Annotated in this window: 94 protein-coding genes, 1 pseudogene and 1 riboswitch (2 of these 96 cut by a window edge); of the genes and pseudogenes, 75 read left to right on the forward strand and 20 right to left on the reverse strand. The window is 53.4% G+C overall.

The features are described 5' to 3' along the window. The 3 genes from MKY86_RS06250 to MKY86_RS06260 all read left to right on the forward strand — a co-directional run. A protein-coding gene (locus MKY86_RS06250) for a glycoside hydrolase family 3 protein (RefSeq protein WP_076076458.1) crosses the window boundary here: on the forward strand, positions 1-123 show its end. It extends 2700 nt beyond the left edge of the window; the window shows 123 of its 2823 coding nt (coding positions 2701-2823); the start codon falls outside the window, past its left edge; its stop codon occupies positions 121-123. A 152-nt stretch (positions 124-275) separates the two neighbouring features. Next, on the forward strand, positions 276-4490 hold the full coding sequence (locus MKY86_RS06255; RefSeq protein WP_076076456.1) for a hypothetical protein: 4215 nt from the start codon (positions 276-278) through the stop codon (positions 4488-4490). A gap of 1 nt (position 4491) precedes the next feature. Then, complete coding sequence (locus MKY86_RS06260; RefSeq protein ID WP_076076453.1) at positions 4492-4923, forward strand: hypothetical protein; 432 nt, start codon at positions 4492-4494, stop codon at positions 4921-4923. Positions 4924-5650: 727 nt separating this feature from the next. On the opposite strand, the gene MKY86_RS06265 is transcribed toward MKY86_RS06260, so the two are convergent. Continuing rightward, the gene (locus tag MKY86_RS06265) at positions 5651-6562 is read right to left on the reverse strand and encodes a helix-turn-helix transcriptional regulator (RefSeq protein ID WP_076076450.1); all 912 of its coding nucleotides are present in this window, start codon (positions 6560-6562) and stop codon (positions 5651-5653) included. 182 nt (positions 6563-6744) lie between these two features. Here MKY86_RS06265 and MKY86_RS06270 point away from each other — a divergent pair, with 182 nt between their 5' ends. Both MKY86_RS06270 and MKY86_RS06275 read left to right on the forward strand, forming a co-directional pair. Then, the gene (locus MKY86_RS06270; RefSeq protein WP_076076448.1) at positions 6745-9879 is read left to right on the forward strand and encodes an alpha-mannosidase; all 3135 of its coding nucleotides are present in this window, start codon (positions 6745-6747) and stop codon (positions 9877-9879) included. Between the two features lie 16 nt (positions 9880-9895). After that, complete coding sequence (locus MKY86_RS06275; RefSeq protein WP_076076445.1) at positions 9896-11035, forward strand: glycoside hydrolase family 88/105 protein; 1140 nt, start codon at positions 9896-9898, stop codon at positions 11033-11035. A 317-nt stretch (positions 11036-11352) separates the two neighbouring features. Here MKY86_RS06275 and MKY86_RS06280 read toward each other — a convergent pair whose 3' ends face one another. The 9 genes and pseudogenes from MKY86_RS06280 to MKY86_RS06320 all read right to left on the reverse strand — a co-directional run bounded on the left by MKY86_RS06280 (position 11353) and on the right by MKY86_RS06320 (position 17741). After that, positions 11353-11730, reverse strand: coding sequence for a hypothetical protein (locus tag MKY86_RS06280; protein WP_340826648.1), 378 nt, complete (start codon positions 11728-11730; stop codon positions 11353-11355). Continuing rightward, entirely contained in the window at positions 11711-12640 is a 930-nt protein-coding gene (locus MKY86_RS06285) for a phosphotransferase enzyme family protein (RefSeq protein ID WP_076076443.1), read from the reverse strand. Before MKY86_RS06285 ends, MKY86_RS06280 begins: the two co-directional genes overlap by 20 nt. Before the next feature lie 74 nt (positions 12641-12714). Continuing rightward, complete coding sequence (locus MKY86_RS06290; RefSeq protein ID WP_076076440.1) at positions 12715-13167, reverse strand: GNAT family N-acetyltransferase; 453 nt, start codon at positions 13165-13167, stop codon at positions 12715-12717. A 38-nt stretch (positions 13168-13205) separates the two neighbouring features. After that, positions 13206-13661, reverse strand: a complete 456-nt coding sequence (locus MKY86_RS06295; RefSeq protein WP_076076437.1) for a DinB family protein — start codon at positions 13659-13661, stop codon at positions 13206-13208. A gap of 59 nt (positions 13662-13720) precedes the next feature. Further along, positions 13721-14299: a hypothetical protein gene (locus tag MKY86_RS06300; RefSeq protein ID WP_076076435.1), complete on the reverse strand. Its 579-nt coding sequence runs from the start codon at positions 14297-14299 to the stop codon at positions 13721-13723. Between the two features lie 4 nt (positions 14300-14303). Further along, positions 14304-14828 (reverse strand): GrpB family protein, encoded by a 525-nt coding sequence (locus tag MKY86_RS06305; protein WP_076076432.1) that lies wholly within the window; start codon positions 14826-14828, stop codon positions 14304-14306. A 465-nt stretch (positions 14829-15293) separates the two neighbouring features. Beyond that, positions 15294-15508: pseudogene (locus MKY86_RS06310) on the reverse strand (GNAT family N-acetyltransferase); the annotation flags it as partial. A 197-nt stretch (positions 15509-15705) separates the two neighbouring features. Continuing rightward, positions 15706-16635 (reverse strand): alpha/beta hydrolase family protein, encoded by a 930-nt coding sequence (locus MKY86_RS06315; RefSeq protein WP_340826653.1) that lies wholly within the window; start codon positions 16633-16635, stop codon positions 15706-15708. Between the two features lie 119 nt (positions 16636-16754). Further along, positions 16755-17741, reverse strand: coding sequence for an alpha/beta hydrolase (locus tag MKY86_RS06320; protein ID WP_076076425.1), 987 nt, complete (start codon positions 17739-17741; stop codon positions 16755-16757). A 207-nt stretch (positions 17742-17948) separates the two neighbouring features. Between MKY86_RS06320 and iolG the strand changes: the two genes are divergently transcribed. The 21 genes from iolG to MKY86_RS06425 all read left to right on the forward strand — a co-directional run bounded on the left by iolG (position 17949) and on the right by MKY86_RS06425 (position 46762). After that, entirely contained in the window at positions 17949-18998 is a 1050-nt protein-coding gene (iolG, locus tag MKY86_RS06325; RefSeq protein ID WP_076076423.1) for an inositol 2-dehydrogenase, read from the forward strand. A 39-nt stretch (positions 18999-19037) separates the two neighbouring features. Beyond that, entirely contained in the window at positions 19038-19877 is an 840-nt protein-coding gene (gene iolB, locus MKY86_RS06330) for a 5-deoxy-glucuronate isomerase (RefSeq protein ID WP_076076421.1), read from the forward strand. 198 nt (positions 19878-20075) lie between these two features. Beyond that, positions 20076-21086, forward strand: coding sequence for a LacI family DNA-binding transcriptional regulator (locus MKY86_RS06335; protein ID WP_076076418.1), 1011 nt, complete (start codon positions 20076-20078; stop codon positions 21084-21086). 964 nt (positions 21087-22050) lie between these two features. Next, positions 22051-23061, forward strand: coding sequence for a 5-dehydro-2-deoxygluconokinase (gene iolC / locus MKY86_RS06340; protein ID WP_076076415.1), 1011 nt, complete (start codon positions 22051-22053; stop codon positions 23059-23061). Positions 23062-23109: 48 nt separating this feature from the next. Then, positions 23110-24570: a CoA-acylating methylmalonate-semialdehyde dehydrogenase gene (locus MKY86_RS06345; RefSeq protein WP_076076413.1), complete on the forward strand. Its 1461-nt coding sequence runs from the start codon at positions 23110-23112 to the stop codon at positions 24568-24570. A gap of 24 nt (positions 24571-24594) precedes the next feature. Beyond that, positions 24595-26541, forward strand: coding sequence for a 3D-(3,5/4)-trihydroxycyclohexane-1,2-dione acylhydrolase (decyclizing) (gene iolD, locus MKY86_RS06350; RefSeq protein ID WP_076076410.1), 1947 nt, complete (start codon positions 24595-24597; stop codon positions 26539-26541). A 94-nt stretch (positions 26542-26635) separates the two neighbouring features. Next, positions 26636-27532, forward strand: coding sequence for a myo-inosose-2 dehydratase (iolE, locus tag MKY86_RS06355; RefSeq protein WP_076076926.1), 897 nt, complete (start codon positions 26636-26638; stop codon positions 27530-27532). Between the two features lie 754 nt (positions 27533-28286). Beyond that, a complete protein-coding gene (locus tag MKY86_RS06360; RefSeq protein ID WP_076076407.1) occupies positions 28287-30554 on the forward strand; it encodes a helix-turn-helix domain-containing protein in 2268 nt (755 codons plus the stop codon). A gap of 411 nt (positions 30555-30965) precedes the next feature. Then, entirely contained in the window at positions 30966-32579 is a 1614-nt protein-coding gene (locus MKY86_RS06365; RefSeq protein WP_076076405.1) for an extracellular solute-binding protein, read from the forward strand. 137 nt (positions 32580-32716) lie between these two features. Next, the gene (locus MKY86_RS06370; protein ID WP_235191891.1) at positions 32717-33556 is read left to right on the forward strand and encodes an ABC transporter permease; all 840 of its coding nucleotides are present in this window, start codon (positions 32717-32719) and stop codon (positions 33554-33556) included. A gap of 25 nt (positions 33557-33581) precedes the next feature. Continuing rightward, positions 33582-34454, forward strand: coding sequence for a carbohydrate ABC transporter permease (locus MKY86_RS06375; protein ID WP_076076402.1), 873 nt, complete (start codon positions 33582-33584; stop codon positions 34452-34454). Between the two features lie 79 nt (positions 34455-34533). Further along, positions 34534-35436, forward strand: a complete 903-nt coding sequence (locus tag MKY86_RS06380) for a sugar phosphate isomerase/epimerase family protein (protein WP_076076924.1) — start codon at positions 34534-34536, stop codon at positions 35434-35436. A 69-nt stretch (positions 35437-35505) separates the two neighbouring features. Beyond that, complete coding sequence (locus MKY86_RS06385) at positions 35506-37284, forward strand: hypothetical protein (RefSeq protein ID WP_076076399.1); 1779 nt, start codon at positions 35506-35508, stop codon at positions 37282-37284. Between the two features lie 205 nt (positions 37285-37489). Beyond that, entirely contained in the window at positions 37490-38941 is a 1452-nt protein-coding gene (locus tag MKY86_RS06390; RefSeq protein ID WP_036726139.1) for an IS1182 family transposase, read from the forward strand. 405 nt (positions 38942-39346) lie between these two features. Further along, positions 39347-40729 carry a radical SAM/SPASM domain-containing protein gene (locus MKY86_RS06395; protein WP_076079738.1) on the forward strand — a complete coding sequence of 461 codons (1383 nt, stop codon included), beginning with the start codon at positions 39347-39349 and terminating at the stop codon, positions 40727-40729. Between the two features lie 69 nt (positions 40730-40798). Then, the gene (locus tag MKY86_RS06400; RefSeq protein ID WP_339223142.1) at positions 40799-40933 is read left to right on the forward strand and encodes a hypothetical protein; all 135 of its coding nucleotides are present in this window, start codon (positions 40799-40801) and stop codon (positions 40931-40933) included. Positions 40934-41010: 77 nt separating this feature from the next. Beyond that, positions 41011-42381 carry a radical SAM/SPASM domain-containing protein gene (locus MKY86_RS06405; RefSeq protein WP_076079737.1) on the forward strand — a complete coding sequence of 457 codons (1371 nt, stop codon included), beginning with the start codon at positions 41011-41013 and terminating at the stop codon, positions 42379-42381. A gap of 27 nt (positions 42382-42408) precedes the next feature. Next, positions 42409-44352 carry a B12-binding domain-containing radical SAM protein gene (locus tag MKY86_RS06410; RefSeq protein WP_076079736.1) on the forward strand — a complete coding sequence of 648 codons (1944 nt, stop codon included), beginning with the start codon at positions 42409-42411 and terminating at the stop codon, positions 44350-44352. A gap of 41 nt (positions 44353-44393) precedes the next feature. Beyond that, positions 44394-45641, forward strand: coding sequence for an MFS transporter (locus tag MKY86_RS06415; protein ID WP_340827773.1), 1248 nt, complete (start codon positions 44394-44396; stop codon positions 45639-45641). 225 nt (positions 45642-45866) lie between these two features. Then, positions 45867-46307, forward strand: coding sequence for a DUF5680 domain-containing protein (locus MKY86_RS06420; protein ID WP_076079734.1), 441 nt, complete (start codon positions 45867-45869; stop codon positions 46305-46307). Between the two features lie 203 nt (positions 46308-46510). After that, complete coding sequence (locus tag MKY86_RS06425) at positions 46511-46762, forward strand: hypothetical protein (RefSeq protein ID WP_340826656.1); 252 nt, start codon at positions 46511-46513, stop codon at positions 46760-46762. Positions 46763-46841: 79 nt separating this feature from the next. On the opposite strand, the gene MKY86_RS06430 is transcribed toward MKY86_RS06425, so the two are convergent. Further along, positions 46842-48098, reverse strand: a complete 1257-nt coding sequence (locus tag MKY86_RS06430; protein ID WP_076079732.1) for a helix-turn-helix domain-containing protein — start codon at positions 48096-48098, stop codon at positions 46842-46844. 116 nt (positions 48099-48214) lie between these two features. Between MKY86_RS06430 and MKY86_RS06435 the strand changes: the two genes are divergently transcribed. From MKY86_RS06435 to MKY86_RS06470, 8 genes are all read left to right on the forward strand, one after another. After that, complete coding sequence (locus tag MKY86_RS06435) at positions 48215-50494, forward strand: glycoside hydrolase family 3 C-terminal domain-containing protein (RefSeq protein ID WP_076079731.1); 2280 nt, start codon at positions 48215-48217, stop codon at positions 50492-50494. A gap of 61 nt (positions 50495-50555) precedes the next feature. Continuing rightward, a riboswitch (guanidine-I (ykkC/yxkD leader) is annotated at positions 50556-50667 on the forward strand. Between the two features lie 58 nt (positions 50668-50725). Continuing rightward, entirely contained in the window at positions 50726-51085 is a 360-nt protein-coding gene (locus MKY86_RS06440; RefSeq protein WP_076079730.1) for a DMT family transporter, read from the forward strand. A 1-nt stretch (position 51086) separates the two neighbouring features. Continuing rightward, the gene (locus MKY86_RS06445) at positions 51087-51401 is read left to right on the forward strand and encodes a DMT family transporter (RefSeq protein ID WP_076079729.1); all 315 of its coding nucleotides are present in this window, start codon (positions 51087-51089) and stop codon (positions 51399-51401) included. A 110-nt stretch (positions 51402-51511) separates the two neighbouring features. After that, positions 51512-52375 (forward strand): aldo/keto reductase, encoded by an 864-nt coding sequence (locus MKY86_RS06450; protein WP_076079728.1) that lies wholly within the window; start codon positions 51512-51514, stop codon positions 52373-52375. Between the two features lie 761 nt (positions 52376-53136). Continuing rightward, complete coding sequence (locus MKY86_RS06455; RefSeq protein WP_076079727.1) at positions 53137-54576, forward strand: PTS mannitol transporter subunit IICB; 1440 nt, start codon at positions 53137-53139, stop codon at positions 54574-54576. Positions 54577-54684: 108 nt separating this feature from the next. Then, the gene (locus tag MKY86_RS06460; RefSeq protein WP_076079726.1) at positions 54685-56751 is read left to right on the forward strand and encodes a BglG family transcription antiterminator; all 2067 of its coding nucleotides are present in this window, start codon (positions 54685-54687) and stop codon (positions 56749-56751) included. Positions 56752-56767: 16 nt separating this feature from the next. Then, positions 56768-57202, forward strand: coding sequence for a PTS sugar transporter subunit IIA (locus MKY86_RS06465; RefSeq protein WP_076079725.1), 435 nt, complete (start codon positions 56768-56770; stop codon positions 57200-57202). Beyond that, positions 57202-58347 carry a mannitol-1-phosphate 5-dehydrogenase gene (locus MKY86_RS06470; RefSeq protein WP_076079724.1) on the forward strand — a complete coding sequence of 382 codons (1146 nt, stop codon included), beginning with the start codon at positions 57202-57204 and terminating at the stop codon, positions 58345-58347. The genes MKY86_RS06465 and MKY86_RS06470 overlap by 1 nt, the downstream gene beginning before the upstream one ends. Positions 58348-58550: 203 nt before the next feature. Here the strand turns inward: MKY86_RS06470 and MKY86_RS06475 are convergent, their stop codons facing one another. Beyond that, positions 58551-59624, reverse strand: coding sequence for a M42 family metallopeptidase (locus tag MKY86_RS06475; RefSeq protein ID WP_076079723.1), 1074 nt, complete (start codon positions 59622-59624; stop codon positions 58551-58553). Positions 59625-59772: 148 nt separating this feature from the next. On the opposite strand from MKY86_RS06475, the gene MKY86_RS06480 reads away from it, so the two are divergent. The 17 genes from MKY86_RS06480 to MKY86_RS06560 all read left to right on the forward strand — a co-directional run bounded on the left by MKY86_RS06480 (position 59773) and on the right by MKY86_RS06560 (position 74727). Continuing rightward, positions 59773-59949 (forward strand): hypothetical protein, encoded by a 177-nt coding sequence (locus MKY86_RS06480; RefSeq protein ID WP_209878112.1) that lies wholly within the window; start codon positions 59773-59775, stop codon positions 59947-59949. A gap of 134 nt (positions 59950-60083) precedes the next feature. Beyond that, positions 60084-60581 carry a stage V sporulation protein AC gene (gene spoVAC, locus MKY86_RS06485; RefSeq protein ID WP_076079722.1) on the forward strand — a complete coding sequence of 166 codons (498 nt, stop codon included), beginning with the start codon at positions 60084-60086 and terminating at the stop codon, positions 60579-60581. 3 nt (positions 60582-60584) lie between these two features. After that, positions 60585-61619, forward strand: a complete 1035-nt coding sequence (spoVAD, locus tag MKY86_RS06490; RefSeq protein WP_076079721.1) for a stage V sporulation protein AD — start codon at positions 60585-60587, stop codon at positions 61617-61619. Continuing rightward, positions 61616-61966 carry a stage V sporulation protein AE gene (spoVAE, locus tag MKY86_RS06495; RefSeq protein WP_036697920.1) on the forward strand — a complete coding sequence of 117 codons (351 nt, stop codon included), beginning with the start codon at positions 61616-61618 and terminating at the stop codon, positions 61964-61966. Before spoVAD ends, spoVAE begins: the two co-directional genes overlap by 4 nt. 231 nt (positions 61967-62197) lie before the next feature. After that, positions 62198-63898, forward strand: coding sequence for a methyl-accepting chemotaxis protein (locus tag MKY86_RS06500; RefSeq protein ID WP_076079720.1), 1701 nt, complete (start codon positions 62198-62200; stop codon positions 63896-63898). 164 nt (positions 63899-64062) lie between these two features. Next, positions 64063-65019, forward strand: a complete 957-nt coding sequence (locus tag MKY86_RS06505) for an AAA family ATPase (RefSeq protein WP_076079719.1) — start codon at positions 64063-64065, stop codon at positions 65017-65019. Between the two features lies 1 nt (position 65020). Beyond that, on the forward strand, positions 65021-66271 hold the full coding sequence (locus tag MKY86_RS06510; protein ID WP_076079718.1) for a DUF58 domain-containing protein: 1251 nt from the start codon (positions 65021-65023) through the stop codon (positions 66269-66271). After that, on the forward strand, positions 66268-68511 hold the full coding sequence (locus tag MKY86_RS06515; RefSeq protein ID WP_076079717.1) for a DUF4129 domain-containing transglutaminase family protein: 2244 nt from the start codon (positions 66268-66270) through the stop codon (positions 68509-68511). The genes MKY86_RS06510 and MKY86_RS06515 overlap by 4 nt, the downstream gene beginning before the upstream one ends. Before the next feature lie 95 nt (positions 68512-68606). After that, positions 68607-69131, forward strand: a complete 525-nt coding sequence (locus tag MKY86_RS06520; protein ID WP_036697929.1) for a YqeG family HAD IIIA-type phosphatase — start codon at positions 68607-68609, stop codon at positions 69129-69131. Between the two features lie 8 nt (positions 69132-69139). After that, positions 69140-70261 (forward strand): ribosome biogenesis GTPase YqeH, encoded by a 1122-nt coding sequence (yqeH, locus tag MKY86_RS06525; RefSeq protein ID WP_076079750.1) that lies wholly within the window; start codon positions 69140-69142, stop codon positions 70259-70261. Between the two features lie 20 nt (positions 70262-70281). Then, entirely contained in the window at positions 70282-71160 is an 879-nt protein-coding gene (gene aroE, locus MKY86_RS06530) for a shikimate dehydrogenase (protein ID WP_076079716.1), read from the forward strand. A gap of 51 nt (positions 71161-71211) precedes the next feature. Beyond that, positions 71212-71505, forward strand: a complete 294-nt coding sequence (yhbY, locus tag MKY86_RS06535) for a ribosome assembly RNA-binding protein YhbY (protein WP_036697934.1) — start codon at positions 71212-71214, stop codon at positions 71503-71505. Between the two features lie 12 nt (positions 71506-71517). Then, positions 71518-72108: a nicotinate-nucleotide adenylyltransferase gene (locus MKY86_RS06540; protein WP_076079715.1), complete on the forward strand. Its 591-nt coding sequence runs from the start codon at positions 71518-71520 to the stop codon at positions 72106-72108. Next, positions 72092-72670: a bis(5'-nucleosyl)-tetraphosphatase (symmetrical) YqeK gene (gene yqeK / locus MKY86_RS06545; RefSeq protein WP_036725702.1), complete on the forward strand. Its 579-nt coding sequence runs from the start codon at positions 72092-72094 to the stop codon at positions 72668-72670. The genes MKY86_RS06540 and yqeK overlap by 17 nt, the downstream gene beginning before the upstream one ends. After that, the gene (gene rsfS / locus MKY86_RS06550) at positions 72667-73014 is read left to right on the forward strand and encodes a ribosome silencing factor (protein WP_036725699.1); all 348 of its coding nucleotides are present in this window, start codon (positions 72667-72669) and stop codon (positions 73012-73014) included. Before yqeK ends, rsfS begins: the two co-directional genes overlap by 4 nt. Continuing rightward, positions 73011-73934 (forward strand): CvfB family protein, encoded by a 924-nt coding sequence (locus MKY86_RS06555; RefSeq protein ID WP_076079714.1) that lies wholly within the window; start codon positions 73011-73013, stop codon positions 73932-73934. Before rsfS ends, MKY86_RS06555 begins: the two co-directional genes overlap by 4 nt. A gap of 22 nt (positions 73935-73956) precedes the next feature. Next, positions 73957-74727: a class I SAM-dependent DNA methyltransferase gene (locus MKY86_RS06560; RefSeq protein ID WP_076079713.1), complete on the forward strand. Its 771-nt coding sequence runs from the start codon at positions 73957-73959 to the stop codon at positions 74725-74727. Positions 74728-75194: 467 nt separating this feature from the next. Here the strand turns inward: MKY86_RS06560 and MKY86_RS06565 are convergent, their stop codons facing one another. Together MKY86_RS06565 and MKY86_RS06570 are read right to left on the reverse strand one after the other, a co-directional pair. After that, complete coding sequence (locus MKY86_RS06565; protein ID WP_036725695.1) at positions 75195-75353, reverse strand: hypothetical protein; 159 nt, start codon at positions 75351-75353, stop codon at positions 75195-75197. A gap of 118 nt (positions 75354-75471) precedes the next feature. Further along, a complete protein-coding gene (locus tag MKY86_RS06570; RefSeq protein ID WP_076079712.1) occupies positions 75472-76431 on the reverse strand; it encodes an ArsR/SmtB family transcription factor in 960 nt (319 codons plus the stop codon). Positions 76432-76892: 461 nt separating this feature from the next. Here MKY86_RS06570 and MKY86_RS06575 point away from each other — a divergent pair, with 461 nt between their 5' ends. The 6 genes from MKY86_RS06575 to MKY86_RS06600 all read left to right on the forward strand — a co-directional run bounded on the left by MKY86_RS06575 (position 76893) and on the right by MKY86_RS06600 (position 83065). After that, positions 76893-78290 carry an ABC transporter substrate-binding protein gene (locus tag MKY86_RS06575; RefSeq protein ID WP_036725692.1) on the forward strand — a complete coding sequence of 466 codons (1398 nt, stop codon included), beginning with the start codon at positions 76893-76895 and terminating at the stop codon, positions 78288-78290. 193 nt (positions 78291-78483) lie between these two features. After that, positions 78484-79374 carry a carbohydrate ABC transporter permease gene (locus tag MKY86_RS06580; RefSeq protein ID WP_036725691.1) on the forward strand — a complete coding sequence of 297 codons (891 nt, stop codon included), beginning with the start codon at positions 78484-78486 and terminating at the stop codon, positions 79372-79374. Positions 79375-79398: 24 nt separating this feature from the next. Beyond that, the gene (locus tag MKY86_RS06585) at positions 79399-80235 is read left to right on the forward strand and encodes a carbohydrate ABC transporter permease (RefSeq protein WP_076155496.1); all 837 of its coding nucleotides are present in this window, start codon (positions 79399-79401) and stop codon (positions 80233-80235) included. Positions 80236-80308: 73 nt separating this feature from the next. Further along, entirely contained in the window at positions 80309-81277 is a 969-nt protein-coding gene (locus MKY86_RS06590; RefSeq protein ID WP_076079711.1) for a glycoside hydrolase family 43 protein, read from the forward strand. A gap of 203 nt (positions 81278-81480) precedes the next feature. Next, entirely contained in the window at positions 81481-82179 is a 699-nt protein-coding gene (locus MKY86_RS06595) for an RNA polymerase sigma factor (RefSeq protein ID WP_340826659.1), read from the forward strand. Next, positions 82136-83065, forward strand: a complete 930-nt coding sequence (locus tag MKY86_RS06600) for a hypothetical protein (RefSeq protein WP_076079710.1) — start codon at positions 82136-82138, stop codon at positions 83063-83065. Before MKY86_RS06595 ends, MKY86_RS06600 begins: the two co-directional genes overlap by 44 nt. A 135-nt stretch (positions 83066-83200) precedes the next feature. Here the strand turns inward: MKY86_RS06600 and MKY86_RS06605 are convergent, their stop codons facing one another. The 5 genes from MKY86_RS06605 to MKY86_RS06625 form a co-directional block, all read right to left on the reverse strand. Next, positions 83201-84523 (reverse strand): DUF4179 domain-containing protein, encoded by a 1323-nt coding sequence (locus MKY86_RS06605; protein ID WP_076079709.1) that lies wholly within the window; start codon positions 84521-84523, stop codon positions 83201-83203. Then, positions 84462-85058 carry a sigma-70 family RNA polymerase sigma factor gene (locus tag MKY86_RS06610; protein WP_076079708.1) on the reverse strand — a complete coding sequence of 199 codons (597 nt, stop codon included), beginning with the start codon at positions 85056-85058 and terminating at the stop codon, positions 84462-84464. The genes MKY86_RS06605 and MKY86_RS06610 overlap by 62 nt, the downstream gene beginning before the upstream one ends. A gap of 157 nt (positions 85059-85215) precedes the next feature. Further along, positions 85216-86070, reverse strand: coding sequence for an AraC family transcriptional regulator (locus MKY86_RS06615; protein ID WP_076079707.1), 855 nt, complete (start codon positions 86068-86070; stop codon positions 85216-85218). A gap of 133 nt (positions 86071-86203) precedes the next feature. Further along, positions 86204-88801 (reverse strand): beta-L-arabinofuranosidase domain-containing protein, encoded by a 2598-nt coding sequence (locus tag MKY86_RS06620; protein WP_076079706.1) that lies wholly within the window; start codon positions 88799-88801, stop codon positions 86204-86206. Between the two features lie 222 nt (positions 88802-89023). Further along, on the reverse strand, positions 89024-89551 hold the full coding sequence (locus MKY86_RS06625) for a hypothetical protein (protein ID WP_076079705.1): 528 nt from the start codon (positions 89549-89551) through the stop codon (positions 89024-89026). A 278-nt stretch (positions 89552-89829) separates the two neighbouring features. Between MKY86_RS06625 and MKY86_RS06630 the strand changes: the two genes are divergently transcribed. From MKY86_RS06630 to MKY86_RS06650, 5 genes are all read left to right on the forward strand, one after another. Further along, positions 89830-91233 carry a helix-turn-helix domain-containing protein gene (locus MKY86_RS06630; RefSeq protein ID WP_076079704.1) on the forward strand — a complete coding sequence of 468 codons (1404 nt, stop codon included), beginning with the start codon at positions 89830-89832 and terminating at the stop codon, positions 91231-91233. A 149-nt stretch (positions 91234-91382) separates the two neighbouring features. Beyond that, entirely contained in the window at positions 91383-92990 is a 1608-nt protein-coding gene (locus tag MKY86_RS06635) for a GAF domain-containing hybrid sensor histidine kinase/response regulator (RefSeq protein ID WP_076079703.1), read from the forward strand. A gap of 259 nt (positions 92991-93249) precedes the next feature. Beyond that, a complete protein-coding gene (locus MKY86_RS06640) occupies positions 93250-95016 on the forward strand; it encodes a cache domain-containing sensor histidine kinase (RefSeq protein WP_340826660.1) in 1767 nt (588 codons plus the stop codon). Beyond that, positions 95003-96634: a response regulator gene (locus MKY86_RS06645; RefSeq protein ID WP_076079701.1), complete on the forward strand. Its 1632-nt coding sequence runs from the start codon at positions 95003-95005 to the stop codon at positions 96632-96634. The genes MKY86_RS06640 and MKY86_RS06645 overlap by 14 nt, the downstream gene beginning before the upstream one ends. Then, positions 96631-97461 carry an AraC family transcriptional regulator gene (locus MKY86_RS06650; RefSeq protein WP_076079700.1) on the forward strand — a complete coding sequence of 277 codons (831 nt, stop codon included), beginning with the start codon at positions 96631-96633 and terminating at the stop codon, positions 97459-97461. Before MKY86_RS06645 ends, MKY86_RS06650 begins: the two co-directional genes overlap by 4 nt. Here the strand turns inward: MKY86_RS06650 and MKY86_RS06655 are convergent. Next, positions 97448-98956, reverse strand: coding sequence for an FAD-dependent oxidoreductase (locus tag MKY86_RS06655; RefSeq protein ID WP_076079699.1), 1509 nt, complete (start codon positions 98954-98956; stop codon positions 97448-97450). The two genes, MKY86_RS06650 and MKY86_RS06655, sit on opposite strands and share 14 nt — an antisense overlap. Before the next feature lie 230 nt (positions 98957-99186). Here MKY86_RS06655 and MKY86_RS06660 point away from each other — a divergent pair, with 230 nt between their 5' ends. From MKY86_RS06660 to MKY86_RS06720, 13 genes are all read left to right on the forward strand, one after another. Continuing rightward, on the forward strand, positions 99187-100410 hold the full coding sequence (locus MKY86_RS06660) for a glycoside hydrolase family 130 protein (protein WP_076079698.1): 1224 nt from the start codon (positions 99187-99189) through the stop codon (positions 100408-100410). A gap of 145 nt (positions 100411-100555) precedes the next feature. Then, positions 100556-101974, forward strand: coding sequence for an ABC transporter substrate-binding protein (locus MKY86_RS06665; protein ID WP_076079697.1), 1419 nt, complete (start codon positions 100556-100558; stop codon positions 101972-101974). Positions 101975-102042: 68 nt separating this feature from the next. Then, positions 102043-102942 (forward strand): carbohydrate ABC transporter permease, encoded by a 900-nt coding sequence (locus MKY86_RS06670; protein ID WP_076079696.1) that lies wholly within the window; start codon positions 102043-102045, stop codon positions 102940-102942. A 13-nt stretch (positions 102943-102955) separates the two neighbouring features. After that, a complete protein-coding gene (locus MKY86_RS06675; RefSeq protein WP_076079695.1) occupies positions 102956-103855 on the forward strand; it encodes a carbohydrate ABC transporter permease in 900 nt (299 codons plus the stop codon). Between the two features lie 91 nt (positions 103856-103946). Beyond that, positions 103947-105329, forward strand: a complete 1383-nt coding sequence (locus MKY86_RS06680; RefSeq protein ID WP_076079694.1) for an FAD-dependent oxidoreductase — start codon at positions 103947-103949, stop codon at positions 105327-105329. Further along, complete coding sequence (locus tag MKY86_RS06685; protein ID WP_340826661.1) at positions 105269-106480, forward strand: SGNH/GDSL hydrolase family protein; 1212 nt, start codon at positions 105269-105271, stop codon at positions 106478-106480. The genes MKY86_RS06680 and MKY86_RS06685 overlap by 61 nt, the downstream gene beginning before the upstream one ends. Before the next feature lie 876 nt (positions 106481-107356). Then, positions 107357-108364, forward strand: coding sequence for a glycoside hydrolase family 130 protein (locus MKY86_RS06690; protein ID WP_083685211.1), 1008 nt, complete (start codon positions 107357-107359; stop codon positions 108362-108364). Positions 108365-108454: 90 nt separating this feature from the next. After that, entirely contained in the window at positions 108455-108733 is a 279-nt protein-coding gene (locus tag MKY86_RS06695; protein WP_076079693.1) for a hypothetical protein, read from the forward strand. Positions 108734-108891: 158 nt separating this feature from the next. Further along, positions 108892-110700: a cache domain-containing sensor histidine kinase gene (locus tag MKY86_RS06700; protein WP_076079692.1), complete on the forward strand. Its 1809-nt coding sequence runs from the start codon at positions 108892-108894 to the stop codon at positions 110698-110700. 3 nt (positions 110701-110703) lie between these two features. Then, positions 110704-112335 carry a response regulator gene (locus MKY86_RS06705; RefSeq protein WP_076079691.1) on the forward strand — a complete coding sequence of 544 codons (1632 nt, stop codon included), beginning with the start codon at positions 110704-110706 and terminating at the stop codon, positions 112333-112335. A 171-nt stretch (positions 112336-112506) separates the two neighbouring features. Next, positions 112507-113895, forward strand: coding sequence for an ABC transporter substrate-binding protein (locus MKY86_RS06710; protein WP_076079690.1), 1389 nt, complete (start codon positions 112507-112509; stop codon positions 113893-113895). A 107-nt stretch (positions 113896-114002) separates the two neighbouring features. Then, on the forward strand, positions 114003-114905 hold the full coding sequence (locus MKY86_RS06715) for a carbohydrate ABC transporter permease (RefSeq protein ID WP_076079689.1): 903 nt from the start codon (positions 114003-114005) through the stop codon (positions 114903-114905). A gap of 14 nt (positions 114906-114919) precedes the next feature. Next, positions 114920-115343, forward strand: the 5' portion of a protein-coding gene (locus MKY86_RS06720; protein ID WP_076079688.1) for a carbohydrate ABC transporter permease. Its footprint extends 413 nt past the window's final position; only the first 424 of its 837 coding nucleotides appear in the window; the start codon lies at positions 114920-114922; its stop codon lies beyond the right edge, outside the window.

Below are 115343 nucleotides of genomic sequence, written 5' to 3' on the forward strand. Positions count from 1 at the left end.
TCCGGCGGCGTTCAGCAGTGGCACAGCGAGTCCGCTATAGCGGATGTGGACGCCGGAACCACAGATGTATACCTTGTCTTAAGGGGTGAGGTTCTGCTCAGCCGCGTGCAGTTTACGGTGTAGGTATTCTTGCATTGCGGGACCTTTGTATAGATGTGAAAAAAGCTTCTGGATGGCCCTTTGGGCGGTCCAGAAGCTTTTTTGTTGAACTGGCTGTGAATCAGTCCCTAAAAATACCATTACTTGTATACGGAATAATCAGGGAGTGACCTTCTATGCCAAGCAAGATTGCAGTGCATAAACCGGCAGAGCCGCAGAACGTGACCCACAGAAGACCAGTGCAAGTCCCGCTCGCAGACAAGGCGGCATTGAAGCCGCCGCTGCGAACCCCGCTTGAGCTCAACCAGCTGGCCCACCGCCTTCGAACAGCCCCGGAGACTGTAAGCTCCAGAGAGTTCAATCTGCTCAGCGGTGTAATTGGCCTGCGGAGCGCGCTTATGCTGCTGGACCAAGGCAAGCGAACCAAGTCTGAACAGGCTGAACAGACCCGCGCGAAAGCAGACAAACCTAGCTTACCTGAATTAGGCTCCAAAAAAACGGCTGAAATCAAGTCTCCACCAATCATCGAAAAACCGGATACGGCCCGGGCCATCCATGCCTTCAGGAAAACCTCACAGTCGGAAGCCAAGCGGGGAGGGAAGTCAGAGGTCAAGCCTGTCGTAGTCCAAGCACAGGCAGAGAAGACTGGAAAAGCGGAGGCGGCCATCCATGCCCGGTCACAAGGTGGACTCAAGCCTCCGGTGAAAGTGAGCTCCAGTGCGAAGCCGGAACGCAAACCGGAAGCTAAGATGGGCGCTGAGGCAGAGGAGAAGACCTCTGCCAGAATAGCCGCGCCAAGGCAGAGGCCGGCAGACAAGCCAGTTGGGCAGGAGCAAAAGTCTGCAGACAAGCCAGCTACGCCAGGACAGAAGTCTACAGCAGCAAGTCCACAGTCTTCTGCCTCGCTTCTGAAAGCCAGGAGAACAGGTGTCAAAGCTCCGGTTATTCATATTAAAGGCAGCAATCCGGGCGGCATAATCGGGCAGCTAAGCAGCGTTGCTCCGGCTGAAATCACTCAGGCGTACAACCAGGCGGTAGGTGTCTCCGGTGAGGCGCTGGGGCAGCAAAGACAGCAGGCAGAGAAGGCGCTGCCTGTCATTGCGGCACCCACTGGCATCGCACCCGGCCCGGCTGCTGATCCTATGAAGCGCACAGCGGCAGCTCCGCTGCCCGCCGCCAAGCTGCCTGCTTTTCAGAGCGGTAAGCAAGGCGGGGATACGTCAGCTGGAGTGAACAGCTTTCCTCAAGTCACCGAGGAGACAGATCCGGATCAGATGATGGAGGAAGCAAGCAGGTATGCGGCGAATCCGCCGGAGGTTGCTCTCACTGGTGAAGCTGATCCATCCCAGGTGGAGAGCTTTCAGACAGAAGCCAAGCAGCATGTGCAGACTGTACAGGCTTCCGAGCTGGAGCAGACCCGGCAGGATTTCGGAGAAAACCGGATTCAGCCCAAGCCTGATAAGAGCATTCTGCGTTCTGCGCATACGATCCGCGCGGTGGCGCCGCCAGCTTTTCAACTGAAACCCGCGGGTTCAATTCCGCCCGATGTAGCTGGCTACCTTAACCCGCAGCTGGCGGCTCAACTTCAGGTCCATATGGAGAATAGTCAAGCGAAGTACCAGAAAGGAAAGGCACCGTTTGACGCGGGAGTCACAGCTGCAGAGGGCGATACCAAGGCAGAGATAGAACGGTTGAAGACTGAGGCATCCGGAAAGCAGCAGACTGAGCAGGCTGCGGCTAAGGCAGAGGTCTTAGGATACCGGACGCAGTGGCAGGAAGAGATCAAGGCCACCAGCGGGGAATTCGACCGCGAAGCGGGGACAGCCGCAGCAGAGAAGAATCGGGAAATCAAGGGAATCAAGGATGAGAAGGAAGGCGAGGTTAAGCGCAAGCTGTCTGCTGCAGAAGCTGATTCCCGCAAGGAATACAAGAACACGAAGAGCCAGGCAGAGGAGAAGCAAAAGGAAGGGGAGGCTGAAGGAGAACAAAAGAAAAAGGCCAACAATCCCTGGGAGTGGCTCAAGCAAAAAGGCAAGCAGATTGGCGAGGCCATCCAAAAGGGGATGAATTTCCTTTTCACACAGCTGCGCAAGGCCGTCAAAGCCATTTTCGATAAAGCTAAACAAGCGGTTGTTGGGCTGATTGAAGCCGGCCGGAAGCTGATTGTCAGTGCGATCAAAGGCTTCGGGAACGTGCTGAAGGGAATTGCGAATACCCTATTTGCCCGCTTCCCGGGCATTGCCAAGAAGATTAACGGCTGGATCGACCGTGCGGTGAACAAGGCAGTTCAAGTTGTGAATACGGCTGCTGCTCTCCTGAAGAAGGGAGTAAGCGCCGCCCTGGATTTCATGGGGAAAACGGTGGATAAGCTGTTCGCTGGCGTACAGTCGCTGTATAACGGCATATTATCGGGGATTGGGAAGTTCTTGAGTGGTGAATTCAAAATTAATTTTGGCAAGGCGCTGGAGGTTGCGCAGATTGCTGCGGAGGTTGCGGCTGCTTTTGCTACGGGCGGGGGAAGTGTCCTGGTGCAGATCGCCACTTGGCTGACCTCGACCCTCCCTAAGCTGCTGCGTCAGGCGAACACGGTCATGACTGTGGTTAACACCCTGCGGAATTTTAAGGTGCAGAATCTGAAGCAGTTTTTGAATCCGGCGGGCTTGGGCGGCTTTCTGGTCAAGGGGCTGTTCGGTGAGCTGAAGCCACTACAGACGGGCCAGGGAGATGACAAGGAGAGGGACAAGGATGGGGGCAAGGCTCCGAAAGGCGGAAGCCAGGAAAAAGGACTGATGAAGGTGCTGCAGCTTCTTCAGGGCGTGTTCGAAATTCTTCAAAAGACAGTCGGCAAGGTGGCAGGCGCGATTAATAAGGCTCTGCCGGTGATCAACATCTCGGGCAAGTCGTGGTTCAACCCGTTCAGCATGGTGTATGCCGGTATGGTTCAGGGTCTGGAGGTATTGAAGAACCCTGCCGAGGCCCTGAGTGAGGGGGCAGGCAAGCTGAAGGAAGCGGCTGGAGGCTTGTTCAAGGGGATTCGTGAGAAGGTAACCGAAGCCGCCGGCGGCATTAAAGCAAAGGTTCAGCTGCTCGGAAAACCGGCTCAGCTTATGTCCGTCTTGGCTAACAAAGGCGTCGATATGGTACTGAATTTCATCATCACCAATCCGCCGTCAGCACTGATTAAGGCTGTATTCAAAGGAATTGAAGCCGTGGCGGGCCAATCACTGGTTGACCTGATCCGCCAGCATATTCCGTTCGCGGACAAGCTGATTAACAAAATTGCAGCGTCCAGCCCGGTCCAGGGCATGCTTCAGCCGCTTCAGGGGCCTGTAGATAAGATAGGCGGATTGATCGACGAGGCCACAGAAGGAGCAACGGGACTGGTGGATGAAGCCCAGTTGCAGACCAATCAGGTCTTCGGCAACGGCACGAAGCTGCTGGCTAATTTGTCCGGGATCACCGGCGGTGCGGGCAAAGACAGTCCAGGGAAAAACAGCTCAGGCAAAAAAGAAGAACCCAAGGCCAGCGGAAAAGCGGGCGCTGCCAAAAATGAAACCACCGGTGACTTCCTCGGCACTGTCAAGGGAGGCGTGCATACCCGCCTGTTAGCCTTCGGCAAGAAGCTTTTGAAATCAGGGGTTAATCTCGTAGCCGCGGGTGCCGGGAAGCTCAAGAACGCCATTGCCGGCCTGCTGGTCAACTTCAAAATCGGCAAAGAAAGCCACCAGCTCTGGGTCGAGAAACGCGGCAGCGGGCATGTGGTAATGATGGCTAGTGAGAATAAACGAACCGTACCCAAAATTATAGAAGGATTTAAGACACGGATAGGGAATTTAGACAAGGTTAAAGTTGGAAATAAAGAATCTAAAATTCACGAGCGAATCAAGCAATTAAAAGAACTCAATACCAAGATAGAAGTAACACCACGAGACAAGTTAGCAAATTCAGATCTTGAAACTGTCGCGCCTGTGATCGGAGAGGTTGAACAGTATCTGGAAAACAATGAGGATGGGTCTGAGGGGACGGGTAGTACTGTATTTGAGAATGGTCGGGCGTCAATTGAAACATTCAAGTCAAATCCAAAGGTTTTTAGTGGAAAATCAGCTGAAGAAATTGCAAAGATCTTAGAAGATGCAGGATACGAAGTTACAGTTCAGGCTTCTAAAAAATCAAGATCGGGTGCGAAAATCATCAAAATTCAAAATACTGGAGGAGATAAGAACATAACACAAATGCAGGTTTCTCCTGGTGGAGGCAGACACGGTGAAAGTCCATACGTTAAAATAAGCACCAGTGATCAGGGAATTATTAAAATTGTCGATGGTTCTGAAAATGTGTATAAAACAGACGGTGCAGAAACTGCAACTATTATCTTTACAAGGAGGAAATAAAGTGATAGACAATAGCTCACTAATTATACCATGGGTCGGACTTGGAGGACTTAAACTATATAGTCATATAAGTCAATTCTATGAATTAATTGATAAGATGGATGAAAAGTCATCGTTGTTAGTGAAATTCTTTGTTAGATATGAAATTAAGGGTTCTGTAGATTTGTGGTTCAATTTGATAAATGGAAAGCTGTTCAAGATAACTGCTTTGAAAGGTTACAAAGGATTATTATTTGATAAGATTCATATAGGGATGCATATTGATGAGGTACTCCAAATAGAGCCAAGTTTTGAATACGATGATTTCGAAGAAGTATATTTTAGTCCTAAAGGAATTTACATTGAGACTGACCCTGTTGAAAACACTGTTTTATGGATTTCGGTGTACGTTAAAGAGATAGATAATGAGGACTTTAATAGAGGGAAATGGTAGTATGATTGACTTGTTTTTTTATTATCTTCGTTTTCTCAAGATGAAGACAGAGTATCGGGCGGAAACACTAACCGAGCGTTAAGCAAGCTGATTTAAAGGTGGTAATTGATAAAATAGTTGCCACCTTATCCTTCAGAAAAAGGACAATAGTAAAAAGGAGCAATAACCATGAAGCATGTATACCCAGAGTATGTTACAAAGAGTGCTATAGAGGGTCTAGTAAAGAAAATTAATTTACCTTCTCCTGATGAATTCTCACAAGACTAGGAATATGAAGTGTCAGATTCTTCAAGATTAACCGAATTCATATGCGCCTATGAAAATATCGAATTAAACATAGACGAAAAATTTGCTTTAATGATTATTATTATTTCATCATTCAATGATGCTATAGTTGAAAGAAAGGCTGAGGAGAGTTCGGCTAGGCTAATCAGATATCATCTTCTTCAAGATATTAGTATTCATAAAAATACTATTTATTATTGGTCGATGTTGGATGAGGATGACCTGGACAATTGTCATGCTGTAACGTCTTTCATGAGAGAGATTTCATATACCGCCAAATTAGATGGTCAAGACAAGAGTTGATAGAGACCACAGCAATTGGATCAACAGCCCTTCCGCGCAGCGTCCACCCAAGCTAACTCCGATCCTGCATCAAAACAAAGGCTATCCCAACCAGCCGCTTTCACGGCTTTTTGGAATAGCTTTCTTTCTTGCGCTCCACTCAATACGACAGCGTAGACGAAGCCCCGCCAGACGACCCCTGCGCCTTGCGGAACGCGGAAGGGGACATGCCGCTCTGCTTATTGAAGATGCGGTTGAACTGCGAGAAGCTGTTGAAGCCGCATTGCCCGGCGATATCGGAGATCTTGTGCCGGGTATGGAGCAGGAGCTGCTGGGCTTTGCGGACGCGGGTCATCTGGATGTACCCGGTCAAGGTGAAGCCGGTGACGGTTCTGAACTGGTGCGATAAATAATAAGGGCTGATATAGAATTCCTTGGAGATTGAATTCAAGGACAACTCACTGCCGTAATGGCTGTGAATGTGGGCGGTGATTGAATAGATTTTTTGCATCATGGCATTGCCGATCTCTTCCAGCACGTACGCATTCTTGTCATTCTGCTGGGACAGACTGCACAGAAACTGCTGGAACAGACTGTGAATCAGCACAGGGTTCAGCGGTGAAGCGCTGCGGGAACAGTTGAAAATAGCATTGAGCGGCTCGAACACGGCACTGCGCGGGCCTCCGGTGAACCGGTAGATCGGAACCTCCTCGGAGAATGGCTGCAGCATTGCATTGTAAGCGGTCTCAAATCCGGGTATATTCCTGGGCAGGTTGAAGTTGATAATTAGCCGCTTATGCGGCGGGCCTGCGGGATACTGGGTCATATGCAGCCGGTACGGAGCAAGCAGAACAATGTCATATTGCTGCAGGGCATGTACATTGCCTTCAATAATATGAGTAGCGCTGGAATCCAGAAGAATATGAATCTCATAAAAGTCATGATCGTGCTGAAACTCCATATTGATGTCGTGAGATCGCTGATCGTAGTCGAAATAGTAAAAGAGCGGATCAGCCGGGGTATTAATTCGGATGCTATATCCTTGGTCATATAACAGGTCGCTGTCAAGCATAGCCTCTCTCCTCACCGTTGCCGTTTACTATAGAAGTCCAAGCCGTTTCCACCTGTATATTATAGGCTCAAAAAAGCAAAATATGCAATGAATCGGTCGGAATACAGCAAGAGTAGGGTAGTTTTTGGAGTGAAAGGTTTGCTATAGTGACCATATGAAAGCGGATACAGGGAGTGATAGAGATGTTATTCACAGAAGAAAAGCTGATCAAACGCCAGGCCGAAGTGGAAAAGTATAGATATCTTAAGGTTCAGGAGCTTACTGAGTTCGCGTTCGCTGAGGATGAGGAAGGGGCTAACGGTGTGTACCCGGAGTCGGTGTCCTTTGATGGCATCATCAGGCTTCAGGAGCATTGGCGCGGGCGGGACCGTTACATCTGGCTGCGCACAGAGATCGTGCTGCCGCCTAGTCAGGCAGGCTTTAAAATTGCCGGCAGATTTGATTTTGGCAAAACAGGGGACTTCAATAACTCCGGCTTCGAATCGCTGCTGTTCGTGAACGGATCGCCTTATCAGGGCGTAGATAACAACCATAGAGAAGTAATCTTTGGCGATGAATGGGGCGGACAGACGGTAGAACTGTCCTTCCGGCTTTGGTCGGGACTTGAGGGCGGCGGAGTGCCCAGAATTCAGGAGCACCGGCTCAGCGAAGCGTTCATCGGCTATCTGGACGAGGGCATTGATGATCTGTTCTATATGTCGAAGGCGGCGCTCGACACCTTCCGTTACCTTGGCAGAGACCAGCCGGAGAAGCAGTGGCTGTTAAGAGCGCTGAATGAAGCCTTCCGTCTGATCGACTGGTCGGAGCCGGGTTCACCGGAGCATACCGCTTCGCTATATCAGGCAGGCGCAAGTCTGAATCAGGCGATAGAGGCGATGCCGCAGACTTTTGACGTAACGCTTACAGCTGTGGGCCATACCCATATTGATGTTGCCTGGCTGTGGCGGCTTAAAGCTACCCGTGAAAAGACAGCCCGTTCCTTCTCCACCGTACTGCGGCTGATGGAGGAGTTCCCGGAGTACCAGTTCCTGCAGACGCAGCCTCAATTGTACGCATATCTGGAACAGGATTATCCGGAGTTGTTCGGACGAATCACCGAGAAAGTGAAGGAAGGACGCTGGGAAGCAGAGGGAGCCATGTGGCTGGAGTCGGATTGTAATATCCCGTCCGGTGAGTCGCTGGTCCGCCAGATTATGCTGGGCAAACGCTATCTCCGTGAACAATTCGGCGTAGAGAGCAAGTACCTGTGGCTGCCGGATGTCTTTGGATACAGCTGGGCGTTGCCGCAGATTCTGCGCAAATCGGGCATCGACACGTTCATGACGACCAAAATCAGCTGGAATCAGTTCAACCGGATGCCGCATGACACCTTCTGGTGGCGGGGGATGGACGGCTCAGAGGTGCTGACGCATTTCATCACGACCTCCGAGAAGGATGGAGCTGAATACACATATAACGGACGGATGACGGCAGGGCTGCTGCGCGGAATCTGGAATTCCTATCAGGATAAGGAGATCAACGATCACCTGATGTTTGCATACGGCTGGGGTGACGGAGGCGGCGGGCCGACGCGGGAGATGCTGGAGCTTCGCCGGCGCTTCGACAAGCTTCCGGGCATTCCGAAGATTGAGATGGGCAGTGCCGGGGAGTATTTCACCGGACTGCATGAACGGATCGGGAAGGCGGAGGCGTTCGTACACACCTGGAACGGTGAACTGTATTTCGAATGCCACCGGGGCACGTACACCTCGCAAGCCCGCAACAAGAAATATAACCGCCGCCTGGAGCTGCTGCTGCGCGATGCTGAGTGGCTGCATACGCTGACGGGAGTAAGACAGGGGAATCTTGAAACTGCTTATCCTGCGGCTGAACTGACCGGGATCTGGGAGATTCTGCTGCGCAACCAGTTCCATGACATCATCCCCGGTTCGTCAATCGCTGAGGTCTACGAGGACAGTGATGCTGAGTATGCGGAAGGCGAAGCCCGCTCACTTGCTCTGATTAACGGTGTAGTCCATGAAAAGGATGACAGCAGGCTCACGCTGATGAACAGCTCGAACTGGAACCGCCCGCGTTATGCGCTGCTTGCTGTAGGTGCTGCAGATTCTGCACAGGTTCATGACGCTGACGGGAACCGGCTATGGCAGCAGCGGACAGCAGACGGGGAAGTATTGGTCTATGTTCCGTCTGTGCCTGCACTGGGCACGGCGGTGCTGAAGGTAGTACACGGACAAGCAGGCGAAGCCACCCAGGACGCACAGATTCCGCCGCTTGCAGCCGTATCCGGCAACACGCTGAGCACACCGCTTGTGGAAGTGGTGTGGAATGAGCAGGGGCATTTCACTTCAATGATCGACCGGAAGAGCGGCCGTGAGCTGCTGGCGCCAGGGCAGCGGGGGAATGTGCTACAGGTGTTCGAAGATAAGCCGCTGGATTTTGAAGCGTGGGATATCGATATTTTCTACCAGGAAAAGATGACTGAGATCACTCAGCTGACCGGATGTGAGCTGACCGAGAACGGCCCGCTGCGGGCGGTGCTGCGCTTGACCTGGACCTATCACCGCACAGCGGTTACCCAGGATATCATCTTCTACCGCGATACCGTGCGGATTGACTTCCGTACAGAACTCGACTGGCACGGACATAACCAGCTGCTGAAGGTGGCTTTCCCGGTGGATATTCATGCGCTGGAAGCTACCTATGATATTCAGTTCGGTAACGTGAAGCGTCCTACACACTGGAATACGAGCTGGGATTACGCCCGCTTCGAAACAGTAGGCCACCAGTGGGCGGATATCAGCGAGAAGGGGTATGGCATAGCGCTGCTGAATGACTGCAAATACGGATATGACATCAAGGACAGCGTGCTCCGGCTGACGCTGCTGAAATCGGCGGTTCATCCCGATCCGCAGCAGGATCAGGGGCACCATGAATTTACGTATGCCCTGTACCCGCATACCGGTGATTTCGTCGAAGGCAGGGTGGTCCAGGAGGCGTGGGAGCTGAATAATCCGCTTCGCAGTGTGGCAGGTGAGCTGGAAGGGCCCCCGCTGCTCTATATTGATGGTGAGCATGTGACAGTGGATGCTATCAAACGTTCGGAGGACGGCAAGGATGTGGTGCTGCGGCTGCATGAGTACGCCGGTTCCCGGACGCAGATAACTGTAGACAGTGCTTACTCTATAGCCTCCTGGCAGGAATGCAACCTGATGGAGGAGCCGCTGGGAGACTGGCAGGAAGCAGAGGAGCTGAGCTTCCAGGTGAAGCCGTATGAGATCAGAACGTTCAGAATCAAGCTGCGCGGGGCGCAGAGCTGAGAGGAGAGAGGCTAGGATGGGAGCAGGAGAGAAGCAAGCGGTGCCGGTTAGCTGTGTGAGCAAGGAAGAGGTTATGCAGAAGCTGGACCTGGTCACGAATAAGCTGCTGAAGCTGGGCCGGCCGGATAACGAAGCAGAATTGCAGAACCTGGGGGAAGACGCGGGACGCCGGGGGTATTTTGCCAGGGACTTCGGGATGGAAGAGTGGGATTGGCCGCAGGGTGTGGGGCTGTATGGCCTGCAAAAGCTTGACCGGCATTTCGGGGACGGCCGTTATGCGGAATACACCAAGCCGTGGATGGCCCGGCAGCTGGAGAAGGGACTACCCAGCCGGAATATTAATACGACTGCCCCGCTGCTCTCGCTGATGGAGCTGGAAGAGGCCGGAGAGCTGAGTCTCGAATGGATAGAATGGCTGATGCACGGCCTGCCGCGGACGCTGGAGCAAGGCTATCAGCATGTGACTACGGGGACTCAGAAGCATGAGGTCTCGCTCCATGAGAACGAGATCTGGATTGATACGCTGTTCATGGCGATTCTGTTCACTGCCAAAATGGGTGTGAAGTACGACAACCCGCAGTGGCGCGAGACCTCGCTGCATCAGTTGCTGCTGCATATTAAATATCTGTATGACAAAAAAAACGGCTTCTTCTTCCATGGCTGGCATTTTGCAGAGCGCCACAACTTCAGCGAAGCCTTCTGGTGCCGCGGCAACGGCTGGTTCGCGCTCGGTCTGCCGGAATATCTGGAGCTGATGCGGCCCTATCTGACAGACGGAGTCTTCAACTATCTCCAGCAGACATTGCAGGCCCAGGCCGAAGCCCTGCTCGCATGTCAGAGCGAGGACGGATTATGGCATACCCTGCTGGATGATCCCGGCAGCTATACCGAGACTTCGGGTTCGGCTGCGATTGCCGCAGGTATCCTGAACGGTGTGCGCCGGGGACTGCTCCCGGAGGCCTATAGCGAACCGGCTCTGCAGGCAATCCGTGCCATCCTGGACAGAATTGACGGCGAAGGCACAGTGCTCGGCGTGTCCGGCGGTACTCCCATCGGCGCAGCCAAGGAGGACTACAAAGGGATCATCATTGCCCCGATGGCCTACGGCCAGGCGATGGCGCTGGTCGCGCTGGGTGAAGCGCTGCATTACTGCTGAGGCGGGAGTCTAGACAGGGGCGAAGCGGTTGAGTGATAAGAATTGAACAAGCGGCAGCCATGGACGAATGATTCGTCTGAGGCTGCCGCTTGTCGTATTGTTGGGGGAACACATTTGGTGTTGGTGAGAGTGTGCGGCCGAATGTAATCGGAAAACCGATCACAATTGGTGTTGGCGAGAGTGTGTGGCCGAATGTAATCGGAAAACCGATCACAATTGGTGTTGGCGAGAGTGTGTGGCCGAATGTAATCGGAAAACCGATCACAATTGGTGTTGGCGAGAGCGTGTGGCCAAATGTAATCGGAAAACCGATCACATCAAGAATCCAAACCGTGGTCCTCATCGATACACCAATGGAATTCGTCAACAATGGCCATCACCAACCCGGTTATCGCACGCTCCAATGGCTCATCTATCTTAGTTGCCGGCAGGATGACCTCGACCAGATTCACCTCTTCAATCCCTTCCAGGGTGTAGTAAGCATAACTGCCATCCGAATTTGCGGAGATTCCCTTTACCCCGATATGCGCTCCATGGAGCGCCTTGGAGAAAGATAGAGGACCGATTTTTTCAAACCTCATCGTACTAATAAAAAACCGCTCCAGTACCTCCGTCCTTACAGTCTTGGCGTAGCCCGCAGAATGAATACTGATATAGTCATACACCTCACTCACCTCACGTATGCATATACTCAATCTTGCTTCTGTACAGATTTAGAATGCGCACCTGCTCCTCGCTGAGCTCCTCGAAGTTCCAATACATATGCATCAGGTTGTACTCAAACAGCTCTTTCAGTCTCATAAACAGCGGCAGCTGTCTGGACATCTCGGCGGAGAGGGAATGCTCTTCCTTATATCCGTCCGTGATTGCCTTAGTTATCGCACGCTTATAGTCTATGAGGTTCTGTCCGCCCGCAAACGAGAACTCCAGGGCAGAGTAGATAGACACCGCCAGATCATAGACGTAATAATGCCGCTCGCAATCCTGCCAGTCAATCATCGTCAGCGCAGAGTCACTGTCCACAAGCGTATTGTTCAGCCACAGGTCGCCGTGGATGATGCCGTAGTTCGCCTCATCCTTCGGCAGCATGCGGACCTGCTTGAGCACATCCTTCGCAATATCCCGTATGGCCCTCTCTTCTGCAGGAATAGACTTGAGAAAATCATATTCATCGTTATCATACCAATGCGGAATCGGCTGGGCCGCTTCAGAGTGCTGGTATTCTTTGCTCACCTGATGCATTCTGCCTATCTGCTGTCCAAGGGTTCTGAATATGGTTTTGTCCCATTTGGCCCGGGGCAAATGAATTCCGGCTGCTGCCTGGAACAAGACTACGCACTTCTCTTCTTCATTCATCAGCAGGGTGCTGACAACTGAATCCTGTATTGTAGGTATAACCTCAGGCACCCGTACGCCCCGATTGAACAGATAAGTAGTCCAGTTCACTTCAGCTAATTGTTCTTCATAGGTCTTATAATTCGTGATTCGGGCGAAGAATGTCCCCTTCTCCGAGTGGCAACGGTACATTTCATTGGTGACGGCCTCCATACTGGAGAGTTGAACCGGATAGGTATTATTGAGGAATTGCAATATTTGTGCTTGCATAAGATGCGTTACCTCCCGCGGTAATTTCTGCACTGCATTAACATTGGTGAAGCTGTTCCGTATCCGAGAATGACTTACAGATCTTGAGACAGTCGGATCATATCCACCACCTGCATCCCGTTCTCATAGATTTCTTCACTATAATGTCTGATGAAAAAGTCCCTGTCTATCCCGGTGATCCGGAAGCCGCATTTCTGATACAACGCAAGCTGGCCGATACTAGAGTTGCCTGTGCCGATCTCCAGCGTTTTGAATCTGAGCCGCTTAGCCTCCTGAATCGCGTGATTCACCAGTTGCTTCCCGATTCCCTGCCCCTGGAACTCCTCATTCACTGCAATATTGACCAGCTCGGCAGTCTCCGGTCTTGTAGGCAGTAACACATAGACTCCGACCACTTGTTGATCCGCCTCAGCAACGAAGCATTGCCCTCTTGCCACATAGTCTTCAACCAGCTTCGGGGAAGGGTCCGCCAATAAGAGTAATCCGGTTGGTGGTTGTTCACCCGTATGTAATGCTCTGATCTCCATTTCTTGCATTCGCTCCTTGTTCATTAATAGTTGCGAGGTTAAAGCCTTGAGAATGCGATGTAGTCAACAGGGGCAGGCTCTGCCGATTCCATACGAAGGGCCCGGTTGATCTGTCCCCGGTGATATTGCCCATGTAAAAGCACCTGCAGCAGGATGTCCCGGACGGAGGTCTGGAACGAGGTTCCATTTTGGCTGCTGTAGCTAATCATCTGATCCAGCACAGATTCTTCCAGCTTGCCGATATAGCTGCGGTATTGCTCAGCATTCTCTTCGAACAGTTGCCGGATTGTCGTCAGGTCTTCCGCTTCTTCCCATAATGCGTATTGTGTGCTGCCCTTACCCTGCAAGCGCGACAGCCAGACTTGCTCCGCCACCGCCACATGCCGCACCAGCTTCAGCAGCTCCGCGTCCTTCGTGTGACTCGCTTCAAGTGCATCCAAAATCCGTCCGTCCGCCCAGTACAGATGGTCCATCATGCGCAGGATTGTCTTCATTGGAGTTCCTCCTTAGAGTTTTTTAGCTTATTTCCACTCATTCAGCCTATACAGAAAAGCTATTTAGGTAAGCTCCATGAATGAATTAGGGTCCCGTTCTTTTCCAATTGGCTGTAACGTATAGCATTCCTGTTCTTGAGTTCATGAAACAACTGATAATAGTCCCGTTCCAAGGCTTCCCAATCGCTATAATGTCCATTCCCCGCCGATTCTCCGCTTGGACAGCTGACATTGGTCTCATTGTACAGGATGCCATGGGAAGTTTGCCATTCAGGCAGGATGTCCTTCCATTCTCCATATACATGCCCCCGCCACTGCTCCCCTAAAGCCGACCGTAACAGATTCTTATTCACAGGATCAACTCCCCTGAACATCTCCAGTCCGGCAGGACCAAGATCCATGAAGAGGTTCCCGCAATTGGAGCACTGGTAAGCGGATTTGAACAGTCTAGTGATTAAGGATCTAATCCTCATAGCAGCTTCTTCCTTATCCCGCGGTGTCGGACCCGATTTCTCAATAGCATCGTCAATCTCATCCATAAGATCATCCTGATCCTGGTCCGCAAGGAAGTATCCTTTATACTGCAAATAATCCGTATTGTCGTGGATTCGGTGTCCGCATTCACATCTGAAATTCATCGGCTCACCTCGCATCAGAACGCAGGCTTGCGTACCAGGAAAGCGCCTGTTGTTCCATCGAGCTCACAAATGCTTTTTTGGCCGGTCCGTACTGGCTGGTATCCTCGAAGTGATCCGCTAATTCTTGTTTGAACTGACTGTATCTTGCCGCTTCCGCCGGATGGGCTCTTAAATAATCTCTGAACACGAGATGCCGTTCAATCTGAGGGTTGTCTGCCTGATAACAATGAATATGATGCGTCCTTGCCTCTCCGCCCTTGCGGAATAGCCTTCTGCCGGGAATCCCCCAATCTCCGGCTACATCATATCCAAGCCCATTCATCTTATTGTTATAGGAGTCAATGTTGCTAATGTCTTTTACAATACACATCATATCAATGACGGGTTTAGCTTTTAAACCGGGTACTGAGGTGCTGCCAAAATGCTCAAAACGTACGATTTCATCCGCAAATATTGTAGTTAAAAACGAAGCTTCCTCTTGGTAACGGTTAACCCAGTCCGGATTATAATCGCTTAGTCTAACTTTCATGAAAAATCCTCCTACGATACAGTTACTACAGGATCATCCTCTGAGTTGATTGGAACATCGGTTTCGCTAGGCTGTAATGCTACATTTCGAGACACAGCACCCTTATGAAAATACTCCCGCGTTATCCTACTCATCGAGTATAGTGGCTAGAGTGACCGCCAGGATTATTGGAATTAACATTGCAATTGTGCTGATTATTATAGCGATCAAGGATTTCTTTCTATCAGCCTTCATTTGTTGCAAACTCAAAGCTATACTAATGATTCCAAAGACAACACCAATCAGCGACGAGATGAACATGCCTCCAGTTAAGGCGATGAAACTAAGAATAAGTGCTATATTCCTATTAGCTTTCATAAGTGATCTATCCTTCTCTTAGATGCTTCCGGCAACACCTTTAATTTCCAATCTGCTTTTCCCAATTAAATAGACGTAGGCTTGCTAGCCTAAGCGCTGGCTAACGAATTAACTGTTTTGAGAGAGTTCTTTGGTCAAATAATAGTGAGAGTAACTGCCGGCGTTATGTATCGTTCCGAACACTTCAAACCCTAGCTTTAAGTAAAAATCCAATGCCTGAAAGCTTAGGGTGTCTAATTTGATGAAATCACATTTTTTTCTTTAGCCATTTTTTCGGCTTCGAGCAGCAGTTTCTTTCCATATCCGAATTTCCTGTAGTCCTGTAACATAAGATGTATCGTTTGTGCCGGGCACTTTCACTATTTGTAATTGCATTTGGAGCACTCCTTCAAGCAAGAGTTAGGATAGCCTAAGTGTATCATTGAGTACCCGTATTTAGCTGTAAAGAACATTTAAAATTAAGCAATACTGCCCCTGCAACTAATCTAAGAGGGTCCGTCATGTGCAGGGTGTCTTCGTGCTAAGTTCCTACAGGTTCACCCTCTGCGTTGATGGGAACGACGGTTTCTCCAGACTGTAAAGCGAAATTTCGGCCCGCCTCACCCTTACAAAAGACCGCCTCCATAAATGCGGTTGCAGCTTCTGCGGTAACCGTATGAATGGGAACTGCGTGATGATCACCGTAATGAAGCGGAATATCCGAAAACGACATGTGCTGAGCCCCTTTTACCTGATAGAAATGGGCATTATTCAGAGAGTTGAAGGCATAGCGCTGCCCATCGATGTAATCGTATGCAATGATCTCATTCATAGATGCTGCCATCTCCCGGTACGCCGAAGCTTCTTGCCGCAGCAGCAAAACTGGAACAGAAGACTGTACGTCTTCGCGGCGTATGAGGTGAAAACTGGGATCGAGCAGGACAGCCGCCTTGATCCGGTGATCCTGCTTGGCGGCCTCCAGGGAGGCGGCACCTCCGAGCGAATGTCCCATGACAGCAACCTTATCCAGGTCGAACAGCCCGGCGAGCTCAGCATCATCGGAGCAGTTAAGCGTCTCAAGAATGTCCATAACTGCGTTTATGTATTGAACCCGGTTGAGGAGCAGACGGGACCAACTGGTGTAGTCGCTGCTTGCCAGCTCCGCCATTTCTGGTGCCTGCTTGAGATAGCTGCCATCTGGAAATACGGTGAAGACAGACTCATGCGGGGCGCTAATCGTAATTACCACGTAGTTTTTGGAGACTAACTTGGAAATCACTCCGAGATACATATCGCGTTCAACACCAAATCCAGGGGAGAAGAGGACGACGGGATACCCTCCCTGTTTTGGAGCTATGGCCCCGTTGGTTGTTACACTGGTAATATTCAAGTTGTCCAGATCCACGCCCATCTCTGTCAAAAGCTTAGCTGCCTCAGCCTGGCAAGGTGCGTACAGGTCGATACCCTTCACCGGTTCTCCCCCGATGGCTGGATGAAAAATACTAATAACGAGTCTGGAACTTCCTTCCAGAACCCTTATGAATCTCCCGATCATGTTAGCTCACCTTTCTTAATGGATATATATTCCTACTAAATAGACGCCCACTTGTCTGTTTGGTTGCGATGATTATCTCTTAATAAACTCAGTACCGAATCTACGACAGCTTGCGGATTATATAGTTGAATGGAATGCCAGCTGTCCTCTATCACGATCTGCCGGGTTTTTGCGGTTAACTGGAGGAGCTTCTTCTGCGCTTGTTGCCAATCCTCATTCTGCCTTCCGGCAGATAATAAGATGATTGGTAATTCCGGAACTAAAGGCTCTGACTCTATTAATTGGAGGGCACTTTCTATAGTGCAGAGAGATTCCAGATAGGCCGCTTTATACGCATTATTTCGATATCCGAGTGTATTCACTGTATGTTGAACTGGTGGAGGCAGCCGTTTGGCACCAATAGGTTGTTTTAATAGACGGGGCAACCCAATAGGGGATAAAAGATAACCCATTCTTAGTCGTCTCAGGTGCCGCAGCCGTTCTTCATATCTGATTTGATTAAAAGTGGATTCTATGAATCTTTGCTCATGTGTGGAGTCCACAAGAATAATCCCGGAGACCTCTTCAGGATACTTAGAAGCAAACAGCCGCATGATCATTCCGCCATAGGAGTGCCCTACAAGAATGTATGGGGGTTCTAATTCAAGCTGCGTCAATAATTCCCGCAAATCACGAACATAGCCTTCGCAAGTCGGCTCACTGATAGGTGTAGTGCTCCAACCGAAACCGGCCCGGTCATAGGAGAGGACCTTGGTATGCTTGGCTAATGCGGGTTGAACCAATGACCAATCCAGAGCACAACCACCCATTCCTGCTTCTAATAGAATCGTCGGAAGATTACTTGTGTTGCTGCCGGTAACCATCGCATGGAGATGATGTGAGCCAACTGAAATCTTTTCTCCTGGAGCTTTATATTTATACAGAAGGTATCTGGAAAGAGCCGCTTGAATCCCTGTGAATGGAAGTCCGATCAGAGAAATAATGACACGAAGCAGGCTTTCGGTAAAATTAATTTTGCTCATAAGTCACCTCATTTGCTGTTCTAGCTTAGATAATATAGGAATTCATGGGGTGTTAAAGAGAAATCTTACTGTATCTATTTCCTATTTTATTTCGGCTTACGCTTATCTGATCTTTTTGAGAAAAGATTTGCTTGAAGCTTTCCCGGGCATGAAGTATACTATTCTCGGGAAGGTTAAGCGCTTACCCTCTGAGGAGGATAAGCGAACATGGTTAAACCGATTGTAGTTGGCATTATCGGAGCGGGAAGAATTGGCCGCCTCCACGCAGATAATCTGCGTGCGATGCCGTCGTTCAAGCTGAAGTCCATAGCTGAAGCTATGATGAGTGAGGAATTGCTGGCCTGGGCAGAGAGCAGGGGGCTTGGCTCTGTTTTTGCTGCGGGTGAAGATATACTGAATGATCCTGAGATTGAAGCGGTGTTCATCTGCACGCCGACTGATTCGCATGCGTCCTGGATTGAGCGGGCTGCGCGCGCGGGCAAACATATTTTTTGTGAGAAGCCGATCAGCCTCTCCTCGGAAGAGACCCAGCGCGCTTTGCAGGCGGCAGAGGACGCTGGCGTGCTGCTGCAAGTCGGCTTCAACCGCCGGATGGACCCCAGCTTCCGCAAGCTGAAGCGGCTGGTTCAGTCCGGAGAGCTGGGGAATCCTCATATTGTGAAGATTACCTCACGTGACCCGCAGCCTCCCGGTGAAGCTTATGTACGTTCTTCCGGTGGGATGTTCATGGATATGACGATTCATGATTTCGATATGGCCCGTTATCTGGTAGGCAGTGAAGTGGCTGAGGTCTACACCCGGGGGGCGAACCTGATTGATCCGATGTTCGGCCGTTGCGGGGATGTGGACACCGCCGTCATTACACTGACGTTCGTGAACGGGGCGATCTGCGTGATCGACAACAGCCGGCAGGCTGTATATGGCTATGATCAACGGGTCGAGGTCTTCGGAACGCTGGGTTCGGCGACGGCAGACAACTGCCGCCCGACAACAGTGGAAGTATCCACCGCGACTTCGGTCACCCGCGATCAGCCGGAGCATTTCTTCCTGGAGCGCTATAACCAGGCATTCACGGAGGAGATTGCTGCGTTCGCCCGTTCCGTGCGGCTACAGGAGCCGGTGATCTGCAGCGGCCGTGACGGCGAAGCCGCACAGCTCATTGCTGAAGCTGCCAGAGAATCGTATCTGAGCGGACTTCCCGTCAAGCTGTCTGTAACTGCTGCGGAAGCAGGATTTTCTGAACTGCAGTCCTTGTAAGCGGATACAGATTCTGAAGACAGAGGAGGATGAACGAGGATGTCTGATCTACTGATTAAGGCCGGAGCGCCGGATAAGGATGGCTGTATCGCTGCGGTCAGCCCCGAGAGTGCCGGATGGAAGTATGTCGGGTTCGAGGTGTACCAATTGCAAGCCGGGGCTACCCTGGAGCGTGATAGCGAAGAGAATGAAGTCTGTTTGGTACTGCTGGCGGGCAAAGCAGATATAGAGGTGGATGGCGAGCGGTTCGCCGATATCGGCGGACGCATGTCAGTCTTTGAAGATATGGCTCCTTATGCTGTGTATGTTCCGGCGGGAGCGCATTATGAGGTTACTGCACTGACAGAGCTGGAGCTTGGAGTCTGTCTTGCTCCGGGAAGCGGCAAATATCCGGCACGGCTGATTACCCCGTCAGATGCGGCAATCGAGGATCGCGGCTATGGCAGTATGTCACGCAAGGTTGTTAATATCCTGCCTGAGCAGAGTGTGGCCGAGAGCCTGCTGGTGGTCGAGGTGCGCACGGGCGGCGGCAATTGGTCCAGCTATCCGCCGCACAAGCATGACCAGGATAACCTGCCGGCCGAATCCTATCTGGAGGAGACGTACTATCACCGGGTCAATCCCGCCCACGGTTTCGTGGTGCAGCGGGTCTATAATGATGACCGCAGCCTCGACGAGACTATTGCTGTTCCGGATAAGAGCATTGTGCTTGTGCCGGAGGGCTATCATCCTGTCTCAGCACCGCCGGGATATGATTCGTATTATCTTAACGTCATGGCCGGACCGGTGCGCACATGGGTATTCCACAATGATCCCGATCATGAGTGGCTGTTCAAGCCGGGACAGAGCGTGCCTGCGGCTGCGTCAGCAGCAGAGTGAATAGAGTCGATTAGGGTAGAAGGTTATCCAGCTTGGCAGACAAGTGAATGGATGATTATGGGGCTTCCGCGCAGCGGGAGCCTTTTTGAACTAGCTGGTCTGTAAAAGACACACATACCCGATAGATAGACAGCGTGGGAGGACTTCCTTATAATCGAAGGATAAGAAGGCATGAACGCAAAGGCGGGCTTAATAACGATGAAACCTACGATCTATGATGTGGCACGGGAAGCAGGCGTCTCTATCGCTACGGTGTCCAAGGTATTGAATAAAAGCGGCCGGATCAGCGACAAGACGCGGGAAAAGGTAGGGCGGGTCATGGAGGAGCTGAACTACCAGCCCAGTCTGGTAGCTTCTGCGTTGACCAGCCGCCGGACGGGTACCATCGGGCTGATGATCCCCGATATTGCCAATCCTTTTTTTGCGGAGACGGCCCGCGGTATCGAGGATTACGCTCAGGAGCAGGGCAGCGACTTAATCGTGTGCAGTACGGACCGCAGCGATGAGAAGGCGGCCCGGTACATCTCGCTCCTGCTGCGCAAACGGGTGGATGGCCTGATTATTGCCTCTCATACGGGGAATCCTGAGCTGATTCGCGGAATGGTGGCCGATCATGTGCCGCTCGTACTGTTCTCAGCCGATATCCGTATGCTGGAGGGCAACAGTGTCACCGTCGATGATTACAAGGGCGGCTATCAGGCTACAGAATATTTGCTGTCCCTCGGTCACCGCAGGCTGGGAGTGATCTCTGACAATCTGCCGGGGAGCAGGCTGCGGGTGGAGGGGTTCCTGGATGCGCTGAAGGCGGCCGGGATTTCTTTTGACAATCCGGCGAATATGATCCACACCTCGGCAACGCTGGAGAACGGGCGTACGGCAGCAGCAGAAATGTTGAACCAGGCACAGAACATACGCCCGACCGCCATCTTTGGCTGCAATGATCTGCTGGCGATCGGGGTGCTCAAGGAGGCGCGCAGTGCCGGCCTGTCCATTCCCCGCGACCTGTCCGTAGTAGGCTTCGACAATACGATGCTGGCCGAAATCTGCCATCCCTCGCTGACCAGTATCGCCCAGCCTCTGCGCGAGATGACCGAGCAGGCGATGCTTCTGCTGAATGAATCAATCAGTAACCCCACCAGCCCCAAGCGCAAAATCATGCTGATGCCCGAACTTGTCATCCGTCATTCGACGGGTCCGGTTCCGCACTAACCACACACTATCTATTCAAGACCTGTTCCGGCTGCGGCTGGGAGCGGGTCTTTTTTTGCGTGCTGTAGTGGGGGAAGAGCGAGATGTGTGGGGGAGTGTGCCGGAGGGATGCGAAAAACCGAATAGAATGGGGGGGGGGGCGAGTGCGTGCGGAATGTAAGCGAAAAACCGAATACAATGGGTATTGCGGGGGGCGTGCGTGCGGAATGTAAGCGAAAAACCGAATACAATTGGCTAGCCCAGTCTGCCCATTAAGCAACAACGTGTGCTAAGCCGGAGAACAAGTGGATTTACTACAGCTACTGGCGAACGATTGCCCGCCGGAGGAGCAGTAGTTGGAAAAATGGCACTTAAATAATCCCGACATCCACCTTGGCTGCAAAATCAATCACAGTAGTTGCTTTTTTTCCACTTGCTTGCTCCTAAGTATCAAAAAACGAGAAATTAAGCTGCGTTTTTCCACCTGTTTTTCCGGGGGGCGAGGTTCCCCTTCAATTCCTTCACCCTGATTTTTGAGATCGCTTTCAAATTGAGGATTGCCAAAAGCGAGCTTCTAAACTATACTAAAGTAGAAAATTAGGTTAAGCGCTTACCCTCTCCCCAAAAGAAATAGTGAAATAATCTGTTCCGAATGGCATCCGGATCTGCTTCAAACAGCATTCCTATCTGCTCCAAGTTGCATTTACAAGTAACTCAATGATCCAGCCAAGCTAACGATCAATATTCATTCATCACCAGCTCAACCATGGAAAAGATTAATCATTGAAATACTCAATCCACACGCCAAGCGACTCTTACAGCGGCATATCAAACTAACCTTTTGATTGTGCGATTTACATCTTGAGTTTCTAATTAACCTTCATTGCTCGATTCACATCTTCATTGTCCAATTCATGACGTTTTACAGCCATTCGTGTTACCGAACGAACTACCTTTTCCCTAGCTTGATCAAGGAGGCATCACTATGAACGGTTTACAGTTCGACCCTGACCGGCGGCTGGATGTAGTTGCTGTTGGCCGGTTGTGTATTGATTTGAACGCCAATGAGACCGGGCGGCCGATGGAAGAGACGATGACCTTCACCAAATATGTCGGCGGCTCTCCGGCCAATATTATCATTGGTGCAGCGCGGCTCGGCATGCGTACAGGCTTCATCGGCAAGCTGGCCGACGACCAGATGGGCAGGTTCATCCGCAGCTATCTGCGCAAGGATGGCATCGACGACAGCCAGGTCTGCGTGGACCGGACGGGTGCAGTGACGGGGCTGGCTTTTACCGAAATTAAGAGCCCGCAGGAGTGCAGCATTCTGATGTACCGCGACCATGTGGCCGATCTGCTGCTGAATACAGAGGAGATCTCGGAGGAGTACATCGCCAGCTCCAAGGCGCTGCTCATCTCCGGTACGGCGCTGGCCCAGAGCCCCTCCCGTGAAGCGGTGTTCCTGGCATTGGAATTTGCCCGCAAGCATAACGTGACCGTGTTCTTCGATCTCGATTACCGCCCTTATACCTGGACATCAGCCGCTGAAACGGCGGTCTACTATAATCTTGCTGCCGAGAAAAGCCACTGCATCATCGGCACGCGCGAAGAATTCGATATGATGGAGAATCTTTACAATCTGGCAGGCGCGGATGATCGGGCCACAGCAGCCCGCTGGTTCTCGCATCAGGCAGAGCTGGTGGTCATCAAGCACGGCGGCAGCGGCTCGATCGGCTATACAGCGGATGGGCAGAGCCACCGGAGCGGGATTTTCCCGGCAAAAGTGCTCAAGACGTTCGGTGCAGGCGATTCCTATGCGTCAGCCTTCATCCACAGTCTGATGAGCGGGCACAGTGTCAGTGAGGCGATGCGGCGCGGTAGTGCCTCGGCCTCGATTGTCATCTCCCGCCACAGCTGCTCCGATGCTATGCCAACCCTGGAGGAGCTGGAGGAATTCCTGCGAACCAACGAGGAGGTTACAGCAGGAGCGCAATAAGTAAGGTTAGTCAGCAGACTTTATATAGAACAGAAGGAGTGGACATAAATGACAGAGCAAACGGCACAAGTACTCAAAAATTATATCAACGGGCAATGGGTAGCAGCCGATACGGAGCAGACGGAGCCGGTAGTGAATCCGGCCACAGGCGAGCTGCTGGGCAGAACGCCTCTATCCGGCAGAGCCGATGTGGACCGGGCGGTGGCAGCGGCTAAGGCAGCTTTTGCAGGCTGGTCCGCAACACCGGTGCCGCGCAGAGCACGGATTCTGTTCAAATATCAGCAGCTGTTGGTCGAGAATTGGGAGAAGCTTGCGAAGATCATCACCCTGGAGAACGGTAAAAGCTTCAAAGAAGCCTACGGCGAGGTCCAGCGCGGCATTGAATGCGTAGAATTCGCAGCAGGTGCTCCGACACTGATGATGGGCCGGCAGCTGCCGGATATTGCGACTGGCATTGAGTCAGGCATGTACCGCTATCCGATTGGAGTGGTTGGCGGGATTACCCCGTTCAATTTCCCGATGATGGTGCCTTGCTGGATGTTCCCGCTGGCGATTGCCTGCGGCAACACCTTTGTGCTGAAGCCATCGGAGCGTACACCGCTGCTGGCGGCCCGCCTTGCGGAGCTGCTGGAGGAAGCCGGACTGCCTAACGGTGTGCTGAATGTGGTGAACGGCGCGCATGAGGTGGTGAACGGGCTGCTGGAGCACCCGGATGTGAAGGCGATTTCTTTTGTCGGATCGCAGCCGGTGGCGGAATATGTATACAAAAAAGGAACGGACCATCTGAAGCGTGTCCAGGCGCTAGCCGGAGCGAAGAACCACTCCATCGTACTGGCGGACGCGAACCTGGAGGCCTCGGCCTCCCAGATTGTGAATGCGGCCTTCGGCTCTGCCGGGGAACGCTGCATGGCCTGCTCGGTGGTAACGGTACAGGAGGAAGTCGCCGATGAGCTGATCTCGATCCTGCTGCGGGAGTGCAACAGCATGACCATCGGGAACGGTCTGGAGGAGGATACGTTCCTTGGGCCGGTGATCCGTCAAGGCCATAAAGAACGGACGGTTAGCTACATTGAACAGGGCATCGCCGAAGGCGCGAAGCTGCTCAGGGATGGCCGGGAGGATGCTGCGGTGCAGGGCGAGGGTTATTTCATCGGGCCTACGCTGTTCGACGGGGTGACGGAGGAGATGAAGATCTGGCAGGAGGAGATTTTTGCGCCGGTGCTGTCGGTGATCCGGGTGAAGGATGTGGCCGAGGCGGTGGAGATTGCGAATCGCTCGCGGTTTGCGAACGGAGCTTGTATCTTTACGAATGATGGCGGGAAAGTCCGCTATTTCCGCGAGAACATCGAGTCCGGCATGCTGGGTGTCAATGTGGGCGTACCGGCTCCGATGGCGTTCTTCCCGTTCTCGGGCTGGAAGGATTCGTTCTACGGCGATCTTCATGCGAACGGAAGCGACGGGGTAGAATTCTATACGCGCAAAAAAGTCGTCACTGCCCGCTGGCAGTAGACAAGGCGAAGGGAGGAACATGAAGTGGAACGTATCCGATTAACGACAGCGCAGGCGCTGGTTAAATTTCTGAATCAGCAGTATGTGGATTACGGCGGCGGGCCGGAACGCTTCGTGCACGGGGTATTCACCGTGTTCGGGCATGGCAATGTACTTGGATTGGGGCAGGCGCTGCAGGAGGCACCGGGAGAGCTGACGGTGTATCAGGGACGCAATGAGCAAGGGATGGTTCACGCGGCAACCGCGTTCGCCAAGCAGAGCCGCAGACGGAAGATTATGGCCTGTACGGCTTCAGTAGGGCCGGGGGCTGCTAATATGCTGACGGCTGCTGCAACAGCAACGGCGAATCAGATTCCTGTGCTGCTGCTGCCGGGAGATACCTTCGCTACCCGCCAGCCTGACCCGGTGCTCCAGCAGATGGAGCATACGTATAACTTGTCGATCACGGTCAATGACGCCTTCAAGGCGGTCAGCAAATACTGGGACCGTGTCACCCGGCCGGAGCAGCTGATGTCGGCCATGCTGAACGCGATGCGGGTACTGACGGATCCGGGAGATACCGGGGCGGTTACGATTGCGCTGCCGCAGGATGTGCAGGGCGAAGCCTGGGAGTATCCAGCTGATTTCTTCCGCAAGCGGATTCACCGGGTCATCGCCCGGCTGCCTCATCCACAGGAGATCGCGGCTGCGGCTGAGCTGATCGCCAGCAAGCAGCGGCCGCTGCTGGTCTGCGGCGGGGGTGTCCGGTATGGGGATGCCGGAGCGGCGCTGCGCGCTTTTGCCGAGAAATTCGCCATTCCGTTCGGAGAGACCCAGGCCGGCAAAAGCGCCGTAGCCAGCAGCTTCGAGTACAACCTCGGCGGCATCGGCGTCACCGGCAACGGCTGCGCGAATGCGCTGGCCCCGGAGGCCGATCTGGTGATCGGCGTCGGCACCCGGTTTACGGACTTCACCACCGCCTCGAAGAGTCTGTTCAGTCATCCTGAGGTGGAATTCCTGACGCTGAACGCCTCGCCATATCATGCGGCCAAGCTGGATGCGCTTGCGGTGGTCTGCGATGCTGCCGAAGGCTTGAACGCCTTAGCCGCAGCGCTGGAAGAGCGGGGATACCGCTCTGCGTATACGGATGAGATCGCCCAGGCGAAGAAATCGTGGGCTGCGGAGAGAGAACGCTTAGCTGGCGTGGAGTATCCGGCGAACACCGGCAACACAGGTGCGTTCACCCCGGAAGTAGCCGGACAGCTCGATGAGAAGCTCCCGGAATATGCAGAGGTGCTAGGTACTTCGCTGACCCAGACGCAGGTGTTGGGGATCATTAATGAAGCGATTCCGCAGGATGCGATTGTCATTGGAGCGGCGGGCAGTCTGCCGGGAGATATGCAGCGGATGTGGAACTCGGAGGTGCCGGATACCTATCATATGGAATATGGCTTCTCGTGTATGGGCTATGAGATTGCCGGGGCGCTGGGCATCAAGCTGGCTGAGCCGGGGCGTGAAGTCTACGCGTTGGTCGGGGACGGCAGCTACCAGATGCTGCATTCCGAGCTGGTAACCAGCTTGCAGGAGAACCGGAAGATCAACGTCCTTCTGCTGGATAATGCAGGCTTCGGCTGTATTAATAACCTGCAGATGGAGCAGGGAATGGACAGCATGGCCACAGAATTCCGCCACCGGGGTGCGGACGGCCAGCTCAGTGGTGAGCTGATGCAGATCGACTATGCGGCGAGTGCGGCCGGTTATGGGGTGCAGACCTTCCGCGCGTCTACAGCCCAGGAGCTTCGCACGGCCCTGGCGGCGGCCCGCCAATCGGAACGCTCCACGCTGATCGACATCAAAGTGCTGCCGAAGACGATGACCCATGGCTATGGAGCCTGGTGGAATGTCGGGGTTGCAGAAGTGTCCGGCAAGGAAGCGGTACAGGAGGCTTATGACCGGAAGCACAGCGGACTCAAGAAAGCCCGGAGCTACTAAGCGGGCGCTGCATGTGCGCGAACCAAGGCAGACGGCGCACAGTGGATCAAGGATTCTGCCATACTTGGGATTGTGGAAGGGGTAGAACATGAGCATGTTCAGAGACAATGCCGTCCGGCTGGCGATCGCTCCGATTGCCTGGACGAATGATGATATGCCTGAGCTGGGTGGCGGCAATACGTTTGAGCAATGCATCAGCGAGATGGCGCTTGCCGGATATGAGGGCAGCGAGGTGGGCAACAAGTATCCGCGTTCCCCGGAGCTTTTGCACAAGGCACTGGAACTGCGCGGTCTGAGTATCGCCAGTGCCTGGTTCAGCGCCTTCCTGACGGTGCGTCCGTATGAGGAGACAGCGAAAGCCTTCCGTGCGCACCGGGATTTCCTGCATGAGATGGGTGCGAAGGTCATTGTCGTATCCGAGCAGGGCCGGAGCATTCAAGGGCAGATGGATACGCCGCTGTTCGCTGACAAGCCGGTATTTACCGATAGCGAATGGACCACGCTCGCAGAGGGTCTTAGCGGGCTGGGACGGCTGGCGGCTGAGAAGGGCATGACGCTGGTCTATCACCATCACATGGGCACCGGGGTACAGACCGCAGCGGAGATTGCCCGGCTGATGGAGCTTACAGATCCTAATGAAGTCTCGCTGCTATACGATACGGGACATCTGGCCTTCTCCGGCGAGAATCCGCTGAACGTGCTGTGTGAGCATCTGCCGCGGATTAAGCATGTGCATCTGAAGGACATCCGCCCGGAGGTGGTCCAGAGGGTGAAGGCAGAGAAGCTAAGTTTCCTTCAGGCGGTAAAAGCGGGAGTCTTCACCGTACCGGGCGATGGCTGCATCGCATTCGGGGAGATTTTTGCCGAACTGGCCGCCTCGCCCTATACGGGATGGTTCGTTGTTGAAGCGGAGCAGGACCCGGCGCTTGCCGATCCGCTGGAATATGCGATCAAGGCGCGGCGGTATATCCGGGAAAATAGCGGTTTGTAGGACATCCGGGTGGCAGCCTATATGTCTGAAGGGCAGGAATATGCGGGGGTGCACAGCTGCGGCTGTGCGCGCTCCGTTTTTTCATGAAATCCATAGATCAGGTGGAAGCTACGGGCGGAGTTAGTTGGAATTACTCCACTTGCTGCCGGAAGAATGAATCCTGGTACAACAGCAGTTGGAAAAACAGCACTTAATTTAATCACATTTCATTCAAAGTGCCATTATCGATACTATTAAATGCTGTTTTTCCACTTGCTTGGGCATAAATGTAATAAATTGAATAAATAAGATGCATTTATCCACCTGTTGTGGCCGGAGTCGGTTGCAGGGGTGGTGGCCGAGTGGGTTGAAGACAGTGCCGGAGTTGGTTAACGAGGTATGCCAAGGTGGTTGTGAAGCAGTTACTGCAGCGTTGGCCGCTGTGATTGTTAAGGTAGTGCGTGCGCAGTTACAGTGGCACCCGCCGAAGCGGTTGAAGCGCTAATTACTGACTGTTTGTGGAGGCAGTTACAACCTGCACCAGCACAGGAGAATGGCGGGGAAAAGGCCCGAGGGGAGTTGACTTTATCTGGTTAGCTGGAGGGGAAGCGCATGTGCTATAATGGCAGGAATTCGAACGGCAGTCAGTATGGCCGGTTGCCGCAGATGAAATAGATCTGAAGTCCATAGCCGCCCCAGAGCCGCCTTGGACGATATGTATATGAAGCGGCCGGATGCGGCCGGGTATTCTGATGGTTGTGGAGGAGGTTGTCGAATGTCCCGTTCCTGGTATCGCCGGTTGCTGCTGTCTTATTTCCCTATATTTTTGCTGACGGTGACGATTCTGATCTTTGCCTCATTTGTGTTTATTAATGATATCTCCCGGACGGAGACGAAGAAGGCAGACCGCATCTCCGCCAGCTATCTCAGGGATAGTGTGGACCGGACGATCAAGGAAGCCGAGCTGTCGGTGCTGGATGCGGTAGAGCGGAGCGAGGTCTACAAACGTTATTTCAATACGCAGAGCCAGCCGGACCAGGCGACGATCTATGCGGTTGCCCAGAGTCTGCGCAATCTGATACAGGAATCCTCGTATATCCAGTCGGTGTATTTGTATGACCGGGTGCGTGGAAGCGTTCTAACCGATACGGGGCTGAAGGAGCTGGAGGGATTCGCCGATGAGGACTGGATCAGGGCCATGACTTCGACTCCGGCAGTACCGGAAGGCTGGCAACCGGTCAGGGATTATCATTCGGGTCTGTCCCAGCGTACAGAAATTCGTGTGCTGACAACCAATAAAGCAATGCCGCTTCCTTTCGGCTCCGGGGGAATACTGGTCATCAATATCAAAATGAGTGCCCTGGAGCAGCTCATCGACAGCATGGTTAACCAGCAGCTCTCGTTCATGACTATTCTGGACGGCAATGGCAACACCGTATACCAGGCTCATTCCGATACAGAAGGTGCTGCTGACGGCAAGGTGCTGAACACACTTAAGCTGGAGAGAAACGGCTGGACGTTCGCAAGTGGAATCAAGGCGGGGAATCTGTTCAGCTGGGTCTCTGTGATCTCTTATCTCTGGGTAGCGATTGCGGTGGGGACCGTGGTCTGTGCGGTATTGTATCTGATCTATGTAACCCGGCGCAATTATAAGCCGATCCAGGTGATTATGAACCGGATTGAAGGCCATCAGATCCGCACGATGGATCAGTCTACCGACAGGCCGGACGAGATGATGCTGATTGACGGCGTGCTGGAGAATCTGATTAACCACATGACCGATTATGATACCAAAACCAGGGAGAACCTGCTGCTGCAGCGCAGCAAGCTGTTCACCGATCTGCTGCACAGCGAGCGGCTGGAGCAGGTGACCCGGCGGCTGGAGGAGCTGTCTCCGCTTACCGGTGCGAATGCTTCCTCGCGCTTCATCGTTGTGCTTGGGGAGATCAACCGCTATGAGCAGGTATTCGAGGACCGGTATACCCGGGGGGATCAGAATACGCTGAAGTTTGCCCTGATGAATGTATTTCAGGAATTGGCACGGAATGCGGAGCTGCAGGGATGGGCAGAATGGGTGGGAACCGAACGCGCAGCGATTCTGTTCCTGGCGACTGGCAGCGATCAGGAGATGGAGGCCAAGCTCCGGGTCTTCGCGGAGGATTGCCGCTCCTGGGTCGAGCAGAATCTGCGGATCTCGCTCAGCTTCGGTATCGGCTCCGCTGCCGCCGGGCCGGGGATGATCCGGGAGTCTTATGCGGCCGCCGAATATGTGATGCAGCACAAGCTGCTGATTCATGAGGATATCGTCTTGGCAGGCAGCGGCGAAGCGCGCCAGCCGCTGCTTGAGACGTATAAATATCTGCAGATGATTGCTGAATTCGTGAAGTATTTCCGCATGTCGAGCGGCCAGTGGCGGGAGCAGCTGGAACGGATCTTCGAGTCGTTTGAACAGGATTTCCTGAAGGACGAGGATATCCGTTCCCTGATCCAGGCTATGCTGCAGATGCTGAGCCGGGAAGTGGCGGTGATGTCTGAACAGCTGCAGGACGAGCTGTCAGCAGAGAATGCTGAGGTCCGGCTGAAGCAATTGGAGGAAGCCGAGGCGCTCTATGAAGTGAAAACCATTCTATTCGAATATGTCACCGATCTATTCCGCACCTATGTCTCTGCCAGCGAGACGAAGAGCTACCGGGCCATGGTCAATGAGATGAAGGATTACATCGAAGAGAATTTCACGAATCCCGATCTCTCGCTGAAGCATCTGAGTGACCGGTTCCAGGTCTCCGGCAAATATGCCAGCTATCTGTTCAAGACCGAATTCAAAATGAAGTTCGTGGATTTCCTCACCGAGCTGCGGATGAAGGAAGCGGAGCAGCTGCTGATAGATACGGATTGTTCCCTCCAGGATATCGCACTTCAAGTAGGGTATGCGAATGCCATTTCATTCGGAAGAGTCTTCAAGCGGATTGCCGGCATCACGCCGGGCGATTACCGCTCCTCCAGACGCCGCGAAGCAGCCTCCAGATTGGAGCCGCAGGACTAGCGTAAGCTGGGGAAATGAAGGAATTCCGTTTGATGGTGAAGCATGGGATTCATCTGCCGCATTCGTGTAAGGTACAGGCCGCATTTCTCTTACGCCAACCTCTGAACAAGGGGGGCGAATAGCGATGCGGCCTGTGTTTTTGCTGATATGAAAGCGGTTTATTGTACGAAAATCGTTGGTCTGATAAACCGGATGTCCGAATTCAGGCGCTTTATCGCATCCGAAACAGGTTTATTGTCAGACCTCCGAAAGTTATGGAATACTGTGGTCATCCCGCAGCAGCAAGCAGCCTTGAAACACTGAGGCCGGCCTACATGAACGGGATGAACGAATAAGACATACGGGCATCATCAAGCTCGGGGGTATCATGAAGTCACCATTATAGCCTGCTAAGGCGAGGGAGATGGAACAATGACAGTGAACGTAAACCAAAGAGTTCTGAAGAAGGCAATCGGCATCGGCTTGACCGCAGTAATGGGAGCTACTCTGCTTGCAGGCTGTTCCTCAGACGGTAAATCGAATTCGGCAGCCGGAGGTACAGACGCACCCGGGAAGAGCACGGAACGCGTAACCTTGAAGGTGGAGATCTTCGACCGCGGTAAAACGCCGAAGCAATACACCATTACCAACAACTTCGTGTCCCAGATGATTCAGAAAAATTTCGGTGATCCTAATAATATCAATGTAGAATTTGTCCCGGTGCAGCGTTCTGAAGAAGTGACCAAGTTGAACGTATTGATGGCCAGTAATACGGATGTGCCGGATATTGTCTTCACTTATGATTCCAGTGTCTTCTACCGTTACGCCCAGCAGGGCGGGTTGACCGACGTAGGTTCCTTATTAGAGGAGCACGGCCAGACGCTGAAAAAATTCATTGGTGACGAGACGATGGCCTTCGGCCAGCTCGACGGCAAACAGTTCGCTATCCCTGGTAAACGGGCGATTACAGGCCGCTACGCTTCATACATCCGCCAGGACTGGCTGGATAAGCTGGGGCTGCCGGTACCGAAGAACACCGATGAGCTATACACTACTTTGAAAGCGTTTAAAGAGAAGGACCCGGGCGGTCTTGGCAGCAAAACCATTCCGATGGGCATGTCCCTCGGCTCAGCTCAGCTGGAGACCCTGATCTACTCCTTCATCAAGCCGATCAGCGGCGACCTTACTTACAGCCAGCGCTACGAGCTGCCGCTGCATGAGGGCTTCAAGGATGCGGCACAGTTCCTCAACAAGCTCTACAATGAAGGGCTGGTCAGCAAGGACTTCAGTCTGGATGAAGACAAAGCCCAGGTATCCAAGGATATTCAGAACGGCAACGTCGGCTTCTGGTCGGAGGATGTGGATAGTATGTTTTATGCCGATGGCACTCTTGATAATCTCTACAAGAATGTGCCGGGCAGCAAGGTGCTGCCGGCGGATATCCTCACCAATGCCAAGGTGGACAATAAATATATCAAATCCCGCTATGCCTCGAACGGCATGTACATCATGATCCCTAAGAGCAGCAAGCGTGCGGTGGAAGCGGTGAAATATCTCGATTGGATGGCGACTGGCAACAACCTGATTGACATTTACAACGGTGTTGAAGGCGAGAACTATGATATGGTGGACGGCATCCCGGTCGTTAAGGCTGATGTTTCCCAGGAATTCCAAGACCGTCTGTTCACTTCCGGGGACACCGCGATTATCTCCAACGGTAAGAACCTCGGCGATCAGGCTACCAATGAGAAAGCCTGGGTTCTGGGCTTCCCTGCCAACAATCAGGAGGTGCTGAAGCAGTCCATTGACATTGCCAACACAGATACTGTGGGTCCTATCGTCTTCGGCAAGCCGATTGAATCGGAATCGAAATACGGCACTACGCTCAGCGACAAGCTTAACGTGATTATCGTGAAGACTGCGATGGCGAAGCCGGATCAATTCGATACTATTTTCGAACAGGAAATGAAGGACTACATGTCTCTGGGCGGAGACAAGCTGAAAGCGGAGCTGGAGCAGGCGCTTACAGAGATTTCAGCCAAATAAACTAAAAAAAGTGAAAACCGGGGGGAGCTGGCATGCTGCTCTGCCCGGTTTTTTCTCCATAGGAGGAGAGGAACTTGAGCAAAGCGTCTTACATCAGAAGGTATTGGCAACTATACGCGCTGCTTTCACTGCCCATTATGTATTTCCTGATTTTCCGCTACGGCCCGATGTACGGGGTGCAGATTGCCTTTAAGGATTTCAACCTGTTCCAAGGCATCAACGGCAGTGAGTGGATCGGCTTCGATGCGTTCCGCGAAGTGTTTGGCATGAAGGAGTTTTACAGCAGTCTGCGCAATACGTTTATGCTGAATTTTCTCGATTTGATAGTGTCTTTCCCGGCCCCGATTATTCTGGCTATTATGCTGTATGAAGTGAAGTCGGTATGGTTCAAAAAAATATCACAGACCCTCCTCTACATTCCCCATTTCATTTCCTGGGTGATTATCGGGGGTATCGTCTATCAATTGTTCGGCAACCAATCCGGTATGGTGAACGGTGTACTGGAGAGCATGGGGCTGAATCCTATTCCTTTTTTGACCGAAAAAAATCCATGGCTGATTACCTACCTGTTCACGGGTGTCTGGCAAAGTGCCGGCTGGGGGACCATCCTGTATCTGGCGGCGCTTACCGGTGTCAACCGCGAGCTGTTCGAGGCTGCTGAAGTGGATGGGGCTACCCGGATGAAGAAGATCTTCTACATTACGTTGCCCAGTATCAAACCAACCATTATTACCCTGCTCATTCTCAACCTGGGGAAAATGGTCAGCATCGGCTTCGATCGTCCTTACATCATCGGGAATACGGCAGTGCGCGAATACTCTGATGTGCTTAGTACCTTCGTCTACCGGATTGGTCTGGAATCGGGCCAGTATACGCTGGCAACTGTAGTTGGATTGTTCCAGGCGGTGGTTGGACTGGTGTTCATCCTTGGTTCCAATTATATATCGAAAAAAGTGACCGGCGACGGCATTCTATGATTATACAGAAAGGAGGCGGAGTACGATGAGTGAACGTACCTCTAACCGGATATTCGATATCGTTAACGTTACCTTTATTGCGCTGTTCGTGCTGTTCTGCCTGGCTCCGTTTATACACGTTATTGCGGTGTCCCTCAGCTCCACGCGGGCCATTACTTCCGGGGAAGTTACGATTTTCCCGATTGAGCTGAACTGGAAGGCGTATGTGCAGGTCTTCACCGACAATGCGATGATCCGCTCGCTGATCTTCACCATTATTTTGACGATTGCGACTACGGTATTATGTATGCTTTTCACCGTTGCAGCTGCTTACCCGCTGACCAAAAGCAAGCTGAAGGGCCGTACGATGTTCATGTACCTGATCATCATCACCATGTTCTTCAGCGGTGGTATTATTCCTGAATACCTGCTGATCCGTGATCTGCATATGATCGATTCCGTGTGGTCGCTGATTCTGCCCGGTCTGGTCAGCCCGTTCAACCTGATTATCCTGATCTCCTTCTTCCGCAGCATTCCGCCGAGTCTGGAAGAATCGGCCGAGATTGACGGCAGCTCGCATTTCCGCACCCTCATGAAAATTGTTCTGCCATTATCCATGCCGGTTATGGCTACACTCGCGCTCTTTTATGCGGTGGGACGCTGGAACGGATTCCAGGATTCCCTGATGTATATCAATAATCCCGATCTGTATCCGCTTCAGCTGAAGCTTTTCCAGATGGTTCAGAACAATATGATCACTGAGCTGACGAACCTGGAGGGGGCGGCCCGCACCAAGCTGCCGCCGGAGAGTCTCAAGGCCGCTACTGTCGTCTTCGCCACGGTACCGATTCTGGTCGTCTATCCTTGGCTGCAGAAATATTTCGTCAGTGGTGTTATGCTGGGAGCTGTGAAGGGCTGATTGATATTACTTAGGCGTTGCGAGAGGAGAGACGGTCGTGGAGGATAAGGGAGAATTCTCCTTCTCCACCTGCTGGAATATGAGACGTCATTCTACAGGTGATGGATTACTTAATGAGATCCGGGAGCTGGGGTTCCGCAGGGTGGAGCTGAATTATAATGTGACGGAGGAAATGCTGGTTACCATCGAGCCGATGATTGAACGCGGGGAGATCGGTATATCGAGCGTTCATAATACGTTCCCCCATGTCCCGGACCCTGACTACGGCACGGATTCGGTCCTGCTGGGCTTCGAGGACAAGGAGAAACGGAAGCGGGCGATAGACCTGCTGGTCCGCTCGGCAGAGTACGCTCAGCGTTACGGCGGCGAAGCCGTGGTAGTGCATCCGGGCGAGGTACCGTTCCCGTATGATATCTCCGGGGAGCTGGAGCAGATCTACGAGGGGCAGGGCAGGGATTCGGCAGCTTACCGCAGTAAATGGGCGGAGCTGATGGAGCGGCGTGAAGCGTATAGTACAGGCTATGTGCAGACCATTATCGAGAGTCTGGACGAGGTGTGTAACCGCGCGGTGTCCAAGGGGCTGAATATCCGCTTCGGCATCGAGACCCGCTCCAAGCCGCAGCAGATTCCGACACTGGCGGAAGCGAAGACGATCATCCATGCCTTAAAGGGAGCGCCTGTCGGCATCTGGTACGATACGGGTCACGCTATTCTGATGGACCGTCTGGGCCTGTATGACAGTATCGGGGAAATGGAAGGGCTGATGGATGATATCGTCGGTGTCCATATTCATGAGACGATCGGCCTTGCCGACCACTGGTGCCCTTATGTGAACAGCGGAGATCCGGATTTCTACGATGCTTATCTGCCGATGATTGAACGGGCGCAGGTCAAGGTGTATGAACTGAAGGCGGCCTGCCGCCCGGAAGAGATACATGAGAGCCATCGTCTGCTTACAGCCAAGCTGGCGCGCAGGGGATAGGCAGCAGGCGGATGGGCATCAGAGGAATCAGAGAAATTAGCCAGAGAGCTTCCCGCAAGGAGGAACCTAATGTATAAGCAATTGGTAGAGAGTAATGACAGAGCAGTAGAGCAGGGAATTCCCCGGCAGGTGCTGGATCAGAGCAACCTGTATTATGGAGGGACCCTTGATCCCCATACAGGGATTGCCTGGGTGAATCACACCACGGGTACCCCGACGGATATGTGTTACTGGGGTGCGGCGCTGGTGAACCCGGATTCGAAGTATTACCGGGATGAGGAGCTGCTGGAGCGGCTGAAGCTGGCGACGGAGTTCGTGCTGCGCTTCCAGCATCAGGACGGCTCTATCTCCCCGGGCTGGACGAATTATCATTCGCCGCCGGATACGGCCTTCGTTGTGGTCGGCTACGCGCAGTTATATCAGCTGCTGGCGAAGCAGGAGTGGCCGCCGCTTCAGCCGGTGCTGGACAACATGCTCCTGTTCCTGGAGCAGTCCCTCCCCGTTATGCTTACGGGCGGGGTCCATACGCCGAATCACCGCTGGGTGATGTGCGCGGCGCTTGGGTTTCTCTATGAGCTGTTCGGCAGAGAAGAGGCCCGGCAGCGGGCGGATGAATGGCTGGCGGAAGGAATGGATATTACACCGGACGGGGAATGGACCGAGCGGAGCAACGGCATCTACAGCGCTGTAAGTGATATTATGCTGATTCATGCCGCCCGGCTGCTGGATAAGCCGGAGCTGCTGGAACCGGTGCGCCGTAACCTGCACATGATGGTCTACCTTGTTCACCCGTCCGGCGAAGTCGTGACCGATTATTCCGGGCGGCAGGATCTGGGGGTGCTCCATGATCTGTCTCCTTATTATCTGCCGTATGCGATCCTTGCCCGTTCGGACAAGGACGCCGTGCTGGCGGGTATGGCAGAATGGGCTGGACGCTCCTTGTCCAATCCGGGCGTCTGCTCGGTGAACGCCCTCGTACGTATGCTGCTGGAGCCGGAGCTGCAGCAGCCGCCGGAGGTTACAGCAGAGCTGCCTGTGCAGTATGAGCAAATCCTGAACGGTGATTTCCTGCGGGAGCGCTATCTGCAAAGAATGGAGTCGGCGGGTCACCAGGGACGGATCTACCACAGCCGGCTGCATACCGACTTCGGGGCGCCTGTGGCCCGGCTCAGAGACGGGGCGACCAGCGTGACGCTGATCACGGAGACGCCTTCGTTCTTCGCGATGCGTCACGGTGCTGTAAGGCTGCTGGCCGTGCAGCTGAATACCAGCTTCTATCCCGGATTCGTACCGATGCAGGAGATGACCCGGCTGCCGGAGGGCTATTCTCTGAAGGGCGTGCAGAAGAAGGGCTACTACGGCCCGGTAGAGGGTGCGCTTCTCCCGCCGGAAGCGGGTACGGCTGTCAGTCCGTGGTATCTTTTGCCGCATCAGAGCCGTCCGCTGACCCATGAACAGACGCTGTCTGTGGAGACAGAGGTACACCGTACGGAGACGGGCTGGACGATCCGGCTGCACTGCGCGGAGCCTGCCCAGGTCCTGGCTCAGTTGTCCTTCAAATTCGGCTGGGAGGGGAACTTCGCTTCAGGTGAGCTGGAGCCAGCGGATCAGAACAACTTCACCCTGGGAGAACTGCAGTCCGTGGACGAGGATCACTTCCTGTGGAGCGGCGGGCAGATTCGTTATACTTCTGGCGGAGACTGGATCGACCTGACGGGTGGAGAGATGGCTCATCTCGGCAGAACAGCCCCGGAACCCGGCCCGCCAAAGAGCTTCAAAACCGTGCAGGTCAACTTGGTAACCCCGTTTGACAAGACATTTACGCTAACTCTCTCTCCTGCTCAGTAGAGAAGGCAGAAGTAGTAGCGTGTGGGCGATGGAATGTTCACTTGGATACCAGATCTGATAAAAACACTTATGTGCTCGCAAGACACCAGCATCTTCGGAGAGGCCACTGAAAAAGTCCATAAAGAACTGAAAGAGACATTCGACACAAAGAATGTCTCTTTTTTTCGATACAATTAAAGAATTAAATCAAAGGCTGGTGGTCTTCATGCTTCCTAAGCAGCAAAGTTTTATCTTGAGCCCGTATATCGAACTTTACAATATACTCATTCCAAAAGATAACTTGTTGCGGCGCATGGACGAGTTGGTGGACTTCAGCTTTGTTTATGAGGAACTAAACGAAAGGTATTGCCAAGATAATGGACGAACCGCGGTAGACCCGGTCCGAATGTTTAAATATCTACTGCTTAAATCCATTTATGACTTGTCTGACGGCGATCTTGTGGAACGCACCAAAACCGATTTGTCGTTCAAGTTTTTTCTACATATGGCGCCAGAGGAAGAGGTTATTGATTCTAGTTTACTGAGCAAATTTCGTAAGTTGCGGCTGAAAGATATGAAGTTGCTCGATATACTCATTGGTAAAACGGTGGAGATTGCCATTCAGCAAGGAATCATTCGCAGCAAATCCATTATTGTCGATGCTACCCACACCAAAGCCCGCTATACCCAAAAAAGTCCGCAAGAGTTGCTGCGAGAACGTTCCAAAAAGGTACGAAAAGCAATCTATGCCTTAGATGAATCTATGAAAAGTTCCTTTCCAGTGAAGCCCGTTACGAATGTACTGGAAGATGAAATCGGGTACTGCCAAGATCTCATTGAGGTCATTGAAAAGGACGGACGTTTTACCGGACTCCCCAAGGTCAAAGAACCCTTCAATCTATTGAAAGAAACCGTCGCTGACGATGTTGAACAGTTGCAGACTTCTACTGATCCAGATGCCAAAGTAGGCCACAAAAGCGCAGATTCCTCATTTTTCGGGTACAAGACCCATATCGCGATGAGTGAAGAGCGAATCATTACGGCAGCGACCATTACCACGGGAGAACGAAACGACGGGAAGGAATTGCAAACTCTTATTGAAAAGAGCAAAGCTGCGGGCATGAGCGTAGAGACAGTCATTGGAGACAAGGCCTATTCAGAAAAAGACAATATTGCTTACAGTACGGAGCAGGGCATTGAACTTGTGGCCAAATTACATCCACAGATTACGCAAGGAAACCGAAGAAAAGAAGACGAATTCGATTTTAATAAAGATGCGGGTATGTATGTCTGCAGAGCCGGGCATCTGGCCATTCGAAGAGCACGGCAAGGCAAAAAGGGACAGGGCAAAAACCAAAAGGATACCTATTTTTATGATATTGAAAAGTGTAAGCGATGTCCTTTAAAGGAAGGGTGCTACACAGAAGGCGCTCGGAGTAAGACCTACTCGGTAAGTATAAAGAGCAACGAACATGCCAAGCAAGCTGTGTTTCAGGAAAGTGAACCCTTTAAGGTCAAAGCGAAAGAGCGCTACAAAATAGAAGCCAAGAATAGCGAACTCAAACACAGACACGGGTACGATGTTGCATCTTCCACGGGTTTAGTTGGCATGGAGATTCAAGGAGCCATGGCGATATTCACTGTTAATTTAAAACGAATATTGAAACTCATGGAGTAACCAAAGTTGAAGAAATAGGTAAGAAAAAGACGACGTCCATTCGGAGAAACCGAATAACGTCGTCTTTTAAATACGTTTTTTTACTTTTTCTAAGAAAGGCTAGTTTTTCAGTGGCCTCTCTTCGGAGGCTGGTGTCTTTGGCGTGAGGAAAGGGTTGGCACAATGAGGTGCATTTGTGCACCTGATTTCGGAGAAAGTCGGCGGCAGGTGCGGACTGGAGTGGTTAACCGCTTCTATCTACTTATTGCAAGAGTAATTGGGGATTTCTATTTCCCTGTTTTTTTATCATTTAATAGATTTTTTCCTATTTTATGACTTTTATCATAGTTGTCCATCAGGAAAAGTTTTACATTATTTACAAGTTAGTAAATGCAACTCTATCAGTCCTGAGGAGGATGAGGGCGTATGAGATTGTCTAAGTATAACTACAAACACAGATTAAGCGATGATGTTCTGCTGATCATGAATACATTAACCGGCGCTGTAGACTTGGTTGAGCCTAAGGTAGCCCGTGTTCTTTTTAATAGAAGCTCTGATACATCTGCATTAAACGATCTGGATCCGGAAACGCGTACCCTGCTTAAGAGCAGAGGGTATCTCACGGATATGAACGAAGAACAATATGTCCGCGAATCACTTGAAACCTACTACCGCTCTCATCCGGCCTTACAATTCACAATCTGCCCCACCTACAAATGCAACCTCGCCTGCCCTTATTGCTTCCAATCGGACATTCACCAGGACTCGCCGACGCTTGACCTTGCACAGATTAATGAGATATTTCAGGCGATGGATCAGATGGTGCATCTGAAGCCTGAGGCGGCCGTCCAGTTCGAGCTTTTCGGGGGCGAGCCCTTCCTGGCCCGTAATCAATCTCAGGTGGAGTATATTTTACAGCAGGCTATTGAGCGGAGTTGGCCTATTCTCTCCATTACGAACGGTACCGAGCTCGGTGCGTATTTCCCTTTTCTGCAGAAGCACTCGGCGCATTTCCGCCATATGCAAATCACACTGGACGGCCCGAAGGAGATCCACGACCAGCTGCGTAAATACAGGAACAACAGCGGCAGCTATGATCTTATCTGCTCGAACATTACTTTTCTCCTGGAGCATCATATACCCGTAACCGTCCGAATCAACACAGGCCGGGAGAATGTCCGGCATTTGCCGGAGATGTTCGCCGGGTTCGAGCGGCTTCAGTGGACAAGCTCACCGGATTTCTCCTGCCAGATTGCCCCGATCAATGATAATTTCAATACGGGAAAGGTTGCCGGCTTCCAGCCTGAATCTGATCTTCTGAAGCAGCTTCATGTACTCTTCCCGGATTGGGAAGCCAACCGGCGCAGGTATAAGGTCAGCCTGGGGTATTTCATGGAGAAGAAGCTGCGGATACTCCGCAAAGCTATGTTTGACACTGACGATGACCACTATTACTTCGATCTGTCCGGCTGCAGTGCTTCAAAGCGTCATAATCTCGTATTTGGTGCAGACGGGCGGCTGTATCCTTGTGTTGAAACCGTCGGATTCCCGGATTATTCGATTGGAAGCTACCTTCAAGGGCTGCATTTGGATGAAGAGAAGTGGCAGAGATGGCACCGGGATATCGTGGTGAATGACAAATGCAGTCACTGTAATCTTGCACCTCTCTGTGGGGGCGGCTGCGTACTGAAAGGAAGCAGAGACGGGGAATTAAGGGATTTCGAATCGAACTGCAGCGATACAAGGCAATATCTGAAGACCTATCTCGATCTTCACCGGGACCGTCTGCTCGAAAGCTATTGCCAGTGAGCTCCATTACCCTGATGTCAAGGTATTCACCTTGCCATAAATATTCTTAGAGGAGAGGAGGTAATGTACATGAAATCACTGACGAAGAACAAGGATCTCTGGACGAATCTCTCAGCCAAAGACCTTGAAGAAATTACGGTTCCAATGGCATGTTGCCAGAAAGCATCCATTCAAATCAACAATCCTGCCAAAAAAGCCATCTAACAGCATCCTTATATTTGGGAAATAGCGGGAAGCGCATCCTTATGCCTTCCCGCTGTTCATACCAGGGGGGATAGACATTGTATATTTCAGAATATATTCTTACGTATCGCTTAAGAAACGGCCGTCATCTTATCTTCAATTCCCTGTCAGGCGCAATGGATATTGTGGAAGAGCATATCAGCCGGTTCCTCCAGAATCAACAGCCTGCTGCCTATACTCTCACCGCTGAAGAAGAACAGTTTCTGGCCGGCAGAGGTTATCTGTACAGGGAGCGTGAAGAGGAGCAAGCTCTGATCCGCCGGTACCAAGAATACCAGGATCAGCATGGCTCAAGTGACATTTCCTTTGTGTTCTGCCCTTCCATGACCTGTAATTTGAAATGTGTCTACTGCTTTGAGCCTCAAGAGATCCGCTCCAGCCATGAACGGATGACTGAAGATCAGGTGCAGGCTGCCTTCCTGGCCATGGATCAAATCATGCAGCAGCAGCAGTCCACCCGGCATCATTTTGTTATTTTTGGCGGAGAACCGCTCCTGCCCCTGAACCGCACCATCGTCGGGCTTATTCTTGAGCAGGCCCAAGCAAGGGGAATCACAGGAACGGTCATATCAAATGGGGTGTTCCTGTCACATTATCAGGAATTGCTAGAGCCTTACAAGGACATGCTCAGAATCCAGTTAACCATAGACGGCCCCCAGGCGGTTCATGACCGGCGGCGGATCACCCGGGCCAATGAGGGAACCTTTATGAAAATAACCGCTCAGATTGACTCCTTCCTGGAGCATGATTTCGACATCGCTATTCGTGTCAATCTGGATGGTGAGAATATAGAGCATCTGAATGAACTCCTGGATTTCTTCCAGGAAAGGCAATGGAATGTTTACCCTAACTTCTCGGTTTCACTGTCTCCCGTTGAGAATTATGCAGGGAATTCCGCCCCGGGCCTGCTGCCCAGCTATCAGCTCACGGAATTTATCAAAGCGCATGTGCCAAACGATAAACTACAAAGGCTGAATGCCGCGTTAAACAGTGATCTAACCAGACTCTCCTTGCCATTTGAGAACGTGTTGGGAACAGGTCTCGCGAAAGATAGCTATTTCCCTAACTGTTACTTTTGCGAGGCGGCCGGAGGAAAAACATTCACCTTCTCGCCGGACCACCAGGTCTACCCTTGCACCAGTATTATAGGGGATCAAAAATGGAGTCTCGGAACGTATTATCCGCAGCTTGAGCTGGATGAACAGAAGCTGGCGCTCTGGAAGGAACGTCATGTCTTGAATCAGCCGGAGTGTAAAGGATGCAATATCGCTTTTCTATGCTCCGGGAATTGTCCGGTTCAAGCCGGCCGCACCACCGGTTCGATCTTAGGCGCCTACTGCGGAAATGTGAAGCGTGACCTTGACAGCCATCTGGAGCTGTTGAATGATTCATTCACCGCCTTAAGTTAAATCTTCTCTTACGTGAGGTGTTGGGAAATGATCCAATTGATATGTCCGCCCTATAATGCAGCTGTGGATACCGTTGATCCCCCGCTTAACCTGCTTGTGCTCGGCGCTGCACTTCTTGAAGCGGGGTACGGGGTGTGTCTCACCGATCTGGCATTACTCTATTCAGGCATCAGCCATTTCGATGCAGCAGCCCTTGCCGGTATTGCCCGGTTAATCATCGGCAAGCCATCCAGAGTGCTCGGATTCACGGCGATGTGCGGCAACTATTCGATCGCGCTGAGAATTGCGGAGGAATGCAAACGGCTGGACCCGGACAGAATCATTATTCTTGGCGGCCCCCATGCGAGCTTCGTAGCGGCTGAAACCTTAACCCATTTCCCGGCGATAGACTATATCGTTGCCGGAGAAGGCGAGCTGACGCTGCCGGAGCTGATTGCGGCCCTGGAGTCGGGCCATCCGCTCTCAGAGGTAGAAGGAATCTGCTTCCGTGAAGAGGGGACCATCCGCACCAATCCGCCGCGGCCGATTCTAAGGAATCTCGATGATACGCCTTTCCCCGCCTTTCATCTAATAGAGGATATTGAAGCCTATTTTACCACTCCGGAGAACCGTTTCTTTCCGGTTGAGGCGGGGCGCGGCTGTCCCTTTAACTGCAGCTTTTGCAGTACCTCCACCTTCTTTTCACGAAAATACAGAACTAAAAGTCCTGCACGGATCATCGCCGAGATGAGATACGTCAGGGATCGTTGGGGAATCACCCATTTCAGCTTAACGCATGATAATTTCACGGTTAATCAGAAGTTTGTCAGACAGTTCTGCCGGGAGCTGCTGGATTGCAGCGAGCCCTTCACCTGGAGCTGTTCCTCCCGGACAGACCACGTCAATAAAGAACTGTTTGAGGTGATGATGCAGTCTGGATGTAATGGCGTCTTCTTCGGGATTGAGAGCGGCAGCCAGCCCATCCAGCAGGTCATTGGCAAAAAGCTCGATCTGAACCAGGCTTATGAGCTGCTCCGCGAGCTTCATCGGCTGGGTCTGTCATGTACGGCTTCATTTATTACCGGATTTCCCGAAGAGACAACCGAAGACCTTAATCAGACGCTGGATATGATTGTCCGGCTGCTCTCCATAGGAATAGCGGATGTCCAGCTGCATCAACTGTCCCTTTTTCCCGGAACCCAATTGTTTGACGCAGCGCAGGGCAGCCTGGTGCTGGACGAGCAGTTCTGGAGCACGAACGATATGAACAGTGATTTCCAGCTATCCGGCATTGAAAAGAACTGGATTGCCAGTTACCCGCAAATTTTCAGCAACTATTACTCCTTGCAGTCTGTGGATACACACACTCTGCACAGGATCAGAAAGCTCTACTACCCGCTGGCCCGTTCGTTCTTCCGCACCTTGTATTATCTCAATCATCTGGCGGCTGTTCCATACACCCGTACAATCGAATATGTCTCTGCCAGGCTGGATATGCATGAGGCAATGCCGCCGGAAGCGGAGCTGGCCCTCATTCTTGATGAGCTGGTGCAGGGTCTTGTGCCGGATACCGGGCGGGTCCTTAAGGATTTCCTGTCTTATGAGCGTGCGGTGATGGAACTGATGCAGCAGGATACAGCATCGCAGGACACAGCTATGAAGCCTGTCAAAGTGATGCAGCCGCACTATTCCATCCCTGCGCTGAAGCTGCACAGTCCCCTTCCTGCAGAGCTTGAGCTTGCGGAGGGGGATGGAGAATGGATTCTGCTGGTGCTGGAGAGCGTTGAAGGCCGCAGGCGCTACGTCCGGGTGATGAGCATGGACCCTTTAAGCATTGCTATTATTCAACAGATGGAGGACGGGAGCGACTTCCGGACGGTTGTACACAGCCTGGCGTTAGAGAATCCTTTTGCTGCCAGCGAACAGGACCGGCAGGATTGGATCAGCCGGGTGTACGACCATTTCCATACGCATGAATTGCTGACTTCCTAGGGTGACAATACCGAGAGAGAGGGGGCCTTGCTTTGTGGAGTATGCTGAAGAACGGAGTGTTCCGCCGGTTATGGTGCACGCAGACCTTATCCTCTATAGGAGATGAGATCAGGAACTGGGCTATCCTGTTCTGGGTATTTGCGGAAGCGGATCAAGCTGTCTTTTACCGGACGGCTCTTTTGTTTGCCCAGATGCTTCCGGTCTTTATCATGGCTCCTCTTGCCGGAACATGGGTTGACCGCAGAAAACCTAAGAAGGTGCTGCAGGCGACACTGGTGATCCGGGCTGCGATGTCTTTTGTACTGGCCGGATTAATCTGGATGGAGCAGGTGCCGCTTTTGCTGGTCATGCTGGCCTTCACGTGTACGGTTCAGCAATTTTTTCAGCCTGCCATCAGTAAATTGACGGTCACCGCCGTGGACAACGAGGATTACGGTACCGCCAGTTCCTCTGTGAAGACGGTAGATACGCTGATCAGTCTTGCCGGGCCAGCCATCGGAGCCTTTGTCTATGAGTGGTGGGGGGCCTCTACTTCTTTAATTGTGGACGGCTTTTGTTTCATCGCTGGCAGCCTGTTCATTCTGGGTCTTAAGGTGAGACCGGCCCCCCTCGAAGTACCCACCGGTTCCGGTCCGGCAACCTCCTTTTGGGTGGATGTCCTGGAAGGCTTCCGGTATATCTTCGCTTCTGCGCTCACCCAACGCTTATTTATCATGTTGGCGGTAATGGGGGCGTGCACAGGGGCGATTAATCTGTTAAACATCTATTTCGTGGTGAAAGAGCTGCATTTAGACCAGAATTACTTAGCCTGGGCAAGCACCGCCGGGGGCATCGGTATGTTCGCGGGGGCGCTCGGTCTGAACCTGCTTGGGGCGAAATTCAAAAATTATGTGCGAATCAACATTTGGGGAGCAGCGGTCATGACTCTGGGGCTGTTGCTGCTCACGCTCTCTTTCGGCTCTTGGCCCATGCTGCTCAGCCGTGTCATTATCGGGATTGGCATATCCCTGCTGAGCATTACGCTGTCCACTCTGTTAATGACCTATGTTCCTGAGAACCTGCTCGGACGCGTCGGTTCCGTGTTTGAAGGCGGTCCGCTGGCGACCAATATGCTATCTTATTTATTCTTCGGATGGTTGTATGTGTACACTGGAGCCAGATTGATCTTCGGCATCTCCACTATGCTGTTCTTCATGGCGTTTCTGCTGGCCCTTAGCCTCCAGTCTGTACTCGCCCCGGCCCGGAGAGTCCGTGTCGAACAGCAGGAGTTCATCAGCCCGTCCCAGTAACAGCCTAACCCGGGATGCACCGGCGGGATGACAAATGAGGGGCATAGGTGCACCTGATTTCGGGAGAAGTACTAAGACTAACTGGTTTTAGATGTTGAGCGCCGCTCTTTACTACTTACGTTACGTTCCCTGTTCACGAAGATTTTGCTCTTATGAGATTAGTCACTGTTAAATCGGAACATATGTTCTATTATAACGGAGATAAATTTCTGGAGGATGATTATTATGTTGGAGCAAATTCAGTTTCTGATTGAAGCCAAGAAAGCTACTTATGCAGGAAAAGGTCCGCAGGGACAATCCTCACGGCCAGCCTCTCATGATTTGGAGTTCATGCGCGGGAACCTGAAGTACATAGATACCTACCTGGGCGCAGAGAAGTTTGCCGGACAAGAAGCTTTGTGGGAGGATGACAAGCCGTTCTGGGCGATGAATTACATAGGGAGAGTAACCGCAGCAGGCTTCAACCCTGATTTTCTGAAGGCTGCTCTGCTCCGGGTCCCGGAAGAGAAGCCCTTTCGTGGACCGGAGCATTATTCGGAGGGTCAGCACAGCTATAAATGCTCCGTAACCGGAGATTTCTCCTGGTTCAGCGGGGTGGAGGAGATTTGGACTGGAGAGACGAAAGTGTATGAATGTGTGTTCCATGGCGGAAGCGTTAAAGAGTAGCCCATTCAGACGCAGCAAGCGTTCCCCGTAATCCATTTCACCACAGAAGCCTCCCAGGCTGCCGCTTCCCGGCAGTCTGAGAGGCTCCATGATTTTATCCGTCAGTCTCCGCCACCGCCACCAGAATCTCCACCACCGCCGGAATCACCGCCTCCATGGCTGCTGTGACCGCCGCTGTCCCAGCCCCCTTGGCTGCCGTGATTATGATCATGGGCATGATTCCCGTGGTGGTGGCCATGATGATGGCTGGCACCGCTGTGCCCGTCCGTGCCCGGATGAATTTTGTGGCGGCTGTCTTCGTTGAAGCTGCCCGCATCGGCTCCCGTACCTGCGATGAAATAATGATCTCCCGCGTGAGAGCGGGTTCTATTGCCGTAATTTTTGTACCGGGCATTCCGATTGCTTCGATTAATAGCCATCACCGCAACGAATATAACTGCTACTACGAATATTAAGCTTCCAACCATGCAGAACCTCTCCTTTAACCAAATGTAGGATTGCCCTCATAGCAGAATCATACCATAATTCTGGAAACTACTTGGAGTGCTGCTTGAATTGTCTCGGGGTGAGGCCGGTATACTTCTTGAATACCTTGGTGAAATAGCTCTGGTCGTTAAAATGAAGACGGGTAGCAATATCCGATAGCGTGAAACCGGGCTGCTGGATCAGACGCTTGGCTTCTTCGACCCGCTGCTGCTGGATATAGTCGCTGATGGCGGTGCCGGTTTCTTTTTTGAACAGCTGGGACAGATAACTGGCGCTCATTCCGGCGTATTCAGCCAGCCTGCCGAGTGGCAACTCCTCATACAGATGATTGTAAATATAATTCCGGCACCGGTCGGAGATGCGGGAATGTCTTGCGCTGCGGCTGCCCTCTACCTGATCGGCAAAGTCACAAAGCGCGGCCAGCATAGCACGGTCCACCGCCGGAATATCGCGGAGCTCCTCGATATACTGGATATGGAAGTCGCTTAGCGTATAGGCAATCTCCCAGAACAGCCCGCCTTCAATCGCCGCGCGTGTGGCCAGCGTGATAGAGGAGACAGCCAGATTTTTTTTGCTGCGCAGCTGGCTTTTGCGGGACAACCTTCCGTAGCTCTCTTCGGCAAAAGAAGCATGGGTCCGCAGCAGCCCCGCCTTGTCCCCATTGGTAATGTAGCGGAACATTTCGCGTTCCTGCATCGGGTCATGGTGCAGCCATGTATGCTCGCGGCGGTAGGACAAGTCCAGATCCGGGCTGTCGTCAGCCGGATGCAGCGGTTCCGCCAGCGTACCCGCCGCCAGCAGCAGCTCCGTTACGGATAATGCCTGCCCGGTGACAAGCGTGTAGAGCAGCAGCGCCGCATGATACCAGCGCCTCCGGCTAATTATAGGCAGGTTGCCGTAATACTCTAGCCAGCTTGCCTGCTGCCCGGGCGGGATGTTGTGGTCGCGCAGCAGGCTGGCTGCATTATCACCGGTAACAGGTGCGTTCAGTGCCGGACCGGTGACGATGGCACCGTCAGCGCCGGGAAGCTGGAGAATAATGAAATTCTCCAGAAAGCCAGTCGCGTACAGACGCGGTAACGCGGGTGCGGCGGCTTCCGCGCTGGGGTCCGCACGCACTAGCTCCATCACCTCAACCGGCAGGCCGCCCGTTCCCTGAACGGAAGGGCGGTTTAGTGCAGCCGGTCCCAGGGCTAGACGGGGCGCAGCCGCTTCATCAACCCACAAGACCGGGACCCGGTAAGCTTCGTAGATCAGCTTGCAGATGTACTGTATACCTTCGTCATTCCCGATACCCTTCACCATAGGCCGCCCCCTCTTTTGTCTACTTAGAATACCAAAAATCGAATGAGAGTACCATAATTGGCCGGAACAGTCGTATAGAATGGAGTCAAGAAACCGTATTCATAGGAGGCTATATAATGGCAAAGGACGTAACAGAGCTTCAAAAGCTCATTTCGCAAATGACACTGGAAGAGAAGGCCGGACTCTGCTCCGGGCTGGATTTCTGGAACACCAAAGGCATTGAACGTCTGGGTATCCCCTCAGTGATGGTAACAGACGGTCCCCACGGTCTCCGCAAGCAGCAGGGTGACGCAGACCATCTTGGATTGAATAACAGTGTACCGGCAACCTGTTTTCCGTCAGCAGCCGGACTTGCCTCCTCGTGGGACCGTGATCTGATCTTCAGGGTGGGCGAGGCGCTGGGAACGGAATGCCAGGTGGAGAATGTCGCCGTTCTGCTCGGACCAGGCAATAATATTAAGCGTTCTCCGCTGAATGGGCGGAACTTTGAATATTTCTCGGAGGACCCGTTCCTGGCCTCAGAGATGGCTGCAAATCATGTGAAGGGTGTGCAGAGCCAGGGAGTGGGGACGTCGCTGAAGCATTATGCTGCCAATAACCAGGAACACCGCCGCATGTCAGTGGATGCGGTTATTGATGAGCGGACGCTCCGCGAGATCTACCTCGCCAGCTTCGAGGGCACGGTGAAGCAGAGCCAGCCGTGGAGTGTGATGTGCTCGTATAATCAGGTGAACGGAGAGTATGCTTCCGAGAGCTATGAGCTGCTGACCAAGGTGCTGCGTGAGGAATGGGGCTTCGAAGGCTTCGTCGTGTCCGACTGGGGAGCTGTCAATGAGCGGGTAAAGGCACTGGCAGCAGGGCTTGAGCTGGAAATGCCGTCAAGCGCTGGAATCGGAGACGCCAAGATTGTAGCGGCTGTGAAGAGCGGTGAATTGGCTATGGAGACGCTGGATCTCGCTGTAGAGCGGATGCTGGCCTTTATCTTCAAAAGTGTCGAAAACCGCAACCCGCAAGCGGTCTTCAATGCAGATAAGCATCATCACCTTGCACGCGAAGTGGCCCGGGAGAGTATGGTGCTGCTGAAGAACGAAGGCGGGATTCTGCCCCTCGTGAAGAGCGGCCGGATCGCCGTGATCGGTGAATTCGCCAAGCAGCCGCGGTATCAGGGCGGGGGCAGCTCGCATGTGAATCCATCCCGGATGGATGATGCCTTCGTCGAATTGCAAGCTGTTGCCGGGGATGCGGCCAGCTTCCTGTACGCACAGGGCTATGAGCTGGAGAGCGATGACATCAATGCTGATCTGCTGCGCGAAGCCTGTGATACAGCAGCTAAGGCGGATGCAGCTGTGCTGTTCCTTGGTCTGCCTGACCGCTACGAATCGGAGGGCTATGACCGTAGCCATCTGCTGCTTCCTGCGAGCCATAAGGCGCTGATTGAAGCGGTGGCCGAGGTTCAGAGCGAAATTATTGTAGTGCTGAGCAACGGCGCGCCGGTCGAGATGCCTTGGCTGCATAGGGCGAAGGCGGTGCTTGAAGGCTACCTGGGCGGTCAGGCTTTTGGCGGTGCGGTTGCGGATCTGTTGTTCGGCGAAGTGACCCCGAGCGGTAAGCTGGCGGAGACCTTCCCTATGAAGCTGAGCGACAATCCGTCATTCCTGAACTTCCCCGGTGAAGGCGATACGGTGGAGTACAAGGAAGGCTTGTTCGTAGGCTACCGTTATTATGACAAAAAAGAAATCGAGCCGCTGTTCCCCTTCGGCTACGGCCTTAGCTACACGGAATTCGAGTACAGTCGCCTGCTGCTAGATCAGACCCGCATTCAGGACACAGATACCGTTCAGGTATCGGTCACTGTCAAGAACACCGGCAGCAGAGCGGGCAAGGAAGTCGTACAGCTCTATGTCAGTGATGTGGAGAGCCGTGTGATCCGTCCTCTGCAGGAGTTGAAGGGCTTCGGCAAGATTGAGCTGCAGCCTGGGGAAGAACGCATCGTAACCTTCACTTTGGATAAGCGTTCCTTTGCCTACTACAATGTGAAGCTGGCTGACTGGCATGTAGAGAGCGGGATGTTCAAGATATCTGTTGGAGCTTCGTCACGCGATATCCGCCTGAGCACGGAGCTTGAGGTAGAATCCACCGTGAAGCTGCCCGCCCGGTTCCACCGCAACACCACCGTCGGTGACCTGCTTGCCAATCCGCTGACGGAGGAGAAGGCGAAGAGCTTCAGCAGCGTGTTCGGGCTGGAGGATGTGCTTGGCGACAATCCGGAGATGCTGCTGGCCATGATGAAATACATGCCGCTGCGCGCCATGATCGGCTTCGGTCAGGGCAAGTATACCGAGGCGGATCTGGAAGCGGATCTACAGGAGCTGAACAGGCTGGCCGGACAGGAGTAAGAGATACAGAGTTGCTTTTGGCAACGTAATTTGCTAACATACGTTGTAAGTTCATAAGCAGTTAATAGTTCTCTAGGGTTCCGCAGCAGGTACACACCGCTGGCCTGGTCCGAGGGAGAACACACGGATGAAGCCAATCCGTGTATACACGGAGGGACAAAAGCCCGGGAGGTATCGTCAATAATGACGATAACCTTCCGGGCTTATTTTATGAAATAGGAGGCAGGAGAAATGAAGAAGAGCACTAAGAGCTGGATCATGATTGCAGGCGCTGCTTGCTTTGAAGTGGTATGGGTCATCGGGCTGAAGCACGCCTCCGCTCCATGGGAATGGGCGGTTACTGTAGCGGCTATCGTGATCAGCTTCTACGCCCTCATCTGGGCCAGCGGCAGGCTGCCGGTCGGGACGGTCTATGCTGTATTTGTCGGACTTGGAACCGCGGGTACCGTTCTGGCGGGAGGAGTTCTATTCGGTGAACCGCTGCGGCCGTTGAAGCTGTTGTTGATTGGCCTGCTGCTGGCCGGGGTCGTCGGACTGAAGCTGGTTACCCCGGCTCAGGCTGAATCTGAACAGACAAAGGAGCTGAACTGATATGGCATGGGTGATGCTGATTGCCGCTGGTATATGTGAAATGTTCGGGGTCGCCATGATTGGCAAGCTGCACAAGGACCGCAACTGGCAGTCTGTCTGCCTGCTGGTTCTAGGCTTCGGGGCAAGCTTCCTGCTGCTGTCTCTGGCGATGGAGAGTCTGCCGATGGGGATTGCATATGCGATCTGGACAGGGATTGGAGCGTCAGGGGCAGCGATTATGGGCATGTTGTTCTACGGTGAAGCAAGGGATGTGAAGCGGATTGTCTGCATTGTAGTGATTCTGGGAGCCGTAGCCGGCCTGAAGCTGATCGGCTGAGAATTCCGCTGAAACGTTACTGAGTTGGACACTTAACGGATGTTTCGTTGCCCTGGATATGGTAAGTATAGTAAGTAAGAACATTATTCTTATAAGGAGACTTATCACATATGAGCAGACCTGTATCTGAGAATATCCGCCTGAAGGACGGAGCCGTGCTGCCCAGACTGGGGCAGGGAACGTGGCGGATTGGCGACCAGCCGGGGAAGCGGGCAGAAGAGATTGCTGCGCTTCGCCAGGGTGTAGAGCTGGGGATGAATCTGATTGATACGGCTGAGATGTACGGGGACGGCCGCTCCGAGGAGTTGGTTGGTGAAGCGCTGCGGGGAATCCGCGACAGCGTATTTCTGGTCTCCAAGGTCTATCCGCATAATGCGGGCGGGACTAAGCTGATTAGCAGCTGCGAAGCCAGTCTGAAGCGGCTCGGCACGGACCATCTGGACCTGTACCTGCTGCATTGGCGCGGCAACATTCCTCTGGAAGAGACCGTGGAGGGGATGGAGGCACTGGTTGCTTCGGGCAAAATCGCCCGCTGGGGCGTATCCAATCTGGATACGGCAGATATGCAGGAGCTGCTGAGTATTCCCGGTGGCAATCACTGCGCAGTCAATCAAGTGCTCTACCATCTGGGCTCAAGAGGGATCGAGCATGATCTGCTGCCCTGGCTGAGAGGACATAAGATTCCTGTCATGGCCTATTCTCCGCTGGCCCAGGCAGGCACGCTGAGAAAAGGGCTGACTGAGAATGAAGCTGTGCAGCAGATTGCCCGGAATCATGAGGTCACTCCGCTGCAGGTTCTGCTGGCCTGGAGTATCCGGGACGAGGATATCCTGGCTATCCCCAAAGCCGCCACCCGCGAACATGTGAATGAGAATGCCGCTGCCGCGAAGCTTGTGCTTTCAGACGAAGAGTTGTGGCAGCTCGACGATGCTTTTCCCCAGCCGTCGTGGAAGGTTCCGCTGGACATGATTTAATCATAGCTTAACCGCTGTTGCATGGCATAGCTGTCTCCGGTGAGGGGGCGGCTTTTTTGTTGTCTGGGAAACAGTAATATGGAAGCTGCTAAGGTACGTGAGCCAAATGTATGTGGAAAACCGAATACAATACGCGACATGAAGGTGTGTGAGCCAAATGTATGCGGAAAACCGAATACAATGTCTGACGCAAAGGTGCGGGGTCGGATACCGCCTACAGGCTGTAAATGAGGGGCACTAATGCTCCTGAATTTGCAGAAAGTGGGCCGAGGGAGCCAATGAGGAGCACTAATACCCCTGAATTCCTCGAATGAGGGCCGAGGGAGCCAATGAGGAGTACTAATGCTCCTGAATTCCCAGAAAGTGGACCAAAGGTGTAAATGAGGAGCACAAGTGCCCCTGAATTCTCCGCATGCCCCCGACAGCGGGCAAATATAGCTGTATGAGCTACACCCCTAAGTTCTTACATTATCCATCCGCAGGTTGATTCTATTCTTTACACTACCCAAGCCTTAAATGATATTATACGGGAATTTGTGCAACCTATGGAGAAGCTTGTAGGCCGTTGGAAGCAAGGCGGATACTGGACTTAAGCCCCTTGGCAGGAGCTCTTAAATGTTGTCAACAATGTTCATGCCGAAACCGTGTTTTCAATTTGGTGACAAAGAAAGCGCTTTGATTTACGATGTGTTCAAAGGGAAAACACCTTTCAGTATGCGGTGCGGAAGGTTCCCGTTCATTACAATAAGGGGGCATCTTAAATGGCCACAACGGCAACGAAACAAGCTTCATCCGGCGGTGCAAGGGTGAAGGTTCAACAATTCGGACGTATGCTCAGCGGTATGGTTATGCCGAATATCGGCGCTTTTATCGCTTGGGGATTAATTACAGCATTATTCATTCCAACGGGCTGGTATCCCAATGAGAGCCTTGCAGCTCTAGTAGGCCCAATCATTAACTACCTGCTTCCTCTCTTGATCGGGTACACCGGCGGACAGATGGTTCACGGCAAACGCGGTGCTGTCATCGGCGCGCTGGTCACCATGGGGGTTATCGTCGGCTCGACGATTCCAATGTTCCTGGGTGCGATGATTGTCGGTCCGCTGGCTGCCTGGGTGCTGAAGCAGTTCGACAGAGCTGTGGACGGCAAAATCAGAGCCGGGTTCGAAATGCTGGTCAACAACTTCTCGCTGGGCATCATCGGTGGTGCGCTGACTCTGGGAGCCTTAAAGGGCGTTGGACCGCTGGTTCAAGGCTTGACCAATATCCTCTCGAATGGCGTGGAGTTCCTGGTGAACCATAACCTGCTGCCGCTCATCAATATCATCATTGAGCCGGCCAAGGTATTGTTCCTGAACAATGCAATTAACCACGGGGTACTGGGACCGATTGCGCTTGAAGAGTCCCAGAGAATCGGCAAATCCATCCTGTTCATGCTTGAATCGAATCCGGGTCCTGGTCTGGGTATCCTGCTTGCATACTGGCTGGCGGGCAAAGGCTCTGCCAAATCCTCTGCACCGGGCGCTATTATCATTCACTTCCTGGGCGGGATTCATGAGATCTACTTCCCTTACATCCTCATGAACCCTCGTCTGATTCTGGCGGTCATCGGCGGCGGAATGTCCGGTACATTCACCTTCCAGATGCTGGGCGCCGGTCTGGTAGCTTCGCCTTCACCAGGCAGTATCTTTGCCTATTTCGCAATGACGCCTAAGGGCGGATATCTTCCGATGATTGCAGGGGTTGTCGTGGCTACCATCGTATCGTTCCTGATTGCAGCTGTGCTTCTGAGATCTTCCAAGAGTAATGATGAAGAGGAGATGGATCTGGAAGCGGCAGAAGCCAGAATGAGAGACATGAAGTCGGCCGGTACAGCAGCACAGACCGCCGCAACTACAGCTGTAGCTTCCAATGTCCGCAGCAAAGCCAATGTGAACAAAATCGTCTTCGCTTGTGATGCAGGGATGGGATCCAGTGCCATGGGCGCTTCGGTCCTGAGAAAGAAGCTGCAAAATGCAGGGGTGAATGTCACCGTTACGAACTCTGCGGTCAGTGAAATTCCGGCGGATGCGGATATCGTGGTCACCCAGAAAACTCTTACCGACCGGGCGATTGCCAGCAATCCGCAGGCAGAGCATATCTCGATCGATAACTTCCTGAAGAGCCCGAAATATGATGAGCTCGTAGAACGTTTGAAGTAAGAGGCACAAGTGTAAAATCTAAGTATATAGTTCTCGCTGAAACGGATGCCGTCCCTTATAGGACGGCATATCCGTTTGTACTTGATGCAAGGCGGAGGGTTAGCGGAAATGACGAAAATTACCGCCAGACAGCGCCAGATCCTGTGGCTTCTGCTTGAAGCAAGCGGAGAGATTACCGCTGTAAAAATTGCCGAGGCTACCGGGGTAAGCGTAAGAACCGTACACCGGGAGATGGAGGATATAGAGTCCGCGCTTGAGGACTTTGGTCTTGATCTGATCAAAAAATCAGGCAAAGGCATCCAGTTGAGCGGCCCGGAGGCCGGTCTTGCGGAGCTGCGCCTATTCCTGCGGGAAGAGAAGCCGGCGGATTATTCCGGCGAAGACCGCAAGGTATTCGAGCTCTGCGTGCTGCTGGAGGCAGAGGAGCCGGTGAAGCTGTTCACACTTGCGCATTCCCTCAAGGTTACAGTTGCTTCTATTAGCTACGATCTGGATGAACTGGAGCAATGGGTCCGTAAGTTCGGCCTGGAGCTGGTTCGTAGACGAGGCTACGGCGTAGAAATCACCGGCAGCGAGATCGACAAGCGCCGGGCGATTGGACGGTTAGCCGCAGAGCATCTGGATTTGTCTGATCTGGTTGGCCATGGTTCTGTGGCTGAGAGCAATCCGGCTTTTCGTGTTCTATTAACTACAGTTGGACAATCCAACCTTATGGAAGTAGAGAATACGCTGTGGGATATGGAATGGAAATGGACTGCGGAGCTGCCCGAAATTGTCTATATGGAGATGCTCCTGGCCCTTGCTGTCACTACCCGGCGGATTGAGCTTAGCCGAAGCATCGACAGCGGGGCGGAAGCGGGCTATTCCAGGGTGTCCGATCACCGGAACATTGCCGGAGCCGAGCGATTTGTGGGGCAGCTCGCTGAGGTGCTTAAGCTGAAAATCCCCCGGGTAGAGATTCTGTATATCGCCGGGCTGTTCGACCGGGTCCAGGATTCCTTCTCCTCGTCGGGCTACGCCTATGGCGATATTGAATTAATGGAGATTGTCTATAAGCTGACGGAGAGTGTGGTCAAGCGGACAGGGCTGCCCTTCCAGAGTGACCGTACTCTGCGCGAGGGGCTGCTGGAGCATATTGATCCGGCGCTGAAGCGGATCCGGGAAGGCACACGCATCCGCAACCCGCTGCTCGGCCCGATCCGCAGGGATTACGAATATTTGTTCAACATCATCCGCGCAGCCGTGGAGGATATGCAGCTGGAACTTGCGATTCCGGATGAAGAGATCGGATTTCTGGTCATGCATTTCGGAGCTTCCGCAGAGCGGCTGAACCAGCTAAGGCGCAACGTAAGAGCCATTCTGGTCTGTGCCAGCGGTCTCAGCTCCTCCCGTCTGCTAGCCACCCGGCTGACCAAGGAAATGCCACAGATTGAGATTCTCGGCAACATCTCCTGGTATGAAGCGGCGCGCCTGCCGGATGAAGATTACGATCTGATTATATCTACCATTGATCTGCCGATTGATAAGGAGCGTTACATCAAGATCAGCCCCCTGCTCACAGCGGAGGAGATTGAGAAGCTGCTGAATTACATCCAGAATACTACCCTGCGGGAACGAGGGAAGGGGATGTCCGGTGAACCGGAACATGCGGCAAGGGAAGAAGCCTCGCTTGAACGGCTCAGGAGCTACAAGGGCATTCTGGATGAGATCGTCAGCTTGCTGGAGCGGTTCCGCTTCCATCCGATTGATAATAAGGGGATGGATCTGTCAGCGACGATAGTGGAGATGCTGGAGACACTGAATGGAAACGGCGTGGTCGGGGATGCCGGTATTGTGTTGGAGCGTCTGCTCGAACGGGAGCGGATGACCAGCCAGGTGATCCCGGATACCGCATTGGCGCTGTTCCATACCAGAAGCAGCCATATTCACCTGTCCTCGCTGACCCTGTACCGGCTCGATCAGCCCGTAATTCTGGAGGGGGATACAGAGGTCAGAGTCATTCTGCTCATGCTGGCTCCGCGCAGACTCTCCAAGGAGAGCCTGGAGGTGCTCAGCGAGATCAGCGCCCTGCTGCTGAATTCCGAGCTGGTTCAATTGCTTGAAGAACGTTCAGAGTCAGAGATCCGGGGGTATTTGTCCTCGGAGCTGCTTCATTTTTTCCAAAATAAAAGTTGAAAGCGGGAGAAACCATATGAGTATACTGTCAGAAAATAAAGTGATTATGCACGGTGCGGCAAACGATAAATACGAAGCCATCAAGATGGCGGGCAAGCTGCTGGTCGATGCAGGGCATGTAACGGAGGAATATGTTCCCAAGATGCTGGAGCGCGAGGAAGTGGTGTCCACTTATATGGGCGGCGGATTGGCTATTCCGCATGGTACCAAAGAAGCGCGGCCTTTTATCAAGTCAACTGGGTTGTCTATCATCCGCTTTCCGGACGGGGTGGATTTCGGCGGCGATGAGCCGGCGTTTGTAGTCATCGGCATTGCAGCCGCAGGTGACGGGCATATGGAGGTTCTGACGAACGTGGCGATGATTTTCACCGAGGATGATGCTATTGACCGCGTAATGAACGCCCCTACGGCTGCTGATGTTATTGCAATCTTCGAAGGGGGACTGGAGTAATGAAGGCGGTCCATTTCGGCGCGGGCAATATCGGCAGGGGCTTCATCGGGCTGCTGCTGTCGCAGGCGGGCTATGAAGTAACTTTTGTGGATGTGAATGAGGCCTTTGTTACCCAGCTCAAGGAACGCGGCGAGTATCCGGTCACGCTGGCCAGCGACGGTCAGGAAACGGTCATCGTGAAGAATGTAACGGCTCTTAGCAGTGTCACGCATGCGGATGAAGTGGCGGCCGCCATTGCTGAAGCCGATCTGGTTACAACCGCGGTCGGCGTGTCCATTCTGAAGCACATTGCGGGAACGGTGGCGGACGGCATCCGCCGGAGAGTAGCTGTCTCCTCCGCACCGCTGCATGTCATTGCCTGCGAGAATGCGATTGGCGGCAGTGCACAGCTCAAGGAGCTGGTGTACGCGAAGCTCGATGAAGCTGCACGTGAGAAGGCTGAATCTTCGGTTGCTTTTCCTAACGCGGCAGTGGACCGGATCGTTCCGCTCCAGCAGCATGAGGATATTCTGAAGGTGGTCGTTGAGCCGTTCTATGAATGGGTGGTGGACGCCTCGCAGATGATCCCGGGCTATACGCCGGTTGAAGGTGTGCATTATGTAGAGAATCTGGAGCCGTATATTGAACGCAAGCTCTTCACTGTGAACACGGGGCACTGCTCTGCGGCGTACCTGGGCTATCTGCAGGGCTACGAGACCATACAGCAGGCTATGGCGGATGAGGCGTTAACGGCGAAGGTTCGTGAGGTACTTGAGGAGACCGGCGCGGTGCTGGTCCAGAAGCATGGCTTCGATGAAGTAGAGCACAGTAAGTATATCGATAAAATCCTGGAGCGCTTCCACAATCCGGCGCTGACCGATGAGGTGTCCCGTGTAGGCCGTTCGCCGCTGCGCAAGCTGTCGCCAAATGACCGTCTGGTATCCCCTGCAACGCAGGCGTATGACAGAGGGCTGAGCTACACGGCGTTGACACGTTCCATGGCCGGTGCGCTGCTGTTCAAGGCAGGCGATGACCCCGAAGCGGTGGAGCTGGGGGCCGCAATCGCGGAGCTTGGAGCAGAAGCAGCGCTGACGAAGTATACGGGTCTTGCTGCGGATCACCCTATTCATCAGTCGGCGATGGAGCAATACGCGAAGCTGAGCTAAGGACATATGAGCTAACAACATAAAAATACAGCCGCAGGGAAAGCCTATAAGCTTATCCCTGCGGCTGTTTGCGTTAGTCTGTGACTCTTAAAAGAGTGGCAATACGGTTTTTCGCTTGAAAGATAAGACTTTATATGTTCTGGGGTCCCCGCTAAGTACTTGAATAAGCTTCGGAGCTAAAGCCCCACTTTGTGGGGAGGCTATTAGCTTTTCTCCAGAATCGTCTGCAGTGTCGTGCGGTCCAGTCCTTGTACCAGCTTAATCAGCAGCTCTTTGGCTGCCGCATAATCATCACTGTGGATGATCGAGGTTGCCGTGTGGATGTAACGGGAGCAAATCCCGATCACCGCTGAAGGAATACCGATTCCGCTGAGATGCACCTGACCCGCATCCGTTCCTCCCTGGGAGACGAAATACTGGTATTTGATCTTATGGGTATCAGCCGTATCCTGCACATATTCAATCAGTCCCCGGTGGGTAATCATCGTCGGGTCAAAAATACGCAGCAGCGCGCCCTGGCCCAGATGGCCGAAGGCCTGGCGGTCGCCGGTCATATCGGCAGCGGCGCTGGCATCCAGCCCGAAGAAAATATCCGGCTGCAGCAGATTGGCAGCCGTCCGGGCACCGCGCAGCCCGACCTCTTCCTGAACGGTAGCGCCGCAGTAGAGCGTATTCGGCAAGGCTTGTCCGTGCAGTTCCTTCATTAATTCAATAGCCAGGCCGACACCGTAGCGGTTGTCCCAGGCCTTGGCCATAATCTTCTTCGGATTGGCCAGCGGTGTGAACGGGCAGACCGGCACGACCTGCTGTCCCGGAGCTACACCGAAGCTCTGCGCCTCTTCCCGGCTGTCTGCGCCGATATCGATGTACATCTTGCTGATCTCCCCGGCCTTGCCGCGTTCATCCGCGCTCAGCAGATGGATAGGTGTACTGCCGACCACGCCGTTCAGCGTACCCTTCGGCGTAATAATCTGCAGGCGCTGTGAGGCCACGGCCGAAGCCAGCCATCCGCCCAGCGGTGTGAAGCGGATCATCCCGTTGTCTGTAATGCCGGTAACCATGAAGCCTACCTCATCGAAATGGCCGGCCACCATAATCTTGGGACCGCTTACTTCACCGCGCATCACGCCGAACAGGCTGCCCAGTCGGTCCTGTACAAATTCGTCCGTATAAGGCGTCATTGCCTCTTTGACATAAGCGCGCAGTTCGCGCTCGAAGCCGGAGGCTGAGGGGAATTCAGTCAATGTCTTAAATAATTCAAGTGTGTCTGTATTCATACATATATCGCTCCTTTATGTCATCTAGTATGAACATTGTTGCGCCTCTTGTCCATGCTGGAAGGGCAAATGAACACAGAGGCTCATTGTGCGAATACTATACGGTAAGGGCTCTGCAGGCAGGGGCCGGAGAAAGGAAGCGAGGAGAATGTGGCTCTCGGGGAGCGTAGCCCAGGCAGGCAGCCGGAGCGGTTTCCGGAAAGTGCCGGTCCGCAGGCAGGGCTTGCCCAGGCGGTACCGCCGCCGGTACGGGCGGGAGAATGAGGCAGTGCTGATTCTGGTGCTGTTTCTGCTGCTGATTGTTGTGCTGTTTTATTTTTCCTGAGCAGGAGGGACATAACGGGGCCGCCTGAAGTGAACAATAAGGAAAACTTAATTCCGCATAGCACGAAGGAACGGGACTACAGCTTACCCGCTGCCCGTTCCCTTTCGTATCCAACAGTTCAGGGGGTGTCTGCATTGCCGGCAAAAACAAAAAAGTCAGGCGTCAAGCTGAACCTTGACGGTCTGACCCCGAAGGCTTATCAGGAATTGGCCAAGCCTTACGTGCCTTCTCGTCCTGTATTCAAAAATTGTATACGCGCCTTCCTCTCCGGGGGACTCATCTGTGTGCTGGGACAAGGCATCCAGGAAGCATTCATGGCGATATTCGATATGACCTCAAGAGAGGCGGCAAGTCCGACCGTGGCCATTCTGATTCTGCTCTCCGTCATTCTGACCAGCTTCGGGGTATATGACAAGCTCGCCCAGTGGTGCGGTGCAGGCACAGCGGTGCCCGTCACAGGATTCGCCAACAGCATGTGCTCTGCCGCACTGGAGCACAGGGCTGAAGGGCTGGTACTGGGCGTGGGCGGGAACATGTTCAAGCTGGCCGGGTCGGTTATTGTGTTCGGTGTCGTTGCCGCTTTTATCGTGGGTGTAGTGTATGCCGTTATGGGCTGGGGAGGTGCGCATTAAACGATGAAGCAGCTCGGCAGTCAGACCTGGGAATTTACGAACCGTCCGGTGATCCTTGGGACATCCGCTGTAGTGGGGCCTGAAGAGGGAGAAGGGCCGCTGGCCTCAAGCTTCGACTTCGTCTATGATTCGCTGGAGATGGGCGAGAAGACATGGGAGAAGGCAGAGCGCGCCCTGTTCGAAAAAGCCGCCAAGCTCGCCCTGATGAATGCGAATCTGGAGCAGGAGAAGCTGGAGTTCTTCGTCGGCGGGGATCTGATGAATCAGATCATCAGCAGCTCCTTCGCCGCGCGGAAGCTCGGCGTGCCTTACTTGGGAGTGTTCGGTGCCTGCTCCACCTCGATGGAGAGCCTGGCGATCGCCTCCATGATTGTGGATTCCGGCGGCGGCAAGTACGCGCTGGCCGGCACATCCAGCCATAACTGTACAGTTGAGAAGCAGTTCCGCTACCCGACAGAGTATGGCTCGCAGAAGCCGCCCACCGCCCAATATACCGTTACAGGCTCCGGCTGCGCAGTGGTAGGAGTGAACGATGGGACGGTTCAAGGGCCGCTTGTGGTGTACGCAACGCTTGGGCGCATCATGGACCTGGGGCTGAAAGATCCGTTCAATATGGGAACGGCCATGGCCCCTGCAGCCGCCGATACCATCACGGCACATTTCCGCGATACGGGGCTGTCGCCTAGTCACTATGATCTGATTGTTACGGGCGATCTGGCTTCCGTCGGCTTGCCGATTGCCAAGGATCTGCTGGCCAAGGAAGGCATCCCAATGGAGCAGACGGTCTTCAATGACTGCGGCCTCATGATGTACGACCTGGACAAGCAGAAGTATGTCATTGCCGGGGGAAGCGGCGCGGGCTGCTCGGCCACAGTAACCTACGGGCATATTATCGGCCGGATGAAGAAGGGTGAGTTGAAACGGGTATTAATCGTGGCGACTGGAGCGCTGCTCTCGCCGCTGTCTTATCAGCAAGGGGAGAGTATTCCGTGCGTAGCCCATGCGGTAGCCCTGGAGATCGGAGGTGAGGGAGCATGATTTATTTATGGGCTTTTCTGGTCGGAGGAGCGATATGCGTGATCGGCCAGCTGATGTTCGATGTGCTGAAGCTGACTCCGGCCCATACCATGAGTACGCTGGTGGTGCTTGGAGCGGCTGCCGATGCTTTTGGCATCTACGATCCGCTCGTGAAATTCGCCGGAGCCGGGGCCAGCGTACCCATTACCAGCTTCGGGAATTCCCTGGTCCACGGCGCGCTGACTGAGCTGGAGCGCGATGGCTGGGTCGGTGTCGTCACCGGGATCTTCGATGTGACCAGCGCCGGGATTTCCTCGGCGATTGTCTTCTCTTTCCTGGCTGCGCTGGTGGTCCGGCCGAAGGGGTAGCGCAGCATAGATAAGTATATTCGGGACCGCTTCCTCTTCTGGCGGTCTTTTATAAACGGATGTCGTCCCTATAAAGGAGGCATCCGTTTATGCTTGTTTTTGGGTCTTAACAGTAATTTGAATAAATAAAAAATATATAATCGAAATATTAACGAAATGTCAGCTTTTGTCGATATAGATGTATGCTTGTGCAATCAAGAGAATACATAAGTTAACGGGGGAAGCGTAGAGATGAAAATAAATATACGATTGAAGATGCTGCTTGCTTTTTTTGTTGTCGTAGCACTGCTGTTTGTCAGTAGCACTGCTTCTCTGCTCAGCCTGAACAAGCTTGGAGAAACAGCGAAAGACATCGACTCACACTGGATGCCCAGTGTCACGATTCTTGGTACGCTGAATGGAGATGTCTCGGATGTTGAACGCCTTGCGCTGAATCTGGTGCTGGAGCAGAATACTGCGCAAAGAGACAAGGTTCAAGCCGATTATAATGATGTGCTTAAGAAGGTGGACGACGGACTTAAGGTCTATGAAGCCCTGATCAGCTCCGATGAGGAGAGGGAAATCTACAAGGGCTTTACTGAACAATATGCGTCCTATCTGGCCAAGCTGCCGGAGATTATTAGTGCCGGAGAGGCCAAGGACTATGGCAAGGCCAATATGCTGCACAAAGAATCCTATGGGCTGTGGTATAACGCGAATAACACTATTATGAAGCTGATTGAACTTAATAACAGCGGAGCCGCCTTGATGAACGATGAAGCGGTGGCGAATTACGTTTCAGGACAGCGGATGATCATTGTCTTCAGCGCTGCCGCGATCCTGGTTGCGATTGTGATCTCGATCCTGCTGTCGAACTCCATCTCGCGTCCGGTGCTGAGAATCAGCCGTGCTGCGGAACGTATCGCTGGCGGGGACCTGACCGGTGAACCGGTAACCGTGAAGAGCAGGGACGAGATGCATACACTCTCGCTTGCATTCAATGCAATGGTACAGAATCTCCGGAGCCTCATTCAGGCTGTAAACGCGACGACAGAGCTTGTAGTTACTTCCTCCGAAGAGCTGACAGCAAGTGCAGAGCAGAGCAGCCAGGCGTCTATGCAGATTACAGAGACAATGCAGGAAGTAGCCAGCGGGGCTGCACTTCAGGTGGATATGGTTGGGAAATCTACGCAGGCTATTGAAGAGATGTCCGTTGGTGTAGAACAGATTGCTGTACGCGCCCAGTCTGTCTTCGCATCTGCACAAGGAGCAGCCCAGAAGTCTGCCGAAGGGAATCAGCGGATTCAGGAAGCAGTGACACAGATGAACGCTGTGAATCAGTCGGTTACAGAGCTCGGCGGCATGATGTCGGCGCTCGGAGAACGTTCCAATGAAATCGGCAAAATCGTTAGTGTCATTACCGGCATCGCGGGACAGACCAACCTTCTGGCGCTCAATGCTGCCATTGAAGCTGCGCGTGCCGGAGAACAGGGACGGGGCTTTGCTGTGGTTGCAGGAGAAGTCCGCAAGCTTGCAGAGCAGTCCGCCGGCTCAGCCCAGCAGATTACCGAACTGGTAGAAGCCATCCAATCCGATACCGTCACAGCGATTGAAGCGGTAACGTTGAACGGACAGGATGTCGCTGCTGGGCTGGAAGCCGTCCGCAGCGCCGGTAATTCCTTCGAGCATATTCTGAATACTGTCAATCAGGTTACCGGAGAGATTGAGGAAGTATCGGCCGGATCAGAGCAGCTGTCAGCAGGAACGGATGAAGTGGTCAACTTCATCAAGCAGATATCTGTCGCAGCCGAGAATGGAGCGGCGGGAACACAGCATGTATCGGCTGCTACCGAGGAGCAGCTGGCTTCAATGGAAGGCATCTCAGCTTCGGCCGCTTCATTGTCCACTATCGCTGAAGAGCTTCAGGAGCAGATCGGCAAATTCAAGGTTTAATGTCAAGTACGACAGGTACTGCAGCACAATTCCCTTATCCGGGATTTGTGCTGTTTGTTTTGGCATTTACAGTGATATCACCAGCCTAACATGTACTTTCGGTACTCCTATCATGTAAAATGTATATATTACTGCTTATTCTGATATAGGAGGGTTTAATATACATGCCCGTACGTCAAGAATCCACGCAAATTATGAACGCTGTCCGCACTAATCTGGAATCCTGTATTCTCGGTAAAAGCTTTGAAATAGAACTGCTGCTGACTGCACTGTTAGCAGGCGGACATGTCCTGATTGAGGATGTTCCGGGGACTGGCAAAACCCAGCTGATCCGCGCGCTCTCCCGGTCGATGTCCGGCGAATACCGGCGCATCCAGTGTAACCCGGATATTCTTCCGAGTGATATTACCGGCGTATCCGTCTATCATCCGCGTGATGAGATGTTCCACTTCCGTCCGGGTCCGGTGATGACCAATATCCTGCTGGCCGATGAGATCAACCGGGCGACCACCAAGACCCAGTCCGCACTGCTTGAGGTAATGGAAGAACGCAATGTTACGGTCGATGGAGAGACCTATCCTCTTCCGCATCCGTTCATGCTCTGTGCGACCCAGAATCCGATAGATTTCGAGGGAACCTATACCCTTCCGGAAGCTCAGCTGGACCGCTTCATGTTGAGGATCAGCCTGGGCTACCCCGATGCCGATACCGAGAAAAACCTGCTGCTAACCCATCAGCAGGGCCAACCGGTGGACAGGCTGGCTCCCGTAACCAGCATGGAGACGATTGCGGCCATTCAGGAGGAGATCCGCGATGTGTTCATCAGCGAGCCGGTGCTGAACTACCTGCTGGATGTGGTCCGCCAGACGCGGGTGCATCCGCTGGTGCTGCTCGGCGCAAGCCCCCGGGCATCCTTATCATTCATGATGGCCTGCAAGGCCTACGCTTTTCTCCAGGGACGGGATTATGTGCTGCCTGATGATGTGAAGACCCTGACCCCGTATACACTGGGACACCGGATCCTGCTGCGGCCGGAATCACGCCTGGACAACGTCAGCATGGACTCCCTGCTGCAGAAGCTGCTTCAGAGCATTAACGTGCCTGTAACCATGAGGCAATAAGATGAGGGCCTTACTTACGCGGGCTGCCGCTGCGGTTCAGCTGAGGAAGTTCACGGGCGTTCTGGCGATTTGGGTCATTACACTCTTCTACGTGCTGTTTCAGGGCGGCAAAACCTCGTTCATGCTGTTCATCATGGTCTCTGTTCTTTTTCTGTATCTGTTCATTGGCGGTCTTGAAGGGGTCCGGCGGGCCAGAGGCGCACGCAGCTTCTATTCCGAACAGGATAAGCCGGATCTGCTCTATGCCGGGGGCTTTCTCAAGGTGAAGCTGGAAGTGACCATTCCGGGATTTCTGCCTTTGCCCTACGTGGTTGTAAGAGAAATTCTGAAGCGCCATAACGGAGAGTCCTGGGTGTTCGAGGAGAGCCTGATTCCGAACATGGGCGGACGGGGCGAGCTGCTGTTCCAGACGCCGCTGCTGGAGCGGGGCCGTTATTCTTTTGAGAATACGGATATTATCAGCGAGGATATCTTCGGTCTGATGGAGCATAAGGGGACCTTCAAGGCAGAAGGCCAATTCCGGGTGATGCCCCGGGCCGTCGTAGTGCCGCGCTGGCAGCTGTATGAGCGCAAGGCGCGCCTGTCGGGGCCGCAGGTATCACTGCTTCAGTCCAGGCGCGAGACCACGCAGATCAACGGTGTCCGTGATTATGTCTACGGGGACCGTCTGACGCGCATTCACTGGAATGCAACGGCGAAGACCGGCGAGTGGAAGTCGAAGGAATTCGAGCATGAATCCGTTCCCAGAACCATTCTGGTGCTGGACGGAACCTCCAGCGGCTATTACAACTCCGCACAATTCGAGCTGGCAGTCTCGGTCACGGCTTCTCTGCTCGGCTTCGGCATCCGGGAGCGGATCGGCATCGGCCTGTGCTGTCTGGATAAGCATAATAAGGTGTTCAGTCCGGCGGAAGGCAATGCCGAGCGGCAAAAGATGATTCAGTATTTAATAGACATCAACGCAGAAGGCAAGGGGCCGCTGATTGACAGGCTGGAGAGTGTCCAGCGGCTGTTCCCCAAGGGATCGTATTTCGTACTGATCAGTCCGCAGAGCGGCAGAGCGGTACTGGATACGCTGCGCTGGGCGGAGAACCGGGGGATGACCCCTTCCCACATTCATGTTCTTCATCCTTCCGGGAAATACCGGGCCGGAGAGTGGCAGAATATTCTGCACTCGCATGGCGTTACCGGACATAGCATCAGCACACTTCAGGAGCTTCCTGCGGTACTTGGAGGTGATTCTGTCCGATGAAGCACTGGTTTCAGGCGATACGTTCCTCATGGCATCACGGGCTGACGCTGTTATGGCTGAGCATTATCGCTATGCAGTGGGTGTCCTATACGGTGCCCTTCTGGCTGCAGGAGACCACCGTTTCTGTGGCGCTAACCCTGCTGGCTGTTACAGCTATTGAAATCATTTTTCCGTTTAAAAGAGTGTACCGCATGCTGCTGGAAGGCGCGGCAGTGGTATTTATTGTATACAACGTGATTATCAGCTACGGGATTTACATTCCCGATCCTCTGCTGCCGGCATTTCTTGACCGGCTGCCCGGGATAGCGGTATCGATGATTCCTTACATCTGGTTTGCGCTGGGGGCCTGGGCGCTGCTGCTTGTGTCCGCCTGGTGGGTGAACGGCAAGGCGCGGATTCTGATGTTCATCGCAGCGAATATCACGGCCTTCGCCGCGCTGGATTCATTCACGACAGCGGTAATGTGGCAGGAGGTAGCCTGGACGGTCTTTGCCGGTATGGGCTGGCTGGTCACCCGGCATCTGAGGAATTTCCAGCTGCATTATCCGCGCGGCTGGACCTATATGCTGAGGTATCCGATGAAGGTTGCCTTGAATATAGCGATTATTTTCTCACTGGTCATCCTTGCCGGGGTGAATATGCCGGGCGTGCGTCCCACCTTGACCGACCCTTATACCGCCTGGCAAAAGTGGAATGGTAACTCCGTCTCGTCCAGACCCTCCTCCGGGAGCGGGGACGCTGCAAGCGGCGGGTCAGCGGCGAAGGGGACGACCTCGGGCTACAGCCTGAATGATGACAATCTGGGTGGGGGCTTCAACTTCGATTATTCGCCGGTCATGCAAGTGACCTCCGATCTGCGCACCTATATGCGCGGCGAGATCCGCAGCGTGTATTCGGGCAAAGGCTGGACAGATGATGATACCTCCGGCCGGGGACCGCATAACGAGGTGCAGGTGGGCGAGCCGCTGGAACGTGCTGCCGCCTCCAAGACAGAGACGCGTACGCTCAAGCAGACCGTCAAGCTGCTCGGAGGGAACAGTTATCCAGTTCTGTTCGGCGGCTATTCGATCTCGGGGGTAGACTCGGTGGACGGGCAGGAACAGAGCACCGGCTTGTCCTGGCGGAGTGAAGACAGTGAGCTGCTGTGGAATCCCGGAGGCAAAACAAGAGCTTACCCGCAGACCTATGTGGTAACCTCGGAGGTGCCGGTCGTTCCCCTTCAGGAGTTAAGCAAGCAGACCTTCGAGCAGCTCTATGGGAACAAGAATATCGACCCGCAGTATCTTCAGCTCCCGGATAACTATCCCGAGCGGGTGAGCGCGCTGGCCAAGGAGATTACGGACAGAGCGCAGACGCCTTACGAGAAGACGATCCTGCTGCAGCAATACCTGCAAGCAACCTTTCCCTACACGAATCAGCCGGATACCTCACGGGCCAGAAGCAAGGACATGGTCGAGAGCTTCCTGTTTGAGATTAAGGAAGGATACTGTGACTACTATTCCACGGCGCTTGTCACCATGGCGAGGTCACTGGATATACCGGCCCGCTGGGTGAAGGGATATGCTCCCGGGGAGCAGGCCGAGATTCCGGATAGCGTAATGCTTCAGCAGGGCGCTGCCGGTTATGTGAATAACAACTACACGATTACCAATGCGGACGCCCACTCCTGGGCCGAGATCTATTTCGGCGATTACGGATGGGTTCCTGTAGAGGCAACGCCGGGCTTCGATGTTCCGGTGCTGACGCAGAGTGAGCAGGATAATCCGGATCAGCCTGAAGTAGAGGTTGAGGAGCCCGAGGAGCTTGAACCGGCGGCAGCGGGCCAGACGGACAAGTCTTCCGGATTCCATCCCGGCACCTGGGCCGTGGCTGGAGCAGCTGCTGTACTCCTGCTCTGGACCCTATTCCTGATCTGGCAGCGCCGGCTGAGCCTGCGCTTCCTGATTACCCGTATGCGTCTCGGCGGTCAGCCGACTCCGGCGCAAAAAGTTGTCGCAGAAACGGAGCGCTGGGTAAGGTATATGCGCAGGAAGGGTATGCTGAAGAAAGAGCATGAAACCCTGCGCGAATCCGTGGCACGGTGGAGCGTGGAACGCCCGCAAGCTGCAGGCAGTCTTGCTGCGCTGCTGAAGATGTTCGAGCGGGCGAATTACAGCCCTGAGGTTATTGAAGACAAAGACTGGCACAGCGTGTATACTGAAGCTTTGCGGCTGCGAAAAAGCATGAAGTCCGGCAAGTAATGCCCACTGGTGATGAAATGCTGCCGGACCCTGGGATTTTTGCAGTCCTATAGAGCCGGGTTACAAGTTTCCTGTATGAAAATGAGGTGAATGTATTGTTTGAAAGATTAGTCCCCAAGCTCCGGGTAAACACGGTATTTGATATCGCTCTGGAGGAGCTGTACCGCCAAGGCTACCGGGGAATTATTACGGATCTGGATAATACGCTGGTCGGCGCCAAGGCGCCGCTGGCTACTCCTGAGCTGCTGCTCTGGTTCGCCAAGGTGAAGGAGCTGGGCTTCAAGCTTGTGATCGTATCCAACAACAATATGGACCGGGTGTCGCGTTTTGCCACCCCGCTGAATATTGAATTTGTACATCAGGCCAAGAAGCCCAGCAATTCCCCGTTCCTGCGGGCCATGAAGCTGATGGAGCTGGGACCGGAGCAGACGATTGTAGTCGGCGACCAGATGCTGACCGATGTATACGGCGGCAACCGGCTGGGTCTGTTCACGGTACTCGTGCTGCCGATCTCGGTCAAGGATGAGGGAATAGGAACAAGAATTAACCGCAGAGTGGAGCAGATTGCCTTGACCCGTCTGCGGAAGCAAGGATTGTGGCAAGAGGAGGATAAATCTTAATGAATGCAATGAACGATGGAACAGCGCGGCCTGAGAAATGCAGCGGCTGCGGCATTAAGCTACAGAGCGTAGACAAGGAGCTCCCCGGCTATATCCCGGAGGTCGCCTTCGAACGGGAGCCGGTAATTTGCCAGCGCTGCTTCCGGATCAAGAACTACAATGAAGCCTCTTCCGTATCGGTGAATCAGGATGAATTCCTGAAGCTGTTAAGCGGAGTAGGCGAGAAGAATGCACTGGTGATCCATATTGTGGATCTGTTCGATTTCGAGGGCAGTCTGATTTCCGGGCTGCAGCGGTTTGTCGGCAATAATCAGGTCATCCTGGCGGTGAACAAGATCGATCTGCTGCCGAAGGTGACCAACTGGAACCGATTGCGCAACTGGATGCAGCAGCGCTGCAAGGAAGAGGGACTGCGCACGGCGGAGATTGTCCTGGTCAGCGCGAAGCGCAATCAGGGCTTCGACCGTCTGCTGGAGGCCGTTACCGAGCTGCGCGGCCAGCGTGATGTGTACGTTGTCGGGGCTACCAATGTAGGCAAGTCCACCTTGATTAACCGGCTGATCTCCGATTACAGTGACCTGGAAGAGGAGCTGACGACCTCCCGTTATCCGGGCACTACCCTCGATATGGTCAAAATCCCGCTGGATGACGGCCATTCCATCATTGATACGCCGGGAATCGTGTACCCGTGGCGGTACAGCGAGCTGGTCGAGCGCAAGGATCTGGGCGCAGTGATGCCTGAGAATCCGCTCAAGCCTGCGGTCTATCAGCTGAATGAAGGCCAGACGCTGTTCTTCGGCGGACTGGGACGCTTCGACTTCATTCAGGGGGAACGCCAGTCCTTCACCTGCTTCATCAGTGGCACCCTGAAGATTCACCGCACGAAGCTGGAGCGTGCAGATTCCCTGTATCAGGACCACCGGGGCGAGCTGCTGTCTCCGCCGGGGACTGCCGACATAGACAAGCTGCCGCAGTGGCAGCGCCATGAATTCCGTATCGCCAGGAATAGTGAGACCGACCTGTTCATCTCCGGTCTGGGCTGGATCAAGGTGAACGGTACAGCCGGAGCAGTAGTAGCTGTCCATGTGCCGCGCGGCGTCAAGGTGCTTACCCGTCCTTCGCTGATCTAATTGTACAGGAGGAAGGCGACATGACTGAGACAAACAGGAACACGCAGAGTCACGGGGAGCTCCTGCTGGGCGTGATGGGTGACCCGATTGCCCAGTCCAAATCCCCGCTGATGCACGGGGCGGCGCTCCAGGCGCTCGGTCTCTCCGGCGCTTATGTGCCGCTGCACATTACGCCGGACAAGCTGGGCGATGCGGTGCAGGCGATACGGACGCTTGGCTTCCGGGGCGTGAATGTAACGATCCCCCACAAGGTTGCCGTGATGGAGTATCTGGACCGGCTGGATTCAAGTGCGGTGGATGTCGGCGCAGTCAATACCATCGTCAACGACAATGGTATACTGACCGGCTTCAATACGGATGGCATCGGATATGTCCGCTCACTGAAGACAGAAGCTGCGCCGGATCTTACCGGCGCCCGCATCCTCGTGATTGGAGCTGGCGGTGCGGCTAGAGGGATTGTCTCGGCGCTGCTGAAGGAGCAGCCGGGAATGGTCCTGATTGTGAACCGAAATGAGGAACGGGCCCGTCAGCTGGCAGATAGCTTCAGCAGCCGGGGCAGCTTAACCGGAGCAGGGATGGATGCCGTTCCCGGCGTGCTTGGCAGCATGGATATTGTAATTAATACAACATCCGTAGGCATGTATCCGCATATGGAGGACATGCCGATCGATCCGGCCGGGCTGCACGAAGGGATGATCGTCAGCGATCTGATCTATAATCCGCTGCATACCCGGCTGCTTACAGAGAGTCTGAAGCGCGGCTGCACCGTTCACGGCGGGCTGGGCATGTTCGTCTACCAGGGAGCTTATGCCTTGGAGTATTGGACGGGGCTTGTGGCTCCCGCAGCGATTATGCGGCAGACTATTGCGGATTGCCTCGGCCAGGTGCCGGGCAAATGATTTTCACTGAACAGGGTAATAATATATGTTAATTAAGGAGTTTTCACATTTATGTTAACAGGCAAACAAAAACGTTATCTGCGCTCTTTGGCTCATCATCTGGATGCTGTATTTCAGGTTGGCAAAGGCGGCGTAAACGATCATCTGATCCGTCACATTGAAGAAGCTATTGAGAAACGCGAGCTGATGAAGATCAGTGTACTGAATAACAACGCTGATGATCCCAAGGAAATTGGTGCCGCGCTTGCCGAGCAGTCCGGTTCGGAGCTTGTTCAGGTTATCGGCAAGACTATCGTTCTGTACAAGGAATCACGCGACAACAAAACGATCGAGCTTCCAAGATAGGAGGTTGACCTCTTGAGAGTAGGCATAATGGGAGGGACCTTCGATCCTCTGCATATCGGCCATATGATGGCCGCTGAGACGGCGCGCGAGAGCTACAGTCTGCACGAGGTCTGGTTCATGCCTTCGCATATTCCGCCTCATAAGCATGAGGCCGGGGCAACCGGTGAAGAGCGGCTGGCTATGGTGGAGGGGGCGGTGAAGAATCACCCTTCCTTTGGCATTCTTGACTGGGAAATCGTGCGGGGCGGAGTATCCTATACGCTGGAGACGGTGATTAGTCTGCAGGAGGAATATCCGCAGCATGAGTTCTTTTTCATCGTGGGTGCGGATATGGTTCAGTATCTGCCCAAGTGGCAGGGGATCGAAGAGCTGGTGCAGCGGTTGACCTTCATCGGTGTCGGACGTCCGGGCACTCCGCTGGATCTGGGACTGCTGCCGGAGTTCATTGCCGGTAAAGTGCTGCTGGCGGATATGCCGCTGGTCGATCTCTCCTCCACCATGCTCAGAGCCCGGGCCGCCGAAGGAAAGTCGATCCGCTATATGGTTCCGGATGCTGTATATGAATATGTTCAAAGGAGTGGATTGTATGGAGTACAGCCGTGAAGCGCTGATTGAGGCGGTATCCGGCCAGATGCCGGACAAACGCTGGAAGCATACACTAGGTGTGATGGAGTCTGCTGTGAAGCTGGCGCAGCGGTATGGCGCTGACCCGCAGCGGGCCGAGACCGCCGCCATCCTGCATGATGTGGCCAAATATTGGCCGGTGGAACGGATGCGGGAGATCATTGAACAGAACGGATTATCCGCTGAGCTTTTGAAATATGACAAGCAGCTATGGCATGCTGAGGTTGGTGCTTATACTGCCGAGCATGATTATGGCATTACGGATTCGGAGGTACTGGATGCGATCCGTTACCATACCTCGGGCCGGGAGAACATGAGTCTGCTGGAGCGGATCGTCTGTCTGGCTGATTATATTGAGCCTGGACGGGACTTCCCCGGTGTGGAGGAGATCCGCAGGCTATCGAAGGTCAGCCTGGAGGAAGGCCTGATTGCCGGACTGGACTCCACTATACGCGTACTGCTGGAGAAGCGCCGGGTCGTATTTCCGCTTACGGTGCTGGCGCGCAACGATTTAGTTAGAACATTGGAGGATAAACTATGAGTGTACAATCAAACAAGCTGTTTGAGCTGGCGTTACACGCCGTTCAGGATAAAAAAGCAATGAATGTGGTGGCCCTCGATCTGCGCAGTGTGTCGCCGATCAGCGATTATTTCATCATCTGCCACGGTAATTCCGATACCCAGGTTCAGGCAATTGCCACTGAGGTGCGCAAGGTTGTTCATGAAGCTGGCGGAATGATCAAAGGCATTGAGGGGATGGATGCAGCACGCTGGGTACTGATGGACCTTGGCGATGTGATCGTCCATGTCTTCCACCGCGATGAACGTGAATATTACAATATTGAGCGTCTGTGGTCGGATGCCAAGGTCGTGGAGACGGTATGAGTCTGATTGCAGGAACTACGGTTACGCTTGAAGTGATGCGGGAGGTATCCCCTTACGGGTACTTCCTGAGCGCTGGCGACCAGGATATCATGCTTCATTACACCGAGCTTGTGGGCAGCAAGCCGAAGATCGGCGATAAGGTGGAGGTCTTCCTCTTCTTCGATACCGAGGACCGTCCTGCGGCAACGATGAAAAAGCCATATCTGACGCTTGGCGAGATGGCGCTGCTTGAAGTGGCGGATATCCATCCGCGGCTGGGCTGCTTCCTGGAAATGGGGCTTGGACGGCAGCTGCTGCTGCCGCTCAGCGAGCTTCCCGAGCTGGTGGAGCTGCGTCCGCAGATTGGCGACAAGGTCTTCGCAATTATGGAGCATGACAAGCAGGGACGTCTCCGTGCCAAGCTGGCCGGAGAGCAGGAGCTTGCGCCGCTGGCCTTGCCTGCACCGGAATCCTGGCAGGGGCAGAGTGTCACCGCCCGGGTGTACAAGCCGCTGCAGATGGGCACCTTCGTGCTTGTAGATGCCGGTGTGCTCGGCTTCGGCATCATCGGTATGGTCCACTCCTCTGAACGCGTTCGCTTGCTGCGTCTGGGTGAAGTGATTGAAGCGCGCGTGGCTCATATCCGTGAGGATGGACGCGTCAACCTCAGCATGGGCCACCGCAAGGAAGTGGGCCGTGATGTGGATTCGGCGGCTCTGCTAGATTTTCTGGCTTCCCGTCCGGGCGGCGGAATGCCATATTCGGATGCTACGCCTCCCGATATTATCAAGCAGCGCTTCGGTATCAGTAAATCAGCGTTCAAGCGCGCGCTTGGCAAGCTGATGAAGGAAGGGCTGGTTGTCCAGAAGGAGAACTGGACCTATCTGGCTGCCCGCGAAGAGGAGCAGGCCGGACCGGACAGCGACTCTGACAACCAATAGTATAGAGAAAGCGGTGTACGCAGTGTCTTCCTATGGCAAATTTGCTTATGTATACGATGCGCTTATGGCGGATATGCCGTATCCCGATTGGCTGGCCTTTGCCGAGACGGCATGGGGCAAATACGGCAAGCCGCGCACGGTAGCTGAACTCGGCTGTGGTACCGGCAGCCTGACGATTCCGCTGGCGGGGGCAGGGTATCACATAACTGGGATTGATCTTTCATCGGACATGCTGTCCGTTGCCCAGCGTAAGCTGGAGCAGCAGCCGCAGGGACGGCGCTTTTTGCGGGAGGGCAGTGTGCAGTGGGTTCAGCAGAACATGAAGGAATGGGAGCTGCCGGAGCCGGTGGATTCGGTGATTTCCTTCTGCGACTGCCTGAATTACGTGCTGGAGGAGCAGGACATCCGGAAGGTATTCTCCTGCACGTATGACGGGCTTAAACCGGGCGGGACCTTCCTGTTCGATGTGCATCATCCGAACACGCTGATCCGCTATGAGGAAGAGCAGCCTTTTGTACTGGATGAGCCGGAGGTATCCTACATCTGGACCTGTGAGCTGGATGTGCCGCGCCGGGAGATTGAGCATCACCTGTCCATCTTCGCCCGCGAGGAGGGCCGTTCAGACACGTACCGGCGCTTCGAAGAGACTCATACCCAGCGTGCCTATGACCCGGAGTGGATGAAGCAGGAGCTGCTTGCCGCCGGATTCAGCGAGGTGTCGGTGTATGCGGACTTCGAGTGGGTGGTGGCGGATGATTCGGCGCAGCGGCTGTTCTATGTGGCTGTGAAATGAAGCTGCTAAAGAGTTGAACTTGTTTGCACACATAAGAACTTGAAGCGTAATCGTCACTGCGGAGAACATTTGGACTTACGGCCGCTGTTGTCTGCAGATTTCTTGATTATATACCGCTGCTCGCGGTAGAAATCCGCAGACAAAGGCGGACGCTACCGCTCCTACAGTTCCAAATTTCCCCTCCGTTCCTTTTTGCTTCTCGTTAAATTCTTTAGAGCTTCATATATGGTTGAGGTAGTATGGAGGTCCTTACCCGAAATTGGGTAAGGGCCTTCTTTGATCTTGATATGGACCAAATGTATGCCAAAAATCTAACACAATCGGCGCTGCAGAGCCAGATGGGCCAAATATATGTGAAAAACAGCATACAAATGGGTAGGCGCGAGGTGAGTAGCCGCTTTGGCTTACATGACATAGCAAACCGGACCCTATCCGAAGGATACGGCCCGGTCATCTTTCAAGCAGGCTTACCGGTGTTCGAACAAATCGATGGTGCCGAGTACAATATGCGCCAGACCAAATCCAAGAATGCCGGTTGCTGCGATCTTATATCTGCTTCCCAGAAAAGCTGCACTCGAAGCAGTAACTACGGTCCCCAGTACGGCGGGTATCATCCCTTCACGCATTCGAAACACTCCCTCACGGTAGTTTGAAAGACATTCGTTAGTGTGGGTTAAGGCCCGGACAATTATACTTCGAGTTTATGCCAGCGGCGGCAGGGAAGCGGCTGGCTGTTATAAACGGTCAATCTGCCACTCCCGCTGTGGTTATCCGGCCGGCCGGATCTTCGACCTCATGCACATTATAGAGCACACGCGCCAGCAGATCCTGGCTGTAATTGCCGAAGTGCTTGCCGTAAATGGTCAAGCCGCGCTTGTTGACCGGCTTGTCGGTGACGGCAATGCGGAAGGTCAACTCGCTCTTGTAATCCAGCTTAATGTCGTCCAAGGTGATGTCCGAGATACGGCAGCCGTCAATGAAGCTGCCCTCCTGATTGATGCGGATCAGCTTCAGCATGCCGTACTGGTTGAGGTGGGGAGGCCACCAGTCCGGGTTGAAGGTGCCGCGCGCATCGCCGAAGTCACCGGGGCTGGTCCAGAAGCCGATCTCGATGCCGTTCACATAGAAATACAGATCCGAGGGATAATTGTCGCTGAACCCGGGAGCCTCGGAGCCGATCTCCATGGAGAACTGGATTTCCCGGAAGGTCTGGTTGGCTTTGAGATAGTTAGGGATGCGGTACTCCAGGAAGCCTTCGGCCATCCAGATAATCTCGGAATCGATCCGCTGGGGATCGGCGAAGTAACGCGGCTCGTCGAAGTCCCCGATAATGCTGTCCTTGGTGGCCAGACCGCAGGTCGGAACAGCCTGATAATTACTGTAATGGCCCACCTGAATCTCGACCTCGTACAGATTATCGACATCCTTGCTGCGCAGATCCACCATCAGCTTATCTTTATTCAGGTAGCAGACCTTCTGAATTCCGTGCTTGCCTACGGCCGTATTAATCTCAATTAAGCCGCTCTCCTCCAGCTTCTTGATATGCATGGTAATGGCCCCGTTGCTGAGATTCAGCTTCTTGGCAATTTCGTTGAGATTCAGGGCCTGATTGGTCGCCAGCAGCTCAAGAATCTGGATGCGGATTTCCGAGCTGAGCGCCTTGAAGATATCAATCCCGCTCATCAGATCTTTAATATAAATCATATTTAGAATACCTTCTTCCACTGAGGTCATGAGAATCGAAACTATTTTATAAAATTATAAACTAACCCACCCTAAAAGGAAAGTATTCTGCCTTTATTTGTAGAAAACGATTAAATTTAAGCTAAAAGTAAAAGTTGAAGGCTGTTTGTTTTATATAATTATGAATGCTTAATGCGCGGTTAAGTCAATATTAAATGATTTTTTTCAGTAAAAAGACAATAAACAACGTTTAGTTTGAATGTATTTAAAAAGATTTATACTTTTATATTTACACTCCACTTTATATATGCTATTTTATACCTGTAAGCGAATACATTCAATTGTATTTCAATTATTTAATTAAAGAGTGAAACATAATGCGTCATGCGGTAGCTTGAACTAACAGAGCCGGTGAGGTTCCCTAGTTCTTCTATATAGATTGTATCAATCGAATTGCTCAGCAAATCCTAGGAGGGGTTACAGTGTTAAAGAAAAAGGGCTGGTTCACACTGCTGTCGTTGGTTCTGATGGTATCGGTTGTGCTTACAGGCTGCGGCGGGAAGAACAATGCATCGTCCGGGGGCAATAGCGGAAGCGAAGCGACGGCGAATGCCGGGAGCAAGGATTCCAAGGAAACCAAGAATCTTACCTTTATGTTCCGCGGGGGAACCGATGAGCAGAAGGCCTATGAGGGTGTAGTGAAAAAATATGAAGCCGATCATCCAAACGTCAAGGTTAAGATCGTTGTGACTGCGGCGGATCAATATGCGACTAAGCTGAAAGCCTCTATTACGGGAAACAGCGTTCCGGACGTTTTCTATTTTGAATCCGGTGACCTGAAGGCGTATGTGAACAGCGGTGTGCTGCTGGACCTGACCAGCTATGTGGAGAAGAACCCTAACATTGATTTGAATAATATCTGGAAATATGGCGTGGATCTGTACCGTTACGACGGCACCATGGCAGGGCAAGGCAATCTGTACGGGATGCCCAAGGACGTAGGCCCTTTTGCACTCGGCTATAACAAGACCATGTTCGAAGCTGCGGGTATCCCGCTGCCGGACAAAGACAAACCGTACACCTGGGATGAATTCATCAAAGTCGCCCAGCAGCTGACGATTGACAAGGACGGGGACGGCAAGCTGGATCAATTCGGTGCAGGCTTCAACGTACAGTGGGCCTTGCCTTCCTTCGTCTGGAGCAACGGGGCGGACTGGCTGGATGCTACCAAGACCAAGGTTACGATTGATGATCCGAAGTTTATCGAAGCCCTGCAATTTTTCACTGACATGCAGCTTAAATACGGCATTACGCCGTCCACAGAACAAGCACAGACTCTGGATACCTACCAGCGCTGGATGAAAGGTGAAATGGCCTTCTTCCCTGTAGGTCCGTGGGATATGAGCACTTACGAGAAGCTTCCCTTCGATTATGACCTGATTCCATATCCTGCCGGCTCCACAGGCAAATCCGCCACATGGACCGGCTCACTCGGCATCGGTGCTTCCGCCAAAACCAAGCATCCCGATGAAGCCGTGGATCTGATCAACTATCTGACGGCCTCCAAGGAGGGAATGGAAGCGCTGGTGAAGGCTAAGGTGCAAATTCCGAACCTGATGGATATGGCTAAGGAATGGGCTGCTGATACTACGACCAAACCGGCGAACAAGGAAGAATTCCTCCAGGTCGTGAATGAATACGGACGGGTGCTGCCTGGCCACTACACGTACAATGCTGAATGGTATAACCTGTTCTACACGGACATCCAGCCAGTGCTTGACGGCAAGGTTACCCCTGAGGAGTATGTGAAGACGGAACAGCCGAAGATGCAGAAGCTGCTGGATAAAGCGGTTGAGCAAGAGGCGAAATCCAAGAAATAAGCGGTACACACATCGTTCTTATCCAGCATACAAAGTGATGTCCGGTCTCCTGTAACAGCGGGCCGGCATCACTTTATTCTGAGATGAACTTGTATATATTTTGGGGACCCCGCAAAGTATCTGAATACTCATCGGAGCTGATGCATCACTTTGTGGGGAAAGTTATAGACTATCCGAATTTGAGGTGATTCTAATGAACACTAAGCTGGGTCTGTACCGCAAGGAGAAAATCTACGGATTTCTGTTTATCCTGCCTCCGCTGCTGGGACTGCTGATTTTTACGCTGTATCCGATGATCTATTCGATCTATGGCTCATTCACGGATTGGGATGGGCTCGGCCAGATGAACTTCATCGGCCTCGGCAACTTCAAGGATCTGTGGTCGGATGAGCTGTTCCATAAGGCCTTATTCAATACTTTGTTTATGATGCTTGGCATTCCGATCGGCATTACGCTGGCGCTGCTGCTGGCGCTTGGGCTTAACCGGGGGGTGCCGGGGACTACAGCGTTCCGGGTCATCTATTATGTTCCGGTCATTTCTTCTCTGGCCGCAGTATCGATCATGTGGAACTGGGCCTATAACGGTGATTATGGTCTCGTCAACCAGTTCCTTGATCTCTTCGGAATCAGCGGGCCGAACTGGATGGCGAATAAATATACGGTCAAGCCGGCGCTGATCATTATGGCGGTATGGAAAGGCCTCGGGTATACGATGCTGCTCTATCTGGCGGCGCTGCAGAGTGTCTCCAGATCTTATTATGAAGCGGCGGAGCTGGACGGAGCCAGCGGCTTCAAGTCCTTCTGGCATATCACCTGGCCGATGGTGCGCCCGGTAACCTTTTTCATCATCGTGACCAACATTATTGGAGGATCGCAAATTTTTACCGAGATGAACATTATGACCCCTACAGGCGGGCCTGAATATGCTTCAGCCTCCGTGGTGTTCTACATTTGGCAAAAAGCCTTCGGCAACTTCCAGATGGGCTATGCCTCTGCTATGGCAGTATTCCTCGGCGTGTTCATATTTGTTGTGACTCTTATCCAATTCCGAATGAACGAGAAGCAATCGTTCGATGTCGATTAACTGAAGAGGGAGGAGACCATAAATATGACGAGCAGAAGAAGAGTTACGCATAGCATTATCTTTGTTCTACTTTTAATCGGCGCGGTGTTCATGATCGGCCCGCTGCTCTGGATGCTGTCCACCTCATTCAAGGATAAGCAGGATGTGTTCGCCCTGCCTCCGGTGTGGATTCCGCGGCCGTTCCATTTCGATAAATATAGTGAGATCTGGGAAGCGGGTCCGCTGCTGAGCGGGATCAAGAACAGCTTGATTATCGCCGTCACGGTAACGATCGTGGGTACGTTCACCTCCAGTCTTGCGGCGTTTTCGTTTGCTAAATTGCGGTTTCCGGGTAAAAATAAAATATTCCTGCTGATGCTGTCATCCCTGATGATTCCGTATCCGGCAGTCATGATTCCGCAGTTCTTCATGTTCTCGAAGCTGGGCTGGATTGATACGCTGCTGCCGCTGATCGTGCCGGGCTTGTTCGGCAATATCGTCATGATCTTCTTCCTGCGGCAGTATCTGAGCAGTGTGCCGAATGCCATTATCGAAGCGGCCAAAATCGACGGAAGCTCGTACTTCCGCCTGTACAGCTCGATTACCTTCCCGCTGATCAAGCCGGCGGTGGCAGCGCAGCTGATCCTGTGGTTCATGGGCATCTGGAACGACTACCTGTCTCCGATTATCTATCTGAATTCACCGGAGAAGCAGACCCTCCAGCTGGTTATCGCCAACTTCAATGCGACCTATGCGATCCAGACGGACTATCCGCTGATTATGGCGGCTTCGATTATTGCCCTGCTGCCGATGCTGATTATCTTCCTTGTTTTCCAAAAGCAAATTATTGAATCTGTTGCTATCTCCGGAGTGAAGGGCTGACCCTTCCTCCGGAATACCGAATTACCGGCTGAGCACCGCCAGCCACCAGTTCAAGACCAAAGGAGAAACCATAATGAATACAAATAGAGAGTACACTAACCCGCTTGTCGAACAGCGTGCAGATCCCTGGGTATACAAGCATACCGACGGCTATTACTATTTCACCGCTTCCGTGCCGGAGTACGACCGGATTGAGGTACGCAGAGCGTTAACGATTGAGGGACTTCGGGAAGCACAGCCGGTAGTTGTCTGGCGCAAATATGAGAGCGGCCCGCTCAGCGCCAATATCTGGGCACCCGAAATCCATTATATTGATGGCAAATGGTATATATATTTCGCGGCGGCCCGGACCACGGAGACGAAGGAAGGGCTGTTTGACCACCGGATGTACGCCCTGGAGAATACTTCAGCGAACCCGCTGGAAGGGGAGTGGACTGAGAAGGGGCAGGTGAAGACCGCCTGGGAATCCTTCGCCCTGGACGCTACAACGTTCGAGCATAAGGGCGTGTATTACTATGTATGGGCGCAAAAGGACCCTGAGATCGATGGGAACTCCAACCTGTATATCTCAGCCATGGAGAACGGCTGGACGCTCAAGGGTCCGCAGACGATGATCTCAACACCGGAGTATCCTTGGGAGGTCATCGGCTTCAAAGTGAATGAAGGCCCTGCGGTGCTGAAGCGGGGCGGCCGGATCTTCATAAGCTTCTCGGCCAGCGCCACCGATCACAACTATTGCCTGGGACTGCTTACCGCTGATGTGGACAGCGATCTGCTGGACGCAGCATCCTGGATCAAGCATCCGGAGCCAGTCTTCCAGACCAGTGAGGAGAACGGGCAATACGGTCCGGGTCATAACAGCTTCACAGTGGACGAGAACGGTGAGGATGTGCTGATCTACCATGCCCGAAGTTATAAGGAGATCACCGGAGACCCGCTCTACGACCACAACCGCCACACCCGGGCCAAGCGCCTGCGGTGGAACGTGGACGGTATGCCGGACTTCGGCGTGCCGGTGAAGGATAGCCTGAACAAGTTCTGATAATAAGCGGAGATCCAGCAGCTATACATAACAAGCAGCATTCTGATGCCGAAGCATTCAATGCATCAGGATCGCGGCTATTGCGGCGCTGCTTAAGCGGTTGACTCCATAGAAATATACTATAATAGAGGTAGCCAAGGACATTATGATGATGTCCTTGGCTACCTCTATTTTTACATAGGTTCAGCCTGGAGAAGTTGACCTTGCGCGGATTCAACTTTATTAGCCGGGATGTCACATCAGGGCAGGGCTCATCCGTAGTACAGAATATAAAGAGTTCAGAGGGACTTCAGGAAAGGGGTGGGAAAATGGATGAAACTGATCTGCAGCAGATCATCCCGGATATCCTCAAAGGGAATACTGCTCGGTTTGAACAGATCATGCATCGGTATCAGAGGCGTATTTTTTCGTATTGTTACCATATGTTAGGTCATTATACAGAAGCGGAGGATTGTACGCAGGAGGTATTTATTAAGACATTCCGGAAGTTAAGCCAATACAATCTGGAGAAGCCTTTTGAAGCCTGGTTGTATACAATAGCCTCTAACTGCTGTATCGACATCATTCGTAAGCGAAGGTTAAGTAGATATCTTCCATTCCTGTATCGCAGCGATGAACAGAATCAGCATGTAGATCAAGCCATTGAGGATAACTATTACAATGAGCATGTTCTGCGGGCGATGTCCAAATTAACACCGGAGGAACGAAGCCTGCTGATTCTGCGTTGTGTGGAAGATAAGGGCTATAAGGAAATCGGAGAAATTATGCAGCAAAATAGCAGCAGCCTCCGTAAGAAATTTGAACGCACGGCCGCTAAATTCAGAAAGTATTATGCTCATCTTACAGGAGGGATATCGGATGGATCACGACAACAATCAAGACCTCAGAACCATATTTCATAACGTCAAAGTTCCTGAGGCTGATGTAACGAAAGCTGTGATGAGTATATTGGAGGATGAGAAAATGAATAAACGGGTTACCTTCTATTCTAAATATAAGCTGAGTACTCTTATCGTTCTGGCATCACTGTTATTAGCTTCATCAGCCTTTGCGGCTACACAGCTGATTACACTCACGAACAACAAAGGGGATGTAATCTATGAGGAAAAGAAATTCGAGGATTCAAATTTTCCAGATTATACGAAGGAAGAGCAGCTGCGCAGCTTAAAAGCACACCGTCTGGGACAAGACTTGCTGCAGCCGGGCCAGGCAGCAGCAATCTATATGGCAGGAGAGAATACTGAGGGAGAGCTTTACATCAGGAGAGGAGCAGCATCCGGGTTCTCGGATGCAGCTACACTTCGCGATGAGCTGAAGCAGTCCGGCGCACTTATTTATGATAGCCTGCAGAATAAATATGATTTTGTTACAGGTGTTTTGACCTATAATCCTGATCCGCTCACCGACCAGAAAGAAGCTGAATTGACAGAACAATTAGCGCAAGAAGCCCGGGATTCCAAGGATGGATATGCTATGAGAATGCTTGATGTGTCTAAAGAGGGCTGGAGTATGATCGTTACGTATAAAGGGGAGGGACAAACAATTCTTGTTCAGCCGATGAAAATGAATGAGAAGCTAACGATACACCATTCTGAGGAGCCGTCAGCAGAGACTATAACAGTCGATGGTGTTGAAATGCTGTATTCCTTATATACAAGCGGCAGCCACGGGATTCGTTTCATTCACAATCTTCCCAGCAGTGATTTCCACATCGTTTATTATATTGAGGCTACAAAGGGGGTTACCAAGGAGGAATTGCTTGAGATCGCCAAAGCTTATTTGCAGTAAGCATCTGATCAGCAGATATAAAGCCTATAAAAACTTGAAGCCTTTAGTCCCACTTGCAGCGTGGGGCTAAAGGCTTTATTGGGCTCTAATCAGCCGCTGCCAGCAGCGGCTGATTACACTCCTGCATGAACTGTTTTATTTGTCCCCTAGAGGAACCGGAACAGTCTGTCTATAGAACTTAATATAGTGGAAGCCATCCATCATCATGAATTCCGGCTTTTTTGTGGTCTGGAAGGAATATGTGCGTTCCCACAGGATATTGCCGTTCTTGAGATCCCACGGGCGGGAATCGGATATCGAACTGACGGGAACTGCGGCTCCTCCGGCTTGAACAGCCAAAGTATCCTTATCCAGCATAGTGAACTGCTTCCCGGCGACCACAATATCATAGCCGTCAGCAGTCCGGGAGACGCTGCGAATCCAGAGTTTCTCCTCGCCGACTGTAACGGAGTGGTCTGAGGGTGAGGCCAGCGGGATCGGCTGCCCGACCTTCTGATATCCGCTGAAATTATCCAGTACAAGTTCAACACTTTGCAGCTTGTCTGTTGGCAGCACATCGTATTCAATTATAAATTCCGGGGTTCCCTTTTTGCTGGAATTCGTCCCCCGCATCGACCGGTAATTCATTTCCGTCCCATTCACATACAGTTTGGTTACAGCAGAGAATCTTGGATTTTCGCCATTATCCATCTTATAATGTCCCTTTACGATGGTTGACGTAGGAGAAGCCGTAATCGTGTCATAGTAGACGGTTCCCTGATCCACCGGTACAGCCTGGTCAATATCTGCGACGAGCAGACTTTTCATGGCAAGGTTCGGGTCATATTTGAAGGAGATAGGATAGTGTGCCACTTTCCCGTTCTCCAGCAGCTCGCTGAAGGTAACGGTCAATGTTCTGGAGAAGGGGCTGGCCGGCTCGAATTTGTATACTCCCTCGAAGCGGCTACTGTCCTTACTGCCGCCGCCGCTCCCCCCCAGGGGATCTGAATCCGTCATGAACCCTTCCAGTTTATCTACTCCGTAACGGAGTGAATAGTTGCCGTCAGGGAAGTCGCCGGTATATATACTGCCTGAAGACGGATCAATACTGTAATACATCGTCAAGGCGTTGTCGTCTGCAATTACCCCGTTAATGGTAATCACCGTTCCGTCACCTAACGTTTTGCTTTTATTGACGCTTTGACCGTATCCGTGATCCGCCAATTCAGAAAAGGCCATGGTATTCAGCTCAGTCTGACTGAACAGCTTCCCGCCGTAATAGGCCAGCGCAGGATACTGATAGATGCCCACTGTCAGTAACATGGCTGCTGCGGCTGTGGCGACCCAGGACCGTGCCCGTCCAGCCCGTGATTTCCGTCTAACCGGAGCCTGCTCCAGCGCCTTCCGCAATCTGCCTTCAAGTTCTGACGGCGCCTTGATCTGCTGATGCTCCTGTAATCTCTCCTCGATCGTTCTCATAACGGTCACCTCCAATCATAGCTTTTAGTTTCTGTATTCCCTGCGAAATTCTGGACTTGATCGTGCCGACCGGCGCATCGGTGATATCGGCAATGGTCTGATACGGCAGATCGTGGACATAACGCAGCTCAATCGCTTCCCGCTGCCGGGGATTCAAATGTGCGAGCAGGACGGACAGATCCATTTCAGACTCGGTATCGCGGTACGGGTTAGTTGCAGTCCATGCCTCCATTGCAGGCTCCGGCGCCTCGTCCTCCTCCAGGGGAACGAACCGGTTCTGGTTGCGGAGGACCGTTTTGCAGCGGTTGACCAGAATGGTTTTGCTCCAGCTATAGAAGGCCTCGCTCTTCTTCAGTTGCGCCAGCTTCTCATAGAGCGTGACGATCATATCCTCCATTACATCCATCGCGTCATGCTCATTCCTCATGTAGCTATAGGCAAGACGATAATAAGCGTCCTGTTCGGCTAGGATCAGTTCTAATAATGCTTCTTTGTTACCGCGCTGTGCGGCTCTGACAAGACGGCTTATATTCATGTGCTCACCCCTTTCACAGATAAGAGTGCGTAGCCGCCCGGAAAGTTCATTATGCTCTCAAAAAAATATCCACAGCCTATTCCAGAGAAATTCCTAGTCTCTGGAAGGGCTGTGGAGGGAGCGAAGAAGAGGCAGGAGCTGGCGGATGCTCTCACGCTCATTCGTAGAACAGCAGGCGCTTGGCATAAGCGTTACGGAACTCGGTGGGAGTAAGGCCGACAATTTTTTTGAACGATTTCATGAAATTATGGCAATCCTTATAGCCTAGCTGCAATGACACTTCGCTGACGTTCTGGTTGGTGTCGGTCAGCAGGAATTTCGCCAGCTCCATCTTCTGCTGCAGAATATATTGCTTCAGGGAGATCCCGGAGATGACGGTGAACAGATGGGAGAGATACTTCTCGTTATAGCCGAAATAGGCGGCGATCTGCGATACCTTAATATGCTCGCTGCGGCTCCATTTAATGTAATCCACAATATCGTTGTAGAGCTGCTCCTGCTTCGTTCTTTTGAACGGATCGGCATCGGTTGGCAGGGTCTGGCTGTACAGCTCGCACAGAATAACGGTAGACATATAGTTGCCCAGCACCGTCTGATTGTAGCTCCGCACCGAGTCCTGGAGCTGCTTCATCATGACGATGATTTTCTCGACATTCCGCAGGGTTCCGTATTGAGGCAGGTGAATTACATATTCTTCCTTGTCGCCGTTTGACGGAGGGGGGCCCGCAGTCTGACTACCGTTCGCAGCATGAAAATGCAGCCAATAAAAGCTACAGTCTGAAGACTTGTACCCGTATTGTCTGGTAAGCGGAGGCAGGAGCAGGAACTCGCCTTTGGAGACGACGAACTGCTGGTTGTCACCCGCCAGGTAGAGCACGCCTTCGGTCATAACTATCAGCTCATAATCCTGTAAAATCCGGCTTAAGTGAATCCACTCCGCCGAGGGGGCCACGAATTTGCCGGTCATCTCCAGATGTACCGGCTTATCTACCAGCAGTGTGAATGCAGTCATGTTATCATCCCCCTCGGTGTGGAAATAGTCTTATCCTATTACAACAATATCAAATAAGGGCTATCTTGAATACAGCAGAAGCTGCATCCAAGATAACCCCGAGGTGAGACAGTGTAGGCTATACTGCTAGAAGCTATTCTTTCACAATCTGAAGCTTATATTCCTGCACGGTGACATGATCCTCCGCCTTGACCGTGAGCTTCACCTCAGTGCGGCTATGTGGCAGCTTGATCTCGCGCGGGAGTGAATCCTCAATCAGAATCCCGTCTGCATAGACCAGTGCATTGTGATGGTGAGGTGTAACGTTCAGTTGTACCAGGCGTGCCGCTAGCGGAACACTCAGGCTATACGTGGTTATGCCGCTGCTGAAGGAGGTAGACAGCGTTCCTTCACTGAAGGCAAGCTGGCGCAGTCCGGCATTGTGATCATACCCGGTCATCATGCGCAGCAGGTCGAAGATGCCATTCTCCTTCTCTGGAACCACGAACTTGACCTCCACCTCAGTCTTGCCGCCAACTGCTTCAGCAGGAATCAGATAACTCCGCTCGTAGAAGCTGCGGGCTTCATCCGTATGCAGGACCTCGCTCGCAATCAGCTCCCCATCTACATAAATCGCTATTTTCTTACCATTATTTCCTGAGAAATAAGTGACCGAGAGGTAGTTGTCCGTGCGCGGTGCCACCTTCATCCGGTAGCTGAACCAGCCGCCGTTCTCCGCTTTGCGGATGTTATATCCGTCCCAGGTGGCTACAGAGGTGTTCTCTCCCTCAATGCCATGCTCCAGCTCATACTGGTCATTGCCGACAGGCAGGCTGTCCAGTGTAGCGTCCTGCACACGCTGCCGGATTTTCCCTTGTAAAATATGCTTCTGCAGCTCAGCCGAATCCGCCTCCACCAGACGCCAGTAGATGCCGTAACGCTCACTATGCTGCTTATAATGCGGGGTGAAGACCAGCCGCTGATCCTCATCCGTTCCCCGCAGCGCAAAGGCCAGTTCTTCCTGCTCCAGCCGGACTACGCGGTCCGCAAGCTGCTCCAGCCACTCCTGCGGGCTCTCGTTCACCGTTGTGATGAAGTCCTTCAGCAGCATGTTGCGGGTCGGGACACTTACAGCCACTCCTGTAGCAGACACGGACAGGTCACTCTGGCCCAGAGCGGCGCTCAGCACCACCGGCCCATACTTGAACGCGACCACCTGGCGGGCATCCGGCAGGCTGAAGTGCTTCAGCTTCATCGGAAGCTTGAGCTGAAGCGTGTCGCCGTCTTCCCATACTCTGTCCGTCAAGAGGTAACCTCCGCTGACCGCTGAGTTCACAGGCTGCCCGTTCAATAGAAGCTCAGGTTCTCCTGCCAGCCAATCCGGCAGACGAAGCTTCAGCGTGGTGGACTGAGTCTGAGGCTGTATCACTGAGATCTTGAACTCTACAATATCGCTATAAGGCAGATTGGCCGACTGGATCAGCATCAGGCCGTGCGCAGCAGAATCCAGGGTAGAGCTAAGGTACTGGTTGACCACTATGCTGTCCGCATCATGGAAATACAGGCTGTCATTCAGCTTGGTGAAGCTCTCCATGCCGGTTCCCGTACAGCACCAGAAATGCTCAAACGGCGAGCTGTAGACCTTGAAATACCCGGTCGCCATAGGCTGGAAGTACATCGTCATGCCGGTATGCGGGTGCTGTGATGACACAATAGCATTCAGATACGTGTTCTCGTAGAAGTCGGCGTAACGGGGATCTCCCGTGAGTTTGAACAGCTCGCGGGTCAGCTTGAGCATATTGTAGGTGTTGCAGGTCTCCGCTGTGAAGTTGGAGCGTTCCCGGTCCAGCATATCCGGGTCACCGAAGTGCTCCCATTCGCTGTTCCCTCCGGTGATGTAGCTGTGATGATGAACAACCATCTCCCAGAACTGCACCGCCGCTTCCAGATAAAAGGCTTCGCTCTCCCCGAGCGTCCGGTAACGGTTCAGCGCACCGAGGAATTTCGGAATCGTGGTATTGGCGTGCTTGCCCTTGAGAACATCCTTGCCCTCATGGACAGGAGTGAACAGCGTCAGCTCGTCAAAGCTATGTGCGGCGCTTAAATGGCCTGCTTTTCCGGTGATTCTGTACAGGTCGTACAGGCAGTCATTCATCCCGCCGTATTCCACCGATAATACACGCTGATGAACCTCTTCAGACCAGGAGGCTGTGCGGCGGTACACCCAGTCACCGAGCGTATCCGTGAGGTCATAGGCCGTTTTGCTGCCGGTAGCAGAGTAGGACGCTGTGAGTCCGGCGATGATTTTGTGCATCGTATACCAGGGGACCCAGGCCGGCTGCTTGTTCTCTACATGATCGAAAAGGCGTTCCTCGAACGCGGACAGGTAACCGCTCTCATGCTGGCACAGGGCCAGCTCTCCCAGAAGATAGTTCAGCCTGAGCGCCAGCGCGTCATCCCGCGTACAGGCATAGGCCTGGGACAGCGCCGACAGATAGTGGCCCAGCGTGTGTCCGCGGATCTCTGTGTTCTCCCAGCCGGGATATTTGTCGGCACGCTTCGGCAGTCCCCGGTTCTCGCGGAAGCCCGCCAGCAGACGGTCTGAATCATAGCTGGTCAGATAATCAATCTCCTTGGCAAAAGCGTTCGTGATATACGGATCGGACACACGGACCTGGTCCATGCGGTATTCCTCGTACAAAGGCTTACCCTGAATCGGGGCTGTAAGAGGCTGATGGGGTGTAATTGTCATTTTGTATCCTCATTCCTATGGGTTCTGTAGGGTTACTGCTGGATGAATATCCTATATTTAAGCTTATAGATAAAGGGCTTGGGGGTAAATAGTGATAGGATTGAATATGTGTGAAAAGGTTAGATTGGGGAGAGAGATTAGACGTAAAAAAGCCACAACCGCTGCTGGGCAACAGGCTGTGGCTTGAGGTTATTTTATGGAAGGGATTAAGATAGCAGCTCTTTATGGAGTGTACTGCTGCACGATCGATACAATCTGGCCATCCTTGATCGTGAGGTGATAAGGCGAACCGCTTAGATCGAATACATCCGTCTTGGCGAATTCATGAATGAACTGCTTCAGCGTGAGCGATTCGTTCCAGTTAATGTCCAGGTCTTCGAGCTTGCCGGTGCGGTCATAGATCTGCATGGTGACCTTGGCATCCGGGGCTACCGTATAAGTAGTCAGCGTGTCGCTGTCGTTCACGATATAGTAACCGTCCGGGGCACCGCCGATTTCGGCTGCGGATTCCGGCTCCCGCTGAGCGAAGACCGCGTCGGCTGCTGCGCCTTCATACCATTCGATTTCATCTCCGGTGAGCGTCGTCTGACCGTTATGGTTCTCTAAGGAATGTATATACACTGTCAGATGCTGGGCCAACCCCTCACTCTTGGCATCTGCGGTTTTTATGGTTGTGCTCGCCGTAGTCACGAGGGAAAGAAACAACAGGACCAGTACAGGAAGCAGGTAGACGTTTTTGTTTTTTAACATTATGAATTTCCCCCTTGGCGTAATCTTGCGCGGCATGAGTCTACACTCCTTATTTACCCTGCCGGAATATTCTCAAACTTGTTTATACCCTAATAAACGTTGGTTCAGCAGAAATGTTGCAAAAGATTTTTTAACTGGGTATATATAACAAATATTCCGTCTTTGTCAACCTCTTTTGAACCGTTCAAACCAGATTGACCTGCCTAATTAAGGGATTTATGATATAGGAATATCTGGATTTTTACTAGAATATCTGGTTCTTGAGGGGCGGTATTGGTTTGCAACAGCACACTACAATTCAAACAGAACTGGCTGCTTTTCTTAAAAAAGAAGGCCAGACAATCAATCAGTTCGCAGGAATCTCCGGTGTCAATTCGGGAACGCTCAGCAGCATTATTAATGGTAACCGTCCTATTGCCATGCAGCAGCTGGACCGGATTACCGCCGGAATGGGGCTTCCTGAAGGAACATTTTATGAGTTATATATAGATGAATGTGTCGTACATTCCGCACCCGACTGGCGGCGGCTGGGACCCTTCCTGCACCGCTGTGCGGAGCTGGACAAGCTGGAGTGTATCCGGCAGGTGGTTCAAATCATCATGGACAATATTACATATGCCCCGCTCCTGTTCGATACAGCGGAGGAATTCTACGGGCAAGGCAAGCTTCAGGCAGCGGCTCTGCTGTATGAAGGGGTAGCCGACACTGAGAAATATCAGCATTCGGAGCGGCTGGCCCTGTGTCAGTACCGGCTGTTCATGATCCGGATCGGACAGAGCCCGGAGGCGGATTTCCGTGCGGCGACCCGGTTTGAATATTTTGTAGAGCGCCTGGAGGAAATAGACCAGTTGGAAGCGCTTCGGAAGCTGGCGGATATCTATATTGCTCTACAGCACTGGGAGAAGGCCAGACTACTGGCAGAGGAGCTCCGTCATAAGACATCTATCCAGTACGAAATCAGATTCTACAAAACGAAAAAGAAGAAGGAGCTGAGGCAGGCGCCCAGACCTCTTTGCTTCTATATACTGTATGCTTACTGGCTGCAATCCAAGGTATGCGAGGAATCCGGTGAATATGAGCGGGCGCTGGAATATGTGGGCCTTTACACTGAAATGAGCTGGATTGTCGAGGAATCGGAAGAGGTTCAGCAGATCCGGGCGCAGTTCAGCAGGCTGGGAACAGTCTACAAGTCTCTATACCGCCTGATGTGCGGTGAGCTGGAGGCTCTTCCCGAGGTGATGGAATCTATCGGCACCCCCGGGCTTGGACTGCTGGACGGGCTGCTTAAGGCAGTTCAAGCGGCTAACCGGTATGGCTGGAAGGTAGATGAGCTTATCAGCCGCTTCCAGCCGCTGCTTACGCCGGAGGGAACGGCCTCCGGGCAAGCCGAAGGAACTCCGGGCAGGGAGACGCCTGAGCAATATCCGGTACTGCTCTATGAGCTGGCGCTGTACTCTCTCAAAGCAGAGAAGATAGAGCAGGGGATACGTTATATCTTCGGGAGCCTGGAGGCTTCCGCCGCACTTGGCAGCATAGCCTGTGTGATCCGCTGTGTAAGATTATTCGAGCAATTCCGGCCGCACGCTTCAGCGGAAGACCAGGATCGGTATAAGCGTCTGATCAATAAAGTCCAGCTGGCCCACACCGGAGCGAAGAGGACCACAGAATCCCTGCAGGAGTAACAAAGTATCTTTTTCATCCCATCCAATTCCTTCCTCAGCCTATTTTTGTGAATTTTGCAGGTTGTTGCTGTGTTTTTTCTGTTATGATAAGGACCAGTCAAGTTTATGGTAACATATTTAGGTTTTGGAAATGGGGTTCTGGAACGACGATGGAGATGAACGATACCGGCAGTTCGGCGATTCGCAATATAGAGGATGCCGCAGACCGGATGATAGAGCTGTTAAGCCAACTTTTCAAGTCAAACACGATTCTGATTTCGGTGCATGGTGTAAGCTCAGATCCCCTGCTGCGGGTGTTCAACCGGGAACAGCTGTTGGGGCCGGATATACAGGGATCTGTGTTGTTTGATGCTATTGGCAGTCTGATCCTTCTGAATGACAATGGACCGTTACTGGTCTCTGATACGCATAAACAGCCCGCGTCCCCTGCACTTGACTTCATACACACACAGGGAGTACATTCATTCATTGGCGTTCCTCTGCTCACTGAGGATGGCGAATCTCTGGGAACGATCTGCCTGCTGGACCCTGCTGCCGGGCGGCATACGAAGGGAGACCTGGACCTCTTAAGCGCTATGGCTTATTTTTTCACCTATATTATGAACTTGGAACGGAAGCTTGAAGATTTGGAACAGCGGAGACAAACGAAAATGGATCTGTTCGCTATGCTCAGCCATGAAATCCGCACCCCGATGAACGGCATTATCGGCATGACCGATCTGATGATGACGACTGAGATGAACGAGCAGCAGCAGTATTACATGGAGATCATTGAATCAAGCAATGCCAAGCTGCTGCAATTCCTGAACGATGTTCTGGATTTCAGCAAGATGGAAGCGGGCAAGCTGCTCATTGAAAAGGAACCGTTCGATATTATCACCGCACTGGAAGAGAGCGTCTATCTGTTCTCCACCAAGGCTTTTGAGAAAAACCTGGAGGTTATTCTGAATGTGGATTCGGAGATTCCCCTGTATGTTCTGGGGGATGCCCCCAAGATACGCCAGATCATCATGAATATCGTAAGCAACGCCCTGAAGTTCACCCACGCCGGGGAAATTCTGATTGAGCTGAAATCCTTGCCTGTTCTCCGTGAAGAAATAGGGATTAGGATCACGGTTACGGATTCTGGTATAGGTATAGCGCAGGACAAGCTGAAGCTGCTGTTCAACAAATATACCCAGGTTCACCAGAGCAGCGAGCTGCATCATTACGGAGGTACCGGACTGGGGCTGGCCATCTGTAAACAGCTGGTGGAGCTGATGGGGGGAGAGATCTCTGCGGAAAGCCAGGAAGGGACAGGGACGAAGCTGGAGGTCACGCTGTATCTTGAGAAATATACAAGCCTGCCCTCGATTCCCTTCGAGAAGGATGTGCTTGACGCAATTAAGATTCTGGTTGTGGATGATAATCAGACCAGTCTGGATGTCATCTCTTCGGTACTTGAGGACTGGAGCGTGGCAGTGTCATCTGCCCGGACTGCCGGAGAGGCCCTGGAGCTTCTGGCGGCCAATAACCATTATGATCTAATCCTTATGGATAAGGATATTGCGGGGACAGAAGCCACAGAGCTTGCCAAGCACATGCGTCAGCTTGTTCCGGGCAGGAAGCTGCCCGTTATTCTGCTTGCTCCCCTGGGGACGAATCTGGACGAGGAGACCAAAGCGCAGTTTTCCTCCATCATTATCAAGCCCATCCGTAAGGTGCATCTGCTCAATAACATATTGGCTTTGCTGAAGCACAGTAAGCCGGAGTCCTGATGGCGCATACTCCTCCTGGTGTTCTGCAACCAGTGAGATATTCATAGCCATACTTAATATAGCCTGTTTGAAGCCGGTGCCTGCCGGAATTCAAACAGGCTATTTGGTGCAGGCGGAGAGGGAGGCGGCGGGTTGCCCTATACATACGGTAGATCCATGCTCCGCATACGGTGAATTCACTATTTCGTGCGCTGCGTATTGTCGGACCGAACGTTCAGGTGACATAATCGAAGAGCAGGGCATCTGCACACAGGAAGGCGTGAACGACTTGAACTATTTCCGGAAGCAATCATTCCGCAGCAAATTAAAAACTGCATTCTTAGCCGTGATCCTCCTCTCCGTACTGATGACCGGGGGATTGTCGTATTCCATCTCGGCGGCGACTCTGGAGAAGAATGCGCTGAAGCTTACCCAGGATAATGTTGTCAAATCAGCGCAGATCATCGACGAGAAGCTGAACAAGCTGATGCTGATTATGATGACCTTCATGATCAGCCAGCCCTTTCACGATATGATGAGGGATGTCGTCACCGGGGACACGGGCCGGTATTATACTCACCTGAATGATCTTGATAACGTTTTCTCACAAGCGCGGATTGCGGAGCCGCTGATCCATTCGATCTATGTGTCCACGCCGATCGGGGAGTTCTACCCTTCCTCAATGAACCGGAACCGTCTGACGGAGTTCAAGGATACCTTACTATATGAGCGGATCGAACAGGAGAAGAAGAATACATGGGTTGAAGGCCATGAGGACATGCTCTTCTCCGGGAAGGAACGGGTGATTTCACTGATTCTGGAACCTATATTTGATACAGCGGTCCGCGGGGTCTATATTATCGTCAACATCCGTGAAGACGGCTTCCGCAAGCTGGTGAGCGGGGATACCGGCGGAGGGGCGCGCAGCTTCCTGCTGAACGCGGCAGGCAGCCCCGTCTATTCTGTGAAGGACCCGCTCGTTCTGCAGGCGGTGGAGGGCAGTGATCTGACCGGAATGATCAGCAGCAGCCGGGATCTCAGCAATACCTTCAAGCTGGGCGGCGAATCGTATCTGCTGAACTATGCCCATCTGGGCATTGCCGATTGGACGATGACCACGATCCAGTCCAAGTCTGGTGTGCTGAAGGATATGATCTATGTGAAATGGCTGCTCGTGGTGGTAGCCCTCTTTGCCTTCACTGTTACAATGATGGTATCCGGAGCTTTTACCCGTTATCTGCTGCGTCCGCTGCAAGGTCTGATGAAGGTGATGAAGCGGGTGGAGAGCAATGATCTGACGGCAAGATTCGAGAGCGGGGGCGGAGACGAGCTGGCCCAGGTCGGGATGCGGTTCAACCAGATGCTGGAGCAGATCGTAGTGCTGATCGGAGAGGTCACACAGGCGCAGACCAATAAGCGCTCGGCAGAGATCAAGGCCTTGTCGGCGCAGATGGACCCTCATTTCCTGTACAATACGCTGAATACGATCTACTGGAAGCTCAATCTGAAGCAGGTGAAGCAGTCGCAGAGCATGGTCATGTCGCTGTCCCGGCTGTTCCAGCTCGGGCTGAACAAGGGGCAGGAGATCACTACGCTGTCTAAGGAACTGGAGCATGTCCGCATGTATCTGGAACTGCAATGCAGCTGCTATGAAGGGCTGTTCCGTTATGAGATTTATGTCGAGGATGAAGCGCTGGTTACCCTCCCGATTCCGCGCATTCTGCTGCAGCCGCTGGTGGAGAATAGTATTCTGCATGGCTTCCGCCACCGGGAGAGCGGGGGGCAGATTGACATCGAAGTCTTCGATGAGGGAGCACGCTGGTGTATCAAGGTCAGCGACAATGGAGCTGGTATGGACGAGGAGGCGGTCCGTGCATTGTTCCGGCGGGAATCGGAGAAGGGCTATGCCGTATCCAATCTGATCCGCAGGCTGCAGCTCTACTATGGGGACAGTGCAGCATTACGGGTGGACAGCGGGCCGGGCCGGGGGACGGCGGTTATTATATCTTTACCCAAACGGGAGGAGCATCAGGATGGACGATCATAGCGTAACCCTCTGTATCATTGATGATATTAAAAGCGTGGTGGAAGGCCTGACCTGCATGAACTGGGCGGAGCACGGCATCCGGGTGGCAGGGACCGCGGCCAATGGGGAGGATGGGCTGGACCTGATCGCGGAGCTGCGCCCGGATCTGGTCATTACGGATATCCGTATGCCAAGGATGGACGGGCTGGCCATGCTGCGTGCCGTACTGGAGCAGCACCGGGACTGTAAAATCATTCTGGTCAGCGGATATGCCGACTTTGAATATGCGCAGCAGGCTGTACAGCTTGGCGCGTTTGACTTCGTGGTCAAGCCGTTCACGGAAGAGGAGATCATGAAGGCGGTGCTGCGGGCAAAGGCGGAGATTATGGAGCAGCGTTCCAGGCTGGATACGCTCCGGGAGATGGAGAGCAAGCTGCGGGAGAGTCTGCCGGTGCTGCGGCAGGAATATTTTGCCCTGCTGGTCAGCCACAGAACGGCGTGGGAGCAGGCGAAGCCGCGCTGGGAATTCTTAGACATCGATCTGAACCCCAAGGGGTTCGTGGTGATGCTGCTGGAGATTGATCACTTTCAGGAGCGGGCAGCAGAGCTGTCTATCCACGAGGTGGAGCTGATCCGCTTCTCCCTGCTGAATATCACCCAGGAGACCATTGCCGGGCATACGCGCTGCGTGGTGTTCCGGGCCAAGCATAACCGCTATCTTGCGGTGATGAATGACTGTGGTCCGGCCAGTGCAGTGGAGATTGCCGAGCGCTGCTGCAAGAACATTGAAAAGTATACCAAGTTCACGGTATCTGCCGGGGTAGGAGGCCGGGTGGAGGAGACCAGCGAGCTGCCGGATTCCTACCGCCAGGCGCACCGGGCGCTGGCCCACCATCTGTTCACCGGAGGCAACGCGGCCATTATGTATGATGATGTTCACCAGAACGGAAGCCAGGAGCCGCTGGCACTGGAGTACAAGGACGAGCTGCTGCTGGCACTGCGCTCCGGCAATGTCAGCCGGACAGGCGCAATTCTGTCAGCCATTTCAGAAACGCTGCAGAGTCTGAGCTCCGGGCATAATCCCGATTATCTGCTCGTTCTGTATGAGGAGCTGGCCGCATCAGCGATCCGCACCTTCTATGAGCTGGTTCCGTACGGGGAGATTCAGCCGCTGATCCAGCGGTTCCGGGCGGTGCAGGGAACAGCGGGGCTGCCGCTTGCGACTCTCCAGCGGCTGCTGCTGGAACTGTGTACAGAGGGGGCCGCCCTGGTGCGCAGGAGCAGCCTGTCCGAAGGGCAGAAGGTGATCTATGAAGCGGTAGAGTATATTAAGGGCCGCTTGTCCGAGGATATCAGTGTCGGTGAATGCGCGGCGCATGTTCATCTCAGCACCAGCTACTTCTCCAGCCTGTTCAAGAAGGTGAACGGAGTGACCGTTACCCAGTATATCACCGCAGAGCGTATTCACCGGGCCAAGCTGCTGCTGGTGGAAGGGGCACAGGTGCAGGAGGTGGCCTCCGCTGTGGGGTATGAGGAGCGCAGATACTTCAGCGAGATGTTCAAGAAGATCACCGGCCAAACACCGTCGGAGTTCAGGGCGGGGTACCACCCGGACCGCCAGGAGGAGCCCTACCATTGACAGCGTCCGATCTGCACCGGTGCAGCATCCTTTATGCTAATTATTTTACACACACGCAGCCTCACTCCGTTCAGTATCAGGACGGCTTATCCTTCTATCTCTTCAGACTGCAGATGGAAGGGACCTGCCGTGCTCTGGTAGACGGAAAATACGAGACGATCATCCCCGGGGATCTGCTGATCTATGCTCCGGATCAGCCGTATGAGCTGATTGTACAGCCCCGCAGCGCTCCAGGCTCTGGTGGAGTTCAGCCCGCCTCGGATTATTTCCTGATCGGCAAAGGGGAGTGGCTGGACTCCTGGTGGCAGGACCGCAGGCTGCCGGCCCGGACGAATATCGGCTTCGACGATACGGTCATTACCTTATGGAAGCATATTGCCGGCGAGAAGAGGAAAGTAATGCAGCATCAGGAGGAGCTGCTGGATTACCTGCTTAGAACGTTCTGCCTGACGCTGGAGCAGGTGATTCAGGCCAGGCGGCGCACCAAAGGGGCGGAGACCGCCTACAGGCTGAAGCAGTTCATTGACAATCATGCCCATGAACCGCTCAGCCTGGAGCAGATCTCCGCCTCCGCCGGGTTAAGTATTTCCCGTGCTTCCTCCCTGTTCAAAGCCGCTTTTGGCCAATCGCCGTTTGCCTACTGCATTGATGTCAGGCTGAGGTCTGCCGAGCAGCAGGTGCTCTACAGCACACTGTCACTGGAGCAGGTTGCCGACAATGCGGGCTTCCAGAGCTACGCCCATTTCTGCCGGATGTTCCGGGAACGGTATGGCGCTCCCCCGGGAGAGTACCGGCGCAGCTTCGGCTTCCGGTTCAATCCCGGGTGAGTCCGGTGGTGTACAGAACCTGATTGGACTCAAGCAGTACCGCTTGCAGCTGTCCATACTCCACATCCTGAACCATGCCGTCCGCCTCAAGCGCCAGTACAGCAGCGGCTGCCGCCGATTGACCCAAAATCATAAAGACCGGCTCCATCCGGATGGAGCCGTAGGCCGCATGAGTGGCCGACAGGCAGACCGGTACGACCAGATTGGTGCATTCGCTCCGCTTCGGCACCATTGCCCGGTAGCTGATCGGATAAGGCTTGGCCAACCGGATATAGAATCCGCCCTCCGTGCTGACATGCCCGTCTTCGTTCACATAGTATTGGGTATGGTGCGAGTCCATGGCGAAGGAGCCCATTCCGGCGGAATCCGGCACCGGGTGCTCCCGCCTTACATCATGCTCCGTCACCACGTAATCTCCGGTCATTCTGCGCGATTCCCGGATGTACAGCTGGGACGGCCAGTGGCCGCTGTCCGTAAATTCATCGAGCGGCAGGCCCCACGGCTTATAGGCTTCCCTGATCTCCTCCGGCACCCGCGGATGGTTCTGGATCGTCCAGACATATCCCTGCTGGTAGATGCGGTGGGCCTCCCATATCTGTTCCCGCGCCGCATAATCCGCCTCTGGATAGCAGTGGTTCATCCCGTTGTAATCTGTTGAAATACCGCTGTTGTTATTGGAATCGGTCTTGTCCGCAGTGACCCGGTTCAGCTTGAAGAAGCGTGAGCGCTGTCCCTGCTCGATGGCCCGGAACAGAATCTCATAATCGGCTTCGTTATAGCCCTCAGGCTTGCTGATCATCAGGCGATTGCCCGGATTGTCTGTCAGACACATGCGGAAGTTATAGGCTTGCAGCTTACGGTCTCCCTCGCCGGCATCGCCGCCACGGTCCGCATTTACACGCGGGAGTAGTCCGCTCGAAGGCATTCCTTTAATGACATAGGGGTCAATTCCCGGAGGGAGCTCGTTCAGTTCAGGGCCGGGCTGAATGCCGTTTAATGTCTCCCCGTACTGTGCGTTCGGCTCCCGGCCGACCACATAAGACACACCGGAATGGCCCATCAGGTCTCCCTCGTAAGAGGTGTCAATGAACATTTTGCCGTGATAGACCTTCCCGGATTCCATGGTAATGGAAGTGATTCTTGAGCCTTGCCGGGCCACCCCATTCTTAAGCTCAAGCCTTTCCCCGCAGACGACTTCAAGATGATGCTCCGCCACCCAGTCCTCCAGCACCTCAAGCGCAACCTTAGGCTCGAACAGCCAGCAAGCCCCGTCCTGCGCATATTTCCGCGCGATCCGCTGATAGAATTCCAGAGACAGGCCGCCGACTGCCTCTTTCATTCCTACATCCGTATCACCCAGCCCTCCGGTGGTCATGCCCCCAATTCTCCGGCTCGGCTCGATGACTACCGCACTTTTGCCCATAATAGATGCCTGGACAGCCGCTGTAATGCCTGCAGCCATTCCGCCGTATATGACAAGATCATATTGTTTCATCCGGCGTACCCTCCTTCGTGGTAACGATTTTGCCTGCAAAAATGATTATAAGCCGTTGCCAGGACCCGCGTGAATGATGGATCTTCCTTTTTCAGTTGACGGATCTTACTGTTTTGTCCGAAAGTCCGTTTTCAGGGGAAAAGTCTTTTGAATTCGCGGATGGCCTATGATAAGTTGTTTGCTGAAAAACGGAATATGCCCCTGCTTCAGGAGGTAAACCAGGAGGAACTATGAAACCACAATTTCGCTATTTGGACAAACCGGCGCTTGAACCTGTACCAGGCTGTGACTGGGCGGACAAAATGGTGTTGAATCCGGCGATCATTCAGGACCCTGACTCGAATGACATTCATATGCTGTTTCGGGCAACGGGCCCGTGGCCGCAGAAGAGAAGAGAGGGCTGTCATGATCCCTATCCGATTTTTTTGGGATACGCGCGGAGCAGGGATGGGGGAGAGACCTGGGAGGCGGATTTTTCAAGACCTGCCCTGGCTCCCGCCCTCGGGTATGAAGAGCATGAATTGTACATTACGGACATTTACGGAAAAAGAGTGCGGAATTATGCCAACGGTTGCGTGGAGGACCCCCGTATCTTTTATATCGGGAACGAGCTGTATGTCACGGTGGCCTGCCGGGCCTTTCCCCCTGGCCCCTACTGGCTTAGCAGCCAGCAGCCTCCGGTCCAGACGCGCTTTGAATATGTGCCGGATTGGATCTTTGCGGGAGAGAGTACAGATCCGTTCATTCAATCGGCCCGGGCGAATGATACGGTCAGCGTTCTGTACAAGCTGGATTTAGCCAAGCTGAAGGAGAGGAAATATGAAGACGCTTTCGTGTATGTAGGCCCGCTTACCGAGGGGCATGTCAGCGATAACCGTGATGTGTTCCTGTTTCCTGAGAAGATGAGGATTGCAGGTAAATGGCAATATCTGATGCTGCACCGGCCGATGAATGTCCTTCCTTTTGCCGGAGGGGAGCGGGCGGGCAAGCCTTCTATATATCTGGCAGCGGCAGAATCGATTGCGGATTTCGCTTCACCTGCGGCAGTCCACCGGCTGCTGGCCAGTCCGCTGTTCGATTGGGAGGAGGATCGAGTGGGGGCAAGCTGGCCGCCGATCGCCTTGGGGGATCAGGAGTGGCTGGTGGCTTATCACGCGAAGAAAAATGTGCAGTTTGGCTATACCCAGTCCTTCATGATCCTCAAGGAGCAGGACAATGATTTTCCGGTTATCATTCACCGGTGCTCTGACCGTCTGATGTATGCCGAGCGGGATTGGGAGATGCCGGAGGATTACCCTACGCCTTGTCTGTTTACCACGGGTGGTATTGTCGTGGGGGAGGATCTAATCATGTCTTATGGCGCTGCAGATCAAAAGGCGGGTATCGCCTGGGTCCATTTTGCGGAATTATTGGAGTATATCCGGACATTTGATGAGAACGGCATCCTGCTGTAACGGGAGAGCCCGGCCGCTGCCGCCTGCCGCAAAGAATAGAATTCTGTCCCTCAAGAGTGAGTCTGCCGCACTCCTTTTGCGGGAGGGGTGGCCTATAATAGAGAACGAGCTCACAATACAAATGTCAATCAAAGGGGTAGAACGTATGCAGAAAAAATGGTTGGGCCTCAGCCTGAGCCTCATGCTGGCCGCCGGAATCGCCGGCTGCGGCGGGAACGGGAACAATAACAAGAGCGGTGGTGCGGCAGAGGGAACACCCGGAGCGGCAACAGCGAGTCCGACAGCTTCGGCCGCAGCAGATACAGGCGAGCCGGTACAGCTTAAATACTGGACCGATGACCGTCATGACCAGGAATATATCAAGGAACTGATCAACAAGTTCAATGAGACGAACGGTGAGAATATCCAGGTGGAACTGACAGTCATGTCTGAGAACTACGCGCAGAGCGTCGATATTGCCTTCACCAGCAACCAGGCACCGGACATCCTCCGTCTGAAGAGCGGCAACACCCCCGAATTTGTCAAAAAAGGCTATCTGGCTCCGATTGACGATTACCTGACCGACGAGATCAAAACGAAATTCGGCAGCCTGCTAATCGACAATGTCAACCGTTTTGACGGCAAGGTGTATTCTTTGGCCAACACCGGCCTCACCCTGCGTCTGATCTACAATAAGGATCTCTTTGACAAAGCAGGCATCGCGAATCCTCCGGTATCGTTGCAGGAAATGGTCGATGATGCCAAAAAAATCACTGAAGCCGGCAAAGCCGAGGGCATATACGGCTTCGCGCTGAACTTCAAAAGCCCGAAGGCGGCCTTTGACCGTTCGATCCGCGAGATTCTCTCCTTGAGCGGCTACCAGGGCCTTGGCTTTGACCTGAAGACAGGCCAGTTCGACTTCGCGCCTTACTCTCAGGTTATCGAGTATTTCAAGCAGATGTACGAAGACAGAAGTATTCTGCCGGGGGCGGAGACACTGGATATCGACCCGCTGCGCGCCCAATTTGCCGCAGGCAAAATCGGCATGTACCTCAGCTTCTCGACGGAGCCGGGCGTATACCAGGACCAGTTCCCGACAGAGATCAACTGGGCAGGTGCGCTCGCCCCTACGCTGGACGGGCAGATTAAGGGAACCTCGGAGATCGTATCCGCCGGCACCTGGCTCGGGATCAGCGCGAAATCGGCGCATCAGGAGGCCGCCTGGAAATTCATGCAGTACATGTACGGCGACGATATTCTGAAGACGTATCATGAGAAGGGCTTCGGGATTGCTGTAGTGCCGAGTATTGTGGAGCAGGCCAAAAAGCCGGAAATTGGCGGTATGGAAGGCTTCCTGGTCGGTGAGCATGACTCGCTCTGGCCTGCTGTGCCGAACGTCACGCCGGAAGGCTCTACCTATGCGGATGCTTTCTTCAAGTATATGCTCTCGGGCGGGGATGCCAAGGCCATTGCTGCTGATCTGAATACAAGATACAATGACGCATTGTCCAAAGCAGTGGAGAAGGGTGAGGTTACCGTTACACCGGACCCGGCCTTTGATCCAATGAAGCCGCAGGGAGAATAACGGGTTACACAGGGGCTTGTACGGGATTCCCGGATCAGCCCCTTTGCTTTCCCTGAAGGAGACTAATTATGATTTACAAATGGAAAAGACTTGGGGAGAATTCCCTGTTCCTGGCACCGAGCATCATTCTGACACTCACGCTCGGCATCTATCCTCTGATCTGGATGCTGCGCTATATGTTCTATGATTATGCCGGATACGGCGAGGCGCTGTTTACCGGGCTGGACAATTTCAGCCGGCTGCTGCGGGATACCCTGTTCTGGGAATCGGTCGGCAATACCTTCGTTTTTGCCGGAGGGAAGCTGCTGCTGACCCTGCCGCTGTCCCTGCTGCTGGCTGTTATTCTCAACGGCAGACTGCGCGGGTCGAATCTGCTCCGGGGCATTTATTTCATGCCGACGGTTATAAGTACCGCAGTGATCTCTGTTGTTTTTTATAACATCTTCAATTCCTATAACGGCATGGTTAACACAGTTCTGATGAAGCTGCATCTCGTCTCCCAGCCGGTCGACTGGCTCGGTCCGAAGCACGCCATGCTGACGGTTATTCTTGTGGCCGTATGGGGTGCCGTCGGGAACTATATGCTGCTCTTTCTCGCCGGGTTGCAGAGCATTCCGCAGGACCTGTACGAGAGCGCGTCCATCGACGGAGCGAACGCCGGAAGACGCTTCTGGAATATTACGCTTCCGATGCTGGCTCCGGTAGCCCAGATGGTCATTATGCTGGCGATTATCGCTTCCCTGAAGGGCTATGAGAGCATCATGGTCATCACCGAAGGCGGACCGATCGGCAGAACAGAAGTCATGTATCTCTATCTCTACAAGCTGCTATTCCCGGTATCCACCGGTTCACCGGTAACACAGCAGCTCGGCTACGGCAGCGCCGTGGGCTTCGCCACCGCTGTGATTGTCGGAGCGGTAACCGGCCTGTACTTCTTCTTCAGCCGCAAAATGAACAAGGTGTATTAGGAGGCTTATCCAAATGAACGAATCTGTGATATCCAAGCAGCCCGCAGGGCGGCCGCAGACGGCTGGCCGGACGCCCGGTTTTGCCGGGAGAATCGTGACCCGGACCGTGATGTGGCTTTTCCTGCTGGCAACGGCGGTCCTGACCCTGTTTCCGCTGCTGATGACGCTGACCGGTTCCTTGAAGACCGGGGCAGAGATGATGACTGGCGGAACCCTTTTTCCCGCCAAGCTGCAATTCAATAATTATGCTGAAGCCTGGAAACAGGCCAATTTCGCCCGCTATACCTGGAACAGCGCTTTTATGAGTGTAATGGTGACGGTGGGGACGCTGCTGGTGGCCTCGATGGCTGCTTATGTGGTGGACCGGCGTGATTTTCCGGGGAAAAGAATCTATGTCACAGTGCAGGCGTCCATGATGTTCATCTCGGTCGGGGCCATCGTCCTGCGCCCGCAGTTCGATCTGATGGTTGCGCTGCATCTGAATACGACGCTGTGGGGGGTTATTCTGATTCTGGTCAGTGCCCATTCCAGCACCTTCTTCATGCTGCAGGGCTTCTTCAAGGCGATTCCCCGGGAGCTGGATGAGGCGGCGATGGTGGACGGCTCGGGCTTCATCCGCACCTTCTTCCGCATTATTCTGCCGCTGCTGACCCCAGGGCTTGGGGTGGCCGGATTATTCGCCTTCCGCCATGCCTGGAACGAATACATTCTGCCGCTGGTCTTCACGATGACCAATCCGCAGCTGCAGACGCTGACCGTCGGGCTGGCGAATCTCCGCTACGGCTCATCGGCTGCGATGCAGATTCATCTGATGATGGCCGGGGCTTGCCTGTCCATTCTGCCGATGCTGCTGGCGTATGTATTAGCCAACAAGACCTTCATCCAGGTGACGGCCGGATCGGTGAAGGGGTAATAAATTTGAAGATAGGCGTATGCTCCGCAGCGAGTTTTGCGAGGTGGAATCTAGTGATGGCTACGCTATCCAAACTTTTAGGAGGACAATAATGAATAACGGACATATTACAGTGCAGCAGACAGAAGTGCCTGTCTCCCGCGAGGTGGATGTGCTGGTCATCGGCGGCGGGGCGGCAGGGATTGCCGCTGCCATCTCCGCTGCCGAAGGCGGGGCGAGCACCATGATCGTGGAGCAGCGGGGGTATCTGGGTGGAATGGGCACAGTGGCGCTGGTGCCTGCCTTCTGTCCCTATACGGACAAGGTCAAGCCGATTATCCGTGGCCTGGGCCTGAAGCTGATGGAACGGATGAAGCAGGCCTGTGATCCAGGGTATCAGGAGGAATACCGCGAGCAGCTGGACTGGGTGCCGATTGATCCTGAAGTGTTGAAGCGCGTCTATGACAGTGCAATTCTGGAGAGTGGTGTGACGCCGCTGTTCCACACCTTTGTTTACGATGTGGTGCGGTCTCCCGATGGGCAGACGGTAGAGGGTGTACTGATTGTCAATAAATCCGGGAGATCCTTCATCCGCTGCCGTTATATCATTGACTGCACCGGCGACGGCGATATTGCTGCCCTGTCGGGCGTGCCGTTCCAGAAGGGGGGCGGAGACGGGGAGCTTCAGCCGGGCAGCATGTGTTATCTGCTGGCGAATGTGGACCGTCCAAGCTTCAGCCGCTTCCTGGCGGAGACGGGAGATACAAGTCAATTGCACCGGACGGTGGAGCAGGCCATCCTGGAAGGAGCGCTGCCGGAAGGCCGTAAATCCATCTCCGGGCTGGCCTGGGTGAGCGATCAGCTGGTCGGCGTGAACTTCGGCCATGTGTTCGGGGTGGACGGAACGAAGGCCGAGGACCTTACACGCGGAGCCATTGAGGGCCGCCGGACGGTGCTGCGGCAGCTGGAATTCTTCCGCAAGTATGTGCCCGGCTTCGAACAGGCGCATCTAGTGGCAAGCGGAGAGCAGCTTGGCATCCGGGAGACGCGGCGCATCCAGGGCGATTATACGCTGACTGTGGACGATTTCGTGGCCGCACGTTCTTTCCCGGACGATATCGCCCGCAATGCCTACTACATTGATATCCACTTGGCGACCAGCAAAAGTGATATGACCTTCAATCATCTGCCACCGGGCGTCTCCCACGGGGTGCCTTACCGGGTGATGCTTCCGGTGGGCATCCGCAATCTGTGGGTAGCGGGACGTTCGGTGTCCTCGGACCGGGCGGTACAAGGCTCCCTGCGCGTCATGCCGAACTGCTTCTCAATGGGCCAGGCCTGCGGCACGGCCGCAACGCTTGCGCTACGGGACGGCACGGACTCCCGCAGTATCTCGGTTCCTGAGCTGCAGCAGCGCCTGCTGGAGCAGGATGTGTGGCTCGGGGAGAATTTCGTTCCGGGGGCGGCGGAGCAGGATGCGGGGCAGGGGCAGTGAGCGGCGCGAGGAATGTGAAGAGTGTTAAGGGCGTGAAGAGCGTGGGGAACGTGGAGAACGAGAAGAGCGCGGAGCGAACGGAGAGTGTGAAGAGCGGGAAGAGCCTGGAGAGCGGGAAGAGTGTGGGGAACGGGAAGAACTTGAAGAACGTAAGGAGCCTCCCTTTGCTGGAGGATTGGTTTCACGGGGCGGTCTCACTGGAGCACCGGCAGGAGGGGATCAAGCCCTGGCGGATTCCGTTCCGGGACTATGATCTATATCCGCCGGATGGGATCGGCGGCAAGGCGGAGATCTGCTCCGGTATCCGGCTGCGGCTGACCACCGATTCCGGGGTCCTTCTCCTCTGGTTTGAACCGCTGGCGGAGGAGGCTTCGCTGGATTGCGTTGCTGACGGCCGTCTGGTCCAGACGCTCAGGCTTGCTGCGGGGGCTGGAGAGGCCCGCTTCACCGGACTTCCCCCTGGTGTGAAGGAACTGGAAATCTACCTGCCGCAGAATACCGGCATGACGATCAGCGGTCTTGCGATTGATGATGATGCTGTTGCCGAACCGCTGGCAGATCGGCGGCCTCGTTGGGTGACGTATGGAAGCTCAATTACCCAGTGCGTAGCGGCTTCTAGCCCGTCGCGCACCTGGCCGGTGATCGCCGCCGCAGAGATGGGCTATCACTTGACCAATCTCGGCTTCTCCGGCAATTGCCTGATGGAGCCGATGGCGGGCCGGCTGATCCGGAATCTGCCGGCTGACCTGATTACCTTGTGCGTCGGCGTGAACATCTACGGCGCAGCATCCTCCAGTCCGCGGATGTTCAAGCCGCTGCTGATCGGTCTGCTGGAGACCATCCGGGAGAAGCATGCAGAGACACCACTGGTAATCATCTCGCCGATCTACGGAACGGAGCGTGAGACGGAGGAGAATCCGCTAGGCTTCACTCTGCCGCTGATGCGCCGGGAGATCGCGGATACAGTGAAGCTGCTGCAGGCGCGGGGAGACCGCCATCTGCATTACCTGGATGGTCTGGAGTGGTTCGGTCCGGCGGACGGGAACCTGCTGACCGACGGCCTGCACCCCGGTCCCGAAGGCTATGAGCTGCTGGGCAAACGATTCAGCGGCAGACTGGCGGCAGCGCTCCGGGGCGAAAAGCTACACTAGTAGAGCATCGGATTTAGAACTGTAAGAATGAACCTCAGGGGTGTTAAAGGCTGAGCATAAACATCAAGCTAGATGTTGGGCTGATCCTGCACCCGTTACCGCTTTCTGCTCTTACATTCAAGTAGGTGATTGTATTTCCTGCAATAGAAAATGGATTACAGACCGTAAAATGAGATTCTATTGTATTTCATACAGTAGAATGTTGTGTTTTGGGTGAAAACTGGCCTTTGTTCAACATTCAATTGTACAGAATACAATAGATTCTATTTCGAAGCCTTTTTTACAGTATTCTAATGTACAAAATGCAGTTACTATCGTTCCATCGACTAAGCATCCGAATGACTGCTGTGCGAATGAGATGCTGGCTCGTTAAGGTCCGGTAATGGTCCCATTTTCACAATATTAAATCTGATGCTGCACCAGTAGAGCATCCAATCTCACTCTGAGGGTTTGCTATGACCCGATTAAGTACCAGCAATAGGCTTAAGTGTATTTTGTACAACTAAATCTTCTGATGTACCGCTGAATATGCATTTAGTTGTATTTCATACATTTAAACTGGCATCCCTACCTGGGTTATCGCCCATTCCGGCAGATTTAGTTGTACAAAGTACAGCTAGAAGAGGCGAACCTTTCTTTTCACGGTTTTTAGATGTACAGAATACAACTATCGCCGAATACTCGGTTCAAATACAACTTTAACGTTACCATAATTATTAACTAAATTCAGTCCTTGTGCTCTAATACTCTACTAGCTGAAAATGGAAGATTTCATGTGAACATTTTATAGATTAACTATGCAAGATGATGCATAATAGGGATGCAAAGACACTGGTTACGCTTTCATCTATTAAACTACAGAGGGGAATCTGCACAATGAACGATCTGACAACAGGAACGCTGACTTCAAGTCCGGTGATGGTCCGGCATCCGCTTAACCCGATTCTGAAGCCTTCTGATGTACCCTATGGACCGGCGATGGTATTCAACGCCGGTGTGACGAAATTCAAGGGCAGATATGTCATGGTGTTCCGCAATGATTACGGGGATGAGAGCAAGGAGATCGTGGCTCCCCATCATACCACCAATCTGGGCCTTGCCTTCAGCGATGACGGCGTCCATTGGGAGGTACAGCCGGAGCCTTGCTGGTCCTGGCATGATGAAGAGGTGGTCCGGGTGTATGACCCGCGCCTGAGTGTCGTCGGAGATCGCTGTTATATGTGCTTCGCAGTCGATACACGCCACGGGTTGCGCGGCGGGATCGCCGTTACTGACGATTTCTCCTCTTTTGAGGTGCTTAGCCTGTCGCTGCCGGATAACCGCAACATGGTGCTCTTCCCGGAAACCATCGGAGGCAAGTATGTAAGGCTGGAGCGCCCGCTTCCGGTCTACAGCCGGGGCGGCCGCGACCGCTTCGATATGTGGATGAGCGATTCCCCGGATCTGAAGTACTGGGGGAACCATAAGCTGCTGCTGGCCGTTGAGCAAGTGGCTTATGCCAATGACAAGGTAGGTCCCGGTGCGCCGCCGATGAAGACGGACAAGGGCTGGCTGACCACCTTCCATGCGGTGGACCTAGACCCTGCCCGGGGCAAGAACGGCTGGGAGGACAGCTGGAAGAAGCGCTACACCGCCGGTATTATGCTGCTGGACCTCGAAGATCCCAGCAAGATTATCGGCCGGGCGGAAGCTCCGCTGCTGGTGCCGGAGGCGGTGTATGAAACGGCAGGCGGCTTCCGCAACGATGTGATTTTTCCCGGCGGGATGATTCTGGAGGACACCGGAGAGGTCAAAATCTATTACGGTGCGGCCGATACTGTGGAATGCCTGGCGACGGCCCATGTGGATGATCTGCTCCGGCTTTGCCTGGAGCCACAGAGATAATTAGACCGGTTGTATAGGCAGGGGGACTTCCGTTATGCGGAGGGCTTCCTGCCTTTTTCATTAATAAGGAAATTATGATGCATCGGCAGGATGACTATATTCTGGATCAGTAACAGGAATGACTTCACTGATTTCACCGGACACATGGACAGCGCGTGGTCATCTGGGCCGAATGTGGTCGGAAAACCGACTACATTCGGTGCGACAGAGACGTGTGAGCCAGATATGGTCGAAAAACCGACTACATTCGGTGCGGCAGAGATGTGTGAGCCAGATATGGTCGAAAAACCGACTACATTCGGTGCGGCAGAGGTGTGTGAGCTGGATATGGTCGGAAAACCGACCACATTCGGTGCGGCGGAGGTGTGAGGGCGGGATGTAGTCGAAAAACCGATCACAATGGGGATGCTGCAGGCTTTTTGTTCTAATTATCATAACCTGTCTTGACGCCGGGCCGGAGCAGCCGTATGGTACAAGTGACAAAAACCACAATCCTTAGGGAGATACAGGCTCAAGAAGGGGGAACTATGAATACATTCACAGCCTATGTCCGGCAGCTCCGGCGGCAGATCGCTGGCAGGTATTACCGGATATCCATCAAACAGAGGATTCTGTTCTCGTTCATCGTGCTGATCACGCTGTCCATCGGTGCAATGGGCACCTTCTCATATTGGATTGCCGCGCAGGAGATCGAGGATAACGCCTACGCCGGCAGCCGGGAGACCGTAAGCAAAACGGCCCAGCTGCTGGATTCCCGCCTGAATGATGTAGCGCTCTCTGTACAGTCCCTGATGCTGAGCGATGCGTACCGCAAGATGATGCTCGATGTGTTCAGCCATGATGTGTCGAATTACTACGTACATCTGTCCGATCTGCAATATGTCCTCTCGCAAGCAATGTTCAATCAGCCGATCATTGAGAGTGTGCTGATCGTAACCCCGATTGGCGATTTCTATCCCACTACGCAGATCCGGGCGCAGGACAACTCGTTCTACGGCTCGGAATTATATGATCTGAGCAAGGAGCGGCCGGGCGGCTACTGGGCCAAAGGACATTATGACCGGTTGTTCACAGGCAGCCAGCGGGTGGTCTCCTTCGTAGTCCGGGGAATTTATGAATACCCTTACACGCCGATCAGCAATGTATTTATTGTGGTCAATATCAGGGAGAGCCGGATCGATGAGCTGCTGAATACAGGCGGAGAACAAGCAGGGAGAAATTATTATCTGGTGAGCGGGGAAGGAGAAGCTGTGGTGGAGTCCCGCTGGCCGTTCCGGGGCAGGTTCCCCTGGAAGCCGGTGCTTGTCGAAGCCGGAAAAGCGGCCGATCCGCAGGATCACTACTACAGCTATGGCGGCAAGGAATATCTGGTGAATTATACAAGCTCAGCGGCATCCCCCGACTGGATCATCTCCGGCATGCAGTCGCGGGACCAGCTGCTGGGCAAGCTGCAGCGGGTGCAGCGTATCACCATCTATGTCATCGTTGTTTTCCTGCTGGCGACCTGGCTGATTTCCAATAAGCTGACATCTGTGCTGCTGAAGCCCCTGTTCAAGCTGCGGCGGCTGATGCGCAGAGTCGAAGAGAATCAGCTCAGTGTGGTGTATGAGAGCCGTTATGAGGACGAGATTGCCCAGGTCGGCTTTCAGTTCAACCGGATGATGTCGGAGATTAAGACGCTGATTGCGGATGTGAAGACCAAGGAGGAGGGCAAACGGCATGCAGAGATCCGTGCCCTTACGGCGCAGATGGAGCCGCATTTTCTGTACAATACGCTCAATACCATCTATTGCAAATCGGTCATGGGCGAGAATGACGATGTGAATGAGATGATCCTGTCGTTGTCGCAGATGTTCCAGATCGGACTCAGCGGCGGCAAGGATCTGATTACCCTTGCGGATGAGCTGTCCCATATGCGGCAGTATTTCGCCATTCAGCAGAAATGCTATGAAGGTCTGTTCGAATACACGGTGACGGTAGAGGACGAGGCCCTGCTGTCCTGCCTGCTGCCGAAGATTATCCTGCAGCCGGTGGTGGAGAACAGCATTCAGCATGGCTTCAGCGACCGGACCATAGGAGGCAGGATAGACATCACGGTCAGCCGGGAGCAGGGGCTGCTGCATATTTGCATTACCGACAACGGACGGGGACTTGATGCTGCACAGGTCAAGCAGGGGATGGCCACGGCTCCGCAGTCGAGGAAAGGTTATGCCCTGTTCAATATCAGGCACCGGCTGGCGCTGTATTACGGGGATGAAGCCCGTATGGATGTGGGCGGCGAGCCAGGTAAGGGATCACGGACGGATCTGTGGATTCCCTCAGAGGAGGAGCGTTGAAGGATGGAACGGAAGCTGGAGCCGGAAAGGTTCAAATTATGTGTAATCGACGATATCAAAAGTGTGGTGGAGATGGTCTCGCGCAAGCCGCCGTGGCAGGAGTACGGTATTGAGGTCGCCGGTACGGCGCTTGACGGCGAAGCGGGGCTGCAGATCATCCGCGAGACCCGTCCGGACATTGTGCTGACGGATATCCGCATGCCAAGAATGGACGGCCTGCAGATGACCCGGGCGATTCTGGAGGTGCTGCCGGACTGCAAGATTATTATTCTCAGCGCCTACTCGGAGTTCTCTTATGCCCAGGAAGCGATCCGGCTGGGGGCACTTGATTTCGTGAAGAAGCCCTTTTCCCTGGAGGAGATTGTGAATGCAGTGCTGAAGGCCAGGGAGCTGTGCCGGGAGGAGCGTCAGGAGACGGCCAGACTTGCTGTGATGGAGGCGAGAATCAGGGAAAGTCTGCCTATTCTCCGCCAGGAATATCTCACCTTCCTGCTGCACCACCAGACGACAGAGACAGATGCCCGTTCCCGCTGGGCCTATCTTGATATCCCGCTGGACCAGCATGATTTCTTCGTGTTTGTCGCCGAGATCGATCATTTCGCGGAGAAGCTGGGCGGCCAGCCTGTGCAGGAGGTCGAGCTGCTGAGGTTCAGCCTGCACAATATTCTCGAAGAGACGATTTCCGCCTGGACCCGCGGCATTATTATCCGGGAGGCGACAGACCGGTACGTCTGCATCATGAACGGCTCGGACCCGGAGACCGCCGCGTTGATTACGGAGGCCTGCTGCACGAATGTAAGCCGCTTCTCGCGTCATACCATTTCTATTGGCGTGGGGCTGGGCACGGCGGCGATTCAGGGGCTGGGTACGGCGTACAGGCAGGCGCTGAGCGCCCTGGGGTATCATTTCTATACCGGCGGCAACGGGGTCTATCATTATAGCAATATCGAGAATAAACCTCTATCACTTCACAGCTATTCCGCCGCCGCCGAGCAGGAGCTGCTGTTCGCCCTGCGTTCCGGCAATTCCGCCAAAAGCCTGCAGGTGCTGGACCAGTTGTTCGCGGAGCTGCTGGACAGCGGGCTGTGGCCTGAGCCGCGTTATGTGGAAAGTGTCGGCTATGAGCTGAGCTCCAGGATCTGCCGGGTCCTGCTGGAGCAGTTCCCTTACGGGCAGGTGGAGCCGCTGGAGCTCCGAATTTCCGCCCTGAAGAACCAGATGCATCCTTCCCTTCAAGATATCCGGGACCTGCTGTCCTGGCTGTGCCGGGAGGCCTGTGCGCTGGTTACGGAGGCCCGTTCTCTGGAGTCCACACGGATTATCCGCCAAGCCGTCGAATACATCCATGGTCATCTGGACACGGGGCTGTCACTGGAGCAGATGGCGAAGCAGATTAACCTTAGCCAGGGGTATTTCTCCAATCTGTTCAAGAAGGTGCAGGGAATTTCGTTCCAGCAGTATGTGATGCATGAGAAGATGGAGAAGGCGAAGGCGATGCTGATCAGCGGCCGGCAGGTTCAGGAGATCGCCCAGGATCTCGGGTATGAGCACAGGCGCTATTTCAGTGAGGTATTCAAGAAATATACGAGCATGACTCCGTCGGAGTTCAAATTGCATTATATTGGAAAAGAATAGCAATCAGCAGGGGAGGAATTTCCGCAGGGCGGAGATTGCCTCCCCTGTTTGTATACAACTCCTACAGAAATCTGCCCTTAATGTGGGCTTACCCGCCTTATCTGAATCCGCCTATAGAACTATAATCAAGTTGTAAGCGAATACAGCAGGGTATATAAGGGGGCACTACCAATGATGAAGCGTACGCTAATGACATCTCTGAGCCTGGTCCTGGCACTCGGCTTGGCAGCCTGCGGCAATGGTAACAGCGGCGGCGGCAATGCAGCTGAAGGCAAGGGAGAAGGGGCGAAGGCCGGTTCGGGGGTAAAAACTAAAATCAGCTATTGGACAGGCGACCGCCACGATGCGGATTTTATAAAGGAGAAGGTAGCCGAGTTCAACGCATCCAATCCTGACGGGATTGAAGTGGAACTGGTCGTCAAGGGCGATGACTTCGATACCGCGCTCGATCTGTCCTTCCAGACCTCGGATGCGCCGGATGTGATCCGGGCGAAGGAGAATACCATCCAGACCTTCTATAAAAAAGGCTTTCTCGCTCCAATTGACGAGTTCCTGAGCGATGAGATGAAGACGAAATTCCCGGCCATGCCGGATCTGAATGAATTTGACGGCAAGCGTTACAGTCTGCCGAACTATGGAACGACCATGCGTCTGGTGTACAACAAGGATCTGTTCGCCAAAGCAGGCATTGAGCATCCGCCGACAACCCTGCAGGAACTGGTGGATACCGCCAAGAAATTGACAGCAGCCGGCAAAGCGGACGGTGCTTACGGCTTCGCCCTTAACTTCAAGAACCCCGGCAGTGCGTTCGCACGTTCAGCGCGGGTGGTTGCGGAGATGAGCGGCTATGGCGGCTTCGGGTATGATTTCAAGACGGCCCGCTATGACTTCAGCGGCTTCGAGCCGATCATCAATGCTTTTAAGCAGATCAAGGACGACGGCAGTATGCTGCCGGGTGTAGAATCGCTGGATATTGATCCGCTGCGGGCGCAGTTTGCGGAAGGCAAGATCGGAATGTACATGTCCTACTCCTCGGAGCCGGGCGTCTACAAGAATCAGTTCCCGGCCAAGATTGACTGGGCGGCTGCTCCAGTTCCGACCATCGACGGCAATGTGAAGGGGGCTTCCGGCTTCCTCGGGGGCCAATGGCTGGCGCTCAGCTCGAAATCAGAGCATAAAGAAGCAGCCTGGAAGTTCATGGAGTTCATGTACGGCGATCAGGTGCTGACGGATTATCAGGAAAAAGGCTTCGGCATCTCCATGGTTCCGTCTATCAGCGCAGCAGCCAAGACACCGGATGTGAACGGCATCGAAGGCTTCCTGCCGAACAAGTACGATGGAGTGTGGCCGGTCTATCCGTCTGTAGCACCGGAAGGCATGAAATCGGATGACGCCTTCTTCAAATATATGCTGAACGGCGGCGACCTGAAGGCGATTATCGCTGATCTGAACAAACGCTATAATGCTGCACTGGACAGTGTGATTGCGAATGACGGCGTGAAGGCCGAGCCGGATGCCGGCTTCGATCCCGCCGCTCTGGGCGGCAAGTTCGCCAAATAGACAAAAGGTTAGGGATAGAGATATAGGCCGGGATAGCGGGGGGATGAGGGAGCAGCTCCCTCATCCCTCTGCTCTGGCCGTAAAGGAAAGGAGCCGGAAGAAACCAGATGAACAAAACGAAACATGCCTTATTCTCATACAGCTTTATCTTTCCAAGTGCCTTGCTTACGCTGGTCCTCGGGATTTACCCGATTGCCTGGGCGTTCCGCTATATGTTCTATGATTACAAAGGGTTCGGAACGGCCAGGTTTACCGGCCTGGCCAATTTCAGCCGCATCCTGAAGGACACCCAGTTCTGGGATTCGGTGGTGAATACGTTTGTCTATGCAGGCGGCAAGCTGCTGATCACCATTCCGCTGGCCCTGCTGCTGGCCGCCATATTGAACCGGGGGCTGCGGGGCAGACAGCTGCTGCGGGGGATTTTCTTCATGCCTACCGTCATCAGTACTGCCGTAATGGCTGTAGTCTTCTTCACGATTTTCAACTCGTATAACGGAATTCTCAACCAGTTCCTGATCCGCTCAGGCATCTCTGATTCCGGTGTCGATTGGCTGGGGCCGAAATATGCCATGCTCACTGTCATCCTGGTTGCGGCCTGGGGGGCGGTCGGCAATTACATGCTGCTCTTCCTCGCCGGTCTGCAGAATATTCCCGAGGATGTGTACGAGGCCTCTTCTCTGGACGGGGCAGGGAAAATCCAGCAGTTCCGCTATGTCACCCTGCCGATGCTCGGGCCTGTCATGCAGATGGTTATTATGCTGGCGATCATTACAGCCCTGAAGGGCTACGAGAGCATCATGGTACTGACTGAAGGCGGTCCTGTAGGCAAGACGGAGGTCATGTTCCTGTATTTGTACAAATTATTTTTCCCTGTCGGCGGGGGCAGCGCGGCGGTTCAGGTCCAGGAATTCGGATACGGCAGTGCGGTCGCCTTTGTGTCTGCGGTCATTGTAGGGATGATATCACTCATTTATTTCTACGCATCCAGACGCATGAATCAGACCGATTGAGGAGAGAGGCTATTATGAGACTAAGAACCATACTGGGTAAAATCATCCTGTGGATTTTTTTGCTGACTGTTGCTTTTATCACCCTGATTCCAGTCGTGATCACCATCCTGGGCTCCTTCAAGACCAATGCTGAGCTTACTGCGGGAGCGACTTTCCTGCCGGAGAGCTGGCACTTCTCGAACTATGCCGAAGCCTGGTCGCAGGCGAATTTCTCCAGATATACGCTGAACAGCCTGATGGTTTCTCTGGCGGCAGTGGTTGGCACGCTGCTGGTTTCATCCATGGCGGCTTATGTGGTGGACCGGATGGATTTTGCCGGCAAAAAATTGTATATTGGACTGCAATCGTTCACCATGTTCGTGGCTGTAGGGGCGGTCGTGCTGCGTCCGCAGTTCGATCTGATGGTTAAGCTTCATCTGCACAACAGCCTGTGGGGCG

The sequence above is a fragment of the Paenibacillus sp. FSL R7-0333 genome, assembly GCF_038000365.1.
GTDB lineage: Bacteria > Bacillota > Bacilli > Paenibacillales > Paenibacillaceae > Paenibacillus_AQ > Paenibacillus_AQ silagei.

What these genes read in the sequence shown, in the direction of transcription:
- MKY86_RS06255 (WP_076076456.1), top strand. Translation starts at nt 276, where the DNA reads ATGCCAAGCAAGATTGCAGTGCATAAACCGGCAGAGCCGCAGAACGTG.
- MKY86_RS06265 (WP_076076450.1), bottom strand. Translation starts at nt 6,562, where the DNA reads ATGCTTGACAGCGACCTGTTATATGACCAAGGATATAGCATCCGAATT.
- MKY86_RS06270 (WP_076076448.1), top strand. Translation starts at nt 6,745, where the DNA reads ATGTTATTCACAGAAGAAAAGCTGATCAAACGCCAGGCCGAAGTGGAA.
- MKY86_RS06275 (WP_076076445.1), top strand. Translation starts at nt 9,896, where the DNA reads ATGGGAGCAGGAGAGAAGCAAGCGGTGCCGGTTAGCTGTGTGAGCAAG.
- MKY86_RS06285 (WP_076076443.1), bottom strand. Translation starts at nt 12,640, where the DNA reads ATGCAAGCACAAATATTGCAATTCCTCAATAATACCTATCCGGTTCAA.
- MKY86_RS06290 (WP_076076440.1), bottom strand. Translation starts at nt 13,167, where the DNA reads ATGGAGATCAGAGCATTACATACGGGTGAACAACCACCAACCGGATTA.
- MKY86_RS06295 (WP_076076437.1), bottom strand. Translation starts at nt 13,661, where the DNA reads ATGAAGACAATCCTGCGCATGATGGACCATCTGTACTGGGCGGACGGA.
- MKY86_RS06300 (WP_076076435.1), bottom strand. Translation starts at nt 14,299, where the DNA reads ATGAATTTCAGATGTGAATGCGGACACCGAATCCACGACAATACGGAT.
- MKY86_RS06305 (WP_076076432.1), bottom strand. Translation starts at nt 14,828, where the DNA reads ATGAAAGTTAGACTAAGCGATTATAATCCGGACTGGGTTAACCGTTAC.
- MKY86_RS06320 (WP_076076425.1), bottom strand. Translation starts at nt 17,741, where the DNA reads ATGAGCAAAATTAATTTTACCGAAAGCCTGCTTCGTGTCATTATTTCT.
- iolG (WP_076076423.1), top strand. Translation starts at nt 17,949, where the DNA reads ATGGTTAAACCGATTGTAGTTGGCATTATCGGAGCGGGAAGAATTGGC.
- iolB (WP_076076421.1), top strand. Translation starts at nt 19,038, where the DNA reads ATGTCTGATCTACTGATTAAGGCCGGAGCGCCGGATAAGGATGGCTGT.
- MKY86_RS06335 (WP_076076418.1), top strand. Translation starts at nt 20,076, where the DNA reads ATGAAACCTACGATCTATGATGTGGCACGGGAAGCAGGCGTCTCTATC.
- iolC (WP_076076415.1), top strand. Translation starts at nt 22,051, where the DNA reads ATGAACGGTTTACAGTTCGACCCTGACCGGCGGCTGGATGTAGTTGCT.
- MKY86_RS06345 (WP_076076413.1), top strand. Translation starts at nt 23,110, where the DNA reads ATGACAGAGCAAACGGCACAAGTACTCAAAAATTATATCAACGGGCAA.
- iolE (WP_076076926.1), top strand. Translation starts at nt 26,636, where the DNA reads ATGTTCAGAGACAATGCCGTCCGGCTGGCGATCGCTCCGATTGCCTGG.
- MKY86_RS06360 (WP_076076407.1), top strand. Translation starts at nt 28,287, where the DNA reads ATGTCCCGTTCCTGGTATCGCCGGTTGCTGCTGTCTTATTTCCCTATA.
- MKY86_RS06365 (WP_076076405.1), top strand. Translation starts at nt 30,966, where the DNA reads ATGACAGTGAACGTAAACCAAAGAGTTCTGAAGAAGGCAATCGGCATC.
- MKY86_RS06370 (WP_235191891.1), top strand. Translation starts at nt 32,717, where the DNA reads ATGTATTTCCTGATTTTCCGCTACGGCCCGATGTACGGGGTGCAGATT.
- MKY86_RS06375 (WP_076076402.1), top strand. Translation starts at nt 33,582, where the DNA reads ATGAGTGAACGTACCTCTAACCGGATATTCGATATCGTTAACGTTACC.
- MKY86_RS06380 (WP_076076924.1), top strand. Translation starts at nt 34,534, where the DNA reads ATGAGACGTCATTCTACAGGTGATGGATTACTTAATGAGATCCGGGAG.
- MKY86_RS06385 (WP_076076399.1), top strand. Translation starts at nt 35,506, where the DNA reads ATGTATAAGCAATTGGTAGAGAGTAATGACAGAGCAGTAGAGCAGGGA.
- MKY86_RS06390 (WP_036726139.1), top strand. Translation starts at nt 37,490, where the DNA reads ATGCTTCCTAAGCAGCAAAGTTTTATCTTGAGCCCGTATATCGAACTT.
- MKY86_RS06395 (WP_076079738.1), top strand. Translation starts at nt 39,347, where the DNA reads ATGAGATTGTCTAAGTATAACTACAAACACAGATTAAGCGATGATGTT.
- MKY86_RS06400 (WP_339223142.1), top strand. Translation starts at nt 40,799, where the DNA reads ATGAAATCACTGACGAAGAACAAGGATCTCTGGACGAATCTCTCAGCC.
- MKY86_RS06410 (WP_076079736.1), top strand. Translation starts at nt 42,409, where the DNA reads ATGATCCAATTGATATGTCCGCCCTATAATGCAGCTGTGGATACCGTT.
- MKY86_RS06415 (WP_340827773.1), top strand. Translation starts at nt 44,394, where the DNA reads ATGCTGAAGAACGGAGTGTTCCGCCGGTTATGGTGCACGCAGACCTTA.
- MKY86_RS06420 (WP_076079734.1), top strand. Translation starts at nt 45,867, where the DNA reads ATGTTGGAGCAAATTCAGTTTCTGATTGAAGCCAAGAAAGCTACTTAT.
- MKY86_RS06425 (WP_340826656.1), top strand. Translation starts at nt 46,511, where the DNA reads ATGATCATGGGCATGATTCCCGTGGTGGTGGCCATGATGATGGCTGGC.
- MKY86_RS06430 (WP_076079732.1), bottom strand. Translation starts at nt 48,098, where the DNA reads ATGGTGAAGGGTATCGGGAATGACGAAGGTATACAGTACATCTGCAAG.
- MKY86_RS06435 (WP_076079731.1), top strand. Translation starts at nt 48,215, where the DNA reads ATGGCAAAGGACGTAACAGAGCTTCAAAAGCTCATTTCGCAAATGACA.
- MKY86_RS06440 (WP_076079730.1), top strand. Translation starts at nt 50,726, where the DNA reads ATGAAGAAGAGCACTAAGAGCTGGATCATGATTGCAGGCGCTGCTTGC.
- MKY86_RS06445 (WP_076079729.1), top strand. Translation starts at nt 51,087, where the DNA reads ATGGCATGGGTGATGCTGATTGCCGCTGGTATATGTGAAATGTTCGGG.
- MKY86_RS06450 (WP_076079728.1), top strand. Translation starts at nt 51,512, where the DNA reads ATGAGCAGACCTGTATCTGAGAATATCCGCCTGAAGGACGGAGCCGTG.
- MKY86_RS06455 (WP_076079727.1), top strand. Translation starts at nt 53,137, where the DNA reads ATGGCCACAACGGCAACGAAACAAGCTTCATCCGGCGGTGCAAGGGTG.
- MKY86_RS06460 (WP_076079726.1), top strand. Translation starts at nt 54,685, where the DNA reads ATGACGAAAATTACCGCCAGACAGCGCCAGATCCTGTGGCTTCTGCTT.
- MKY86_RS06465 (WP_076079725.1), top strand. Translation starts at nt 56,768, where the DNA reads ATGAGTATACTGTCAGAAAATAAAGTGATTATGCACGGTGCGGCAAAC.
- MKY86_RS06470 (WP_076079724.1), top strand. Translation starts at nt 57,202, where the DNA reads ATGAAGGCGGTCCATTTCGGCGCGGGCAATATCGGCAGGGGCTTCATC.
- MKY86_RS06475 (WP_076079723.1), bottom strand. Translation starts at nt 59,624, where the DNA reads ATGAATACAGACACACTTGAATTATTTAAGACATTGACTGAATTCCCC.
- MKY86_RS06480 (WP_209878112.1), top strand. Translation starts at nt 59,773, where the DNA reads ATGTGGCTCTCGGGGAGCGTAGCCCAGGCAGGCAGCCGGAGCGGTTTC.
- spoVAD (WP_076079721.1), top strand. Translation starts at nt 60,585, where the DNA reads ATGAAGCAGCTCGGCAGTCAGACCTGGGAATTTACGAACCGTCCGGTG.
- spoVAE (WP_036697920.1), top strand. Translation starts at nt 61,616, where the DNA reads ATGATTTATTTATGGGCTTTTCTGGTCGGAGGAGCGATATGCGTGATC.
- MKY86_RS06500 (WP_076079720.1), top strand. Translation starts at nt 62,198, where the DNA reads ATGAAAATAAATATACGATTGAAGATGCTGCTTGCTTTTTTTGTTGTC.
- MKY86_RS06505 (WP_076079719.1), top strand. Translation starts at nt 64,063, where the DNA reads ATGCCCGTACGTCAAGAATCCACGCAAATTATGAACGCTGTCCGCACT.
- MKY86_RS06510 (WP_076079718.1), top strand. Translation starts at nt 65,021, where the DNA reads ATGAGGGCCTTACTTACGCGGGCTGCCGCTGCGGTTCAGCTGAGGAAG.
- MKY86_RS06515 (WP_076079717.1), top strand. Translation starts at nt 66,268, where the DNA reads ATGAAGCACTGGTTTCAGGCGATACGTTCCTCATGGCATCACGGGCTG.
- yqeH (WP_076079750.1), top strand. Translation starts at nt 69,140, where the DNA reads ATGAACGATGGAACAGCGCGGCCTGAGAAATGCAGCGGCTGCGGCATT.
- aroE (WP_076079716.1), top strand. Translation starts at nt 70,282, where the DNA reads ATGACTGAGACAAACAGGAACACGCAGAGTCACGGGGAGCTCCTGCTG.
- yhbY (WP_036697934.1), top strand. Translation starts at nt 71,212, where the DNA reads ATGTTAACAGGCAAACAAAAACGTTATCTGCGCTCTTTGGCTCATCAT.
- yqeK (WP_036725702.1), top strand. Translation starts at nt 72,092, where the DNA reads ATGGAGTACAGCCGTGAAGCGCTGATTGAGGCGGTATCCGGCCAGATG.
- rsfS (WP_036725699.1), top strand. Translation starts at nt 72,667, where the DNA reads ATGAGTGTACAATCAAACAAGCTGTTTGAGCTGGCGTTACACGCCGTT.
- MKY86_RS06555 (WP_076079714.1), top strand. Translation starts at nt 73,011, where the DNA reads ATGAGTCTGATTGCAGGAACTACGGTTACGCTTGAAGTGATGCGGGAG.
- MKY86_RS06565 (WP_036725695.1), bottom strand. Translation starts at nt 75,353, where the DNA reads ATGCGTGAAGGGATGATACCCGCCGTACTGGGGACCGTAGTTACTGCT.
- MKY86_RS06570 (WP_076079712.1), bottom strand. Translation starts at nt 76,431, where the DNA reads ATGATTTATATTAAAGATCTGATGAGCGGGATTGATATCTTCAAGGCG.
- MKY86_RS06580 (WP_036725691.1), top strand. Translation starts at nt 78,484, where the DNA reads ATGAACACTAAGCTGGGTCTGTACCGCAAGGAGAAAATCTACGGATTT.
- MKY86_RS06585 (WP_076155496.1), top strand. Translation starts at nt 79,399, where the DNA reads ATGACGAGCAGAAGAAGAGTTACGCATAGCATTATCTTTGTTCTACTT.
- MKY86_RS06590 (WP_076079711.1), top strand. Translation starts at nt 80,309, where the DNA reads ATGAATACAAATAGAGAGTACACTAACCCGCTTGTCGAACAGCGTGCA.
- MKY86_RS06600 (WP_076079710.1), top strand. Translation starts at nt 82,136, where the DNA reads ATGGATCACGACAACAATCAAGACCTCAGAACCATATTTCATAACGTC.
- MKY86_RS06605 (WP_076079709.1), bottom strand. Translation starts at nt 84,523, where the DNA reads ATGAGAACGATCGAGGAGAGATTACAGGAGCATCAGCAGATCAAGGCG.
- MKY86_RS06610 (WP_076079708.1), bottom strand. Translation starts at nt 85,058, where the DNA reads ATGAATATAAGCCGTCTTGTCAGAGCCGCACAGCGCGGTAACAAAGAA.
- MKY86_RS06615 (WP_076079707.1), bottom strand. Translation starts at nt 86,070, where the DNA reads ATGACTGCATTCACACTGCTGGTAGATAAGCCGGTACATCTGGAGATG.
- MKY86_RS06620 (WP_076079706.1), bottom strand. Translation starts at nt 88,801, where the DNA reads ATGACAATTACACCCCATCAGCCTCTTACAGCCCCGATTCAGGGTAAG.
- MKY86_RS06625 (WP_076079705.1), bottom strand. Translation starts at nt 89,551, where the DNA reads ATGTTAAAAAACAAAAACGTCTACCTGCTTCCTGTACTGGTCCTGTTG.
- MKY86_RS06635 (WP_076079703.1), top strand. Translation starts at nt 91,383, where the DNA reads ATGGAGATGAACGATACCGGCAGTTCGGCGATTCGCAATATAGAGGAT.
- MKY86_RS06645 (WP_076079701.1), top strand. Translation starts at nt 95,003, where the DNA reads ATGGACGATCATAGCGTAACCCTCTGTATCATTGATGATATTAAAAGC.
- MKY86_RS06655 (WP_076079699.1), bottom strand. Translation starts at nt 98,956, where the DNA reads ATGAAACAATATGATCTTGTCATATACGGCGGAATGGCTGCAGGCATT.
- MKY86_RS06660 (WP_076079698.1), top strand. Translation starts at nt 99,187, where the DNA reads ATGAAACCACAATTTCGCTATTTGGACAAACCGGCGCTTGAACCTGTA.
- MKY86_RS06665 (WP_076079697.1), top strand. Translation starts at nt 100,556, where the DNA reads ATGCAGAAAAAATGGTTGGGCCTCAGCCTGAGCCTCATGCTGGCCGCC.
- MKY86_RS06670 (WP_076079696.1), top strand. Translation starts at nt 102,043, where the DNA reads ATGATTTACAAATGGAAAAGACTTGGGGAGAATTCCCTGTTCCTGGCA.
- MKY86_RS06675 (WP_076079695.1), top strand. Translation starts at nt 102,956, where the DNA reads ATGAACGAATCTGTGATATCCAAGCAGCCCGCAGGGCGGCCGCAGACG.
- MKY86_RS06680 (WP_076079694.1), top strand. Translation starts at nt 103,947, where the DNA reads ATGAATAACGGACATATTACAGTGCAGCAGACAGAAGTGCCTGTCTCC.
- MKY86_RS06690 (WP_083685211.1), top strand. Translation starts at nt 107,357, where the DNA reads ATGAACGATCTGACAACAGGAACGCTGACTTCAAGTCCGGTGATGGTC.
- MKY86_RS06695 (WP_076079693.1), top strand. Translation starts at nt 108,455, where the DNA reads ATGACTATATTCTGGATCAGTAACAGGAATGACTTCACTGATTTCACC.
- MKY86_RS06700 (WP_076079692.1), top strand. Translation starts at nt 108,892, where the DNA reads ATGAATACATTCACAGCCTATGTCCGGCAGCTCCGGCGGCAGATCGCT.
- MKY86_RS06705 (WP_076079691.1), top strand. Translation starts at nt 110,704, where the DNA reads ATGGAACGGAAGCTGGAGCCGGAAAGGTTCAAATTATGTGTAATCGAC.
- MKY86_RS06710 (WP_076079690.1), top strand. Translation starts at nt 112,507, where the DNA reads ATGATGAAGCGTACGCTAATGACATCTCTGAGCCTGGTCCTGGCACTC.
- MKY86_RS06715 (WP_076079689.1), top strand. Translation starts at nt 114,003, where the DNA reads ATGAACAAAACGAAACATGCCTTATTCTCATACAGCTTTATCTTTCCA.